The following is a 115343-nucleotide window of genomic DNA, read 5'->3' as shown; positions in this document are numbered from 1 at the left end:
GGACCAGTTTCCGTACACCAGCAAGACCGGTTGGAAATACGATTCGGGTGACTACGAAACCACCATGCGCAAGGCGATGGAGATGATCGGCTACGACGCCCTACGCCGCGAACAGGCCGAGAAGCGTTCTCGCGGAGAGCTGATGGGCATCGGGATGTCTTTCTTCACCGAAGCTGTCGGCGCCGGCCCGCGTAAGGATATGGATATTCTCGGGCTCGGAATGGCCGACGGTTGTGAACTGCGAATCCATCCCACAGGCAAAGCGGTAGTGCGTATTTCGGTCCAAACTCAGGGTCAGGGACACGAGACCACATTCGCACAGATCGTGGCAGAAGAACTTGGGATTCCTCCCGACGACATCGACGTGGTGCATGGTGACACCGACAACACGCCATTCGGGCTCGGCACCTACGGCAGTCGGTCCACCCCGGTTTCCGGCGCTGCGGCGGCCCTGGTGGCCCGAAAAGTGCGCGACAAGGCCAAGATCATCGCCTCCGGAATGCTCGAGGTTTCCGTGGCGGATCTGGACTGGTCCAAGGGTTCATTTCATGTGAAAGGAGATCCGTCGGCTTCGGTCACGATTCAAGAGATCGCGATGCGGGCACACGGCGCGGGTGATCTACCCGAGGGAATCGAAGGTGGGCTCGAGGCCCAGATCTGTTACAACCCAGAGAATCTGACCTATCCGTATGGCGCCTATTTCTGTGTAGTCGACATCGACCCGGGCACGGCGCAGGTGTCCGTCCGGAGATTCTTGGCGGTGGATGATTGCGGAACCCGAATCAACCCGATGATCATCGAGGGCCAAGTGCACGGCGGCATCGTCGACGGTATCGGTATGGCGTTGATGGAGATCATCAGCTTCGACGAGGACGGCAACTGCCTGGGCGGTTCGCTCATGGACTACCTCATCCCGACGGCACTGGATGTGCCCAACCTGGAAACCGGCTTCACGGTGACACCCTCGCCGCACCATCCGATCGGTGCCAAGGGAATTGGTGAAAGCGCTACCGTCGGCTCGCCGCCGGCCGTCGTCAATGCGGTTGTCGACGCCTTGAAGCCGTTCGGGATCAGGCACGCCGACATGCCGCTGACGCCGTCGCGAGTGTGGGAAGCAATGCAGGGCCGGGCCACACCACCGAACTGAGTGACGGGACATCTTCGCCATGAACGGCACCACGAACGATTTGCGATTGCGAGCAGAGCAATTGCTCAGCGAGCGACGTCCGTTTGTGAACGCCACCGTTGTGAGAGCCCAGCAACCCACGTCGGCTCATCCCGGAGATTCGGCAATTGTCCTCTCGGACGGCACTATCGAAGGATTTGTGGGAGGGCAGTGCGCCCAGAACTCGGTTCGAGTTGCGGCCCGGGGAGCGCTGAAGAGTGGTGAAAGTGTGTTGCTGCGAGTGCTTCCCGACGGTTCGCCTGAGTTTCCGAAAACCAAAGGTGCGGACGTGGTGATCAACCCCTGCCTGTCCGGCGGTGCGATGGAAATCTTCCTCGAACCCAATCTGCCCGCGCCGGTATTGGGTGTCTTCGGTGACACTCCGATCGCGAAGACGCTGGCCGAGTTCGCTGGGATGCTTCACTTCGATGTCGCGCACTGCTCGGTTGATGCTGCCCCCCAATCGATTCCAGAAGAGACAACGGCCGTGATCATTGCCAGTCTCGGGGGAGAGGAAGCGCATACGGTTCGCGCTGCCTTGGATGTCGGGGTGGAATACATCGGACTGGTGGCTAGCCGTGTCCGCGGTGCATCCGTTCTCGACCAACTGGAATTGACCGAATCGGAACGTGCGCGCGTACACACCCCGGTGGGGCTGTACCTCGGGGCAAAGACGCCGGCCGAGATTGCAGTGTCCATCGTCGCTGACTTGGTCCGTGCCATTCGTCTCGACGGTCTCGGTGCCGTTGAAACGGCGGCACCGACGCCAAAGACCTCGGTTGATCCGATTTGTGGGATGGTCGTGACAATCGGGCCGGATACACCACACCTCGAGGTTGACGGCGTCGACGTCTGGTTCTGCTGCCCGGGTTGTCGCCGCCAGTATGAAAAAAGCAGTCAGTTCGAGAACAGATGAGCGGCGAGTTCTCCGATGTGGCCGAACTGATCAGCCGCTTCGACACACGTGACTACCTGCTGGACGAAGGTACCGCTACCGCCCTGTATCTGGCTTTGGAGTTGGGCCGGCCATTGTTGCTCGAAGGTGAACCGGGAGTGGGAAAGACCACTGCGGCAAAGGCATTGGCGCAAACGCTCGACGTGCCCTTGATTCGATTGCAGTGTTACGAGGGACTGAGTGCCGACGAAGCTCTCTACGATTGGAACTATCAGCGTCAACTGCTCGCGATAAAACTGTCCGAAGCTCGCGGGGGCGCACTCGATGAGGCCGACCTCTTTACCGAGGAGTTCTTGCAGGAACGCCCGATCCTGCGCTGTGTCCGCCACCGAGGCCCCGCTGCGCCGGTGCTGCTCATCGACGAAATCGACCGTGCCGACGACGAATTCGAGGCTTTGCTCCTCGAGTTTCTGGGTGAATCGGCGGTCACGGTGCCTGAGCTGGGTACGTTCACAGCGTTGCACCCGCCGGTGGTCGTACTGACGTCCAACCGAAGTCGCGACCTCCACGACGCCCTCCGTCGGCGCTGTCTCTACCACTGGATCGACTACCCACACCCGCAGCGCGCAGTGGCAATCGTGCGCCGAATGGTGCCGTCGGCGAATCTCACGCTGATCGAGCATGCCACCGCCTTCGTGGGGCAGATCCGCGGCGCCGACCTGGACAAGGCACCCGGCATCGCCGAAACCATCGACTGGGTGTCCGCGCTTGTGACGCTGGGGGTGGCAGACCTTGTCGCCGACGATGTGATTGTCAGTTTGGGGGCGTTGGCAAAAACGCCCGACGATCGCGCAGTGCTCCGCGACGCCTATCTCACGCAGATCACCGGATGAAAGGCACACGATGAAGATCGCACACGAATTCACCGTCAACGCACCCGTCGAGCAAGCCTGGACAACCCTGACCGATCTGGAAGGAATCGCGCCGCTACTGCCCGGAGCGCAGATGACCGGCCGAGAAGGAGACCAGTTCCTCGGCAAAGTCACGATCAAAGTGGGACCGGTGTTGAGCGAGTTCGCCGGCCGCGCGAAGTTTGTCGAGAAGGACGAAGCGACGCACCGAGCGGTGATCGACGCACGTGGTCGTGAATCTCGGGGATCGGGCAATGCGAGTGCAGTCATCACGGCTCAGTTGTATCCGGAAGGATCGCAGACCCGGGTGAGCGTCGATACCGACGTGAAGATCGTGGGAAAGCTGGCGCAGTTCGGCAGTTCCATGATCACGCAGGTGTCCGAAAAGCTCATGGGGGAGTTCGCGGCCTCATTGGAATTGAAACTGGCCGGCCCCCCAGTGATAGCAGTGCCGCTGGTACTGGAAGCACAAACCGTCGAGCCGCTCGATGTCATTGAACTTGCCGGCGGGTCCGTCGCCAAACGGGCATTGCCGATGCTGGCCGCGGTGGCCTTGGTGATCGTGGTGATTGTCCTCTGGCGTCAACGCGGCCGATGATCAACACCTCGGGGACGGCGTTGCTGCGCGGAGTAGATGTGGCGGCCTTCGCGACTGCATTTGCGGACAGGCTTCGCCGAGGCGGGGTCGGAGTATCGGCCGTCGGCGCTGCCAATTTCAGCTTCGCTCTGAATGTGGCGTCGCCGCGCACTCGAACGCGCCTGTATTGGGCGGCGCGGATCACCCTGATCAACCGCCAAGAAGATCTCGATGCATTCGACTCGGTCTTCTCGGAGGTCTTCGACAACGTCACTGTCGCGCTGGATCCGCCGGCCCGCCGTGCTGGGCGCGAGCACAACACAGACGTGTCCACACGCGTCGGCCACGTCGATGCCGGACGGCTCGACACCGATGCGGACGAGGTTGTCTTGCCCTGGATCGGCCGGGGCCATTCCGGTCTGCAAGCCGACGTGCAGCGGCAACGTCGACCGGGCCGTGTGCTGCCCAGCTCCCTCACCGACAAATCCGAAGAACCATTTGCGCAATTGAGCGCACGCGACCTCGGATTACTCGGAATGTGGATCGAACAAGCCGCACAGGACTGGCCCCGGCGCCGACGCCGAAGGCGTCGACTGGGTCATCGTGGACGCGTCGATCTGCGGGCGAGCATGCACTCGTCGAGACGGACTGGTTTCGAATTCATTCGATTGGCCCGCGCCCACACACAGAGCCGGCCCCGCACCATCGTCGTGATCTGCGACGTGAGCCGTTCGATGCATGGATACGCGGCCATGTATCTGCATTTGATGAGAGTTGCAGCACGGCGCGGGGACGCCGAGGTATTCGCCTTCTCCACCACCTTGACCCGGCTCACGCCGACACTGGCGCACCGCAGCGCCGACGCGGCCATCGCCCAAGCCAACGACCGAGTCGTGGATAAATACAGCGGAACCCACATCGGATTTTCCATCGCGGAACTGCTGTCCTCGCATCACGGTCAAACCCTGCGAGGGGCCGTGGTTGTCATCGCCTCCGACGGCTGGGACAGCGACGATCCCGAAATCCTCGGCCGTGCGATGGCCCGTGTGAGGCGCCGCGCCCACCGAGTGGTGTGGCTCAACCCGCGAGCCGGAGCAGATGGATTCCAGCCGTTGACCGGGTCGATGGCGGCGGCCTTGCCCTACTGTGACGCTCTGCTGCCGGCGGATACTTTGACCGCGCTTCGCGCCATGTTTCGAGCCGTCTCCGACGCTGTTTGAGATGCTGTTCCACTGGCGTCTCCGACGCTGTGTCGTAGGTGGATTGTCATCGGCGATATGCGAGGTCCTACCCTTGAGCTATGGCTACACCCGACCTTGCACCGACTGATTCCCCTCCGCAAAGCAGCGTCCGCGCTTCTTCGACCGCCATTTTTGTGGTCTGTGGGCTGATCGCCGGGCTGGTCGCAGCCATCGTCGTGGGGCTTTCCGCGGCGCAGGCACTGACTTTGCTCGGCATTCCTGATCCCGGTGCGATCACGACGTACGGACTGCCCGCAGTCCGCGCAATCGGAGAAGTTGCCGCTGTCATCGCGATCGGGTCACTGCTGCTGGCAGCGTTCTTCGTGCCGCCGCAGAAATCGGGTGTGCTGGACGTCGACGGTTATCGGGCGGTTCGGACGGCGTCGGCTGCCGCGATCGTGTGGGCGGCCTGTTCGTTGGTCATGATTCCGATGACCTTGTCGGATTCGTCGGGTCAGCCGTTCTCCGAAGCAATCAAACCGGAGAACCTGTGGTCGGGACTCTCGCTGATCGAGACGGCCGGGGCCTGGCGCTGGACAGCCGTCATCGCTGTAGTTCTCGCGATCCTGGCGCGTTTGACCCTGCGCTGGTGGTGGACGCCGCTGCTGCTGGTCGTGGGCCTGCTAGGCCTGATGCCGCTGGCCCTCACCGGTCACTCGTCCTCGGGTGGATCGCACGACATCGCGACTAACAGCCTGATCCTTCACCTCGTCGCGGCCTCGCTGTGGGCTGGTGGATTGTTTGCGCTCCTCGCGCACGCTCGCCGCAGTGGCGAGTACACGGACGTAGCTGCTCGACGCTTTTCGACCGTCGCAACCATCTGCTTTGTCGTCATGGGATTCAGTGGCGTCATCAACGCAATTGTTCGTCTCCCACTCGACGACTTGTTCACGACGACCTACGGGCAGTTGATCGTCGCGAAGATAGTCGCGCTGATCATTCTGGGTGGTTTCGGTTGGGCTCAGCGTTCGCGCTCGTTGCCGGCGCTCGCCGAGAACCCGCAATCTCGTTCGGCCCTGATCCGTTTTGCCGGCGGCGAGGCCATCATCTTTGCCGCAACCATCGGCCTGGCGATCGGACTGGGTCGCACGCCGCCGCCACCGCCGTCGAGTATCCCCACGATTCCCGAGGTCGAACTCGGTTACAACCTGCCCGATCCGCCGTCGTTCATGGCTTTCGTGACGGAATGGCGCTTCGATCTCATGTTCGGCACGGCGGCAATCGTGGCTGCCGTGCTCTACGTGATCGGTCTGCGCAAGCTCTCCAAGCGTGGCGATGCCTGGCCCGTCGGCCGGACCATCGCCTGGATGAGCGGTTGCGCGGTGCTGCTGATTGCCACGTCCTCGGGCGTCGGCAAGTATGCGACTGCTGTGTTCAGCGTTCATATGGGCGGACACATGGCGCTGTCGATGTTGGCTCCGGTTCTGCTTGTTCTGGGCGCGCCCATCACGCTGGCGTTGCGTGCACTCGACCCCGCCGGAAAAGACGGAGTTCCGGGTATCCGTGAATGGATCTTGATCGCGCTTCACAGCCCGTTCTCGCGGTTCATCACCCACCCGATCGTTGCTGCGGTTCTCTTTGTCGGCGGTTTCTACGTCCTGTACCTCGGCGGTATCTACGGCGCGACAGTCGATTCACACAGCGCGCATCTGCTGATGAATCTGCACTTCATCCTCAGCGGTTATCTCTTCTACTGGGTGGCCATCGGTATCGATCCGTCGCCGCGCCAACTCCAACCGGTGACCAAGCTGGCCATGGTGTTCGGCTCGCTGCCGTTCCATGCGTTCTTCGGCATCGCCTTGATGAGCACCACGACGATCATGGGCGGAGAGTTCTTCCGCTCACTGGGCCTGGGCTGGAACAACGATCTACTCGGCGATCAGCAGTTGGGCGGCAGTATCGCCTGGGCGACGGGTGAGATCCCGCTGATGGTGGTCATGCTTGCGCTCCTGGTGCAGTGGTCGCGCAGTGACCGCAAAACTGCCGTTCGGACAGACCGTGCGGCGGAACGCGATCACGACGCCGATCTGGCCGCTCACAACGCGATGTTCGCCGAACTGGCGCGACGCGACCGCGATGGTTGGCCGGCACGCGAGAAGTCGGAAGAATCCTCGTCAGCGGACTAAGCAGCGATCAATAAATCGGGTCAGTGCAGTGCCGGTATTTCCGTGGCCTCGAACACCACGTCGGTTCGGCTGATCTCGATGTTGCAGGCGTTGCAGGTGTACCGGGGGAGCAGGAGGTGATCTCCGGCTCGGTGAAAGAACTCGAGCCCGGACAGTCCGTCCGGGGATAGTTGGTCTTTGGCCCACTCGTTGAGTGCCGCGAAAACCGGAAAGAAGTCCAGGCTCTTGGGCGTCGTACGGTATTCCTGCCGGCGGGCGCCGTCTGTGACAGGCACCCGCGCCAGCATTCCGTTCTCGACGAAGACAGTGAGGCGGTCAGCGAGGGTGACCGGGGAGATCGAGCCGAGCGCTTCCTGGAAGTCGCTGAATCTGCGGATGCCCTGCAAGGCCGCAGACAAGATGAAGGTGGACCAACGGTCGGCGAGAACACTTGTCGAGTCCATGTTGGCTGCCACGTCGTTGGCGGAGGATCGGCGGGATCGGCGATCGCTGACATCGAGAAGCAATCTGTCGTCGACCTCGGTGTAGACATCGCGGGCTGAGACGCCGATCGCATGGCATTCTCCGCAGCCGAATACGGGTGCAATCAGGTGCCCGCAAGCGAGATGCCGGAGGGCGGTATCGGATCTGCGGCTTTCTCGGGGTGCCCACGCTCGGTCCCAAGTCCAGAGCGCAACAAACGTCTGCCAGAGTTGCTCGCCGGATTCGGTGAGCACGTATTCGTTTCGCGGCGGTGAGGTCGAGTACTGACGTGCTTCGAGAATGCCGTCGGCAGTCAGTCGGGTGAGCCGTTGTGACAGGACCGCATCTGAGATCTGCAAGTCGTCACCCAGTTGCCGGAAGCGTCGCGCGCCGCCCAACGTGTGGCGAATGATCTGCAGGCTCCATTTGTCGCCGGCGATCAGGAGCGCGTGCCCCAAGGCGGACGACGCGGGGCGCGGCGCGTTCGCAGGGGTATGCGGCTTCGTGGACATGGACTTCATCATTGCAAACCTCCGTACTCGCGTTCGACCGGCTCGCCGCGTTCGCCGACGTCAGAATCACTCTTGTAAACGAAGTGATGACGTAATTCTCGCGCAGCGGAGGGCGTTCCGCATCGGCGAATTCATCTGTAGATAGGCGCTAGAAGTCGGCTAACGGTATGTCGGGCGACATCGTCGAGTCACTATGGGTCTTGTAGTAATCAATTCAAGGCGCTAATCTACGGGACAAGCGATTGTGATGTCGGCAACCGTGTTCCCAGCTCCTTGTCCAGATTCTGCGGACGATTCCCGAGAAGGAAGTGCACAGCGATGAGACTGCATCCTCAAACGACGGTGGATGAGTACACCCGGGCCGGCTTGTGGGGGCAGGACACGTGGGACGTGCTGCTGGCAAAGAACGTCGCAGCGCAACCCGATGCCATTTCCATCGTCGACCCGGCAAATCGGGACGCCATCACTGACGGTCCGCCGAGAGAACTCACCTGGGCGGAGCTTTCAGACCTCGTAGATCGACTCGCGGTCACGCTGCTCGATGCAGGAATCGGTATTGACGACGTTGTGGGCGTGCAGTTGCCCAACTCGGTCGAGCTCTCGGCGGCGCTGCTTGCGATCACCAGTATCGGCGCCATCGCCTCGCCTCTGCCTGTCCAGTACCGCGAGTACGAGCTCGAACAGCTGGCCGAGCTCGCGAAGTTCCGTGCATTCGTGACGGTCAGTCGCGTTGGCAGTCACCGGCTGGTCGACTCGGCTGTGACAGTCAAGAGCAGTGTCCCCGGCCTTACGACGGTGTTTGCATTCGGCGACAACCTTCCGGCCGGCGCCGTGGACATGGGAGCAGCATCGGCAGAGGTCACTGATTTCAGCGCTCTGCGCGAGCACCGCGCCACATTCACCGCCGATCCGAACGACTGCGTCACGATCTGCTGGACATCGGGTACGGAGTCGACGCCCAAGGCGGTTCCGCGGTGCCCCAACGACTGGTACGGGTCCGCCATGGGGAGCGTATCTGCCGCTGCTCTCACGCGAGATGACGTGCTGCTCAACCCATTCCCGATGGTCAACATGGCCGGAATTGCCGGCATGTTCCTACCCTGGCTCATGACCGGTGCGACGCTGGTGCAGCATCATCCGTTCGATGCGCCTACCTTCTTCGGCCAGCTGATGCAGCGCAAAGTCACGTACACCGTCGCACCGCCCGCGCTACTGACCCGAGCACTCGCCAGCGACGCTGCGTCCGCCGGTGTTTTCGACAGCGTCCGCGTCATCGGCTCAGGTTCGGCTCCGTTGTCTCCCCACATGATCGGGGAGTACAAAGAACGTTTCGATATCGAGATCAACAACTGCTTCGGCTCCAACGAGGGCACGTGTCTTGTCGGTGACCAGGTGACCGTGCCCGAGCTTGGCCGTCGCGCCGTCTACTTCCCGCGGTTCGGTTCGCCCGACCACACGTGGGACAACACAGCGTCGCTCGGGATGGACAATCGACTGGTCGATCTCGCGACAGAAGAAGAGATTACGACTGCGGGTGTGCCGGGAGAATTACGCATCAAGGGGCCCCAGGTTTTTTCGGGATACCTTGCGGGAACGGCATCGTCGAGCCCCTTCGACAAGCATGGCTACTTCGCGACCGGCGACATTTTCCAGTACGTCGCTGACGAGACAGGCGACCTGCGGTACCTCCAGTACGTCGACCGCGCCAAAGACCTGATCGTGCGCGGCGGAATGAACATCTCACCCGCTGAACTCGAGTCCATGCTGGCCGGACATCCGGCGGTGGCAGAAGCCGCCATGATCGGGATTCCCGATACGGAAATGGGCGAGCGCGTCGCAGCGGTGATCGTGGCTTCCGGCGACGTCGATCCCACACTCGAAGACATCCTGAGTTTCCTTCGCGCACAGAATATTGCAGCCTACAAACTGCCCGAATCCTTGACCGTGCTCGACGAATTGCCGAGAAATCCTGTCGGGAAGGTCGCCAAGCGCGACCTTCGAACGATGGTCGTTGCAGTTTCGTCGAGTGCGTCCAAGAGTTAAGGAGAGTGTCAGATGACTGACCCCGTATACGTCCTGGGCGGAGCCCAGACCGATTTTGCTCGCAACTGGACCAAAGAAGGCCTCGGTCTCTTCGACATGTTCGCGGAGATCCTTCCAGCCACACTGGCCGACGCCGGAGTGGCCCCATATGAGGTGGAAGTCATCCACGTGGGAAACCTTGCCGGAGAACTATTTTCCGGCCAGGCGCAGCTCGGTGGAATGGTCGTCGCAGCCGAGCCCGGACTGGACGGCGTGCCGAGCACCCGCCACGAGGCGGCATGCGCGTCGGGCGGTACAGCGATTCTGGCGGCCTGCGCCGACATCCAGGCCGGACGCTACGACGTGGCACTGGTGGTCGGTGTCGAACTGATGCGCAATGTTTCGGCGCAGACAGCGGCCGAACACCTGGGTTCTGCGGCCTGGGCCGGCCGTGAGGCAGTCGACGCAACCTTCCCGTGGCCGGCTCTCTTTGCCGAGATCGCTACCGAGTACGACCGGCGCTACGGACTGGATCATGTCGAGTTGGGTCGGTTTGCCGAAATCGCATTTGGTAACGGCGCCACCAATAATCTTGCTCAGACGCGTGATTGGGATTTCCCAGAAGGCTCGTTCGACGAAAATGACGACATCAATCCGGTCGTGGAAGGCCTGCTTCGTAAGACTGACTGCGGCCGGATCACCGACGGGGCAGCGGGAGTCATCCTTGCCGGGCCCAAGTTTGCTCAGGCATGGGCTGAGCGCAATGGCCGCACACTCGAGGACGAAGCGAACATTGCAGGCTTCGGGCATCGCACTGCAACGCTGCTGCTCGCAGACAAACTGGAGCAGAGCGCTGACGCCGATTACATGTTCCCGCATCTGCGCGGTGCGGTAGAAGACGCCTACCGGCGCGCCGGTATCGCGGGCGTGGAGGACCTCGACGTGGCAGAAATTCACGACTGCTTCACCATCAATGGACTGGTCACGCTCGAACATATCGGAGTGGCGGCTCCAGGCAAGGGCGGTCAAGCCGTCACACAAGCAGTGATAGGCCGCAATGGCAGCTTGCCCGTCAATCCCGGCGGCGGCCTTCTCGCGAACGGGCATCCCGTGGGGGCAACTGGAGTGCGGATGGTTCTCGACGCTGCAAAACAGGTGACCGGGCGGGCCGGTGATCACCAGATCGACGGTGCGCGTACTGCTTTGACGGTCAATATCGGTGGATCGTTCACCACCGCCGTGTCTACCGTGGTGACGCGAGGTATCCGATGACTAGCGGCCGCGAAGCCTATGTCCTCGGTTCTCTCCGAACTCCGCGCGGGAAGTCCTCGGCATCGGGCGGACTAGCCGGTACAACTCCACTGCAGCTGGTGGAGCAGTTGTTGAACGGTTTGGTGACGAGGCTGGGTCTCGACCCGAATGTGGTCGACGAATTTGTCTTGGGTTCAGCCACTCAGGTCGGACCGCAGGGCGGAAACATCGCTCGCACCGCGATTCTCACTTCTGGTTGGCCTCAACATATTCCAGGATTGATGGTCAACCGTTTCTGTGCATCCGGCATCGACGCCGTATCGCTCGCTTCGGCACTGGTGCGCTCGGGCCAGGCCGACCTCGTGATTGCGGGCGGAGTTGAATCCTCCTCGTCTGTACCGATGTTCGCCGACAAGGGTCCGCTGTGGGCTGATAGCGACGTCATCGAATCCATCGGCAGCGTTCACATGGGTATCGCCGCTGACATTGCCGCGACTGAAGGCGGCTACGAACGCGAAGAACTCGACGCCTACGGGCTACGGACGCAGCATCGCGCTGCCTCCGCGTGGGCCGACGGGTTTTTCGATTCGACCGTCATGCCCGTTCTCGACGGTGCGGGCGCGGTGGCGCTGGATCACGACGAGCACGTGCGAGGCTCGGTCACCGCCGAGCAGATGGCAGATCTCCCACCGGCATTCGCCGAGCTAGGTGCATCGGGTCAGGACGCTTTGGCGCTGCGACACCTTCCCGAACTGGGGGAGATTCGGCACCTCCACACGCGCGGCACATCGCCGTCCGTCGCTGATGCCGCCGCGATGGTGGTCATCGGAACGGTCGAGGCTGCGCAGCGAGCCGGACTGACACCGCAGGCGCGAGTGGTCAGTGCGGCAAGTTCGGGATCGGACCCCGTTCGCATGCTGCACGCGGGGCAGCACGCAATTGAACGGGTACTGGAACGGACGGGTCATACGCCCGATGATCTCGACGTAGTCGAGTTCGCTGAGGCATTCTCCGCGCTGTGCCTCAAGATTCAGCGTGACATGCGCTTCGACGACGAGCAGTTCAATGTCAACGGCGGAACCATCGCAATGGGCCATGCTTTCGGAGCGACGGGTGCCATCCTCGTCGGCCAGGCCACGGAGCAACTAGGCCGGTCCGGAGGTCGCTACGGTGTCGCGGCGGTCAGCGGCGCGGCCGGACTGGGATCGGCAGTACTACTCGAGAGGGTCCGATGAACACGCGCTTGGAAGTCTCACTCGGATTGTGGCAGGACCGCCCCGCCGAGGAGGCACTTCAGACAGCAGCCCTGGCCGACGAGTTGGGATTCCCGGCACTCTGGATCGGCGAGATGGCCACCTACGACGCGTGCGCACTCGGCATGGCGGTGGCGGCGCGTACCGAGCGAATCAGCCTGACCCTGGGGCCTTTTGCTGTCGCCGTGCGAGATCCGATGATGATCGCGATGGGCGTGGCATCTGTCGCGTCGCTGTCCGGACGGACTGTAGACGTGGCGTTGGGGACATCGAGTCAGGTTGTGGTGGAGGAGTGGCACGGTCGATCACGGGCTCGCTCGGCGCGCGCTCTCTCGGAATCGGCTCAGGCCCTGCGTCCGTTGCTTGACGGTGAAAAGTCTTCCCTGGACGGCGAAGTGGTTCGAAGTCGCGGTTACCACTTGCGGCTACCCGCGCCGAAATCGAGTTTGACGGTGGCCGCATTCGGGCCCTCGGCTATTCGAACTGCAGCGCGATACGCGGATCGGATGGTTCTCAATCTGGTGAGCGTCGAAACTGCGCGAGCGTTGATCACGGACCTGCGTCGAGAGGCCGCAGCACTGGACCGGCCGTGCCCGAGGGTTGCCGTGTGGTTGTCTGCCGCGGTGGATATGGGCAAGCCCGCGATCGACCAGATTCGACGTGCTGTCGTGGGGTACCTGGCTGCGCCGGGCTATTCGGAGATGTTCGAGCGCGCAGGGTTCGGCGACGTGGTGGCCTATGCCCGCACCCGTCCGCATCCACGAGATCTTCTCGCCCGAGTTCCTGACGAGCTTGTCGCGGCAGTCGGTGTGATCGGCGACAGAGATCAGGCACGCGCGCGCGTCGAGGCGTATATCGACGCCGGGGTGGACGACATCGTGTTTCTGCCGTCGGCCACCGACGCAGACCCTGCGGGCGAGCGAACATTGCGCAGTCTCGCCGGTCTATTTCCGAACAACCTTGCCTAGTTACAACTTTCATACTTTCTGTTGATCGAAGGAGTGCCAGCTATGGACATCGAAGTTCTGGGCCGCGTTCTGTCCACGATTCCGGACGACGACGATCACCCGTACCGCACTGGTCCGTGGCGTCCGCAAACCACCGAGTGGTCGGCAACCGACCTCGTGGTGGAAGGCGAGATTCCCGCAGATTTGGACGGGGTCTATCTACGTAACACCGAGAACCCGGTCCATCCGTCGTTGGGCAACTACCATCCCTTCGACGGTGACGGAATGGTTCATGTTGTCGGTTTTCGTGACGGAAAGGTGTTCTACCGCAATCGGTTTGTCAAGACTGATGGATTTTTGGCAGAGCAGGAATCCGGTGGACCACTCTGGACCGGTATCGTGGGCAATCCGAACAAGTCGATTCGCGAGGACGGTTGGGGTGCGCGCGGTCGTCTGAAGGATTCCTCCAGCACCGATGTCGCTTTGCATGCCGGGGTCGCACTCACCAGCTTTTACCAGTGCGGAGACCTCTACAAGCTCAACCCCACTACTTTGGAAACGCTGGGCAAGGCTGACTGGAACGGCCAATTCCCTTCCGACGTCGGAGTATCGGCTCACCCCAAGATCGACACCCGCACCGGCGAGATGCTGTTCTTCAATTACGGCAAAGACGAACCGTATATGCACTACGGAGTCGTCGATGCGCAGGAACAGTTGGTGCACTACATCGACATTCCGCTACCCGGGCCTCGGCTACCGCACGACATGGCGTTCACTGAGAATTACGCAATTCTCAATGATTGCCCGTTGTTCTGGATCCCGGAGGCGCTCGCCGAAGGTAAGCATGCCACCCGCTTCTATCCCGACATTCCCTTGCGGATCGCGGTAGTGCCCAGGCGTGGAAACACCGCTGACATCAAGTGGTTCGAGGCAGACCCGACATTTGTGCTGCACTTCGTCAACGCCTACGAAGAAGGTGAGGAGATTGTTCTCGACGGCTTCTACGAGGAGAATCCCGAGCCGGCCGACGACGGCGTCGGTTCCGCATATCAACGTGCTTTCCGCTTCCTGTCGCAGGAGCGGATGGGAACACGTCTGCATCGCTGGCGACTGAACATGCGAACGGGAACGACTCGGGAAGAGCACCTTTCGGATCTCGTAACCGAATTCGGCATGATCAATGCCAACCATGGAGGTATCAAGCATCGGTACACCTATGCGGCACAGGCGGTTCCGGGCTGGTTCCTGTTCAGTGGACTGGTCAAGCACGACACTCTGACCGGCAAAGAAGAGACGTATTCCTTCGGGGAAGGCGTCTACGGCAGTGAAACCGCGATGGCGCCGCGCATCGGTTCGACGTGCGAAGACGACGGCTACCTGATCACCATCATCTCCGATATGAACAAGGACATTTCGGAATGCCTGGTATTTGACGCACAACGACTGAGTGACGGTCCGATTGCTCGAATCAAACTTCCCGAACGAGTCTCGAGCGGAACACATTCGACGTGGGCGCCGGGTTCCGACCTGCCCGAGTGGAATACCGCTGACACGATGGAAGATGCACTCGGACTGTAGGTCAATGAGCTTCTAGCATCGAGTACCGACACTGCCCGGGCCACGAGGCCCGGGCAGTGCTGTTTCTCCACAGGGGTCATGTTCATCCACAGACGGAAATCGATTCCGCACAATCCCCGATTCCCGATTCAGACTCGAAGGGGCCGACGATCGATCGGCATGTGTTCAGCGATTCGAGGGGATCAAATCATGTACGAGACATCTGTAGTCGTCGTAGGCACAGTCATCACCAACCCGGTGAAACGACAGACCACCAATGGTGAAGAGGTGCTGAGCTTTCGGATGGCGAGCAACGCGCGTCGCAAAGACACGACGACGGGCGAATGGACCGACGGCGCGACGCTCTATCTGACGGTCACGTGCTGGCGACGATTGGTCACCGGCGTCGGCGCATCCATCATGAAGGGTGATCCGGTCATGGCCGCGGGGGAACTGCGCACCAACGAGTACACGACCAAAGAAGGTATTCCCCGCTCCGATCTGGAGATGCGGGCCACCGCAGTGGGGCCTGACCTGGCGCGGTGCATTGCGAAGATCGAGCGGCACAGCAAGCCGGTGTCGACCGACGAGTTCGTACCGTCGGAGGAGTCGGTGGACATCAGCGACACTGTCGATATCAGCGACACCGTCGCTGCATGAACTAACTCAGGCTCCGAGTTTTCGAGCAGTCGCGGGCGCGACCCTGGTCGTGACCCGCGTCTACTCGCTCGAGTAATTGGTGCAGAACACTTTGCTCGGAATCATCGAGGTCGTCGAAGACATCGGCGGATTCGCGCCGCTGGGCTTCGGTGATTTCCGCCGCGAGGGTGGCGCCCGAGTCTGTGAGTTCGAGGAGTACTGCGCGACGATCACCCGGATCGGGCATGCGCGTGACCCAGCCTGCGGCCTCCAGCGAATCGACGACGTCTGTTGCGGACCGGGGGACGATGCGTAGTCGTTCGGCGAGGAACCCCAAACGCACGGGTTCGCCGGCGCGTGCAAGTACCCGAATCGCGCGGCCTTGGGATGGGGACAGGCCGAACGGTTCCAATGCGGCGATCTGGCGTCGGCGAATGGTTCGGGCTACGGACATCACTACGTCGGTGAGTTCGCGCTCTCGGGAATGCATGCGGTCAGTCTAGCGTTGTTGGTGTCAGCCTCATAGTGAGGTAACCTCATCAATATGAAGTGTGGGTGAGAAGCGCCTCCAGGAGGTAAACGTGAGACCAGATCACATCAGAGATTTTGACAAGCCCGCCGTCGAGTTTGCTCCGGCGGATCCCGTATCACCGCGACGCGTGCTCGAATTGTTCAGGCCGTACCGGAAACAGATCGCGATCGTCACAGCAGTGATCACTCTCAGCGCGATCGTCGCGTTGGGTAGTCCGCTGCTTCTCCGCGAAATGTTGGACAAAGCTATTCCGGACAAGAACCTCGGACTTGTCAGTTTCCTGGCGATCGGCATGATCGCCATCGCGATCATCACCAGTTGCCTCGGCGTGGCGCAAACCTGGATGTCCAACAGCATCGGCCAGAAACTGATGCATCAATTGCGTGTGCGGGTGTACTCGCATCTACAGAATCAGTCCCTCGGATTTTTTGCCCGGACAAGGACCGGCGAAGTGCAGTCACGCATCGCGAACGACATCGGCGGCATGCAATCCGTTGTCACCAATACCGCAACATCGATCGCTCAGAACGCAACGACAGTTGCCGCAACCATCGTCGCGTTGTTCCTGCTCGATTGGCGTCTGGCGATTTTCTCGCTCGCGATCCTGCCCGTCTTTATCCGCATTGCTCGCAAGATCGGCAACGAGCGTCGCAAGATTTCGGGTACCCGGCAGAAGTTGCTCAGCGACCTGTCCGTTCAGGTGGAGGAATCCCTGTCGGTCAGCGGCATCTTGCTCGGTAAGACTACCGGCGCGAAGTCGGCGCTCACTGATCGCTTTACCGAGCGTTCCGCCGAAGTTGCCGACGTCGAATTGCGCGCGATGATGGCCGGAAAATGGCGCATGGCGACCATGTCGATCACCTTTGCCGCTATGCCCGCATTGGTCTATTGGTTTGCCGGATTCACGCTCGACCACGGCAACACGATCACCGTCGGCACGCTGGTTGCCTTCACGACTTTGCAGACTCAGTTGTTCCGGCCGACCATGATGCTCCTCAACACCGGCGTCGAAGTGCAGAGTTCCATGGCTTTGTTCAGTCGGGTGTTCGAGTACCTGGACCTACCGATCGACATTGCCGATCCGGAGGAGTCGAAGGAATTCGACCGGGCAGCGATGACTGGCGAACTGCGATTCGACCACGTCGACTTCTCGTACCCCGGAACCGACTCCAAGACGTTGAACAACATCGACCTGAGCGTCCCCGCCGGCGGAACGCTCGCGCTCGTCGGGTCGACGGGATCGGGCAAGACCACCCTCGGATATCTCGCCGCGCGGCTGTACGACCCGACGGCTGGGTCCGTGACGATCGACGGCGTCGATCTCCGTGACCTCGATCTGTCCACGGTCTCCGACCTGATCGGAGTCGTATCGCAGGAGACGTACCTGTTTCACACGACGATTCGCGAGAATCTACGATTCGCGAAACCTGATGCCACTGACGAGGAGATCGAGCAGGCTGCACGCATCGCCCAGATCCACGAGTTCATCGTCGGTCTGGACGAGGGTTACGACACCATGGTCGGTGAGCGTGGCTATCGGTTCTCGGGCGGCGAGAAGCAACGTATCGCCATTGCGCGGACAGTATTGCGAAACCCGCCGATCCTCGTTCTCGACGAGGCGACCAGCGCGCTGGACAATCGCACCGAGCGTGCACTGCAGGACGCCTTGGATGAACTCATGGTTGGACGGACCACTCTTGTTGTAGCGCACAGGCTTTCGACAGTAAGGGATGCAGATCTGATTGCCGTGCTCGATCAGGGCGTGGTGGTGGAGAAGGGCACCCACGACGAGTTGGTCGAACAAGGTGGACGGTATGCACAGCTCCTCGCGGCTACCGGCAATGACGCCACGGAACTACCGTCCGAACTTCAGAGCGTGTGAACCTCCACGCGCAATGTGGGTAATGCGACAAACGCCGATAGGCTGACGGTCATGGCTGAGTTTATTTATACGATGAAGAAGGTGCGCAAGGCGCACGGTGACAAGGTCATCCTCGATGACGTCACGATGAGTTTTTACCCCGGCGCGAAGATCGGTGTCGTCGGACCCAACGGCGCTGGTAAGTCCAGCATCCTCAAGATCATGGCCGGACTGGACCAGCCGGGCAACGGTGAGGCATTCATCGCTCCCGGCGCAACGGTCGGCATCCTCATGCAGGAGCCGCAGCTCGACGAGACCAAGACTGTTCGCGAGAACGTCGAAGAGGGCCTCGGCGAGACCATGGTTCAGCTCAAGCGATACAACGAGATCGCCGAGCTCATGGCTACGGATTACTCCGACGAGCTGATGGAAGAGATGGGCGAGCTTCAGGAGAAGCTCGACCATGCCAACGCTTGGGAGATCGATTCCCAGCTCGAACAGGCAATGGACGCGCTGCGTTGCCCGCCGCCCGAGGACATGGTCACACACCTCTCCGGTGGTGAGAAGCGTCGTGTCGCACTGTGCAAGTTGCTGCTGAGCAAGCCTGATCTGCTGCTCCTCGATGAGCCCACTAACCACCTCGACGCCGAGTCGGTTCTGTGGCTCGAGCAGCATCTCGCTGCATACCCCGGCGCTATCCTCGCCGTCACTCACGATCGTTACTTCCTCGATCACGTGGCGCAGTGGATCTGTGAGGTCGACCGCGGTCGCCTCTACCCGTACGAGGGCAACTACTCCACGTACCTGGAGCAGAAGGCCGCTCGCCTCGAGGTGTCCGGCAAGAAGGACCAGAAGCTGCAGAAGCGCCTCAAGGACGAACTCGCGTGGGTTCGTTCCGGTGCCAAGGCCCGTCAGGCCAAGAGCAAGGCTCGTCTCGATCGCTACGAAGAGATGGCCATCGAGGCGGAGAAGACCCGCAAGCTCGACTTCGACGAGATCCAGATTCCGGCACCGCCGCGTCTGGGCGACGTTGTCGTCGAGGTCAAGAACCTCGACAAGGGCTTCGACGGCCGCGTCCTGATCAAGGACCTCTCGTTCACGCTTCCGCGTAACGGCATCGTCGGCGTCATCGGCCCCAACGGTGTTGGTAAGACGACGCTGTTCAAGACCATCGTCGGTCTCGAAGAGCCGGATTCGGGTGAGGTCAAGATCGGCCAGACGGTCAAGCTGAGCTACGTCGACCAGAACCGCAGCGGCATCGACCCGAAGAAGACGGTCTGGGAGACCGTGTCCGACGGACTCGACTTCATCGTCGTCGGCCAGACCGAATTCCCGTCGCGCGCCTACATCAGCTCGTTCGGATTCAAGGGTCACGATCAGCAGAAGCCGGCCGGCGTTCTCTCCGGTGGTGAGCGCAACCGTCTGAACCTGGCGATGACGCTCAAGCAGGGCGGCAACCTGATCCTGCTCGATGAGCCGACTAACGACCTCGACGTCGAAACCCTCGGTTCGCTGGAGAACGCTCTCGAAGAGTTCCCGGGCTGCGCCGTCGTGATCTCGCACGATCGCTGGTTCCTGGACCGCACGTGTACCCACATCCTGGCGTGGGAAGGCGGCTTCGGCGACAACGAAGCTGCTTGGTACTGGTACGAAGGCAACTTCGAAGGCTACGAGGCCAACAAGGTCGAGCGACTCGGCGCCGACGCCGCGCGTCCGCACCGCGTCACGCACCGCAAGCTCACCCGGGACTGACCTGTGGCAGACGCATTCAGTTGCGAGGTCCAGGTTCGGTGGGGTGATTCCGACCGCCTGGGCCATGTCAACAACACCAAGTACGCCGAGTACATGCAGGAAGCTCGAATCCAGTTTCTGGAGTCGAAGCTTGCTGTTCACGGTGGGCGGCCGGGATACGTCGTCGTTCGAAAGATGACTATCGAATTCCTCAAGCCGGTGACGGATTCTTCCGGTCCGTTGCAGATCGACGTCGTCACGACGCATGTCGGCACGTCGTCGTTCACGGTCCGTCACATCATCCGCGACAACACGGGTGCCGAGTGTGCCTTCGGTGACGCGCTGATGGTCGGATTCGACAAGGTGACCGAAAAGTCCAGATCCCTTGCCGAGAGTGAACGTTCGGTTCTCGAAGCTGCGCTCGTTTCGGTGAATGAACCGCAAGATTTCGTCTCGTAGTTCGCCCTAGATGGTGGTCGCCGCGGCTAGTCTCGAGTCAGAGATTGGCCGCGGTGATCAGAACCCACGGTGGTCAAGGCCTCCAGGGATCTAGACCTACAGGGATGTGAGTCAAGAATGACGGACCGACAAGAGACCTCCTCGAGCCTCGACGAAGCGACGCTACTGGCGCGGCTTCGCGAGGCTTTTTTCACACATATCGACGAGGGCGACAGCGACGATGTGATCAATGGCCGAACTGATCGAGTCTTGCTGGCGCATCTTGCACTCGGGCGTCACCGGACGCCGGGAACCGCGGTGTGGCGTGTTTACCGCCCGGGGGGACCGGAAGGTCTCGGAGCTTCCGTGCAGATCGTCACCGACGACATGTCGCTGCTCGTCGAGTCCGTCACGGCGATGCTCAATCGACTCGGTGTGGGAATCAGTCAGTTCGCGCATCCGATCCTGACCGTGGAACGTGACAATTCTGGCAATCTGGTTTCCTTGGACGGCAACGGAATTCAGGAATCCTGGATGCACGTTCAGTTGGATTCCGAAGTCGACGAATCAGCTCTCGACGCGATCGATGCGCATCTGGGCAAAGTGCTCGCAGATGTCCGTCAGGTCGTAGGCGACACTCCGGCAATGACTGCGCTCGAGTTGAGCATCGCTGATGAACTCGAGAAATCGGCATCCACGGCGTCGGGGAGAATTTCACCCGAAGAGTTCTCCGATACCGCGCGGTTGCTCCGCTGGATGGCCGACGGCAACTATGCGGTGCTGGGATACCGCCGATTCGAGGGCACATCCGACGGTTCACGTACCGTCGAGGGCAGTGCTCTGGGAGTGCTCCGCACCGATGTCGTCACCGAGGGGCCGATGAGTTTGCCGCCCGTTGCGGATCTCCCGGACCGCCCGCTGCTGGTTCTCACTCAAGGCTCGTTCCCCGCCACAGTTCACCGCGCCGTTTACCCCTACTTCGTCGGCGTCTCCATCCTCGACGACGACGGAAACATAGTGGGGGAGCACAGGTTTCTCGGAGTGTTCACGGTGGTGGCGGTCCACGAGAACGTACTTGCGATTCCGCTGATCGAGCGACGTGTGCGTGAAGTGATCAAACGGGCCGGTGTGGACCTCAATTCGTATTCCGGCCAGGCGATGCTCGAAGTGATCCAATCGTTCCCGCGTACCGAGTTGTTCTCGAGTGACACACAAACCTTGTTCGAGACCGTCCATGCTGTCCACAGCATCGGACTGCGTCGGCAGGTCCGGTTGTTCGTACGCGAAGACACGTTCGGACGCTTTGTCTCGTGCTTGGTGTATCTGCCGCGAGACCGCTATACGACGCGTGTACGCCTGGCGATGCAGCACACACTGTGGCGTGAATTCGGTCCGGGCACTCTCGATTACACAGCCCGAGTTACCGAGAATGATTTGGCATTGCTTCACGTGACGATCCGCCGCGATCCGGGCAGTGAGCCGGTTCATCTGGATGTGTCCGAGGAGAATCGTGAGCGGGTCCAGGGATTACTGACCGAGGTCAGTCGCAGCTGGGATGACCGTATCACCGACCTTGTGCGCGACGCGTCGAGTGCGGAACTTGAACTTGTGCAGCGGTATTCGCGAGTTCTACCGGACGGCTACAAAGAAGATTTCGAACCTTCACGGGCGCTGTCCGACATCGCTCGACTCGAAGCACTGGCACCCGGAGCGATTGACGTATTGCTTTATCGGGCTGAGGATTCCGATCCCGGTCAGTGGCGGTTCACGCTCTTTGTCGGCGGCGGTGGCATCTCGCTCAGTCAGGTGCTCCCGGTGTTGCAGTCGCTCGGGGTCGAGGTGCTCGACGAAAGGCCGCACGTAGTGCAGCGCCTCGACGGAGTGCAGTGCTGGATCTACGACTTCGGTTTGTCCGTGCCGGCGGATCTACGGGCGTCCGTGGAAATCGATCTCGATACGCAGGTCCCTTTGGAGACCAGCACAGTTCCGCTGACCGAGGTGCAGAAGCGTTTCACCGCTGCCTTCGGCGCCGTGTGGTTCGGACGCGCCGAGGCCGACCGTTTCAACGAATTGGTGCTGCGTGCCGGAATGTCCTGGCGGCAGGCAGTTGTGCTGCGCGCTTATGCAAAGTACTTGCGGCAGGCTACCTTTCCCTACAGTCAATTCCATATCGAGGGAATTGCCCTCACGCACCCGAAGACAGCCTGTGCGTTGGTGGAATTGTTCGAGGCAATGTTCGATCCGCAGTTGTGCGATGAAGAACGCGTTGCCGAGTTGGAGGCGCAGTTGCGGGCGTCCATCGACGAGGTGCTCAGTCTGGATGCCGACCGCATTCTGCGCGGCATGTTCTCGCTGGTGAAAGCGACGCTGCGCACCAATTTCTACGTCATCGACGAGGACGGGCGCTCGCGTGACTATTTGTCGATCAAGCTCGATCCCTCCCGGATCAGTGAACTACCCAAGCCCAGACCGGCTTTCGAGATCTATGTGTACTCACCGAAAGTCGAAGGAGTGCATCTTCGGTTCGGTGCGGTCGCACGCGGCGGTTTGAGGTGGTCGGACAGACGTGAAGATTTCCGCACCGAGGTGCTCGGCTTGGTGAAGGCCCAGGCCGTCAAAAACGCCGTCATCGTTCCGGTAGGTGCCAAGGGTGGGTTCGTCGTGAAGAATCCGCCGTTGCCGACCGGTGATCCGGTGGTAGACCGCACGGCAACATTGGAGTCCGGCAAGGCGTGCTACCGCACCTTCATCTCGGGGCTTCTCGACATCACCGACAACGTCGATCCCGATACGGGCGCAGTTGTCACCCCGGAGCGAGTGGTGCGCAAGGACGACGAGGATCGTTACCTGGTCGTCGCCGCAGACAAGGGGACTGCGTCGTTCTCCGACCTGGCGAATTCTGTTGCAGCGCAGTATGATTTCTGGCTCGGTGACGCCTTTGCCTCCGGTGGATCAGTGGGATACGACCACAAGGGAATGGGCATCACGGCGCGCGGCGCGTGGGAAAGTGTCAAGCGTCATTTCCGCGAGATCGGCGTCGATACGCAGTCCGAGGATTTCACCACCGTCGGTGTGGGCGACATGAGCGGCGACGTGTTCGGCAACGGCATGTTGCTCAGCCGTCACATCCGACTTGTCGGCGCTTTTGATCATCGGCATATCTTCCTCGATCCCAACCCTGATGCATCGCGGTCGTTTGTCGAGCGCGGGCGACTGTTCGAACTACCCCGATCGTCATGGGCTGACTACGACGCCAGTGTGATCAGTGAAGGCGGCGGAGTGTGGGATCGGACCGTCAAGTCCGTTCCGATCGCCGAAAGTGTGCGTGTTGCCCTCGGATTGGACGAAGGTGTCACCAAACTGTCACCCCCCGAACTGATGCGGGCAATCCTGTCCGCGCCGGTGGAGCTGCTGTGGAACGGCGGAATTGGTACGTACATCAAGGCGGCCGGCGAAACCAACGCCCAGGTCGGTGACAAGAGCAACGATGCGGTACGCGTCGACGGTCAGGATCTACGGGTCAAGGTAGTCGGCGAAGGCGGTAACCTCGGAGTGACCGCGCTGGGGCGCATCGAGTTCAGTGCCGGCGGTGGCCACATCAACACCGACGCCATCGACAACTCTGCCGGTGTGGACTGCTCCGACCACGAGGTCAACATCAAGATCCTTCTCGACACTCTGGTTCGTTCCGGATCATTGCCCGTCGTCGAGCGGAACCCGTTGTTGGTCTTGATGACCGACGATGTTGCAAGACTTGTTCTGGCCGACAACATCGCTCAGAATGCGCTTCTCGGAATATCGCGCGTAAGTGCGCCGCAGATGCTCGCTGTCCACCGCCGACAGCTGACCGATCTGGGTAAGACTCGCGGGCTCGATCGTAAGCTCGAGGCGCTGCCGACGGACACGGAGATCGAGCGTCGGCTGGAGGCCGGATCCGGTTTGACGTCACCGGAATTGGCGACCCTCACAGCGCATGTGAAACTCTCGCTCAAGGACGATCTGCTGGCCACCGAACTGCCGGACAACGAATATTTTGCGCAACAGATTCCCGGGTATTTCCCGTCGGCGGTGAGTGAGCGTTTTGCTTCGGAAATCAAGGACCACCCGCTGCGACGGCAGATCGTGGCGACAATGCTCGTCAACGAGGTCATCGACAACGGCGGCATCACTTACGCGTACCGGTTGGCGGAGGAGACCGGCGCCAGCAGCACCGACTCGATCCGGGCGTACGCGGCCGTCCGTGAGGTATTTGCTCTCGATGACGTGTGGGCGCGGATCCGGTCGGCTGGACTCACGGCCGATCTCGAGAACGATCTGATCATCGAATCGTGCCGACTGCTCGATCGGGCATCGCGGTGGTTCCTCGCGAGTCGTCCACAGCCGATTGCCGTGGGGGCCGAAGTGTCGCGCTATTCCGCGGCCTACCGATCGGCCGCCCCCCTTGTTCCCGGCTTGCTCGGCGGACATCAGTTGACGGATCTGCTGGCCCGATCCCAATCGGTTATCGATCGCGGTGCCCCGGAAGACCTGGCGCTCGAAGTCTTCCGGTTACTGGACGTGTACTGCCTCCTCGACATCGCGGACATCGCCGATATCGCCGAGCACGATATCGCGGAAGTTGCGCAACTGTATTACGCGCTCGACGCGCATCTCGGAATCGACTGGCTGCTCACCGCTGTGTCCGGACTCGAACGGGGCGACCGCTGGCATTCCCTCGCGCGGTTGGCGTTGCGCGACGATCTCTACAGCTCGCTGCGGCAACTCACGATGGAAGTGCTGTCCGGCGGTGAACCCGGGGAATCACCTCGGGAAAAGATCGACGAATGGGAATCGACCAACGCGTCGAGGCTCAGTCGGGCGAGGGCCGCTCTCGGTGAGATCTTCGAGTCTGGGACGCTTGACCTGGCGACGCTCTCGGTGGCGGCGCGGCAGGTTCGTAGCATGGTGCGCAGCATGGGCACCCGATCGGAGGTAGGACGTTGAGCAAAGGATTTCACGCCGACGTAGTGGTTCGGTGGTCCGATATGGATGCCTTCCAGCACATCAACCATGCCCGCATGGTGACGCTGCTGGAGGAGGCTCGAATTCCTTGGCTGTTTCAAGACGGCTGCCCCACAGTCACATTGCGCGACGGTGCCGTGATTGCGGATTTGCACGTGCGGTACCGAGGTCAACTGCGGCATGAGGATTCACCGCTCGACATCCTGATGTGGGTGGAAAAGATACGGGCAGTGGACTTCACGATTGCCTACGAGGTGCGGCCCAAGGGAGCCGGTCTCGACGTGGCGCCGTCGATTGTCGCGTCGACCCAGATCGCGGCATTCGATATCGATACTCAACGTCTGCGTCGACTCAGCGGACCTGAGCGGGAGTACTTGGAGAGCTGGCAGCGTGCATGAACGAATGCTGACCGTGCCCGATGAAGCCGAGCGTAAGAACTTGGCCGGTTTCATCGGGCACGCGCTCCGGTTGGACGAATCTGCGGTGATCCGGATGCGCCGACGCGGCCCGGATCACGTGAGTGTGTGGGCGGCAACAGGTTTTGACGCATTGGCAACCCGCACCGTGGTGGGCACGATCAACCCGGATGACACCTCGGCGGCGGGGGACCATTTGCTGGCCGCACTCAAGGAATCGACCGACGAGTTCATCGATCCCGGTTTTGCGATGGATTCCGCCTGGCGCGGGGCCTTGCCTCCCGCAGACGGTTACGAGCATCTCGATGATGTTCCCGCTCGCGTGTTGATCGAATTGGCCCAGCGTGGAAATGCTTTGGCGCAGGAGCACGGCAGCAATCAGGGGCCGCCGGCGTCGTTGCTGGATCAGGACGTGCTCGAGGTCAGCGGTCCGTCGGGCACGGTCGGAATCTCGATGCGCGTCATATTCGCTTTGACGGCAATGGGATTCATCCCACACACGGGCTCCGACGCGATGACGGCCGATATCGACCTCGCGCTCATCGACGCGTCGGAGTTGGTGCGTGTGCGGGCCGGTAAATCTTGGATTCGACTCGATGCACGGTTCGGTTCCATCTATCGGCACCGCGGTGGGTCCATTCCGCTGATGGTGGCCCGATAGCCCGGTTAGATCAGCCAGGCGGCAGCGTTGGTCGGCAGTTGACCGTCGATCAACGGTGCACTGCTGAGCAGGACCGTGCCACCGGGCAGCGCGATGGGTTCGTCTGTTGTGTTGAGAGCGCAGATCAAGCCGCCCCGTCGACGGAACGCCAGGCACCCCGGAGGGCTCCCGTACCAATCGATGTCATTGCCGGAGATCTCAGGCGTCGAGGCGCGTAGTTCGAGGGCGCTGCGATATAGCGAAAGCATTGAATCTACGTCCTCGATCTGTGCTTCGACCGTCAACGTGGACCACTCGGCCGGCATCGGCAGCCACGTGGTTGCAGCGGTGGTGAATCCGAACGGCGGTTCGGCACCTTCCCACGGCAACGGCACTCGGCAGCCGTCACGGCCACGCTCAGCATGTCCGGAGCGTTCCCACACCGGATCCTGCAGAGCGTCGTCGGGAAGGTCGACGTTGGGCAATCCCAATTCTGCGCCGTTGTAGATGAAGGCGGCACCGGGAAGTGCGAGTTCGACCATGGCCATTGCTCGAGCACGTTGGGTCCCGATGTCGCCTCCGCCGTATCGGGTGACTTCGCGCTCGACGTCGTGGTTGGACAGCGTCCACGTGGGAGTTCCGCCGACTGCAGCGACTGCAGCGATGGAGTTGTCGATCGCTGCGCGTACCGACTCCGCGGAAAACTCGGTTTCGGCCAGTCGAAAATTGAATCCGAGGTGAAGTTCGTCCGGGCGGATGTATTCGCCGAACCGCTCGTTGTCGCGTACCCAGATCTCACCGACGGTCATCGCCTGGGGGAACTCGTTCATGACTTTGCGGATTCCGCGGTGAATCTCGTGGACAGCCGGATTGTTGAAGCGGGGGTCGTCGTCTGAGTTGCGCATGAGCTCGTTGAGCTCCCAGTCATGGTCCGGCAAACCATCAGGCTTGGCCATTCCGTGGGCGACGTCGATGCGGAATCCGTCGATGCCGCGGCCGAGCCAGAAGCGCAGGGTCTTCGCGAGATCCTCGAAAACCTCCGGATTGTTCCAGTTCAGATCCGGTTGTTCCGTCGCGAAAATGTGGAGGTACCACTGGCCGGGTTTTCCGTCGGCTTCCGTGATGCGGGTCCAGGCCGGTCCACCGAAGATGCTGGGCCAGTTGTTGGGTGGTTCGGTGCCGTTCTCGCCCTTGCCGTCGCGGAAAATGTAACGGGATCTTTCCACGGAACCCGGCGCCGACGCCAGGGCGGCTTTGAACCATTCATGCTGGTTGCTGGTGTGATTGGGGACCAGGTCCATCGTGACCTTGATGCCCCGTTCGTGTGCTGACTTGATCAGGGAATCCATGGCGGCGAGGTCACCGAACAGGGGATCGATATCACGGGGATCGGAAACGTCGTAGCCGTGATCTGCCATCGGGGATCGCATCACCGGGCTCAACCAGAGGGCGTCGATACCGAGAAGTTCCAGATATCCGAGTTTGTCTTCGATGCCACCGAGGTCACCGATGCCGTCGCCATTGGAATCAGCGAAGGATCGCGGATAGATCTGATAGAAAACCGCCTCGTTCCACCAGGGTGGACGAGGCGGGTTGGCGACGGTCGAATCCGCGGGGGTGCTCACAGCGATCAATAGTGCCAAACCTCGAGCGATGCGACGACTTGGACACGGGAGTTTTGTGGTTCTTTACCTCACCTTGGTGTACTTTGCTCTTGCGAAGTGATTGCTTTCAGCAACCTTTGCGTTACCGGGGGATCAAAAGTACGGGGGGCACAACCATGAGTTTGTCAGCGATCGAGTCGGTCAGTTTGGACCAACTGCCGTTGAACGACGATCCGATCAACGAGGACTGGATAATCTCCGGAACTCCGAAAGCACGGGCAGCGCAGTGGTCGGCCAGCAAGGACGGCACCACCACAACACACGTCTGGGACTGCACCAAAGGGCAGTTTCGCTGGTACTTCCCCGCAGACGAGATCGTCCACATCATGGAAGGCTCGGTCACCGTCGAATCGGATGGCAGCGAGAAACGCACGCTGCGCGTCGGTGATGCTGCACTGTTCCGCGCCGGAAGTTGGTCGGAATGGAACGTCGACGAGTACGTCCGCAAGCACGCAATTCTGAGCGTGCCCTTGCACCCGAGTGTGTCGTTCGTGGTCCGCGCTGCGCGCAAGATCAGTCGGATGGTCAGTTCGCGCTAGCGGTTCAGATGGCCGAATTCACCATGGATGCCGCAGCCATGTCCATGTAGTCGGTCAGCTGCTTGCGGTGCGCAGCGTCGAGGGTTTTGTCGTCGATCGACGCGATGGCTATGTGCATGCAGCGTAGCCACGCGTCGCGTTCGATCGGGCCGATCACGAATGGGTTGTGACGCATCCGCAAACGCGGGTGCCCACGCTCCTCGGAGTACGTCTGCGGGCCACCCCAGTACTGCTCGAGGAACATCCGCATGCGCCGCTCGGCAGGCCCCAGATCATCTTCGGGGTAGAGCGGGCGCACGACGTCGTCCTTCGCGACTTCCTCGTAGAAACGCGCGGTGAGCTTGTGGAACGTCTCGGCTCCGCCGACGGCGTCGTAAAAGGTCTGCTGTACGTCATTCATGGCGAGTCCCATTGTGCCTGATGGTGGTGGTGAGCGGTTTCCGGGCCGCTCGGAGTCGTGTTCACCCGAAATTCACCGTGTGCCGACACAATTTTGTGCGAAATGGGAGTGCGTAACTCGATCATCCGTGGTCAACTTGGGGGCAGTTACCCGGAGGTCGTATGAAGAACCGACACGCTGCACGCAATCACCGACAACTCCAGCCCACTGGCGCACGGAAAGACCATGCGTCAGGGGCTGTTCTGGAAGTTGTTCCTGACGGGTTCAGTCCCACCGCTGACCCACTTTTTTCCGCCGAGAATTCTCTCCACGAGAAATTCCCTACCGAGCATCTGGTTCCCGAGTGGGTCAAACGCCGGGTACTGCTGCTCAACGTGACCTACGAGCCGCTGACCGCCTTGCCGGCGCGTCGCGCAGTAGTCCTCATGGCCTGCGGAAAGGCCGATACGGTTCACGAAGACGAGCACGGCCCGGTTGTCCACTCTGCGGACTGGTCGGTGCAGGTGCCATCGGTGATCCGACTGCGTACTTACGTGCGCGTTCCGTATCGCGCCAGAATTCCGATGACCCGTGCCGCGCTCATGCATCGTGACCATTTCCGATGCGCGTACTGCGGAGCCAAAGCCGAGACCATCGATCACGTCGTTCCGCGCAGTCGCGGCGGTGGGCACTCGTGGGAGAACTGCGTTGCCTGCTGCGCGCCGTGCAACCACCGTAAGGCCGACAAAATGCTCAGTGAACTGGGGTGGAAGCTCCGAGCCGAGCTGGTTCCGCCTACAGGTCCGCACTGGCGACTGCTCGCCGCGACCAAGGAACTGCACCCCTCCTGGATGCCGTATCTCGGGGTCGGCGCTGCCTGACCGGATGCCCGAGAAAAAATTGCCCGAGAATTTGTGGCCCTGACGCTTTCCTTCGGGGAGTTCTGGGCTACCGTTCTGGGGTGAGCATTCTCGAGGTAGTACTGATATACGTTGGGATCCCGGCCCTGATCACCGCCTTCTTCGCGGGTGCGTCCTTCCTCGGGAAGAAGACGCCGGGTCCGGTTCCGCCGGCGTTCCATCTGGGTGAGTCGTGGGATCACGCTCCCGTTCTGTGGAGTGCTGTCGACGAGGTGACCGTTCGCGGTGGCCATCACGGCAGTGCACACGCGATCGAAGCCGGTTCGGCTGATCTGATTGGAGGGTCCGCAAGTGGCAAGTGGTGATCATTCGGCAGCGGTCGCAATAGCGCCCGAAGACCTGCCCATGGGCAGCGTCATCACGTCCAGTGGCCGTATTTCCGGCGTGCACCGGGTGGGGGAGCCGTTCACGGACGACCTCCCGTTCGAGACGAAGGATCTTGTTGCCCTCGACGTCGCGTTGACCGAGGCCACACGCGCCACCAAGGTGCGTTTCAACGCGTACATCGGTGACCTGGGTGCCAACCCGGCAGCGGGTGCCGACGCACTGTTCCCGACTACGCCCGAAGCTGAGCGTTCGGTCCTGATCGCAGTTTCGCCCAACCAGCGCGTCGTCGAGGTCCGTAGTGGCCGCGTCATCGCCGATCGTGTTACCGACCGCGTTGCCCAGCTCGGTGCAACCGCAGCGGTCAGCTCGTTCAGCGAGGGCAACCTCATCGACGGACTGATCAGTGCGATCCGCGTCATGAGTGCCGCAATTTCTGCGCCGTAAGTTTTTCCAGCCAGACAAGGCCGGTGCCCGCCTCGATTTCTCGAAGCGGGCACCGGCCTTGTGTATGTCTGGGGTCTGTGTCAGCTCGCGTCGAACTTTCGGGCTGCCAACGACCGGACTACTCCGGCCTGACCTTCTACGACCAAGCGGCGCAATGCCGGCGGGATATCGCCGGTCAGGAAACGATCTGCAGCGGCGACCGATTCTTCGGTGATCGACCAGGACGGGTACAGGCCGACGACGACGGTCTGTGCGACCTCGCTCGAGCGCCGCTCCCACACCGCGACGATATCGCCGAAGTAGCGCGCGACAAACGGCTCGAGGAGATCGTCTTGGCCCTCACGGGCAAAACCGCCGATGATGGATCGTGCCGTGATGTTGGGAACCGAGTCGTCGCCGACAACCTTTGCCCACACCTGTTCCTTGACGGCAGCTTGCGGTCGGCCCGCAGCGGCAGCAGCAGCTTGGCGGGCGCCGGCGGCCGTCGGGTCGCGCTGGGCTTCGGAATCGATGAACGGAGTCTCGATTCCTGCAGAGTCGATTTCACCTGCGGCCGCGAGTGCTCCGACGATGCGCCAACGCAGGTCGGTGTCCACCACCAAGCCGTCCAGGCCAACCGTCGCGGGGTCTGCGTCGAGCAGTTCCCGCAGAACCTCGGTGTGCCACGGTGAGAGCGTTACGCCGGTGAGTGCGTTGACAAATGCCAGCTGGTGATCGGATCCGGCCTCGGCCTCGCGTGCTAGCTCGAGGAGTCGGTTGGCAAAATCTGCCCAACCTTCGGCCGACGCCCAGGTGGGGTCCGCGTAGCTTCCGATCGCTGTCTGTGCCTGAAGCAGAAGGCGTTGAACCACACCAACTTCGGTCTCGGAGCCGATGCCACGCTGAACCAGGGCCACGAAGTCGCGTGCCTTCAGTTCGGCCTGACGGGTCATCTCCCAAGCGGCCGACCAGACCAGCGTGCGGGGGAGTGATTCGGCGACATCGCCGACGCGGTCGATCGCTGTTGCCAACGACTGCGGGTCCAAGCGCACCGAGCAGTACGTGAGGTCGTCGTCGTTGACGAGAACCAGTTGGCCACGGTGGATGCCGACCAGTTCGGGGACTTCGGTGCTGGGCGCCGCGTCGAGGTCGAGTTCGACGCGATGCGTCCGCACCAGTGCGCCGTCGACGTCGTCGTAGATTCCGACGGCGATGCGGTGCACTCGATACTCACCGGCACCGGGCGCTGCGCCGTCCTGCAATACCGCGAAACGGGTGAACTTGCCGTCGTCGTCGATATCGAAGTCGGGGCGAAGGATGTTGAGTCCGGTGGTCTTGAGCCACTGGGTACCCCAGTCGGAAAGGTCACGGCCGGAGGACTTTTCGAGAGCGCCGAGGAGATCGTCGAACGTTGCGTTGCCGAATGCGTGTTCGCGGAAGTACTCTCGCAATCCGGCGAGGAAGGGTTCGAGTCCGACGTAGGCCACCAACTGCTTGAGGACGCTGGCGCCCTTGGCGTAGGTGATTCCGTCGAAGTTGACCTCGACAGCAGCCAGGTCGGGAATGTCTGCCGCGATGGGATGTGTGGACGGCAATTGGTCCTGCCGGTATGCCCATGACTTCTCGACGTTGGCGAACGTCGTCCAGGCGTTCTTGTATTCGGTGGCCTCGGTCTGGCACAGGACGGAAGCGAAGGTGGCGAAAGATTCGTTGAGCCACAGGTCGTCCCACCAGGTCATGGTGACGAGGTCGCCGAACCACATGTGAGCCATCTCGTGGAGCACGGTCTCGGAGCGACGCTCGTACGAGTATCGGGTGACCTTGGAGCGGAAGACGTAGTCCTCCAAGAAGGTTACGGCTCCCGCGTTCTCCATCGCACCCGCGTTGAACTCGGGAACAAAGAGTTGGTCGTACTTCCCGAAGGCATAGGGAACACCGAAGTTGCGATGGTAGAAGTCGAAACCCTGCTTGGTTTCGGTGAACAGTCGCTCTTCGTCCATGAACTCGGCAAGCGAAGCGCGGCAATAGATCCCGAGCGGGATGTTGCCGTGCTCGTCGGAGTAGTTGTCAGTCCACTGCGCGTACGGTCCGGCGATGAGCGCGACGAGGTACGTGCTCATCTTCGGGGTGGTTCGGAAGATGTGCTTGCCGGGGTCTGCGGCCAGTGATTCTACGACCGCCGAGTTGGAAATGACCTTCCAGGATGTGGGAGCGCTGACGCGAACATCGAAGGTGGCCTTGAGATCCGGTTGATCGAAGCACGCGAACATGCGCTTGGCGTCGGCAGTCTCGAACTGGGAGTACAGGTAGACGGCATCGTCCGTCGGATCGACGAAGCGGTGCAGGCCTTCGCCGGTATGGGAGTACTCGCAATCGGCTTCGATGACCAGTTCGTTGTCGGCAGCCAACTCCGGCAGTGCAATTCCGGTGGACTCGTCGTAACTCGACACGTCCAACGCGACGCCGTTGAGTACCGCCGAGTGAATGCGGGAGGCGATGATGTCGATGAAAGTGCTCGCTCCGGCGGTGGCCGCGAACGTCACGGTGGTCTTGGAAGAGAACGTGTTGTCTCCGGGACCGTCGTTTCCGTCGGTGAGATCGAGTTCGATCAGGTAGTTGTCGAGCGTCAGCAGCGCTGACCGCTCGGCTGCGGTCTCGCGGGTCAGATTCGGTGCGGCCACAAAGATCTCCTCGTCTTTTGGTGTGGATCTAGTGTGTCCATCCCACCATGACGGGAACTATTGTGTGTTTGCGGACGCTTCTGCCAGTGGAATTGTGGGATCTGCCAGTCGTTTCGGATCAACTGGGTGCGGCGTGGCAACCAGTTCCTTGATGGCATCACCGGCGTCCCAGATGTTGACGTTCATGCCGGCCAGAACTTTGTTGTTCGCGTCCAGCCAGAACGCCAGGAATTCGCGTTTGTCGACGTCGCCGCGGGTGACCACGGATGTGTAGGCGCCGCGGGGTGCATGGCCCAGATATTCCATTCCGAGGTCGTACTGGTCGGTGAAGAAATATGGCATCCGGACGTATTCGGCGGGCTTTCCCAGCATCGTGTCCGCTGCAGTTGCAGGCTGATTGAGGGCGTTTGCCCAGTGCTCCACCCGGATTCGCGAGTTCAGGATCGGGTGCATCGCAGCAGCGATGTCTCCGACGGCCACTACGTCCGGGTCGCTGCTCTGCAGACCGGCATCGACCAGTATCCCGTTGTCGACGGCAATTCCGGCAGCCGACGCCAATTCAGTGTTAGGGAGGGCGCCCACGGCGATCAAAACGGCGTCGGCGGGGACAACGCTTCCGTCGGCCACGGTAACTCCGGTTGCGCGGCCGTCGGAGACAGCAATGGATTTCACGTCGGTACTCGTACGGAGGTCGACGCCATTGCTGCGATGCAGTGCCGCGAACACTTCACCCATCTCGGGGCCGAGAGAGGTTTCGAGCGGGAAATTGCCGTGTTCGAGAATCGTGACGTCGACGTCGAAACTTCTGGCGGATGCCGCGATTTCCAGGCCGATCCACCCGGCCCCGATCACGACGAGTTTCTTGCCGGCGGAGAGTGTTCCGAGAAGCGCCGACGTTTGATCGACTGTTCGGATGTAGTGAACGCCGGCCGCGTCGGATCCCGGGATGTCGAGGAGTCGTGAGCGTGAGCCCGTGGCCAATGCCAGCTTGTCGTAAACCAGGGTCGAACCGTCGGGCAGCGTGACCGTGTGTGCGGCGGTGTCCACTGCTGTCACCGTGGTGCCGGGGCGTAGATCGACGTGGTGGTCCCGGAACCATTCACCGTCGTGAACCGTGAACTCCGGGAGCGTCTTCTTGCCGACAAAGAATTCTTTGGACAGTGGTGGCCGCTCGTAGGGGAGATGGTCTTCTTCACTCAGCAGGACAATGTCACCGGTAAAATCTCGTGCACGCAGGGCCTCCGCGGTTTTTGCGCCGGCCAAGCCGCCGCCGATGATGACGAATCTCCGGTTTGCGCTCATGTCTGAACCACTCCTTCGCACTCGTGTCACTTCGACATTACTGCTGCGCGAAGGTACTTCGGGAGTATGCGGGAAGGATTGTCGGTGGATAATTGTTGCCCTGGCGGGCGCGGAATCTTTCGCGCTCGATAAGACCATGAACATATGAGGGAGTTTTCTTCGTGAGTGCAACCCCGAACACAAGCGCCGACAGAGCTGATTTCTGGTTCGACCCCCTCTGCCCGTGGTGCTGGATCACCTCCCGCTGGATCCTCGAAGCCCAGCAGGTGCGCACCATCGACGCGAAGTTCCACGTCATGAGCCTGGCTGTCCTCAACGAGGGCCGCGAGCTGCCCGAGGAGTACCGCGACATGATGAGCAAGGCGTGGGGTCCGGTTCGGGTTGCGATCGCTGCAGCGAAGCTCAAGGGTGACGACATCCTGCTGCCGCTCTACACAGCAATGGGCACCAAGATTCACAACGAAGGTAACAAGGACTTCGCCGACGTCATCAAGCGTTCACTCGAGGAGGTCGGTCTCCCGGCAGAACTCGCCGACGCAGCCGAGTCGACGGACTACGACGAAGCCCTGCGTGAAAGCCATCATCACGGCATGGACGCGGTCGGCCCCGACGTCGGAACTCCCACCATCCACGTCAACGGAGTTGCGTTCTTCGGCCCCGTTCTCTCGCGTATTCCGCGAGGCGAGGATGCCGGACGCGTCTGGGATGGTGCCGTTGCGCTCGCGAGCTACCCGCACTTCTTCGAACTCAAGCGCACCCGCAACGAGGATCCTCAGTTCGACTGAGACGTTCTCACAGGTTCGAATCGAAAGATCTGGTTAGGCCGAAAGAACAGATGACCGGAGCGCGTGCGGTTGCGCAACGCAGCCGCACGCCACGTCAGCACCGGGTGGCTCGCCAGAATGTTCACGAACCACGGAAAGAATCCGGATTCGAGAGTCGCCCGGTCGGCCAGCTCGTCGAAACCCACCAGACCCACCAGGTACTTTCCGGCGCCCAGCACTCCCATCACCCCGGCGGCTCCCTGCGGACGCAGGTGGAATCCGAAATTGTCGGCGGTGTATTCCATCGATCGTGAGAGCGAAGATCCGATCACCGGAATGTAGTTGGACGCGAACTGGCCCCACTGACGCCAATACGACGCGTGGCCGGCCGCGATATGCCCCACCTCATGGCCGATGATGAACGCCAGCGCATCCGGCTGACGAGCCTCGCCGCCGACCTCGAAGAGGTCGCTGTAGACGACAACAAACCGGCGAAACCCATGGCCCGACGCAAACGCATTGATCTTGCCGTTTCCCAGCACTACGTAGGCGTCGGGAGCAGTTTTCAGGCCGAAGCGAGCTGCGGCTTCTGCCACCAGCTGATAGCCGTCCGGAAATTGTGTGGGCGACATCTTGATTCCGTTGACCTGCTGTGACCCGTACAGCTGGCCACGTGCGAAAAACAGCAGGATCGGTGCTGCCAGAACAATGAAGATCCACGTCGACAGGCTGCCGGTCGCGATCAGGACGAGCGCGACGACGTACGTTGCGACAGTGGTCAGAACGGCCAGAACGAGGAGCGGGATCTCCCACGGATGTCGAACGAGAGAGTTTCCCGGTAATACTCGACCTTGCTGGGGATACATTTGCACCAGGATAGGCCCGGGTGCGCAGTGCCTGCTGGGCCTGAGAGAATTGTCGGCATGCGCGTATACCTGGGTGCCGACCATGCCGGATTCGAACGTAAGAACGAGATCATCGAACACCTGAAAGCGAACGGCCACGAGGCCATCGACTGCGGTGCTCACGAGTACGACGCCGTGGACGACTACCCGGCCTTCTGCATCGAAGCAGCCAAGCGAGTAGTAGCCGACGAAGGAAGCCTGGGCATCGTCCTCGGCGGAAGCGGCAACGGCGAGCAGATCGCAGCCAACAAGGTCCCCGGCGCCCGTTGCGCCCTGGCCTGGAGCGTCGAGACGGCCAAGTTGGCCCGCGAGCACAACAAGGCTCAGCTCATCGGCATCGGTGGCCGCATGCATTCCCTCGAGGAATCACTGGCAATTGTCGACGCGTTCCTCGCCACCGAATGGTCGGGCGAAGAGCGTCACCAGCGTCGTATCGACATCCTGTCCGAGTACGAGAAGACCGGTGTCGCACCGGCTTTGCCGCAGGCCTGATCGACAAGTAGTCCCGTGCCCGAAGGTCATACCCTGCATCGACTGGCACGGTTGCATGCCCGTAAATTTGTCGGTTCACCAGTCCGCGTTGTCAGTCCGCAAGGTCGATTCGCGGAGGACGCGCGACTGGTGGACGGTCATGTACTCGTATCGTCCGACGCTTGGGGCAAACACCTCTGGCACACCTACGACAACGGGCTGATCGTCCACGTGCACCTCGGGTTGTACGGAAAGTTCACCGACAGCGTCCTGCCGATGGAAGAACCGGTGGGGCAAGTTCGGATGCGAATGGTCGGTGCCGATTTCGGCACCGACCTTCGTGGTCCCACTGCGTGCGAGGTTCTGATGCCGCCGCAGGTAGCCGCCATCGAAGCCCGTCTCGGGCCCGATCCTCTACGGCGCGCTGCAGATCCGGACCGGGCCTGGGCGCGAATCTCCAAGTCCAAGACCGCAATCGGTGCACTTCTCATGGATCAGGCAGTGCTCGCTGGAGTCGGAAACGTGTATCGCGCCGAACTGCTCTTCCGCCACGGAATCAATCCCGAGCGCCCCGGCAACCTCGTCACCTGCGACGAGTGGACTGCAATGTGGGCAGATCTTGTCGAACTCATGAAAGTGGGCGTACGACGAGGTCAGATGCACGTCGTGCGCGACGAGCATGACAACGGAGACCCTGCCTACGCAAAGGATCGTCCGCGCACCTACGTCTACCGAAGAGCAGGATCGCCGTGCCGCGTGTGCGGTACACCGATCCTGCATTCCGTCATGAAGGCACGAAACCTGTTCTGGTGCCCCGTGTGTCAGGCAGTCTAGAAGTCCATCCCGCCGCCGAAGTCCATTCCGCCACCGTCGCCGCCGTCGAAGAACCCGCCGTCGCTCCCGCCGCCGTCATAGTTGCCACCGTCTGCGATGTTGTCGGTATTGCCTTGATCGCCTGAGTCGTAGCTTTGATCGCCTGAGTCGGCGCCTTGGTCTGCGTTCGGATCGCCGCCGGCTTCGAATTCCTGTGCGCCGTAAGGAACTCCGCTCATTCCGGAGAACATGCTCGAAAACAGCATCATTGAACCCAGTCCCCAGGCGCCTGCCACCAGCGCCGGCTTCCACCACGGTTCGGAATACCAGCCGGCCGGAACCGGGCGCCCGGCAACGCGTCCGCCGGGGTAGTAGTTGGGGGTTCGTGAGGACGGAGTGGGGGACGCGGCGATCTCGCGGCCCTCGAACTCCACTTCGCGCGCTTCGGTGACCGCGCCCGCGGCTTTCTGTCCGTCGAGGCTGGGAACGTCCGGTCCCGGATCCATGCCCATGGCGACTCTGGCCGCGCGAATGTAATAAAGACCTTCCAGTGCAGTCTGTTTCGCGAGCCGTGCCTGGACCGGCGTCGCGGCCTGATCGATCTGCGAGCCCGCTGCGTTGTAACGCTCGGCTGCGTCGGCGAGTGCTTGGCGCGACGCGTCGTCGCTGCCCGTGAGGTTGTAGACCTGGCCGCCGAGGCGCTCGATCGCCTGCCGGGCATCGGCTTTTGCGTCGTCGAGTTGTGTTGCGCTGTTGCCGGAACCTCGTTGCTGGCTCTTCATGACCAGGAACACGACAACGGCCAGTACAACGAGGATGAGAAGAATCGTGGTCACGAGTGGCCTCCCGAGCTGCAAAAGATCCGGACAACTCCAGGATACGGACCGGTACAACAAAAAATCCGCACCGGCGAGGCCGATGCGGATCTTGTGGAAGTTTCCCTCCGGTGGAGGGGATGACGGGAATCGAACCCGCGTGATCAGTTTGGAAGACTGAGGCTCTACCATTGAGCTACATCCCCGTGCATACGAGAAACCCGGGATCGCCGTGTTCGTCGTCTGCGATTCGAAACTGTACCCAATGGCTGTCTCGAATTCAAAATCGGGGGTCGGCAACGCTCTCACCAGGCACAATGTTTGCAAGACTGGTTTCTCGGGTGTGTCTGTCGGTGAAACTGAGGTGGTTCGGCAGTTCTGCCGTGCCAGTTGCAGCTTTTATCGGTGTGCAACTCCCGTCCGTGTACAAATGGTGGGCGGGTTCGTGAGAGAGTAGTGAGCGCGATAAGGTTCTATCCGGTCACCGGCGAGCGACGCTCGTATCGTGTGATTTGCTTCGTATGTTCGAGAAACGGGATGTAGCGCAGCTTGGTAGCGCATCCGCTTTGGGAGCGGAGGGTCGCAGGTTCAAATCCTGTCATCCCGACCAGTTCGAACTCGGTACTTCACCACTACTTGCGTAGGGGTGAAGTGCCGCGAAAGATCAGAAGTTCAGCAGTACACAAGTTGTGAGCAAGACCAGACGAAGGAGCGAAGTTTCGTGAAGAGCACCGTCGAGCAGCTCAGCCCGACGCGAGTCCGTATCAACGTTGAGGTGCCCTTCGCGGAACTCAAGCCTGATTTCGACAAGGCCTACAAGGCCCTCGCGCAGCAGATTCGTCTCCCCGGCTTCCGTCCCGGTAAGGCCCCGGCCCGACTTCTCGAAGCACGCGTCGGTCGCGCCGCAGTGCTCGAGCAGGTCGTCAACGACGCTCTCTCGTCGCGCTACCCGGAGGCTGTCACCAGCGCCGGCGTGAAGGCCATCGGCCAGCCCGATATCGAGGTCACCAAGCTCGAAGACAACGAGGTTCTCGAGTTCTCGGCCGAGGTTGACGTGCGCCCCGAGATCGAACTCCCGGACTTCAGCTCTATCAACGTCACGGTCGATCCGATCGAGATCACCGATGAAGCCATCGAAGAGCAGTTGCTCTCGCTGCGTCAGCGTTTCGGCACCCTCACGGGCGTCGAGCGTGCAGTCGAAGACGGCGACTTCGTCTCCATCGACCTGTCGGCCACCGTCGACGGCGAGAATGTTGCCGAGGCAACCGCCAGCGGACTGTCGCACGAGGTCGGTTCGGGCCAGCTCATCGAGGGCCTCGACGAAGCTATCGTCGGCCTCAAGGCGGGGGAGTCCAAGGACTTCACGTCGACGCTGGTTGCCGGCGAGTTCGCAGGCAAGGAAGCTGTCGTCACCGTGACCGTGCAGACGGTCAAGGAGCGCGAGCTTCCCGCTGAAGACGACGAGTTCGCTCAGCTCGCCAGCGAGTTCGACACCCTCGAAGAACTGAAGGCAGACCTCCGCGAGCGCGTCGGACGCGTCCGCAAGGTTGAGCAGGCCGGCCAGATCCGCGACAAGGTCCTCGAGCAGCTGCTCGAGACCGTCGAGGTTCCGCTGCCTGACGCTGTTGTCAAGGCTGAGGTCGACGCTGCACTGCACGACGCCGTTCACGGTCTCAATCACGACGAAGAGGCACTGAACCAGGCTCTCGAAGAGCAGGGCAGCAGCCGCGAAGAGTTCGACAAGGAAACGCTGGAGTCCGCTGAGCGCTCCGTCAAGACGCAGCTCCTGCTCGACTCCATCGCTGATGCCAACGACATCACCGTCGGCCAGGACGAGCTCACCGAGCGCATCCTGTTCCAGGCGCAGCGTTACGGCATGGCTCCGGAGCAGTTCATCCAGCAGATCCAGCAGGCTAACCAGCTCGGCGCAATGTTCGCCGACGTTCGCCGCGGCAAGGCTCTTGCAGCCGTCGTCGAGGCTGCCGGTGTCACCGACACCAGCGGTGCCGTTGTCGACACTGCCGAGCTTTTCGGTGGCGGCGAGGCAGAAGCTGACGCAGAAGCGTCTGATTCCGCCGAGAGCGAAGACAAGTAAACAAGCAGAATATCGGGTGTTTTCACCACGATTGACTGCATCAAGTTTTCCGCTTTGAGCGAAGTAGGGCGGCACCGGGACTCCGGTGCCGCCCTACTTCGTTAGTGTCTGTGTCAGCAGAAGAGTATTTCGCAAAGAAGATCCACATAGAAGGCAGGTACCGTGACTTCCAATCATCTGGAGACTGTGCAGAGTCCCGCCATGACTTCCGCGACAGCTGGGTTGAACCTCAGCGACTCGGTATACGAGCGCTTGCTGCGTGAGCGCATCATTTTCCTCGGTACCCAGGTCGACGACGACATTGCCAACAAGCTTTGCGCTCAGATCCTGTTGCTTTCGGCCGAGGACCCGACGCGGGACATCTCGCTCTACATCAACTCGCCGGGCGGATCCGTCACCGCCGGTATGGCAATTTTCGACACCATGCAGTTCGCGGAATGCGATATCGCGACCTTCGGTATGGGTCTTGCCGCTTCGATGGGCCAGTTCCTGCTCTCGGCCGGCACCAAGGGTAAGCGTTACGCCCTGCCGCACGCTCGCATCATGATGCATCAGCCGTCCGCCGGTATCGGTGGTAGCGCCAGTGACATCGCGATCATGGCTGAGCAGTTCAAGCACACCAAGCGTGAGATGGCCGAGCTGATTGCCGAGCACACCGGTCAGACGGTTGAGCAGATCACGGCCGACTCCGACCGTGACCGTTGGTTCACGGCGAAGGAAGCCCTCGAGTACGGCTTTGTCGACCACGTCGTCTCCCGTGCAAACCAGGCCGGCGGCGCCGGTAACTGAGCCGGTCCATCTGCCCTTGCTGCCCAATTCATACTTTGGAGAACTGATGACCAATCCTTTCGGAGCTCATTCGCTGGGCGGCCAGGCGCCGTCGGCACCCCAGTCGCGCTACATCCTGCCCCAGTTCACGGAGCAGACCAGCTACGGAGTCAAGACGTCCGACCCGTACAACAAGCTGTTCGAGGAGCGCATCATCTTCCTCGGCTCGCAGGTCGACGACGTCTCCGCCAACGATCTGATGGCGCAGCTTCTGGTTCTCGAATCTCAGGATCCGGACCGCGACATCACGATGTACATCAACTCTCCCGGTGGTTCGTTCACCGCGCTGATGGCGATCTACGACACGATGCAGTACGTGCGTGCAGACATCAGCACGGTCTGCCTCGGCCAGGCTGCGTCGGCTGCGGCCGTCCTGCTCGCCGGTGGTACACCAGGTAAGCGTTTTGCGCTCCCCAACTCGCGCATCCTGATCCACCAGCCGTCCACCGGCGGTATCCAGGGCCAGGTCTCCGATCTGGAGATTCAGGCTGCGGAGATCGAGCGTATGCGTCGCCTCATGGAAAACACCTTGGGTCTGCATACCGGCAAGGACCCGGGAACGATCCGCGTCGACACCGATCGCGACAAGATCCTCACGTCCGAGCAGGCCAAGGAATACGGCATCATCGACGACGTTCTGGCGTACCGGAAGCTCAGCGCTCAGAAGTAGTCCGTTTCCGCCTCGTGTCGAACATTGGAATTTTCCGCTCGACACGAGGCGGTTTGGTCGGGAATTGGCAGGTCACCGAGGTGGGCTGATCAATTTTTCGGCAAGGTTGTTTTCAATTCGCAGACGAAACGCCGTGAACAGGTCGACCCGGCTTCGGATCTGCGGGTACCGTCACTTCACGGGCTGGTTCTCGATCGCTGCTCCGAGATTTCCACGAAAGATTTCCACGGAGCGTCACAGCTGATCGATGGCGGCGAGTGTACGTACATGAAGGAAGTAGGGACCTCACGAGATGGCACGCATCGGCGACGGCGGGGATCTGCTCAAGTGCTCTTTCTGCGGTAAGAGCCAGAAGCAAGTCAAAAAGCTCATTGCAGGACCCGGGGTGTACATCTGCGACGAGTGCATCGACCTCTGTAACGAGATCATCGAAGAAGAGCTAGCCGAGTCCAGTGAGGTCAAGCTCGACGAGCTGCCCAAACCTGCAGAGATTCGGGATTTCCTCGAGAACTACGTCATCGGTCAGGATTCCGCCAAGCGGACACTCGCAGTGGCTGTCTACAACCATTACAAGCGCATTCAGGCCGGCGACAAGGGCCGCGATGCGCGCGGGGAGACCGTAGAACTCGCAAAGTCGAATATCTTGATGCTCGGCCCCACAGGTTGCGGTAAGACGTACCTCGCGCAGACGTTGGCGAAGATGCTCAATGTTCCGTTCGCGATTGCCGACGCCACTGCGTTGACCGAAGCCGGTTACGTCGGTGAAGACGTCGAGAACATCTTGCTCAAGCTGATTCAGGCTGCCGATTACGACGTCAAGCGCGCCGAGACCGGCATCATCTACATCGACGAGGTCGACAAGATCGCTCGTAAGAGCGAAAACCCGTCTATCACCCGGGACGTGTCCGGTGAAGGCGTTCAGCAGGCTCTGCTGAAGATCCTCGAGGGTACGCAGGCCAGCGTCCCGCCGCAGGGCGGACGTAAGCATCCGCATCAGGAGTTCATCCAGATCGACACCACGAACGTGCTGTTCATCGTGGCCGGCGCGTTTGCCGGTCTCGAGCGCATCGTGTCCGACCGTGTCGGTAAGCGCGGGATCGGCTTCGGCGCCGAGGTTCGCTCCAAGGCTGAAATGGACACGATTGATCGTTTCGCGGAGGTCATGCCCGAGGATCTGATCAAGTTCGGTTTGATCCCCGAGTTCATCGGGCGTCTGCCGATGATCGCGTCGGTCACCAACCTCGACAAGGAATCGTTGGTCAAGATTCTGTCGGAGCCCAAGAACGCTTTGGTCAAGCAGTACCGTCGACTCTTCGACATGGACGGCGTGGAGCTCGAGTTCACCGAGGAAGCCCTCGATGCGATCGCCGACCAGGCAATCCTCCGCGGCACTGGTGCCCGTGGTTTGCGCGCCATCATGGAAGAGGTTCTCCTCCCCGTGATGTACGACATCCCCAGCCGCGACGATGTCGAGAAGGTTGTGGTGACCGCCGAAACCGTCAACGACAACGTTCTGCCGACCATCGTTCCCCGCAAGCCCGAGCGTGGCGAACGGCGTGACAAGACTGCCTAGTCTTTGCTTCACAGCGTGAAATGACTGTGGCCCTGCATCTCCTTCGAGAGATACAGGGCCACAGTCATTGTGTGGGGTGTTCAGGTAGCTATTGCTGCGTTGCTGCGACCAGTTGGTCGACCTGCTCGACGGTCATGCCGAGCCCGAAGCCTGCGAGTTTGACGAGGGGCATGGAACCGGCCATTGCCATCAACTCTGGTGGTACCGGCGCTGCGTCTTCGGACATGGCCTCGGCCATCGCGGCACCGAGCACTGCGCCTCCGACGGGATGGGCAAACCATTCGGCGATGGTGGACATCGGGGTCAGGGGGCGGACGCCGATGTTGCCGGCGAGTGTGACCCGTTCGGTGGCCGCGATGTCGCGTGAGGAGAAACCGACCCGAATGTCGTAGTCACCGGCTTCGACGGCCCAGTTCTGACCCTCGACAGACCAGTAGGAGAACGCACGGGAATCGAGTGTGATTGTTGCAGAGGCTGTTTCACCAGGTGCGAGGTGAATCTTTGCGAATCCCTTCAATTCTTGGGCGGGGCGGTTGACGGTCCCGGACGCGTCGTGGACGTAGGCCTGGACGACGGTGCTGCCGGCCCGCTCACCACTGTTGCGCACGGTCACTGTCAGTTCGGCGGAGTTCTCGCCGGTGGTGACGGAGGTTTCGGTGACCTCGAAGGTGGTGTAGCTGAGGCCGAATCCGAACGGGTAGGCAACGTCGTGGTCGACGGAGTCGTAGTAGCGGTATCCGACGTAGAGTCCTTCGCCGTAGCGGACGTGCTGCTGCGCTCCGGGGAAGTGGAGGTACGACGGATTGTCCTGCAGTCGAAGGGGGATCGTCTCGGTGAGGTGTCCGGACGGGTTGACGACGCCGAACAGGATGTCGGCGATCGCAGATCCGCCGGCCTGGCCGAGGAGCCACCCTTCGAGGATGGAGGCTGCATATTTCCGCCACGGTGTAATCGACACGACACCGCCGTTGGACAGCACGACGACGGTATTCGGATTGACTGCGTGAACTGCCTGCAGCAGGGCCAACTGGTCGCCGGGGAGGTCGATATCCGTCCGGTCGAACCCCTCGGATTCGGTGGCTGACGACAAGCCCAGGAAAAGGACAGCGACATCGGCGTTGCGGGCGGCTTCGACAGCCTCAGCGACTTTTTCGCTGTCTGCATTTCCGTCGAAGTTGAATCCCGGCGCAAAGGTCACTCGCTCGGAACCGGCAATCGCCTGCACGGCGTCCAAGGCATTGTCGAGCGTCGTCGGAACCACCTGTGAACTACCGGCGCCCTGGTAGCGAGGGCTGCGAGCGAACTCGCCGATGACAGCGATGGTCTGTGCCTCGGCTGCGAGCGGGAGGATGTTGTTGTCATTCTCGAGGAGTACGGCGGATTCGGCTGCCGCGGTTCGAGCAAGCTGGTGGTGACCCTCGGCGTCGTAGGTGTGACCTTCGACCCGTGCCTCTGCGGTGCGCTCGACAAGCGTCGAGACGCGTTGGGCAGCGGTGTCCACGACGGATTCGTCGAGGTCCCCGTTGCGGACGGCGTCGACGATCTCCCCGTCGGTGCCCGAAGCAGGCATCTCGAGGTCCAACCCCGCGGCAATCGCTGCGACGCGATCGTTGACGGCACCCCAGTCGGACACGACGAGGCCGTCGTAGCCCCACTGGTCGCGCAGAACTTCGGTGAGCAGCCAGTGGTTCTGACTTGCGTAGACGCCGTTGATCTTGTTGTACGAGCACATCACCGTGGTGGGCGCCGCCGTGGTGACGGCGTATTCGAAGCCTGCCAGGTAGATCTCGCGCAGGGTCCGATCATCGATGTCGGCGCTGACCCGCATGCGGTCGCTCTCTTGATTGTTGGCGGCAAAGTGCTTGAGTGACGTTCCGACGCCACGTGATTGGACACCCGTGATCAGGGCAGCTGCGAATCGGCCCGAGAGAAAGGGATCCTCGGAGACGTACTCGAAGTTTCGCCCGCACAATGGGGACCGTTTGATGTTGATGCCGGGGCCGAGAAGTACGGAGACGCGTTCGGCCTTGGCTTCGTCGCCCAGGGCTTCGCCGACGCTCTGGATGAGGTCCAGGTTCCAGGATGAGCCGAGTCCGACGGCAGGCGGGAAACAAGTAGCCGGGATGCTCTGGCCGAGTCCGAGCGCGTCGCCGCCTTCGGGTTGCTTACGAACGCCGTGGGGCCCGTCGGTCAGCAGCATCGAGGGAATTCCGGAGACTGCCTGGCTGTGCCAGAAATCGGACCCCGAGGTCAATGACGCTTTGTCCTCGAGTGAAAGTCCGGTTACCTGGTGTTCGACGATGTCCGTCACGTTCGTCCTCCTGATTGCAGTTGCGCGTTCAACTACCAGCCTATGCGCCCGAGTGAGAACACGCGGTCGGTCACCCGATCACGACGCGATGTGGGTGCGAGTACACGTTCATCGAGTCACCCCGAATAAATCCGGCGAGCGTGAGACCGGATTCCTGAGCGAGTTCAACCGCCAATGACGACGGAGCCGAGACCGCGCCCAGGATCGGGATTCCGGCCATGACCGCTTTTTGGACCAGCTCGAACGACGCGCGCCCACTGACGATCAAGACGGTGTCGTAGAGGGGAACTCGGCCGTCGGTGATTGCCCAGCCGATCACTTTGTCCACGGCGTTGTGCCGTCCGACGTCTTCACGGAGAGCGAGCAGTTCACCGGCGGTGGTGAACAATCCGGCCGCATGCAAACCGCCGGTGCGCTCGAAGATTCGTTGGCCTGCGCGGAGTGTGACGGGCATGGAGCCCAGAGTTGTCGATGCGACCGCGGTTGTGTCTCCGACGAGCGGATGTTTTGTGGTTGTTCGGACGGCGTCGAGCGACGTCTTTCCGCACACCCCGCAGGCAGAGCTGATGACAGTGCTGCGATCCGTGCTCGGATCCGGCAACGGCACGCCGGGAGCCAAAGCGGTGTCCAGCACGTTGTACGTGTTGGCGCCGTTCGCGTCGACGCCGTCGCAGTAGCGAACGATGCTGACATCGTCGCGGGTGGCGATGATGCCTTCGCTGAGCAGGAAGCCGTGAACAAGGTCGACGTCGTTGCCCGGTGTTCGCATGGTCACCGCCAAAACCTTTCCTCCGACGCGCATTTCGAGCGGTTCTTCGACGGCGACGTTGTCCGGTCTGCGTACAACCTGATTGCCGGAGATTCGGACTACCGGCGTTCGCGCCGTTACTCGGCCCATCAGCGGTCGCCCGCAGGTTCGAGTCGAACGGTGACGCCTTTGGATACCGGCGTATTCGACTTGGCTGCTACATGTTCGAGCGGAACCAGGGGATTGGTCTCCGGGTAGTACGCAGCCGCATTTCCACGCGGAGTGTCGTACGAGACGATGCGGAAATCCGTGACCCGACGCTCTTCGAGGGTTCCGTCGGTGCTCGTCCACTCGGAGATGATATCGACAAGGGCGCCGTCACTGAATCCGAGTTCGGTGACGTCGGCGGCATTGACGAGGATGACTTTGCGTCCGCCCTTGATGCCGCGGTAACGGTCGTCGAGGCCGTAGATGGTGGTGTTGTACTGGTCATGGCTGCGCATGGTCTGAAGAATCAATCGACCGCTCGGGGTTGGAAGCCACCGCAGTTCGTTGATTCCGAAGTTCGCTTTGCCGGTGTGGGTGTGGAATTCGCGTGAATCGCGGGGCGGGTGGGGAAGTTGGAAGCCGTCCGGTTGGCGCACTCGTGTGTTGTAGTTTTCGCATCCGGGGACGACGCGTGAGATGGAGTCGCGGATCAGGTCGTAGTTTCCTTCGAATGCAGACCACCGCACCGAGTGGTCCTCGCCGAGTATCTCGCGGGCGAGTTGGCACACAATGGCAACTTCGCTGCGCAGGTACGGGCTGACCGGGGTGAGACGGCCACGCGAGAGGTGCACCATCGACATGGAATCTTCCACGGACACAAGCTGTTTGCCACTCGATTGAACGTCGAGATCGGTGCGGCCGAGGGTGGGGAGGATGATCGCGGTCTGGCCGTGGACAACGTGGCTGCGGTTCAGTTTGGTGGAGACCTGCACGGTGAGTTCGCACTGGCGAAGTGCAGTTTCCGTCGCTGCGGTATCGGGACTGGCTTGAATGAAGTTGCCGCCCATCGCCATGAAGAAGCTTGCTTTGCCGGCGTTCATGGCGCGAATTGCGTCGACGGTATCCCAGCCGTGTTTGCGCGGCGCGTTGATCGCAAACTCGGTGTCGAGCGCGGCCAGGAATTCTTCGGGCATCTTCTCCCAGATGCCCATCGTGCGGTCGCCCTGCACGTTGGAATGCCCTCGGACCGGGCATACTCCGGCGCCGGGCTTGCCCATCATCCCGCGCATCAGCAGAAGATTGACGGCTTCCTCGATGGTGGCGACTCCGTGGGCTTGCTGGGTGAGCCCCATGGCCCAGCAGGTAACTGTGCGCTCCGACTGTGCGAGCGCAGTCGCAGTCTCCTCGAGTTGTGTCATCGTCAGACCGGTGGCTTCGAGAACGGTATCGAGATCGACTGCGCGGATGTGCTTTTCGTAGTCGCTCCAGCCCGCGCAGTATTCGTCGACAAACGCGCGGTCGACAACGGTGCCTGGAGCGCGATCTTCCTGTTCGAGCAACAGTTTGCCCAGACCTTGGAACAGAGCCATGTCGCCGCCGAGGCGGATCTGCAGGAACTCGTCGGCGATGTCGGCTCCGTGACCGATTACTCCGGACACCTTCTGTGGATCCTTGAAGCGCTTGAGTCCGGCTTCGGGCAGAGGATTGATCGCGATGATCTTGGCGCCGTTACCCTTTGCCTTCTCTAATGTGGAAAGCATGCGGGGATGGTTGGTGCCGGGGTTTTGCCCGGCGATCAGGATGAGGTCGGCGTTCTCGAGGTCGGGAACCGTCACTGAACCCTTGCCGATGCCGATCGACTGGGTCAGTGCGCTGCCGGAAGACTCGTGACACATGTTCGAGCAGTCGGGCATGTTGTTGGTGCCGTAGCTGCGAATCATCAACTGGTACAGGAATGCGGCTTCGTTGGAGGTGCGCCCCGACGTGTAGAAGACTGCTTCGTCAGGCGAGTCGAGACCCTTCAGATGGTCCGCGATCAGCGCGTAGGCGCCGTCCCAGTCGATGGGTTGATAGTGAGTGGCGCCGGGGGTTAGCACCATCGGGTGGGTCAGCCGGCCTTGCTGGCCTAGCCAGTAGTCGGTCTTGCCGTCCAGATCTGCGAGGGAGTGCTCGGCAAAAAATTCCGGGGTGACGGTGCGCAGGGTTGCTTCTTCGGCGACGGCTTTGGCACCGTTCTCGCAGAATTCTGCCGGCTTGCGGTGACCGGGTGTTTCGGGCCAGGCGCAGCCGGGGCAGTCGAAACCGTGGCGCTGGTTCAACCGGGTGAGTGTGCGCGCGGTCCGCAGCGCCCCCATCTGTTCGATTCCTCGTTGCAGCGAGACGAGAACTGCCGGCACTCCGGCGGCGTAGTCCTTGGGGTGAGTGATCTCGAGGTCCGATTCGTCGATGTCCTTCGAAGGGCCGTGGCGCGTCATGTGTCCATACTGGCCTGAAGTGACGACCGTGTCATCGGATGGGGTCGAACCAATTACTCCCGGTACGCTCACCACATGGGTGTGAGCGTAAGGCCGGCTGAAACCGCGGACATTTCTGCTCTTGCAGCAGTACTTGCCGACGCGTTCGAAGATGATCCGTTGATGGCGTGGATACTTCCGGACGAGGACGGGCGACGGGGCCGGTTGGCCAAGTTGTTCGCCGCCGAAGTTCGATACCACCACCTGTCCGGTGGCGGCGCCGAGGTGGCCGTCGACGGCAACGGCGTGATCGGGGGCGCGGCGCTTTGGGATCCGCCGGGGCGCTGGAAGCAGTCCACGTGGGAATCTATGATCAGTTTCCCGGCTACCTTGCGTGCGTTGGGTTCTCGCATCATGGTTGGTGCAGAAGTGGGTGGCGTCCTCGAGAAGGCTCACCCGACAACGCCGCATTGGTACCTCGCCACCATCGGCACGGGAGCCAACGCGCGCGGCGGCGGCTACGGCAAGGCGCTGCTGAACTCGCGACTCGACCGATGTGATCGTGATCGGATTCCCGCGTATCTCGAATCCAGCAAGAAGGAGAACATCCCGTACTACAACCGCTTCGGGTTCGAAGTGACGGACGAAATCGTGATCCCCGACGGCGGGCCGATAGTATATCCGATGTTGCGGGAACCGAAGTGATGTTGCCGGAATTGCATGGCGGTACGCCGTTCGACGAGATGGACGATTACATTGCACTGCCTCGGCTGTCCGGCCTCGCACTCTCGCCCGACGGTTCGGTACTGATCTGCGGGCGGACTGTTCTCGACGATGCCGGTGCCGAGTACGTGACGTCGCTGTGGGAGTTCGATCCCGCCGGGCGTCGGCCCGCTCGCAGACTGACCTGGGGCACGACCAGTGAATCCGGCGCGGCATTTGCTTTCGACGGTGACATCCTCTTCACCGCAACGCGTTCCGTGCCTGGGGAGGAAACCCCGCAGCCGGCATTGTGGCGACTACCCACCGCGGGCGGTGAGGCCCAGTTGGTGTGCACTCGCGGCTCCGGAATCTCGGGTGTCACAGCAGCCAAGGCGGCTCCGACTTTTGTTGCACACACACCGGTGATGGCGTCGGCGCGCACCCTCGACCGCGATGACGAAATCCGCAAGGCACGCAAGGACGGCAAGGTTACGGCGATGCTCCACACGGGTTATCCCGTGCGCCACTGGGATCATGATCTGGGTCCTGATCAGCCGCATCTGGTTGTCGGAGAATCGGATTCGGAAGGTGCCGTCGTACTGCGGGACGTGACGCCCGATGCCGGCGGCGCGTTGCGCGAGGGGACGCTCTCGATCAGTAGCGACGGCATGTTTGCGGTATCGACGTGGGCCGTCGGAGATTTCGGTGCTGCCCGTCGTTCGACTCTCGTACGTATCGACACAGTGAGCGGCGATCGTGTCACTGTGGTGGACGACGCGAGTGCAGACGTACACAGTCCGGTTCTGTCGCCGGACGGAACCCAGGTTGTCTTCATCCGTGAAACATTGACAACTCCGGAGCTGGCGCCACGAGTTTCCCTGGGACTCTACGTTTTCAAGACCTCCACGGAGACCACTGTCGCGGAAGGCTGGGATCGGTGGCCGACGTCGCTGGCATGGCTTTCCGATGGTTCCGGGCTGGTTGTGACCGCGGACGACAATGGTCGTGGCCCAGTCTTCACCATTGACCTGTGGGGTCAGCCTGTCCAGCTGACCACCGACGATGCGGCCTACAACGAGGTTCGAGTGTCATCCGACGGTGAGTCGATCTACGCGCTACGGGCGTCGTACGAAACACCGCCGCACGCAGTGCGCATTGCCATTCGCACGGGTGAGGTTTCAGCCTTGAAGGGGCCGGACCCCTTGCCGGAATTGCCGGGCACTCTGACCGAGATCAGTGCCAAAGGCGAGGACGGGACCCCGATTCGGAGTTGGTTGGCGCTGCCGACGGGTGCCGCCGCCCACTCTCCGGTGCCACTACTGCTGTGGGTGCACGGCGGTCCGCTGAACTCGTGGAATACCTGGTCATGGCGATGGAATCCGTGGCTGTTGGTGGCAAAGGGGTACGCGGTACTTCTGCCGGACCCGGCGTTGTCCACGGGATACGGGCAAGATTTTGTGCAGCGCGGCTGGGGTCAGTGGGGCCAAGCGCCCTTCACTGATCTGATGGCGATCACTGACGCCGCCGAGGCGTGCGACGAGATCGACCCGAACCGTACCGGCGTAATGGGAGGTTCGTTCGGCGGCTATATGGCGAATTGGATTGCGGGTCATACTGATCGGTTCGATGCGATTGTCACTCACGCAAGTCTGTGGGCGCTCGCCCAGTTCGGACCTACAACGGACTCGGCGTGGTACTGGCAACGGGAGATGACTCCCGAGATGGCCGTCGAGAACTCGCCCCACCTCTACGTCGCGGACATCAACACCCCCATGCTGGTTGTTCACGGGGACAAGGACTATCGAGTACCGATCGGCGAAGGGCTACGACTCTGGTACGAACTGCTCGCGGAGTCCGGATTGCCGGCCGATGCGGACGGTAAGACGGACCATCGGTTCCTGTACTTCCCGGACGAGAATCACTGGGTGCTCAAGCCTGCACATACCAAGATCTGGTACGAGGTTGTCACCGCATTTCTATCCGAGCACATCCTGGGTGAGGATGTGCCACTCCCGGAGATTCTCGGTTGATCGACGCCCGGCCCTGCCGTCGAACGAGGCCGACGGGCGGTCACGATCACGGGCACTGAACGGTGTAATTCCAATCGGTGTAGTTGGGTCCGGTGACACGGACCAGTACGGACGACGCGAGCCCCGGCGGAACGTTGACGACCAGCGCACCGGTTCCCTGGTTGATGTCGTCGCCGACGTACCCGGTGCTCTGGATGAGCCTGCCTTCGTAGAAGACCTCGATCAGGTCCGGGATGCTGTAGGTCTCGTAACCCACAACGAACGAGGTCGGACCGCCCCGGCCGATCTGATGTTTGGTACTGGTGATGCCGGCGCCGCCGGAAATAGTCGATGCGTTGCAACCCTGTGTCGGTGTAAACGATCCGCCGCCGCCACTGCCGCTCGCCAAACCGTTGAGAATTGCGCGGGGATCGCCGTTGGCCAGGCCGTTTGCAATGTCCCGGGCGCTGGTGGCACCGGCGGCCAGACCTCCCAGGACGGCGTTGACATCGCCGGTGGCAATACCGTCGGTAATGTCACCGATGCTGCCGCTGGCGATGCCGTTCGCAATATCGTTTCCGGCGTCGCCGATGCTGCCGTTGATCGTGGCGATTCCGCCGTCCACGCTTCCTTCAATTCCCGGTTGAGCGGACGCTGTGGCCGGCACCACGAGGGCAACCGCTGCTCCGATGGTGGCCGCGGCGGCCAGAGTACGAACGCTGCTGTATCGAAAACCCAACTTGTTCAACATGATTCCTCCGGAGAGTGATTGTGGGAAACCCTTCGCCACGATCATTTCAGCGGGGCGGATCGATGAGTATCCTTCGTTCGGCGGACAACAGCCATGCCCGAGAAGGTCTCGGCTGTGACTGTGTCGCTGGTCTCGAGTTCAGAGGCCGTCGCAGATCTGCCGGGTCTCACCTGACGGGCAAATTCGCTCACAGCGGGGGAGTCACTAGGATCATGGGGTGACCAGTGCATCCCCAGAGAACCCTCAGACCCCCGCCGACGCCCTCCCCAAAAGCTGGGACCCCAGCGCTGTAGAGGCTGATTTGTATCAGGGTTGGGTGGATGCGGGCTACTTCCAGGCCGACGCGTCCAGCGACAAGCCCGGCTACTCGATCGTGCTCCCGCCGCCGAATGTGACGGGCAGCCTGCACATGGGCCATGCGCTTGATCACACCCTCATGGATGTGTTGAGCCGTCGCAAGCGGATGCAGGGCTACGAGGTTCTGTGGCTGCCGGGCATGGATCACGCCGGTATTGCGACGCAGTCTGTCGTGGAGAAGCAGCTGGCAGCCGAGGGCAAGAAGAAGGAAGACCTCGGACGCGAAGCGTTCATCGAGAAGGTCTGGGACTGGAAGCGTGAGTCCGGCGGCACCATCGGCGGCCAGATGCGCCGTATCGGCGACGGCGTCGACTGGAGCCGCGAGCGCTTCACGATGGACGAGAACCTCTCGCGCTCCGTGCAGACCATTTTCAAGCGGATGTTCGACGAGGGCCTGATCTATCGCGCCGAGCGCCTGGTCAACTGGTCGCCCGTGCTGCAGACCGCGATCTCCGACATCGAGGTCAAGTTCGAGGACGTCGAGGGGGAGCTTGTTTCCCTCCGTTACGGCTCCCTCAACGACAACGAGCCGCACGTGATCGTTGCCACCACTCGCGTCGAAACGATGCTCGGTGACACCGCCGTCGCCGTGCACCCGGAAGACGAGCGCTACAAGCATCTGCTCGGCACCACCCTCGAGCACCCGATCACCGGCCGTCAGATCCCGATCATCGCCGACGATTACGTCGACCCCGAGTTCGGTACCGGCGCCGTCAAGATCACGCCCGCCCATGATCCCAATGACTTCGAGATGGGTATGCGGCACAACCTGCCCATGCCCACGATCATGGACAAGGCCGGCAAGATCGCCGATACGGGAACCGAATTCGACGGCATGGACCGTTTCGAGGCCCGCGTCAAGGTTCGTGAGGCACTCGCCGAACAGGGGCGCGTCGTCGCCGAGAAGCGTCCGTACCTGCACAGCGTCGGACATTCCGAGCGTAGTGGTGAAGCCATCGAGCCGCGCCTGTCGCTGCAGTGGTGGGTCAAGGTCGAGGGTCTGGCCAAGGCTGCGGGTGACGCAGTTCGTAACGGCGACACCGTGATTCACCCGGCCAGCCAGGAACCGCGTTGGTTCGACTGGGTCGACAACATGCACGACTGGTGCATTTCGCGTCAGCTGTGGTGGGGTCACCGCATCCCCGTCTGGTACGGACCCGAAGGTGAAGTTGCCAGCTTCGGTCCCGACGAAACCGCCCCCGAAGGCTGGGTCCAGGACCCCGACGTTCTCGACACCTGGTTCTCGTCCGGCCTGTGGCCCTTCTCGACGATGGGCTGGCCCGAGAACACAGCGGAACTCGAAAAGTTCTACCCCACCAGTGTTTTGGTGACGGGTTACGACATCCTGTTCTTCTGGGTCGCCCGCATGATGATGTTCGGCACGTACGTGTCGGAGGACGAGTCCATTACCGCGGGACCCGGCAAGTCCGGTCCGCAGGTTCCGTTCAAGGACGTGTTCCTGCACGGTCTGGTTCGCGACCAGTTCGGCAAGAAGATGTCGAAGTCGCGTGGCAACGGTATCGATCCGCTGGACTGGGTCGAGCGTTTCGGCGCCGACGCCCTGCGCTTCACCCTCGCCCGCGGTGCCAACCCGGGCAGTGACCTCTCGGTCGGTGAGGATTCTGCGCAGTCCTCGCGTAACTTCGCCACGAAGCTGTTCAACGCCACCAAGTTCGCGCTCATGAACGGCGCCGCACCGGCACCGTTGCCGGCGCGCAGTGAGCTTACCGACGCCGACCGCTGGATTCTCGATCGTCTGGACGTTGTTGCAGCCGAGGCTGATTCGGCGTTCGATCGCTACGAGTTCAGCAAGGCCTGCGAAGGCCTGTTCCACTTCGCGTGGGACGAGGTCTGTGACTGGTACCTCGAACTGGCCAAGGTTCAGTTCGCCGGTGACGAGACCACCGCGGCCAACACCCGCGCTGTCCTCGGCAACGTGCTCGACGCACTGCTTCGTCTGCTGCACCCCGTCATTCCGTTCGTCACGGAAACCCTGTGGAAGGTGCTCACCGGCGGCGAGTCCGTCGTCGTCGCAGACTGGCCGACTCAGTCCGGCGAAGCCGTCGACACCGCGGCTGCTACCCGGATCGAAGACACCCAGCGTTTGATCACCGAGGTTCGACGCTTCCGAAACGATCAGGGCCTCAAGCCTTCTCAGAAGGTGCCGGCTCGGGCATCGGGACTGTCCGAAGCTGGACTGGACGGCCAGTTCGCCTACGTCCAGGCGCTCGCGAAGCTGACAGAGCCCGAAGAGGGCTTCGAGGCATCCATCTCGGTGGAGGTGCGACTGAGTCAGGGAACCGTGACAGTCGACATCGACACCTCCGGCACCATCGACCTCGGCGCCGAGAAGAAGCGACTCGAGAAGGACCTGACCGCGGCGCAGAAGGAACTCGTCACCGCGGACAACAAGCTTGCCAATGAAGCGTTCCTCGCGAAGGCACCCGACGCCGTCGTCGACAAGATCAAATCGCGTCGTCAGATCGCCATCGAAGAGATCGAGCGCATCACCAACCGTTTGAAGGAGCTGGGCGACAAGTGAGCTCGGGAGAGCCCCCGCAGTTCGGGGAATCGGAATTCGGGGATTTCGGTGCAGTACCGCTCAGTTCGGTGCCGACACCGGTAGATATCGCCGAGTTGGCGTTGGTCGAAGCAGAACTCGACAAGCGTTGGCCGGAAACCAAGATGGAGCCGTCGCTGACGCGCATCGAAGCCCTCATGGATGTGCTCGGGTCGCCGCAGCACAACTATCCGGCCGTGCACGTCACCGGCACCAACGGCAAGACGTCGGTGACGCGCATGATCGATTCGCTCATGAGCGCACTGCATCGTCGTACCGGCCGCACCACCAGTCCGCATCTGCAGATCGCCACCGAGCGGATCAGCATCGACGGTCAGCCGATCTCGCCGCGGCTTTATGTCGACACGTACCGCGAGATCGAGCCGTACGTGCAGATGATCGATCAGCAGTCCGAGGCGGCCGGGGGACCGGCGATGAGCAAGTTCGAGGTGCTCACCGCCATGGCGTACGCCGCTTTTGCGGAAGCGCCGGTCGACGTGGCCGTTGTCGAGGTCGGTCTGGGCGGACGGTGGGATGCCACCAACGTCATCGACGGACAGGTCGCGGTGATCACCCCGATCAGCCTCGATCACGCCGAGTACCTGGGCAGTGATCTCGGCGGTATCGCCGAGGAGAAGGCCGGGATCATCAAGAAGGGCCGCGAAGGTCTGGTTCCGCTCGACACCGTCGCGATCATCGCGGAGCAGACCCCCGAGGTCATGGAGGTTCTGCTGCGACGTGCCGTCGAAACCGATGCAGCAGTTGCTCGTGAAGGTTCCGAATTCAAGGTGCTCGGCCGCCAGATCGCAGTCGGTGGGCAGCAGCTGGAACTTCAGGGTCTCAGTGGCGTCTACACCGAGATCTTCCTGCCGCTCCACGGTGAACATCAGGCCCGCAACGCAGTACTCGCGTTGGCAGCCGTCGAGGCATTCTTCGGCGCCGGACCGGATCGCCAGCTTGATCAGGATGCAATCCGCTCCGGGTTTGCGTCCGTCGTGAATCCTGGTCGCCTCGAACGAGTTCGGAGCGCGCCGACGGTTTTCCTCGACGCGGCTCACAACCCGGACGGTGCTCGTGCGCTCGCTGCGGCACTCGCCGCGGAGTTCGACTTCCGCAAGCTCGTCGGAGTTGTCAGCGTCATGGCAGACAAGGACGTCGACGCGATCTTGACGGCGTTCGAGTCCGTCTTCGACGAGATTGTCGTGACCCACAACGGCTCGCCGCGTGCGATGGACGTCGAGGAACTCGCGAACATCGCCGTCGCCAAGTTCGGTGACGAACGCGTCGTCGTAGTGCCGCTGTTGGTGGACGCTTTGGAGACCGCCATTGAAATGGCGGAGCAGGTTGCCGAGCCCGGCGAAGCGGTATCCGGGGCCGGTGTCGTGGTGACCGGATCTGTGGTTACTGCAGGCGCAGCCCGCACATTGTTCGGAAAGGACCCAGCGTGAGTACCCCGTCAGAACCGAGTTCGACGCCGGATGGACAGTTCGGTCCGCCGACGAAGGATCCGTGGAAGGGCTTCCGCGGCGTCATGGCGGGAACGCTGATCGTCGAGTCGATCGTGGTGTTCCTGACGATTCCGGTCGTGCAGGTTGTCGGTGGGGGACTCACCTGGTTCAGCGGTACCTACATCATCGGGCTGGGCTTTCTGATGATTCTGGGCGGCGGCATTCAGGGACGACCCTGGGCGATCTGGTACAACGTCGCCTTGCAGGTACTTCTGGTCCTCGGCGTCTTCATTCACGTCTCGATCGGTGTGATGGGACTCGTGTTCGGCCTCGTCTGGGCTTACCTGGTCTACCTGCGAAGAGACATCGCGCAACGAATGGAGAAGGGCCTGCTTCCGGGTCAGCGCGACTGACCATTTAGGCTGACCAACGTGACTGAGCGCACCCTCGTACTGATCAAGCCCGATGCCGTTGCCCGTGGATACGTGGGAGAAATCCTGAGTCGTATCGAACGCAAGGGCCTTACCATCGCAGCACTCGACCTTCGGGTTGCTTCCGAAGACGTGGCTGGTAGCCACTATGCGGAACACGCCGAGCGTCCGTTCTACCCGAGCTTGTTGGAGTTCATCACCTCCGGTCCGCTGGTTGCCGTAGTGCTCGAAGGCCCCCGTGCCATTGCAGCTTTCCGTCAGCTTGCCGGCGGAACCGACCCGGTGGAGAAGGCGCTACCAGGAACAATCCGCGGAGACTTCGGTCTCGAGTCACAGCAGAACCTGGTCCACGGAAGCGATTCCGTCGAGTCCGCAGAGCGCGAAATCGCACTCTGGTTCCCGGCGCTCTCTTCCATCTGATTTTTTGTACGCTTAACCCGAACGGCACTGATCCCACATCGGTGCGCCCTTGCAGTAACGGGTGCACGGATGTGGGATACTGCTATCAGTTGGACCGCAAATTTGTTGTACGCGCGTTCAACCGGATGGCACTAGGTTCGATGTGACACAGGTTCGATGCCCTTTCATCGCTGCTACCGGTCAACAGGAAATCCCTGGACCCGTGCACGCTGGATGATCAGGCGCTCGAGTTGCGGATCACTGCCATCCAGCCAGGCACTTCATGCGTCCGCAGTGATTAACGGGCATTACGGACCATGCGGAGCGAGACCTTTACAATCTCGTACTCACTTCTGAGTGCGAGTACACACAGCGCGCCCCTGCGTGGCCGCGTGACAACTCGATTGCAGAGTTGGACGCGCCCGGGGGCTGAGGAGACTTACGTGGCCGATCAAGCCCCAACAGAATCACAATCAAACGAAACCCCGGTCTTTCCGGACAAGATGCGCGTCCACGCGCTGGCGAAGATGCTGGGACTCACCAGCAAGCAGGTACTTGCCGAGGCAACTGCGCTCGGAACCGAAGTGCGCAGTGCTCAGTCGAGCCTGAACCGTGACATGGCAGAACGCATTCATGCATCGCTTCAGTCCGTAGCCGAAGCAATCGAGCCGGTTGTCGCCGAACTCGACGCGCTGATCGACCCCGTCGTCGAAAAGCCCGTTGTCGAAGAGCCCGTCGAAAAGCCTGTTGCAGAGAAGCCGGTTCGTGCCCGGCGCTCGCGCAAGAAGGTTGTAGTCGAAGAGCCTGCAGTCGAAGAGCCTGCAGTCGTCGATCCCGCAGTTGCCGAGATCACAGCAGATCTGGATGCAGCAGCGGCCTTGCAGAGCAAGGAAGCTGAGCAGTCCGATCTGTTCACGTCCTTCGAACGCCCCCAGGCACAGCCGTCCAAGGCTGCGCCCGCACCGGCGCAGGTACCGCTGTTCCTTCAGCCTGACCCCGAAGCCGTCGAGGTGGCGCCGCGTCGTCGTCGTGCGCGTCGTGAGCCGGCTGCACCCGTAGTTACCCCGGAATCGACGGCAACGCCGATCGAAACCGAGATCGCAGAACCGGAGACGGCAGTAGTCGAGCCGGCACCGGAGACCATCACTTCGGCACAAACCGAAGGCGAAAGCGCCGAAGCCGATTCCGACGAGGATGAGGACGGCCAGCCGCGTCGCCGTCGTCGTGGACGTCGTGGCCGTGGCCGCGGCCGTGGCGAGCAGGCGGGCGAGCAGGGCGACGACGAGTCCGAGTCTTCGGAAGCAGAGCCGGAATCGGCTCCCGAAGCCACCCAGGCTCCGGCTGTGAGCGCCTCAGCTGACAACGCCGAGGAAAGGTCGGACGAGACCGCCGAGTCCGAGTCCGAGAATGCTGACGATTCCGACCTCGATGCCGACGGCACCAACCGTCGTCGTCGTCGCCGTCGTCGTCGCAAGACCGGCACCGACACCGCTGCCGACGCCACCGTCGTATCGGAAGACGATCCGCCGAATACCGTCGTTCACGAGCGCGAACCTCGTACCAAGACTCGCGTCGTCAAGGACGAAGTCCAGGGCATCAGTGGCTCGACGCGTCTCGAAGCGAAGCGTCAGCGTCGCCGCGACGGTCGGGATGCCGGTCGTCGTCGTCCGCCGATTCTGACCGAGTCCGAGTTCCTGGCACGCCGTGAGGCCGTCGATCGTGTGATGGTTGTTCGTGATCGCGCGGACAGCGGTCAGCCGCATGCCACCACGCAGGTCGCGGTTCTCGAAGACGGCGTTCTCGTCGAGCATTTCGTCACCAACTCGGCAGCTGCCTCGATGGTCGGCAACGTGTACCTGGGCCGTGTCCAGAACGTGCTGCCCAGCATGGAGGCTGCGTTCATCGACATCGGACGCGGTCGTAACGGCGTCCTGTACGCCGGCGAGGTCAACTGGGAAGCTGCCGGTCTCGGTGGCAATTCCCGCAAGATCGAGCAGGCTCTCAAGCCGGGCGATCAGGTTCTGGTGCAGGTCAGCAAGGATCCGGTCGGGCACAAGGGTGCTCGCCTGACCACGCAGATCTCGCTGGCCGGCCGATTCCTGGTGTACGTGCCGGGAGGTTCGTCCACCGGTATCAGCCGCAAGCTGCCCGACACGGAGCGCAAGCGTCTCAAGGAAATCCTGCGCGACATCGTTCCGGCCGACGCCGGCGTGATCATCCGCACTGCCTCCGAAGGCGTCAGCGAAGAAGAGTTGGCGCGCGACGTCACTCGTCTGCAGTCTCAGTGGGCCGGCATCGAAGAGCAGGCCGCAGCGGCGGACACCGGCAAGTCCGGTCAGCCGCAGGCACTGTACGAAGAGCCGGACATGCTGGTCAAGGTGATTCGCGACCTGTTCAACGAGGACTTCTCCAAGTTGGTCATCGAAGGCGAGAAGGCGCACACGACGGTTGAGAATTACATCAACTCCGTTGCTCCCGACCTGCTGCCGCGACTCGAGAAGTACACGCCGAACAACAACATCGACGTGTTCCAGGCCCGTCGCATCGACGAGCAGTTGGCCAAGGCACTCGACCGCAAGGTGTGGCTGCCGTCCGGCGGCACCCTGGTGATCGACCGCACCGAGGCCATGACGGTTGTCGACGTGAACACCGGCAAGTTCACCGGAGCGGGTGGCAACCTCGAAGAGACCGTCACGCGAAACAACCTCGAAGCTGCCGAAGAGATCGTTCGCCAGATGCGCCTGCGGGACATCGGCGGAATGATCGTCGTCGACTTCATCGACATGGTCCTCGAATCGAACCGGGATCTTGTCCTGCGTCGTCTCACCGAATGCCTGGGCCGCGATCGCACGCGCCACCAGGTATCCGAGGTCACCTCGCTGGGCTTGGTTCAGATGACGCGTAAGAAGCTGGGCACCGGATTGGTCGAGGCATTCTCGACTACCTGCGAGCACTGCCATGGCCGCGGCATCATCGTGCATTCCGAGCCGGTCGAGGTGAAGTCGGCCGACGACGGTGGATCACGGTCCGGTTCACAGCGCAGCGAGCCGGGAACGTCGCGCAAGAACAAGCGCGGCCGCGCCGACAAGCCCGCGCAGAGCGAATCCAACGGCCAGGAAGCGCCGGCGGTCGAGGTTCCGCCCGTCGACGCGACCGTCAAGCGTGCTCATCCTGTCGCCCTGGCGATGGCTTCGCATCACGACGAAGACGGCAATGTAGCAGCGGACGCTACCTCGGAGTTCGATGCTTCCAAAAGCGTCGAACGTGCGGATTCGGCTGTTGCCGATTCTGGCCGGGTTGCTGATGTTGTTGTGGATAATGTTGCGGCGCAGTCCGATACAACCCAGCGTGACGCGACTGAGCGTCAGGACGGACAGGCGGGGGTCGAATCCGCTCCGCGGGGTCGTCGTCGCAGCCGTCGGGCGTCTCGGGCAGCATCGGCACCCGTCACGGAGGCGCCCGAGGTGGGCGCGGTCTTCGTGATGCCGACGCCGGAACCAGTCGCAGAGGTCGTGGCAGAGGTTGTCGCGGCACCAGTGGCAGAACCGGCAGTGGCAGCCGTCTCGGCGCCGGTGGAAGATGACGTCGTGGTGGTCAAGAGGCCTCGTCGTCGCCGCGCAGCAGCACGTCCGGCCGGTCCTCCGGTCGAAGGCGAGTAGAGAACTACCTTCTTTCGGATGGCTGGATGTCCGCGCACTTTGTGGCGGGCATCCAGCCGTGGTCCGAAGTTTCCGCTGGTAGAAGCAGTAAATGTACGATCGATTTACCCCTCGGCGGGGCGGTTTGACCATGACGGTTGCTTTCCCGTAACCTTGCATAGTCGCCACCCGGCGGTAGAGATTCCGTGTGCCTAGAGTGCATGAGAATCTCCAGGTACTGACTGTTTATTGGTTCAGTACCGAGCCGAGGTGACATAAACCAGACCAGTCGCGATGCATTTGAAGCCTCAAGGCAGCAGCGCGAGCAAGTTCGAAGAAGCAAGGGGTAGCCCTCCGATGGCAACGTACGCGATCGTCAAGACCGGCGGAAAGCAGTACAAGGTCGCTGTTGGTGACCTCGTCAAGGTCGAGAAGATCGAGGGTGAGCCCGGCACTGCTGTCTCGCTTGCTCCCGTTCTCGTGGTTGACGGATCTGACCTGACTGCCGACGCCGCCAAGTTGGCGAACGTCTCGGTCACCAGTGAGATTGTCGAGCACACCAAGGGCCCGAAGATCCGCATTCACAAGTTCAAGAACAAGACGGGTTACCACAAGCGTCAGGGCCACAGGCAGCCGCTTACCGTGATCAAGATCACGAGCATCAAGTAACCCGTTCTTTTCAGCTGATTTCACCCGAGGAGGGTCAACAACATGGCACATAAGAAGGGTGCATCCAGCTCCCGTAACGGTCGCGATTCAAACTCTCAGCGCCTCGGCGTGAAGCGTTTCGGCGGCCAGTCGGTCAGCGCAGGCGAAATCCTGGTTCGCCAGCGCGGCACGCACTTCCACCCCGGCGTTAACGTCGGCCGTGGCGGCGACGACACCCTGTTCGCTCTCGCTGCCGGTGCAGTCGAGTTCGGCCAGAAGCGTGGACGCAAGACCGTGAACATCGTTCCGGCCGTCGTTGCGGTTGAGGTCTAGTCTTTCTCGCTAGTAGTACGCTTTCGGTTGCGCTCCTGTAGTAGCGCCGAAACGTGTTCAAGCTCCCAATAGGGGCGGACCAGGGTTGAAATAACCTGGTCCGCCCCTATTGTTTGTTTAAGCAGTCCTGTTTGTTTGTCCCGAGCAACCCTGCTCACCAGAAGTTCAGCTCATCGCGTGAGACCCGCAATTGACTGAGGAAGGATCCGGCAGTCATGTCCCGATTCATTGACCGTGTTGTGCTGCACGTCAGCGCTGGAAGAGGCGGCAATGGTTGTGCCTCCGTTCACCGTGAGAAGTTCAAGCCGCTCGGTGGACCCGACGGCGCAAACGGTGGACGCGGCGGCGATGTAGTTCTCGTCGTCGCCGAGAACATCCACACCCTCCTCGACTTCCACTTCCACCCCAATGCGAAGGCCACCAACGGCAAGCAGGGAGCCGGAAGCAACCGCGAGGGCGCAAACGGTGAGGACCTCATCCTCAAGGTTCCCGACGGAACCGTCGTACTCGACACCAAGGGCAACATCCTCGCCGATATGGTCGGCGTCGGGACGCGTTACGACGCTGCTCAGGGTGGACGCGGTGGCCTCGGCAATGCTGCATTGTCCTCGAAGGCCCGCAAGGCTCCCGGTTTCGCGCTTCTCGGTGAAGACGGTGTCGAGCGCGATCTGGTTCTCGAACTCAAATCAGTCGCCGACGTCGGACTGCTCGGATTCCCGTCCGCCGGCAAGTCGTCGCTGGTCTCCGTGCTCTCGGCCGCAAAGCCGAAGATCGCCGACTACCCCTTCACGACTCTCGTCCCCAACCTCGGCGTCGTCTCGAGCGGTGAAACCACATTCACCGTCGCCGACGTGCCTGGTCTGATTCCCGGTGCCAGCGAGGGACGCGGTTTGGGTCTCGACTTCCTGCGCCACATCGAGCGTTGCGCCGTGCTGGCTCACGTAATCGACTGCGCGACTCTTGATCCGGGACGCGACCCCATCTCCGACATCGACGCACTCGAAGCGGAACTGGCCGCGTACACGCCGGCACTGTCCGGTGATTCGGGGCTGGGAGATCTCGACAAGCGTCCGCGCGTCGTCATCCTCAACAAGACCGACGTACCCGAAGGTGCGGAGCTGGCCGAAATGGTCACTCCCGAAATCGAAGCTCGCGGATGGCCGGTCTTCACGATCTCGGCAGTAACCCGAGAAGGTTTGCGTCCGTTGACATTCGCATTGGCGAAGATGGTCCTCGACTACCGTGAGGCCAATCCCAAGCCGGAGCCCAGCCGTCAGATCATTCGTCCGGTCGTGGTCAAGGACTCCAGCTTCACCGTCGAGAAGGATCCCGACGTGCCCGGTGGATTTGTCGTCCGCGGTACCCGCCCGGAGCGGTGGATCCGTCAGACTGCATTCGACAACGACGAAGCCGTCGGCTACCTCGCCGACCGTCTCGCTCGGTTGGGCGTCGAAACTGCGCTGGTCAAGAAGGGTGCACAGCCCGGAGCGTCCGTCACCATCGGTGACGTCAGCTTCGACTGGGAGCCGCAGACGCCGGCCGGTATCGACCTCACCCGTACGGGCCGCGGTACCGATCCGCGACTCGATCAGGTCGAGCGCATCGGCGCCGACGAGCGTAAGCACGCTCGCCGCGTCCGTCGCGGGCTGCTCGACGAAGACAACTGATCCAGAAGTAACCGGATACCGGCGAGACCAGAAGCGAGGGAACGGGACTGTGCTCGGTTCCACCAGGGAGTCGATTGCGTCGGCTCACAGCATTGTCGTGAAGATCGGGTCGTCCGCGCTCACCAGTTTGGTCGCGGGACTCGATACTCACCGACTGGACCTGCTGGCCGACGCCATCGAAGCCCGCATGCGTGCGGGCTCCGATGTTGTCGTCGTGTCGTCCGGCGCTGTCGGTGCCGGGTTGGCACCGCTCGGGCTGACCAAGCGACCTCGGGATCTCGCAACCAAGCAGGCTGCTGCCAGCGTCGGACAATTGGCGCTGGCACACGCCTGGGGTACTTCCTTCGCGCGGTACGACCGCACTGTCGGGCAGGTGCTGCTCACCGCCGACGACATCGCGCGGCGTACGCAACACCGCAATGCCCAGCGCACTCTCGATCGCCTGCGAGCTTTGCATGCGGTGGCCATTGTCAACGAAAACGACACTGTCGCAACAACCGAGCTTCGATTCGGTGACAATGATCGATTGGCTGCATTGGTTGCGCACCTGGTCGGCGCCGACGCTCTGATTCTTCTGTCCGACGTCGACGGGCTCTACGACGGTGATCCCCGAAAGGGTGACGCCACACTGATTTCCGAGGTCAACAGCCCCGAGGATCTGGACGGCGTTGTCGCCGGTTCCGGTGGAGCTTTGGGCACTGGGGGAATGGCTTCCAAGCTCTCGGCCGCTCGTCTTGCTGCAGACTCCGGAGTACCTGTTCTACTGGCCGCGGCATCCGATGCGGCGCAGGCCCTCAGTGGCGCTGATGTCGGAACTGCTTTTGCAGCGCGTCCCACCAGGCTGTCTGCCAGGCGCTTTTGGGTGCGCCATGCTGCCGATACTCAAGGTGACTTGCATCTCGACGAGGGTGCTGTCAGCGCCGTTGTGGGCAAGCGTCGAAGCTTGCTCTCGGCCGGAATCGTCGGTGTGTCAGGCGATTTCCATGCCGGCGACGTCGTGTCGCTCATGGGGCCGGGGGAGAAGCCCGTAGCCCGCGGTGTTGTGGCCTTCGATGCGTCGGAGATCGAAGACATTCTGGGACGCTCTACCGCCGAACTGCCCGCGGAGATGCAACGCCCCGTCGTTCATGCCGACGACTTGGTCGCCCTGTAGGTTTCACTGGTTTCAAGTGCGGAAAGTGCTTCGGTACAGCCGATTTCGAGTTTCAGATCTGCGAACTCGTCGCCGCGGGTGTGCCCACGGTTGACTATCGCAATCGGCTTGCCGGCCTTCGCGGCGTAGCGCACAAACCGTAGTCCCGACATGACGGTCAACGAGGATCCGGCAACCAGCACCGCGTCGGCTGCGTCAACCATGCTGTAGGCGCGGGCAACCCGCTCTTTGGGGACAGACTCCCCGAAATACACGATGTCCGGCTTGAGGATGCCGCCGCATACCGCGCAATCCACTACACGGAAATGTGCTGTCGATTCGATGACGGCATCCGCGTCGGGTGCGATCTCCACTCCTTGTGCAGCAGCAACAGTTTCGGCAAACCCGGGGTTTGCTTCGTCCAGTCGCTCGGCAAGCGTGGTGCGGGAGATCAACTTCTGGCAGTCCAGGCACCGAACCTGCGCGTAGGTGCCATGTAGATCGATGACGTTGCGAGCCCCGGCTTTGGTGTGCAGGAGGTCGACATTCTGGGTGATGACCCCGACGGCCTGACCACTACGCTCGAGCGAAGCCACCGCTCGGTGCCCGAGGTTGGGACGGGCACCGTCCATGAACCGCCAGCCGATGTGGTTGCGCGCCCAGTAGTGACGACGGAACGCGGAGTCGCCGATGAACTGTTGAAATGTCATCGGGTTGCGGGGAGGAGAATCGGGTCCGCGGTAGTCAGGGATCCCTGAATCGGTGGAGATGCCGGCCCCAGTCACGATGGCTAGGCGTCGGCCTGACAGGAGTTCGGTCAGAGCGTCGAGTCCGGCGTTGCTGGTGTGCACGGGTTCCAGGATAGGCGCGTCGGTCGCCTGCCGAGCCAGGGCGGGTAGGACGCAGTGTGGAACTCGGCGGCCTCGGGTAGTCCTCCTTGGAGTACAACGACGAGGAGTAGTCATGTTCGGGATTACGCTGCCCATAGTGTGGGATGGGGCTACCTTTGGCTTTACTCCCTGGAACCAGTTTGCCCAAGCGTGGAACTCCGGAGCTTTCGCGTCATAGGCAGCCGTAGGTCAGTAACCGGCGATCGGATCCACGAGGGCTGCGAGAGTTTCACCCTTCGCGAAGCGGGCCACGTTCTTGCTGACGTGATCGGCAAACGCGGCGGGGCGAACGCCCGGCGGATTGGAATCGTGCGGCGTGATGATGGCATTGGTCAAGTCCCACAAAGGGTGGCCGTCGGGGAGCGGTTCGGGCTCGGTGACGTCGAGTCCGGCGCCGCCGATGCGCTCTGTCTCGATGGCCTCGACGAGGGCATCGGTGTCGACCAGTGAACCGCGCGCGACATTGATAACCCACGAATGCGGCCGCATCTGCGCAAGCTGAGCACGGCCCACGAGGTGCCGCGTCTCTGGCGTGGCGGGCGCTGCAATGACGAAGTGGTCTGCACGAGAATAGATTTCATCCATCTTCGATGCGGGGAAGGTTGCGATGGCTCCGGGTACCGGACTACCGCTGCGATTGACCGCGATGCTGTCCGCCCCCTGTGCGGCCAGCATCGGGATCAACGCGCGACCGATTCCACCGGCTCCGATAATTGCGACGGTCGAACCACGCAGAGTGCCGATTTTCGGGAAGAACTCGAACTGACGCCACGTCTTTGCCTCGATGTGCGCGGGCAGGTGGCGAACTCCAGCCAAGAGCAACATCAACGCGTGTTCTGCCACCGAGGCCGAGAATGCGCCGGCAGCAGACGTCCACGTGATGTCGGTGTCCTTGGGAATCACCTTGGCCTCGAACCAGTCCTCGATCCCGGCCGAGGGCAGCTGCACCCATCGGATCGACGGGGGCAATACTCTCGGAAACGAATTTGGCAAACCAGCCCAGATCAGGGCGTCGGCAGATTCGATCGGACTGATCACGCCGCCGCCCCAGAGCACTGCGCTGTCGAGCAGTGCATCGGGGGCGGGGCCGATAGCTACGCGGGGTGAAGTGTCAGGCGCCATGGCTTGACGTTACGCGGGCACCTCGACGAGTGGGTAGATTCCGTTCTCATCGTGTACTTCACGCCCGGTGACCGGGGGATTGAACACGCACAACATGCGCATCTCGGTGGCCGGTTCAACGCGATGACGCTCATGGCCGTCGAGTAGGTACATCGACCCGGGAGCCAGGTCGTATTCCTTGTTGTTGTCCAGGTCGATCAACGTGCCGGTGCCTTCGACGAGCCAGACTGCCTCGACGTGGTTGGCGTAGTGGAACTCGTTGACGGATCCGGCCTTGATGGTGGTCTCGTGGAACGAGAAGCCGACGCGGTCGCCGCCGAGAACGATGCGCTTGCTGCGCCAGTTTCCGTCCTCGCTGGAGACGTCGCGGTCTGTGCCGGAAATTTCGGTGGTGGTGCGAACGATCATGGGGGAGTCCTTCCCTTAGCTGCAGACCTTGAGCGTCGCTTCGGCCAGAATGGAGAGGCCGTGCTCGAGCTCCTCATCGGTAATCGTCAGTGCTGGAAGCAGTTTCACTACCTGGTCGGACGGGCCGGAGGTTTCCGCCAGCAATCCCTCGTCGAATGCCAGTTGGCAGACCTTGCCGGCCCGTTCGGGTTGTTCGAAGACAAGGCCCTGGACCAGACCGCGTCCGCGGGTCGAGACCTCACCGGGGAATTGATCGGCGAGATTTGCGAAGCACTCGCTGATGCGGGCGCCCTTCTTCAGGGTCGTTTTGGTGAGCGCACCGTCGGACCAGTAGTGATCGAGTGCCACCTTGGATGTGACAAACGCGGGGTTGTTTCCGCGGAAGGTTCCGTTGTGCTCGCCGGGACCCCAGACGTCGAGTTCACGCTTGAACAGTGTGAGCGCCATGGGCATTCCGTAGCCGCCGATGGATTTGGACAGCGTGACGATGTCGGGAACGATTCCGGCTTCCTCGAACGAGAAGAACGGACCCGTACGGCCGCAACCCATCTGGACGTCGTCGACGATCAGCAGGATTCCGCGATCGGAGCATAGCGTTGCGAGTGCCCGAAGCCATTCGGGGCGAGCGACATTGACGCCGCCTTCGCCCTGCACGGTCTCGACGATGACGGCTGCGGGACGGTTGAATCCGCTGCCGGAATCATCGAGCACGCGTGAGAACCACTGGAAATCCTCGGTGACGCCGTCGAAGTAGTTGTCGAACGGCATCGGCGTTGTGTGCACCAGCGGAACACCGGCACCGGCCCGTTTCATCGAGTTGCCCGTCACCGAGAGCGCTCCCAGCGTCATGCCGTGAAAAGCGTTGGTGAAGTTGATGATTGCCGATCGTCCGGTGACCTTGCGGGCGAGCTTGAGTGCGGCTTCGACGGCATTCGTTCCGGTGGGCCCGGGAAACTGGACTTTGTAGTCGAGGCCACGTGGCTCGAGGATGTTGCGCTGAAAGGTTTCCAGGAACTCACGTTTGGCGACAGTCGACATGTCGAGGCCGTGGGTGATGCCGTCGCTCATGATGTAGTCGACCAGTGCTGATTTCAGGACCGGGTTGTTGTGTCCGTAGTTGAGTGCGCCGGCGCCGGCGAAGAAATCCAGGTAGTCGCGCCCGCTCTCGTCACGGATCCATGATCCGGAAGCGCTGGTGAACACTGCCGGCCAATCACGGCAGTAGCTGCGAACTTCGGACTCGAGCGTCTCGAAAATGCTTGCTTCGTTGATGTTCATATCTTCTTTGTTCCTCCGGGGCATGCTGTGTACCCAGCGCGCAACGCGCTAGGCGCCGATGCGGAAAAGATCTTCGGCTTCGTGTCCATCGGGAAAATCATTGGGCGAGAACAAACTCTGCCGACTGATCGGTAATTCGCGTCTTCGTGCGAGCGCGGTGAAGAGTGCGATCGAAGCCTCGTTGTCGGGGCTGATCGTCGTCTCCAGATGTGTAACACCCAGTGGCGCTGTGCGATCCATCAATGCTGACAGCATGCGGCCGGCAATTGCCTTACCGCGCTGGTCTTCATCAACCGCGACTTGCCATACGAACAGGGTTTCCTGTGCGCTGGGCCGGGCGTAGCCGGAAACAAATCCGACAACACGTCCGTCTACTTCCGCAACAATCGATGTTGCGCTGAAATCCCTGCACCACAACAGGTATGCATAACTCGAATTGAGGTCGAGCACCTTCGAATCTCGTGCGATCTGCCAGAGCCGGACTCCGTCATCGATCTGTGGGCTTCGCAGTAACACCGCGTCCGGCGCGGTGGTCGGGATAGCTCTCGTATCAACAGGCTTCATCTGTCATCTGAACGTAACAAGCATTGCTGCAGAAGTCATGCAGATGTCCGTTTCGGGCCTTGGGTAACCGGGTACGGCGCAGGTGACAGCATGAATGTGAGGGTGGTCACATTATGTAACTATTGGTGTTGTCGGAGCGACTATTTCGGGCTTGCGAGCGCCAACGGAAGCACTGAATGTGCACCGGCTTGACGCAATGTGCGGGCCGCCATCGTGAAAGTCCAACCGGTATCGGCGAGTGCATCTACCAGGAGTACGGGCCCTTGATGCGCGCTCATGTCCGGAACATCCCACGCGTCAACCAATCCGGCGACGCGATAGGCCGAGTTGGCGGCCGAGACGGGTGGATGTTCAGGCCGAAGGTGAAGGACGCCGAGGTCGGTGAGTCGCCCGACCTGAGCCAACTTCGCCGAAAGGCTCCGGACAAGGATTGGGTGAGTTGACGATTCAAGCGCCATCACGCCGGTGGGTCGATCAGTCCAATCCCACGCTGCCAGAACACTGATGCAAGCACTGACTACTGCATCGGGTACCTCGGCGTCGGGTCCGTCGAGCAATGCGCGCAGGCGCTGGCCCCAGCCGAGGTCCGACAGGCGTCCGAGAATGCGTCCGGATTCGGGACCGTCCTTGATCTTTCCGGACAGGTTGACTCCCAGCTTGCTCAGTCCCGTCGGCCACATCTTGCGTGGTTCGAGGTCGAAACCGGGGCGCTGCAGGCGTGCCCGAGTCTCGTCGAGCGCGGCGGTATCGACTGTTGTGTCGTACCGCTGACCGGTGCAGTTGTCGCAACGACCGCACTGCGAGTTTTCCGGGGTGAGGCCGGGATCGTCGAGTTGTTCACGGAGAAAGGTCATTCGGCAGGTTGTGATGTTCTGGAATTCGACCATAGCGGCCTGCTCGGCCTGGCGAGCTTCCTCGAGGCGGCCATAGCGCAGCGCGTCGTATACCCACGGTTCTCCGGTGCTGATCCAGCCGCCCTTGACGCGTTTGACCGCCCCGTCGACATCGAGGACTTTCAAGACCATTTCGAGCCGGGTGCGGTTGAGCTCGACCAAGGGTTCCAATGCCGGTGTCGACGTGGCCTTTTCGGTGTCGAGGTGCTCGATGACACTGCGGACCAGGTGTTCACGCGGGAACGCAACGGACGCGAAGTAGCTCCAGATCTGCTTGTCCTCGGAGCCCGGAAGCAAGATCACGTCGGCGCGATCGGTGGAACGACCGGCGCGGCCGACCTGCTGGTAGTAAGAGATCGGTGACGACGGTGCACCGAGGTGGATCACGAAGCCGAGATCAGGCTTGTCGAAACCCATTCCGAGAGCAGACGTCGCAACGAGGGCTTTGACACGATTCCCGAGCAGATCCTGCTCGAGGGATTCACGCTCGGTGGGATCGGTTTGGCCGGTGTACGCGGCGACAGTGTGGCCACGCTCGGACAGTAGGCTCGCCAGATCGCGGGCTGCCGACACGGTGAGGGTGTAGATGATGCCGGAACCTGGCAAGGTGTCGAGGATCTGAGCGAGCCAGGCCGCGCGCGCTGTTGCCTCCGGAATGTGAACAACAGAGAGGTGTAGTGATTCGCGTTCGAGTCCGCCGCGCAGAATCAGTGTTTCTTCGCCGCCCACTCCCAGTTGTGCGGACACATCGGCGACGACGCGGTCGTTGGCCGTCGCAGTTGTCGCGAGGACAGGAATGCCGTCACCGAGTTCGGCGATCAACGTCCGGATACGCCGGTAATCCGGACGGAAGTCGTGACCCCAGTCGGACACGCAGTGAGCCTCGTCCACCACAACGAGACCCGCATCGGCTGCCAGTGACGGCAGAACCTGGTCCCGGAAGTCCGGGTTGTTGAGACGCTCGGGGCTGACGAGCAGAACGTCGAGATCATTCGCGGCGACGCGGGCGTGGATGTCGTCCCATTCGGTCATGTTGCCGGAGTTGATGGTGGCCGCACGCACACCCGCCCGTTCAGCGGAGGCGACCTGGTTGCGCATGAGCGCCAAGAGAGGGGAGACGATGACCGTCGGACCGTGCCCAGCAGCACGCAGGAGCTTTGCGGAGATGAAGTACACCGCCGACTTACCCCAGCCGGTCCGCTGCACCACAAGAGCGCGCTTGCGCTGAACCACCAGGGCCTCGATAGCGATCCACTGGTCCTCACGCAGGCAGGCATCGGGCCCGGCGAGTTCGCGGAGCAGACGCTCGGCTTCGTCGCGCAGTACGGGGGCAGTGGTGGTGGTCATGCCTCCCATGGTGCATGACCCCTCCGACACATGCGTATTTCAGACCTTGTCGATGGGCTGCTGAAGTTCGGTGACCCAGCCGTCGACGTCCTCCGTGTAAGCCAAGGTCACCTCGCGACTTGGTCCTGCATGGCGATACCCGGCTTCGTCGATCCACCGGGCAAGTGCCTGGTAGGCGGGTAGGCAGTTCTCCATCGAGCCCTTGTGGAGCAGCGTCGCCATCTGCGGTTGGCCCGGAAGATCGGTCACAGTGAAGTCGTATTCGTCACTGGGGACCGCGTCTACCGGCAAAGCGGCATGCACGACGACGTTCTCTTCGTCGCCGGCGTCCTCGTAGTACGCGATTGCCGGGCCGGTGGGGATGAGTCCGGCTCGACCCAGATCTGAGCTGAGCTTGCCGTACAGCCCCTGAACAACGGGACCGATGGACAACGGCTCCATGGACTTGGCGATACCGGTCAACTCCGCCACTCGCACGGCAGGAACCGGCTTGACCACAACTTCGTAGGTAGACATCTTTCCCTCACTCTCGATGATGCGTAGGCGTGCCTGGACGTGTGCCAGTCGCGCCGTGTCTTCCTGGATTCGGGTCTCGAGCTCAGCGCGGCGAAGCGTGAGCATGCCGCGAATCTCGTCGACGCTCACGGCCGACTCCACCACCTGCTGAACCTGAGCGAGCGTGAGTCCCAGGTCCTTCAATGCCACGATTCGGTTGAGCAACGCCAATTGGCCCGCGGTGTACGAGCGGTATCCCGTGGACGCATCTACTTTGACTGGGGTGAGCAGGCCGATGGCGTCGTAGTGGCGAAGCATCCGCACGGACACACGGCCGGCTCTCGCGAAGTCCCCGATGCTCAGCATGATTACCTCTATTTTCTGACGTGAATTACCGACACATTCAGTTCTACGGCCTCACACGGTGTGAGAGTCAAGCCGAGCTTTCCAGCACATCCTCGATCGTGTTTCGTGTGGGCGACGACGCAGCCGCGCCGTGCACTGTCGTTGCGAGGCTCCCCGCCGCGCAAGCAAAATGCAGCGCGCGCGATCGGTCGAGTATCCATTCCACGGCAAAGGCGCCGGTGAAGGCGTCGCCTGCGCCGGTGGTGTCGACAGGCGTGACTTTTGGCGAATCCGCGTGGGCGGTGCTGTCTCGGCTGCGCAGATCGGCGCCACCAGCTCCGAGGGTCGTGACCAGGTGCTCGACGCGATCGGTGATCGAGGAGAGCTGTTCCGTCTCGGTCTGATTCACGATCAGGATGTCTACTGCGTCGATCAGTGTGGTCGGAAGCTCTTGTACCGGTGAGGGATTGAGGATGACGGTAGTCCCATTGACCTGAGCGTGCTTTGCTGCGGCAGCTACGGTCGCCAGCGGAATCTCGAGTTGGCACAACAGCACGTCCGCGTTTGCGATGGCGTCGAGATCACTGTCGGTCAACTCCGTGACGGAACCGTTGGCCCCGGCAACAACGATGATGTTGTTCTCGGCATCAGCGTCGACGGTAATTGCCGCAACTCCACTAGGGCCGTTGACAGTGCGCAACAGAGTCGTATCGACACCGGCAGCATTGAGCGTCTGTCGGAGTTCCCGGCCGAAACCGTCGTCGCCGACCGCGCCGATGAAGATGACGTCACCACCGGCCTTGGCGGCGGCAATGGCCTGATTACTTCCTTTGCCGCCGGCCGAGGTGGCGAAGGCAGTGCCCAGCAAGGTTTCACCGGGAACCGGGAATCGGGAGACCGAGGTGGTGAGGTCCATGTTGACGCTGCCGACAACGACGATGCGGGGCTTGCTCATGCGTCGAGGTTATCGGCCTTCGCCTTCTTGCGGCGTACCTTGAGGATGATTCGACGGGCCTCGTCGTTGGTGGCTACTGCCGGCGGCGAACCGTCGAGAGGCTTGCGGGCAGTCTCCGGAATCAGGAGAACTGCGAGACCACCGATGACCGCGGCAATCATCATGTACATCGGTGCAACCAGATCGCTGCCGGTTGCACTTTCGAGAGCTGTCAGCACCAGGGGAGTGGTGCCGCCGAAGATCGATACTGCGAGGTTGTATCCGATTGCCAAGCCGCCGTATCGAATTCCGGTGGGAAAGAGTGCGGGGAGTACCGAGGGGAACACGCCGACGAAGAGGAGGAGAAGTCCGCCCAGGATCGCAAGGCCGAGGAAAACAGTGACGTAGTTGCCGACGCCGATCAGGAGGTAGGCAGGCAACGACAACACGAAGAAGCCGATAAATCCGCTGAGCAGCAAAGGTTTCCGGCCGACACGGTCGGACAACTTGCCGACGTAGCTGATGCCGATCATCATCACGAGCATGACGATGATCATGAGAACAAGACCATGGGATTCGTCGTAACCCAAAGTGTTGGTGAGATAGGTAGGCATGTAGCTGAGCAGGCCGTAGTGGGCGATGTTGTACGTTGCGACAAGCACGATGCACAGAACCAGCGGTCGCCAATTCTCGACGATCGTCTCACGGAGCTTCGTACCGGTGGATTCGTCGGCGAGAGAACGCTCTTCGGCCTGTTCCATCTGCTGAAATGCCGGTGTTTCCTCCAGTCTCAATCGGAGATACAAGCCGATCAGGCCCAGTGGACCGGCGATGAGGAACGGGATGCGCCAACCCCATTGGAGGAGTTCTTCCGGGCTGACCACGGTCTGGATGATCGTGACGATGCCGGCTGCGGCTACATACCCTGCCAGAGTGCCGAATTCGAGGAAGCTGGCAAAGAAGCCGCGACGCTTGTCCGGTGCATATTCGGCGACAAAGGTACTGGCTCCGCCGTATTCGCCGCCGGTGGAGAAGCCTTGCAGAAGTCGAAGGAGAACGAGGAGTATCGGTGCCGCGATTCCGATGGACTCGTAGCTCGGGATAAGGCCGATCCCGAATGTGCTGCCGGCCATCAGAATAATGGTGGTGGCCAGGACCTTCTTGCGTCCGATGCGGTCGCCGAGCGGACCGAAGAACAAGCCGCCCAAAGGTCGGACGATAAACGCCGCGGCAAAAATCGCGAAGGTCGAGAGGAGTTGCGCGCTACCGCTGACCTCCGGGAAGAACACTTTTCCGATAGTGGTGGCTAGATAGGCGTAAACGCCGAAATCGAACCATTCCATGGCATTTCCGAGCATCGTCGCCTTGACGGCCTTCTTGACCGACGCGTTGTCGGTGACGGTGACATCGGGTGATTCGGCCACGTCGAGGGCACTGATCGAGTTCTCTGGTGTTGTCATGACAGCGCTCCCCAGCGCAATCATCGAATCGAGCGGAGCACGTACCTGATGCACGCATCTTTTGTTGCCCACTCGCCGATGCGCCGGTCGGGAACAGAACGTCCGCGTGCCCTCTGGCTCGATGCGACCCCCGTCGCACGGCTCTGGCTCGCGGCAATGTCCGGAGCCCAAGCGGGCTCCGGACTACCGGCAAGTAAGACACCCACGCTATCAAAAGGTAACGCGGAAGCCGAGTCTCGGGTTAGAAAGCCCGGGCGTACTGCGACGGAACCCGGGGTCCCACTTCGGCATTCAGCTCCCGGGCAGCGCGCCGCGCCCAATACGGATCGCGCAGTAGTTCGCGGCCGAGGAGCACGGCGATCGCGCTGCCGTCCTCGATGATTTTCTCGGCTTGTTCGGGTTCGGTGATCAACCCGACTGCGGCAGCGGGGAGCAGAGTTTCATTCTGGATGCGGCGGGCAAACGGAACCTGGTATCCCGGCTCCACCGGGATCTGTACTCCCGGCGAATTGCCGCCGGTGGAGACGTCGATGAGGTCGACCCCGTAGTCGGAGAGGATATTGGCAAGTGCGACAGTCTGATCCGCCGTCCAACTACCAACCTCGAGCCCGCGGTCCTCCGTCAACCAGTCTGTGGCGGACACACGGACGAAGAGCGGTAGCTCAGCAGGCCACACTTCACGAACTGCGGTGAGGATTTCAAGGAGGAATCGGATGCGGTTGTCGAAGCTGCCGCCGTACTGGTCCGTTCGCTTGTTGCTCTCGGGGGAGAGGAATTGGTGGATCAGGTAGCCGTGAGCCGCGTGGATTTCGACGACCTTGAATTCGGCCTTGAGCGCTCGGGTAGCTGCCGCGGCAAAGTCTGCAACCACCTTCGCGATGTCCTCGGTGGTGAGTTCGACGGGTTCCGTGAGGTGACCGAAGGGCGCAGCACTGGGTGCGACGGTCTGCCAGGCAAGGCGGTCGTCGGCATCGAGACTCTTGCCGCCGCGCCAGGGAACTTGCGTCGACGCCTTACGTCCCGCATGTGCCAACTGGATACCGGGAACGGCACCGAAGTACGCGAGTTGCGCGTTGATCTCGGCGAAGGCACGGGCCTGCTGATCGTTCCAGATCCCCAGATCAGCGGCGCTGATCCGGCCGTCGGGGCTCACGGCCGTCGCCTCGGTGAGGATCAGGCCGACGCCGCCGATCGCCCGGCTGACGAGGTGAGTTCGATGCCATTCGTTGGGCACTCCGACCTGGTCACCGATGACATCGGCCGAGTACTGGCACATGGGCGCCATCCACACACGGTTGGGAATGGTGACACCGCGCAGGGTTATTGGCTCGAACAGCAGACTCACGGAAAATGCTCCTGACTGGAAGAATATGGATAAGTAGGTCCCCGACTCGACCGTCGAGTCAGGTGAACTTCTCAACCTCGTGCAACAGCGATCCGAGTCCGAATCATTCCCGAAAGCAGGCTGTCGGGGTCGATGGCTAATGTGTATCTATGACTGCTGTAACTTCTGCCGGACCCACCGCGGGTTCAGACGCTTCCGACACCCGCGCTGTGGTGCACGAGGCCGCTCGCCGCGCCCGTAAGGCCTCGCGCGTTCTGGCCCTGCTGACCACTGCGCAGAAGGACGCCGCGCTCCAGGCCGCAGCCGATGCAGTTCTTGCCGCTACCGATCAGATTCTTGCGGCAAATGCCATCGATATCGACACCGCCAAGACTGCCGGTACCGAGGAATCACTGCTCGACCGTTTGCGCCTGACCGCGGACCGGATCGAGGGCATTGCCTCCGGCTTGCGTCAGGTTGCCGGATTGCCTGATCCCATCGGTGAAGTGCTCCGCGGATCCACCTTGCCCAACGGCTTGGAATTGCGTCAGCAGCGAGTTCCGCTCGGCGTTGTCGGCATGGTCTACGAGGCTCGCCCCAACGTGACGGTCGACGCCTTCGGCCTGACGCTCAAGTCGGGAAATGCTGCGCTGCTTCGTGGTTCGTCGTCAGCAGTCAAGTCCAACGAGGCTCTGGTTGTAGCGTTGCGCGCTTCGTTGGCTGCGCAGATGCTTCCCGAAGATGCAGTTCAGCTCCTGCCCAGCGCAGATCGCTCCACGGTCACCCACCTGATTCAGGCTCGCGGCCTTGTGGACGTCGTCATCCCGCGTGGCGGCGCCGGCCTGATCAGTGCCGTTGTCCGGGACGCCACCGTTCCCACCATCGAGACGGGCGTCGGAAACTGCCATGTCTACGTGCATTCGGCAGCTGATCTGGAGATGGCCGAGAAGATTCTGATCAACTCCAAGACGCGTCGTCCCAGCGTCTGCAACACCGCCGAGACCATCCTGATCGACTCGGCCATCGCGGAGACCGCAGTGCCTCAGCTTCTGCAGGCCCTGCAGATGCACGACGTCGTCGTTCACGGAGATTTGCCCGGTCTGGTTCCCGCGACCGAGGACGACTGGTCGAAGGAATACCTGACACTCGATGTCGCTCTCAAGGTCGTGAAGGATCTTGATGCTGCCGTCGAGCACATCGATCAGTACGGGACCGGACATACCGAAGCTATCGTCACGTCGGATCTCTCGGCCGCCCGCGAGTTCACCGCCCGCGTCGACGCAGCTGCCGTGATGGTCAATGCGTCCACCGCATTCACCGATGGCGAGCAGTTCGGATTCGGCGCCGAGATCGGCATCTCGACACAAAAACTTCATGCACGCGGCCCCATGGGGCTGCCGGAGCTGACGTCCACCAAGTGGATCGTCTGGGGCGACGGACACACCCGCTCCGCCTGAAAAGTTCGCCCAGACTTGTCCCACCTTCAAGGAGTTAACCGTGGACCGCGCTCTTCCCGACACATCACCGTTTTTTTCGAGCGTCGACGACGTCATCGAACGGCTGGCTCAAACCGGCTACCTGTCCGACAGGGGCACTGCCACCGCGGTGTTCCTCGCGGACCGGCTCGGTAAGCCCCTGCTTATCGAGGGGCCGGCCGGCGTCGGAAAGACCGAACTGGCTCGTGCCGTTGCCCAGTCGACGGGCGCGGAGCTCATCCGTCTGCAGTGCTACGAAGGCGTCGACGAGGCCCGCGCGCTGTACGAGTGGAACCACGCGAAGCAGATTCTGCGGATTCAAACGGGCTCGGATCACAGCTGGGATTCCACCAAGGCCGATGTGTTCTCGGAGGAGTTCCTGCTGGCGCGGCCGCTGCTCAAGGCAATTCGCCGCGAGGATCCGACCGTGCTGCTGATCGACGAGACCGACAAGGCAGATGTCGAGATCGAGGGTCTGCTTCTCGAGGTTCTGAGCGATTTTGCGGTCACCATCCCGGAACTCGGTACCATCACGGCAACCCGCAAGCCGTTCACGGTGCTGACGTCCAACGCCACCCGCGAGCTGTCCGAGGCACTCAAGCGTCGTTGCTTGTTCCTGCATCTGGACTTCCCGGATGCCGACCTCGAGCGTCGCATTCTCGCCAGCCGCGTGCCCGAGCTTCCCGAAGCCATCGCCGAGCAGTTGGTCAACACCATTCGGGTTCTGCGCGGAATGCAGCTCAAGAAGGTTCCTTCGGTATCGGAGACCATCGACTGGGGCCGTACTCTCCTCGCGCTGGGCATGGACACTCTTGACGACGACGCCGTGCGCGCAACACTCGGTGTCATCCTCAAGCACCAGTCCGATCAGGTGCGAGCCACCGCTGAACTTCGGCTGAACTGAGGTCTGGTCATGGCCCTCGGAGGTTCGACGTCCCCGCTCAAGCCTGGCGGGTTGGTAGCGCCGCACGGTCTGCCCGGTCACCTCGTCGATTTTGTCGAGGCACTTCGCCGACGCGGAATCATGGTCGGACCTTCCGAGACCGTCGACGCCGGCAAGGTGATGTCAGTCCTCGACCTTCTCGACCGTGAGTCCTTGCGTGCGGGTCTGGCTTGCTCGCTCCTGCGTCGGCCCACTCATCGAGCTACCTTCGATGCGGTATTCGATCTGTGGTTCCCGAAAGCGATCGGTGACCGTGCTGTCGGCGACGTCGACGTCTCGTTGCCGCGCAAGGCCGACGGAACCATCGATCTGCAGGCATTGCGTGAGCTGATCGCCGAATTGCTGACCGACGGCAGCGACGAGGCAATGGAGCTGACCGAACTTCTCACCGCCGCGATGGTCGAGGAGATGGGGCAGTACCAATCGAGCAATGGGCCGTCATTCTCCGCGTACCAGGCACTTCGTGACGTGGCACCGGACACGTTGCTCAACAAGATTCTTCAAGGCCTACTCGGCAATCAAGAAGGTTCGGGCAGCGAAGGCAAGGATGCCTCCGACTATCAGTCGGAGGTCGCCAAGCGCACGGCAGCTCAGCGAATCGCAGATTTCCGCAAGATGGTCGAGAAGGAAACGCGTCGACGTACGGCCGAGAACCTCGGCAAGGAACGCGTCGCTACGTACGGCGTTCCGAAACTGGCGGAGGAAGTCGATTTCCTTCGTGCTTCCGACGCAGAACTCACCACACTCAAGAAGAACGTCGCGCCGCTGGCCAGGTTGCTCGCCAGCCGCTTGGCTGTCCGGCGGAGTCGAAGCCGATCGGGTTCCATCGATTTGCGTCGTACGTTGCGCAAATCCATGTCCACGGGTGGGGTTCCGATCGATCTGGTGCAACGGAAGCCGAAGCGTGCGCGTCCCGAACTTGTGGTGATGTGCGACGTGTCCGGCTCGGTCGCCGGATTCAGCCACTTCACGTTGCTGTTGGTCAATGCGCTGCGCGAGCAGTTCTCACGAGTGCGAGTTTTTGCGTTCATCGACACCACCGACGAAGTCACCCGGTTCTTCGATTCCAATGCTGATCTCGGGTCTGCGATGTCGCGGATGATTCGCGAAGCGGAGTTGATCACGTACGACGGTCACTCCGACTACGGAAATGCCTTCGGGGTGTTTCAGGAGAAGTTTGCGCAAAGCATCACCAGTCGCACATCGATGCTGATCTTGGGCGACGGCCGCAACAACTACCGGGACCCCAACCTCCAATCGTTGGCACAGATGGTTGCCGTCGCCAAGCACGCACACTGGCTCAACCCTGAGCCCAAGGGGCAGTGGGGGACGGGCGACTCCGCAGCCAAGGTCTACAACGAAGTCATCAGCATGCACGAGTGCCGCTCCGCCAAGCAGTTGGCCGAAGTGGTGTCCGGCTTGCTGCCGGTGTGAAACACGTAAGCTCGTCAGTCGTGCAGAAGGGACAATCGGTGGAACGTGCTCGACGCCGCCTCGGCGTGATGGGTGGCACTTTCGACCCCATTCACCACGGACACCTCGTCGCAGCCAGTGAGGTCGCCGACAGGTTCGGGCTCGACGAAGTGATCTTCGTCCCCACCGGCAGGCCGTGGCAGAAGCAGGCGCGAGGTGTCAGTCCGGCGGAGGACAGATACCTCATGACTGTCATCGCTACCGCCTCCAACCCGCGGTTTTCCGTCTCTCGCGTCGATGTCGACCGCGAAAAAGTGACGTACACCGTGGACACTCTCCGGGACCTACGGGCCTATCATCCCGACGCCGAACTGTTCTTCATCACCGGTGCCGATGCGCTGGCCAGCATCCTTTCCTGGCAAGATTGGGAAGAGTTGTTTGCATTGGCGAAATTTGTGGGCGTATCGCGGCCGGGTTTCGATCTCAACGCCGAACACCTGGCCGGTCATCTCGACACCATGCCCGCGGACGCGGTGACATTGATCGAGATCCCGGCGCTTGCCATTTCGTCGACCGAATGTCGACGTCGGGCGAGCGAAGACCGTCCCGTCTGGTACCTCGTGCCGGACGGAGTGGTGCAGTACATCTCGAAGCGGAATTTGTATCGACCCGTCGACGCTCAGCGGCGTGACGGGGCGACCACGATGTCGGAGCCGGCGCCTGGCAAGTCCGCTGATTCGAACTAGAAGCACGACCTGAAGACGAAACTGGAGAACATCGAGTGAGCGCAACAACACAAGCCATCGACATGGCACGCATCGCGGCCCTGGCGGCCGACGAGAAGCTGGCTACCGAAGTGGTGGTGCTCGACGTGTCTGAGCAGTTGGTCATCACGGACTGCTTTGTCATCGCATCGGCCCAGACCGAGCGTCAGGTGAACTCGATTGTCGAGAACATCGAAGATTGCCTCCGGGAAGCCGGCCACAAGCCGCTCCGTCGCGAAGGCACCCGTGAGGGACGTTGGGCGCTGCTCGACTACGCCGAGATCGTCGTTCACGTCCAGCACGACGAGGAGCGCAATTTCTACGCTCTCGATCGCCTGTGGAAGGACTGCCCGACGGTAGAGGTCGAAGGCCTCGGCGAGAACCGTCCCGGACCGGCCGACGCACACACGGTTTTCGACACCGATACGGTTTCCGAGCCGGACGCGTCGGACCTCTCGCTGTGACTTCCTCGGCGCCCAGTCCGGCGTCGAGTGTCCGTCGGCTCATCTTGTTGCGCCACGGACAAACTGAATACAACGCCGATTCTCGGATGCAGGGGCAACTCGACACCGATCTTTCGGAGCTGGGCCGTACTCAAGCTAAGAGTGCGGGCCCAGTCATCGCCGATCGCAGGCCGTTGACCATCGTGTCCTCGGACCTGCGTCGCGCGTATTTCACGGCAGTTGCCGTCGGTGATGCGGCCGGACTGCCGGTCCTCACCGATCCACGACTGCGTGAGACGCACCTCGGTGACTGGCAGGGTTTGACTCACGGTGACGTCGACCGGCAGACACCTGGCGTGCGGCAGACGTGGCGCGCCGACGCGACCATCGCCCCGCCCGGCGGTGAGAGCCGAATCGATGTCGCGAAGCGCAGCGTGCCGGTGGTGCAGGAACTTCTGAAGTCTCGTCCGGATTGGTCCGAACGGCCAGTTGTACTGGTGGCGCACGGTGGGCTGATTGCCGCGCTGACGGCCGCATTGCTGGACTTGCCGGTCGATCGTTGGCCGGTCTTGGGTGGCCTCGGAAACACGAGTTGGGTACAACTCAGTGGACACGGAGACCCCCAGTCCATCGAATGGCGACTGGACGTATGGAATGCTTCTGCGAGTGTCGCAAATGACGTCCTCTGAGAATGCCGACGGGCAGCGCCCCGTCTTGTTGGTTATTGCCGATTCGCTGTCCTATTTCGGGCCCAAAGGTGGACTTGCCGCCGACCATCCCCGTATCTGGCCGAACATCGTGGCCGAAGAGTTGGGTTGGGATGTCGAGCTCGTCGCTCGCATCGGCTGGACGTGCCGCGACGCGTGGTGGGCACTGACTCAGGACCCGCGAGTGTGGGCTGCCGTTCCGCGCGCCGGCGCCGTCGTGTTTGCCGTCGGCGGAATGGATTCCCTGCCTTCGCCGTTGCCCACTGCGTTGCGTGAGACCATCCGCTACGTTCGCCCACCGGCGCTACGACGCGTGGTCCGTGAGGGCTATCAGTGGCTGCAACCGCGGCTCGCTCCGCTCGGTCGCCCGGTCGCTCTACCCCCGAAGTTGAGCGTCGAGTACCTCGAGAGCTCGAGAAATGCGTTGGAGTACATGCGGCCCGAGTTGCCGATGATCGCCACGCTGCCGTCGGTACACCGCAGCGATGCGTACGCGAGTGTCCATGCGGGTCGTCCCGCGGCCGTTTCTGCGATCACGGAATGGGCTACCGAGAAAGACGTGCCTGTTGTAGATCTTGCCGACGCCGTCCGCGAGAACGTTTTTTCCGACAACGGAAACCCTGACGGTATTCACTGGGGTTGGGACGGCCATGTCGGCGTCGCCAAGGCCATGATTGCCGCCATCCGTGCCGCCGAAGCTCAGCGTGTGTCCACCCCGGCGAGCGAGGTCGGGTAGCGACGTGTCAGTTGTTGTCGTCACGGATTCGTCTGCCTGCGTCCCGCGTGAGTCGGCTGATGCGTGTGGGCTCCAGGTTGTGCCCTTGCACGTCCTGCATGACGGCTGCGACTTTCTCGAAGGCGTCGACACAATTCCGGACGATGTGGCCGGGTTGACGACGGCGGGTGCGTCACCGGCAGAATTGATCGAAGCCTACGGCCGTGCGCTCGAACTGAGCCATGGTGACGGTGTGGTTGCCGTGCACATCTCACGCCAGCTCTCCGGTACTTGGGAAGCGGGCCGGCAGGCGGCCCTGGAGTTCGGTGGCAAGGTTCGAATTGTCGATTCAGCTTCTGCGGGCATGGGTTTGGGGTATCCGGCGTTGGAGGCCGCGCGCTTCGCTGCGGCCGGGTCCGAGCTCGATGACGTGTACGACCGCGCCGTTGACATCGCAGACCGTTCTCGTGCCTTCATCTTCGTGGACAAGCTCGATCAGTTGCGACGAGGCGGCAGAATCAGCACGGCCGCAGCACTATTGGGCACAGCATTGGCGATGAAACCACTGCTGCATCTGGTAGACGGCAAGCTGGTGCTGAAAGAGAAAACCCGCACCACCACCAAAGCCCTTGCGCGATTGGTTGATTCGGCAGTCGAGCGGGCGGGGCTCGGCCGCGTCGCGATCGCCGTCCATCACATGAAGGCGCGCGAGCGAGCCGACGGCATTGCCGAGCAACTACAAGACCGAATCCCGAACATCGCCGAGACCGTTGTCACCGATTTCAGTGCGGTGATCGGTGCCCATGTGGGTGTCGGTGCGATCGGTGTTGTGGTGTGTCAGCTCCCGGAACCTGGCGCGGATCAGTAGGTCGGTTCTCCACAGGCCGGTAGTTATCCCCAGCTGTATTTTCTGTGGCCGCAGGCTCGCCGTTGCTCGCTAGCGTCCCCTTATGCGGATCAGTGAAGAGCGGGAGAGGGTGCGTGATCGCCTCGCCGCGATGAGTGGTGACTTTTCCAGCGCGCGTGCTGGTTTCGGGCGGGAAGACGTCGCCGAACCAACTGTCCCCGATTGGTTGCTCGAATCCGACGACGACGACGACGAGGAGCTGGAACCTCTCACCCCTCGTTTTCAGGCTGTGCCCGACCGCTGGCGGGATATGCGCTGGAGTCCACGCCGCCGAGGCGCCCTGGCTCTGGTGATTGTTGCGCTTGTCGCTACCGGGATCGGCGTGTTCACAGTGTGGTGGGGTTCTCCGACCATGCAGGCAGTTCCGCCGTTGCCCGCGGCCGTGGGCGTTCCGATCACGGCGTCGGGTCAGCCGAGTACTTCGGAGCCCCCATCGCCGCCGATCGAATCCTCGCGGGCCGCTGCGCCGGTGGGTCTGGTGGTCAGTGTTGTGGGATTGGTACGCAACCCTGGATTGGTGACGCTTCCGGACGGCTCACGTGTCGCTGATGCATTGACCGCGGCCGGCGGTGTGAACGCGGGCGCGGACACCCTGAGTTTGAATCTTGCACAGAAACTGTCCGACGGTGATCAAGTAGTTGTCGGTGTCGTCGGTGATTCGGCTCCGAAGACGAGTTCCACGGCCGCGGGCACCGGCGGCGCACCGGCCGCGCCGGCGGGTGGGGGTCTGATCAATCTGAATACTGCCACCGAAGCCGAACTCGACACGCTGCCCGGTGTCGGGCCCGTCACGGCGAGTGCCATTGCAGCGTGGCGAACGTCCAACGGAAAGTTCACGGACGTAGAACAATTGGGTGAAGTAGACGGTATCGGGCCGGCTCGGCTCGACAAGCTGCGTCCGCTGGTCTCGGTATGAGCGGTGAGACCGAGCAGTCGGTCCTTGATGCTCGATTGGTGCCCGCAGCGTTGACGGTCTGGAGCGTCACTGCCGCGGGAATCGTTTTCGGATCGACAGTGTCGTGGATTCTCGCGGCGGTATCGGCAGCCCTCGGTGCCTGCCTCGTTGTCGTCGCCCGGCGTCGGGGATACGCAGCGTGGGTTCTGGTTGTGTTGGTGGCCTGCGTGTTCGGTACCGCGTTCAGCGTCCTGACGGCGTGGCGGATGTCCGAGGCGGAGGCGCATCCGTTGACGCGGGCGGCGGAATCGGGAGGATGGGTGAGCGTACAGGTGACGCCGATCGAAGACCCGCGGCTGATGGCGTCGTCGATGGGGCCCGCTCAGGTGTATTTCCGGGCCTCGGTTCGATCGACCACCGTAGGCAACCAGCGATTCGACGTCGGCGGTTCGGTGACTATCCGCGCGCCCAGTGACCTCTGGCCGAAAACGCTTCCCGGGCAAGTGCTCACGGTGCGAGGCAAGGTGAGTGCGCCGCGTCGATCGGATCTGACTTTGGCGGTCATCACCACGGAAGGTGGGCCGATCGCGGTCGGGGACACACCGTGGTATCAGCGGTGGGCGGGAGCTGTACGGTCCAGGTTCGCGGCAGTCTGTGCCGCGGCACTGCCCGCTGATCAGGCTGGATTATTGCCGGGACTGGTTGTGGGGGATACCTCCGCGTTGTCGCCGGTCGTCAAGGACAACTTCACTGCCGCTGGGCTTTCGCACCTCACCGCGGTCTCCGGCGCAAACATCAGCATCCTTCTCGGCGCAGTCTTGTTGCTGGTCCGGGCGGCGTCGCTCGATCCCCGTATCGGGGCAGCGCTTGCCGTGGTGACGCTCGTTGCCTTCGTGATCATCGCGAGGCCTTCGCCCAGTGTGCTGCGGGCCGCAGTGATGGGCACTATCGGTCTGCTCAGTTTGGTCACCGGACGACGCAAGCAAGCACTGCCGGCATTGGGGTGCGCGGTCATCGTTCTGGTGACAATGATGCCGGAACTTGCCGTGGACTGGGGATTCGTATTGTCGACGACGGCCACCGGCGCCTTGGTGATCCTCGCACCGGTCTGGGTCGACGGACTCCGTCGGCGCGGCTGGCCACGGTGGCTGGCCGAGGCGACAGCTGTCTCTGTCGCGGCCTTTGTCGTGACGGCGCCGGTGGTAGCCGCGATGGCCGGAACGCTCAGTGTTGTTGCGATCGTGGCGAATCTGTTGGTCGCACCAGTTGTCGGGGTGCTTACGGTATTGGGTGCGCTCGTGGCACTTCTGGCGTTGATCAGTGCTCCGGCGGCCACACTGGCGGCACACACCGTGCGGCCGCCGATGTGGTGGTTGCTCTCCGTCTCGGAGCGAGCAGCGGCGGTTCCCGGCGCAAATCTGACCGTGCCGTCGGGAGTTCTCGGAGCTGTGTTCGTCGTGGGTGTGTTACTGGTGGCGATGCTGCTGGTCTGGAATCGCATCTCGCGATGGGTGATCGGCACGTTGGTGCTCGGAGTTGCTCTGGCGCTGGCATTTCAGCATCTGTTCTCCGGCGGACGGATTGCGCCCGGCTGGGTATTCGTGATGTGCGACGTCGGGCAGGGTGACGGTCTGGTGTTGTCGACGGGAGACGGCCGCGTAGTCGTGATCGATGTCGGACCTGATCCGACATCGATGGACAGGTGCCTGAACATGCTGGGGGTCAACGATATTGCACTGGTTGTGATCAGTCATTTTCATGCGGACCATATCGGTGGGCTCGAAGCGGTGCTTGCCGGTCGTTCGGTTTCAGCGGTGGGTGTCGGTCCGATGTTGTTGCCTGAATCAGGTTTTCGTGACGTTGAATCTGCTGCCGGCTCGAAAGGAGTTCCGCTGATCGGACTGCGTAGCGGTTCGGAGTTCACGCTTGGTTCCGTGCGCCTGAATGTTCTCGGTCCCACACTGGCGGTGCCGCGTGACCGCGACGACGCAGCTGAATCCGCCAATGATCAATCACTTGTGCTGATGGCTCACACAAGCGCTGGGCGAATCCTGCTGACCGGTGACTCGGAATCCGCGGGTGAAGCCTCGATACTCCGCGCCGGAATCGACGTGCGGGCGGATATTCTGAAGCTGCCCCATCATGGTTCGCGTACCACGTCCGAAGCCTTCCTCGGAGCCGTTCACCCTCGACTGACGTTGGTGAGCGTCGGAGTCGGCAACACGTTCGGGCACCCGAATCCCACAGTGTTGGGCGAACTCGAATCCTTGGGAGGCGCCGTGGCGCGGACCGATCGTGACGGCACCGTCGCGGTGTACGGGAACGGCGACGGGTCCATGTCCGTGGTGTCGGTACCTCGTGGGAACATCTTCGGGTGAGTAATCCGGCTGGCGTCGAACCGCTGCACCTTGTTCTCGGGGACGACGAGTTCCTGATTGACCGCGCAGTATCCAAGCTCATCAAAGAGGTTCGGGGCGATCGAGGCCAAGGCATTTCGGATCTTCCGGTGACGCGGATGCGTGCGGGGGACGCCAATGCTCCTGAACTTGCCGAGCTGTTGAGTCCGTCCCTGTTCGCAGAAGATCGTGTCATCGTGCTGGAAGCTGCCGCGGAGGCCGGCAAGGATGCTGTCGCGCTGGTGCTCGATGCTGCTCGCGAACCGTCCGAAGGTGTAGTTCTCATCGTTCTGCACTCGGGAGGTGGCCGCGCAAAAGCGCTGGCGCCGGCACTGGAAAAATTGGGTGCCGTAGTTCATCAGGCCGCCAAACTCAACAAAGGCCAGTTGGCAGACTTCGTTCGGGGTGAGTTCCGCACCGCCGATGTAAAAGTATCTCCGGACGTCATCACGGCAATGATCGAAGGCGTCGGATCGAAACTGCGCGAGCTTGCTTCGGCCTGTTCGCAGTTGGCCGCAGACACCGGCGGCAAGATCGACGTCGCAGCAGTGCATCAGTATTACGCCGGCAAAGCCGAGGTCTCCGGATTCGATGTCGCAGACAAGGTGATCGTCGGCGACGTCAAGGGAGCTGTCGAAGCCTTGCGTTGGGCTGATCAGATCGGAACCGCCCACGTTCTTCTTGCCGACGCTCTGGCCGATGCAGTCCACACGATCGCGAAGGTGGGCCCGTACGCGCGGAATGGTGATCCCTTCCGATTGGCGTCGGAGTTGGGGATGCCGCCGTGGAAGGTCAAGAAGGCAATCAAGGAAGTGAACGGCTGGGATCCCGCGTCGATCGGCGCTGCCATGCAGATTGTTGCGGCGCTCAATGCGGACGTGAAGGGCGCGGCAGTCGATTCGTCCTTCGCCTTGGAGATGGCAGTACGCAAAGTGTGTGCGCTGCGCAAGAACTGAATCTCGAGAGGTACCTGACACCACGAGCGGGCCACATCACTTTTGATGTGGCCCAAATCTCTAGGATTTTCCTGCGGAAAGCACAATAGCCGCTCCGGTCGAAGTGACCGGAGCGGCTATTGTTGCACCACTGATGACGGCGAACCGTCAGAAAGTGTGTGTCAGAGCTTGTTGGCAGCCTGCGAGAGTGCAGACTTCTTGTTTGCAGCCTGGTTGGCGTGAATAACGCCCTTGCTGGCTGCCTTGTCGAGCTTGCGGCTGGTGGCGACGAGGAGCTCGTTGGCCTTGTCCTTGTCACCGGCTGCCGCAGCCTCGCGGAATGAACGAATCGCGGTACGGAGCGAGGACTTCACCGACTGGTTACGGAGTCGGGCCGCCTCGTTGGTACGGATTCGCTTCACCTGGGACTTGATGTTGGCCACGCGTAAAATCCTTGTCGTCTTTAGCTGGTTACGGTCGAGAAAGCTGTGGGCACACTGATGCACCGACTGGCAAGATTACCAGTCCAGGGTCCAATATCCCAAACCGCCGCACGATGCGCCTGCCAAGAAGGTTACACGTTGTACGCCTCAACTCCTCCCACGGTCGCAAACGCCCACGTGAAGGAGTGCCTGCCGCAGTTCAGTGAGGCCTCCCGGGTCAGCAGTGGGCGGAAGGTCTGACAGCCTCCACCGTGGTGCCGATCCACGCGTCGGAGTGATCTGTCGGAAACGGTTGGTTGGCCCCGCGGATGTTGCTCGAAGACCGTCGTCGGATGCGCAGGTCTCGTGTGGCGTCTGTCAAGGGCAATTAGGGAACGATTCAACGAGGATCTCGGCACTAATCAAAATGTGTCGCGGATTCGACGTTGTCGGCAATTGCCAAGCAATTGCGATTAGTGGCCGAACCTGGATTGATGGTTGGTAACTGAGCTGTAACAAGATTTCGGAGGAATGTCTCTTGTGTCGCAAAGTTCCGTTGCATGTACTTCGTTGGCATGGTTCGGGAATGGCTGGAAGTTGTCCATCGGGTAGACATAATTAGGATTGATTAGGGTTTTAACCTGCGGAATTCTCGACGAGAATGATTGCGTGTACGTTCATCCGGAGCGCGATGCAACTGCCGGGGGTGATGGTGTGCGGATCGCGTGCTGGATAAGGGGTCGGGGCAATGCTGGTAGAAGGTGCGCCCGCATTGACGAGTTAGCTGAAAATGAACAGTAACTCTCGATGTATGTGCACCAGCACTATTCATAGGATCCGGCAGTCGTCGGCACCTTTATCTGCTGTCCGCTCAAAAGAATCTCGAATTTGTTGTGGAGTTCACGCACCTTGCGTAAAGTCCGGCAAATCTAGTCGAGTGAGCATTACTACCGATCAATGAGAAGAGGGTGGGAATATGTCTCCAACTGCACAGGAATTGACCGAGATCGAACCGATCTCGGATGTGAAGAAGTATGTGGCCGAAGCAGTAGGGACATTTGTCCTTGTTTTCTGCGCCGTTGGAACTGCCGTGTTCGCCGGTGCCAAGGTCGGTAATCTCGGAGTCGCGCTGGCATTCGGTCTGACTCTGATGTTTCTGGTGTACGCAATCGGACCCATTTCCGGTTGCCACGTCAATCCTGCGGTTACCGTCGGCCAATTTGTCATCGGCCGGATCTCTGCAGTCAATGCCTGCATCTACATCGTCGCCCAGGTAATCGGCGGTCTGATTGCGGGTGTTGTCATCTTTACGGTCGCCAACAGCCTTCCCGCGTACAACCGAGCAGCGGACGGTCTGGGCGCAAACGGTTGGGGCGCACACAGTCCGTCCGCCGAGAAAAATCTCCTCGGAATGGTGGTTTCAGATGGTTACGGCATCGGTGCCGTCATGATTATCGAGATCCTGCTGACCGCACTTCTGGTATTTGTCGTTCTGGCATCGACGGATCAGATTTCGGATGTGCCGCTGGCCGGCGTATCCATCGGTTTCACACTCGCCGTGATCCACTTGGTCTCGATTCCGATCGACAACACGTCCGTTAACCCGGCTCGTAGTCTCGGTGTGGCGGCATTCCAGAACGGTGCATTACCGCAGGTCTGGGTGTTTATCGTGTTCCCGCTCATCGGCGGCGCACTGGGCGCACTGATCTATCGTGCACTGTTCGGCCGTTTCAACCGCCTGAACAGCTGATCATTGTTTGTTTTCAAATCTCGGGTCGGCTTCAGCTCCAGCTGAAGTCGGCCCGAAGTTTTGCTGCTACAACATCGAATTTCTTGTGGTCCATAACCGCACCTTCGCGGCGAATTCCACCTTCGGGGACGTCGAGTACACGGTCCAACCTGATCCAGCTGGGGCGGCCTTCGCCGTCCCAAGGGCCGGATCCGATTGCAAGCCAATCTCGCTCGCCATCCCGCTTGTTCTGCGAGGACAGCATCAAACCCAGAAGTGTGTCGCCGTCGCGGCCGACGACCAGGACCGGACGGTCCTTCCCTTGGGTCGGGTCCTCCTCGTAGGCCACCCAGGTCCAGACGATTTCGCCCGGGTCGGCTTTGCCGTCCAGGTCGGGGGAGTATTCAACCTTGCGGGCGCGGTGCGCCGTGGGGACAGTTCGAGCCGCCACCGGTCGTCCGGACGAGGCCTGGGGCCCGCTCGACGACTGGAGTTGGCGGAGGAGCGCAGGCCCCTTGTCCCGGGCGAAGTTGCCGAGGGTTCTACCGATCTGCTTCCACATGCTTGCCATAGCGTCCGAGCATAATCAGGTAGGTGCGGGAACCAGTGGCACGGCGGCCGCAAGAGTTGGATATCCTAAAGGTTGACAGTGGCCCGGATCCGGGCCGGTGCCGGTCCGACTAAGGGGTCCCCCATCAGCAGCTTCGCCGACAAGACGTTTACGGATCCTGCGCAGATCCGGAACTTCTGCATCATCGCGCACATCGACCACGGCAAGTCGACGCTGGCAGACCGCATGCTCCAGCTCACCGGTGTGGTCGAAGAGCGGGCGATGCGTGCGCAGTACCTGGACCGCATGGACATCGAGCGTGAACGCGGCATCACCATCAAGGCGCAGAACGTCCGCCTGCCGTGGACTGTCAACGGTGAAGAGTTCGTTCTCCACCTCATCGATACCCCCGGCCACGTCGACTTCACGTACGAGGTCTCCCGCGCTCTCGAGGCGTGTGAAGGCGCGATCCTGCTGGTCGACGCTGCTCAGGGCATCGAAGCGCAGACGCTGGCCAACCTGTACCTGGCGATGGAGAAGGATCTCAAGATCATTCCCGTCCTCAACAAGATCGACCTTCCGGCCGCTGATCCGGATCGCTACGCCGAGGAAATCGCGCACATCACGGGCTGCGAGCCTGGCGACGTTCTGCGTGTCTCGGGCAAGACCGGCATGGGTGTCAAGGAACTGCTCGACGAAGTTATCGTCCAGATCCCCGCACCGGTCGGCGAGGCCGACGGTCCCGCTCGCGCGATGATCTTCGACTCCGTCTACGACGCCTACCGCGGCGTGGTCACCTACGTGCGTGTTGTCGACGGCAAGATCCGTCCCCGCGAGAAGATCACGATGATGTCGACCGGCACCACCCACGAACTTCTCGAGGTCGGCATCATCTCGCCCGAGCCCAAGGCCAGCGTCGGCCTGGGTGTCGGCGAAGTGGGCTACCTCATCACCGGTGTGAAGGACGTTCGTCAGTCCCGAGTCGGTGACACCGTCACCTCAGCTCGCAACGGTGCGACGGAACCCCTCGTCGGCTACCGCGACCCCAAGCCGATGGTCTACTCGGGTCTGTACCCGATGGACGGCTCGGATTACCCCGTCCTGCGCGACGCTCTGGACAAGCTGCGACTCAACGACGCTGCACTGGCCTACGAACCTGAGACGTCCGTGGCCCTCGGCTTCGGTTTCCGTTGCGGCTTCCTCGGACTGCTGCACATGGAAATCACCCGCGACCGGCTCGAGCGCGAGTTCGGTCTCGAACTGATTTCCACAGCGCCCAACGTGGTCTACCGCGTTCAGCTCGAAGACGGAACGATGCAGGTTGTCACCAACCCGTCGTACTGGCCTGAAGGCAAGGTTCGTGAGGTCTACGAGCCCGTCGCCAAGTGCACCGTCATCGCGCCGAGTGAGTACATCGGCGCCATCATGGAGCTGTGCCAGTCCCGACGCGGCGAACTCGGCGGCATGGACTACCTGTCGGAGACGCGTGTCGAGCTTCGATACGAATTGCCGATGGGCGAGATCATGTTCGACTTCTTCGACGCATTGAAGTCGCGCACCAAGGGCTACGCCAGCCTTGACTACGAGGAGGCCGGCGAGCAGGCAGCGGACCTGGTGAAGGTGGATATCCTCCTGCAGGGTGAAGCTGTCGATGCATTCTCGTCGATCGTGCACCGCACCAACGCCGCTGCTTACGGTGGCCGAATGACCGGGAAGCTGCGCGAGCTGATTCCGCGCCAGAACTTCGAGGTCCCGATCCAGGCGGCCATCGGATCCAAGGTCATCTCGCGCGAGACCATCCGCGCTATCCGCAAGGACGTTCTTGCCAAGTGCTACGGCGGCGATATCAGCCGTAAGCGCAAGCTGCTCGAGAAGCAGAAGGAAGGCAAGAAGCGCATGAAGACCATTGGGCGAGTGGAAGTTCCCCAGGAAGCCTTCGTGGCAGCGTTGTCGTCCGAATCGGTTACCGACAAGCCCAAGAAGTAGGAGTACCGCCTGTGATCGCCACGTGGTTGACCCGAGAGTTCGGAATCGAGATCCCCGTTCTCGGGGCACCCATGGGCGGTCGCGCCGGCGGCGAATTGGTCGGCGCTGTGTCGGCAGCGGGCGGGCTGGGACTGCTCGGTGCAGCCCGCTACAACAGTGCGCAATGGGTAGCTGACGAGGCTGCGAAAGCCCGTGTCGGCGGCCCCTTCGGTATCGGCCTCATGACGTGGTCGCTCGACGGTGACACCAGCTTGCTCGACGCCGCCATCGCGGAAAAGCCCGCACTGATCACTTTGTCTTTCGGTGACCCCGCCGCATATGTCGAGCGGGTTCACGCGGCAGGCATTCCTGTTGTGTCACAGATCAATACGCTCGACGACTTGCGTGTCGTCGAGGCTGCCGGAGTCGACGCCGTCATCGCGCAGGGCGCAGAGGCCGGCGGCCACACCGGGCGCATCGGAACGCTGCCGCTGCTGCAGGAAATCCTGGAATCGACAACGCTTCCGGTTCTTGCCGCGGGCGGCATCGGCACCGGTCGCGGACTGGCAGCTGTCATCGCTGCGGGTGCCGAAGGCGCCATGATCGGCACCGCTCTTCTCGCCAGTCCCGAAACCACCGGCCCGGACTACGCACGCACCCGCGTCGTCGAGGCCGGAAGTGCGGATACCGTCTACACCTCCGTGTTCGACCGGGCGCGCAGCCAGCCGTGGCCGCAGCGTTGGGGTGGACGGGCGATTGCCAACGAGTTCACCTCCACGTGGGAGGGTATCTCGGCCGACGAGGAAACCCTCGCGAAGGCGTATGACCCGTCGGATCCGAATAACGGCGTCGTCTATGCCGGCGAAGCTGTAGGTCTCGTGCACGGCACACATCCGGCCGGTGACGTTGTCAGGCGTATCGGCGCGGATGCGGACCGTTTGCTCTCTCGCTTTTCCTAGTTCTCAGGCTTTCGGTCGATTGTCGACGACCCGGCGAGACTTGAAGGTCTGCAGTTCGTGGGTTCCGGGAGCGACTACGGCAACAGGCACCCTGATCTGAGTTGACAGTTTGATCGCTGCCTCGAGCGAGATGCGCAATTGCTCGAGGTTCGAAGTATCAAGGCTGCGTTCATGTTCGACCTCGACGCGCAGTTCATCGAGTGCGTTCTCGCGGTCGACGAAGATGCGGAATTCGGCACCGGTGCCGTCGACGCTGCGGACGGCGGCCTCGATAGCGGTCGGGTAGATGTTGGCTCTGCGGATGATGAGCATGTCGTCAACTCTGCCGAATACGCCACGCGGGAGTCGCGGGTAGGTGCGTCCGCACGGGCAAGGACTCTCGTCGATAACACCTTCGTCGCCCATCCAGAATCGGATCATCGGCTGGGATTCTCGCCACAGATGCGTTGCAACGGTGGCTCCGGATGTTCCTGCCGGCACCGAGACGTTCGGGTTGTTGGAATCTACAATCTCGGTGTAGTTCTCGTCTTGGAACAGGTGGACTCCGCCGTCGGCTTCCGTGCATCCGATATTGGCCAGGAACGGGTACATTTCCGACGTCGAACCGGCGGAGGCATCAACGAGCAGTGGGTTCCCCCACAGTTGCATGAGCAGTTCACGAACGGATGCGATGCTCGCGCCGGGTTCGCCTCCCGCAACGAGCAAGGACACCTTGCTGTCACGGACATCGAGGCCGAGTTCGCGTGAGCGCTGGGCGAGATGCACGAGGTAGGAGGGTGTTCCGACGACGACGGTGCAATCCAGGGTGTGCATGAGGTTGATCTGCTGATCCGTCGGAACTACCGAACCCGTCGGGAAGGTTGTTGCGCCGATCTGTTCCGTAGCTTGCAGAACGCCCCACCCGCCGAAGAAGAGAGCAAAGGGGAAGGTGATCTGAACGACGTCGTCGGGTCGTACTCCCGCGCTCCACAGTGCCATGGCTGATGTGTCTCGTGCTCGGTCCCAATCGCTGTGGGAGACACCGTACATCGTCGGCTTACCCGTTGTGCCCGAGGATCCGTGGATGCGGGCCAGCTGATTGCGGGGAACCCCGAGGTAGTCGCCGAACGGCGGATACTGCTCCTGATTTGCGACCAGCATTTTCTTGGTGATCACCGGCACCTTCGCGGTGAAGTCCGCCAGCGATTGGACGTCGGACGGTTTGAATTCGTGGTTGTCGTAGTGCCGGCGATAGAACGGCAGGTTCTCGTACGCGTAGTGAAGTTGATGCTGGACTCGTTCGAGAATTACCCGGTCGCGTTCGAAGCGCGGCATGGTCTCGCGGGCCTCGTCCCAGAATCGCGTGGAACGGGCGCGTCGCTGAACTTCATCTCGCCTGTCGGTCATGCCGTAACCTCCCGATGAATTATTTCTACCAAACCGTAGGTAGAAATATGACCGCATGCGGAGTGTGATGTCAAGCACTGTGTTATTTTATCTACCAAACGGTAGGTGGATTAAACGTTCGAGGGAGAAATCATGCGAATCGCAGTCGATGTGAATGTGTGCGAACAACACGGACAGTGTGTCTTTGCGGCGCCCGCGGTGTTTGAAATCGACGGTGAAGGCGCCCTGCAGTATCAGGCCGAGGTAGCCGAGGACCAGCGTGCATCGGTAGCCTCAGCTGTGAATGCTTGTCCTATGCAGGCGATTACGGTTATCGATTGAGTTTGCAGGACGCATATGTGGCCGGGTTTGTCCGCGCCTGCCCTATGTTGCGGGCGCAGTCGGGCGCCGATTCCGTGGTCGCCGGCGTAGTGCTTCAATTCCGCCGGTCGACGTCATTGCGGCGTCGGAACCCACAGACGTCAAGACCATTCCGCCGAGCTGGTTGGCAAGTTCCTGCGGTGAGTGTTTGCCGTCGTCGGAGTACCACTCGGTCATGCTGTTGAGCATCCCGATGATGGAAACCGAGGTCACGCGGAGGTCGATGGCCGGGTCGACGTCGCCGGAGTCGAGGCCATCCTGCAAGATCCCCATGAGGACGCCGTAGTATGCATCCTCACCCTGGCTCAGTTGCGACTGACGCTGTGGTGACAGCTGACTGAACTCGCGAAGCCTGATACGGAAAGTTCGTAGGTTTGCGGCAACGAACAGCACGTGTGATCGGACAAAATCTGTCAGACGATCGAGCGGTGCGCTGGGATCTTCTTGCAGTGGCGCCACTGCCTCCAGGGCGCTTGCGATTGCCGGTTCGATGATCTGGAAGAGGAAGTCTTCCTTCGAGGCGACGTAGTAGTAGAGACTGCCCTTCATGATGCCGACTGTGTCGGCAATGCACTGCATGCTCGTTGCGTCGTATCCGTTCGCCAGAAATGCATCGGCTGCGGCGTCAAGCACTTCTTGAACTCGTTCGGCATCCGGGCCACGGCGAGGCCGACCCCGCTTGGCCGCCTTCTGGTCCATGCCATTCCCTTTCGTCGACGTCGTGACTCTAGTACCGCTACGACGCGCTCGTCGGTACTCCGGCACCGGCGAACTCACAATACAGCCGACGCGACAATCGCCCCGACGGTGGATTCTTGATTATGCCCGGCGAACTGCACCCGAAGCGACGTCCTTCCTGCTTTCGGCGACGCAGAAATCTTGGTGACAGTGGCAGAACGAAAAACAGTGGGCTGTCGAAATTTCGACAGCCCACTGCGAACGGTTGGACGGCAGTTGATATCTCAGCCGTTGGTGACCGGGAACGATGTCATGCCGCGGCTGATCAGAGTCGGGTGCCACTCCGGCGCCGAGTCGGCAATCGCGAGATCGGGGCACCGGACGGCCAGTGCTTCGAATGCGAGCTGGCCTTCGAGACGCGCCAGGAAGTTGCCAAGGCAGTGATGCAGTCCGAAGCCGAAGGCCAAGTGCCGGTTCGGGGTACGGGTGATGTCGAACGAATCAGGATTCTCGAATACCGCTGGGTCGCGGTTCGCAGATGCCTGTACCAGGTACACCGTGTCGCCGGCTTTCATGTGATTGCCACGCAACTCGACGTCCTGTACGAGTCTGCGCATGGACATCTTGGCCGCGCCGTCGAACCGGAGAACCTCTTCGACCGCCGACTTCGCCAATTCCGGGTCGTTCTTCAGCAGCTCCCACTGGTCGGGGTTCTGAAGGAAAGCGCGCATCCCGTTGGCAATCATGTTGGTCGTTGTCTCATGCCCGCCGAAGATGAGCAACGCGCAGGTGGAAACCACCTCGTCGTCAGTCAAAGGTGGTTCCTGCTCCCGAGATTCGAGAATTCGGCTGATCAGGTTGTCGCCAGGTTGTTCCCGGAGTCGAGCGATATGTGAACGGAGATAGTCGGACAGTTCGGTGAGCGCGAGCTGGGCGCGCTCGTGTCTGTCGGCTGTCGACTTCGCGCCGAAGATAAGCACGACGATTTCGTCCGACCACTCCTTGAACAGTTCGCGATCCTCGGCGGGAACTCCCATCAGTTCGGCAATCACGACTGCAGGAATCGGATATGCGAGGTCATGCACGAGATCCAAAGAGTCGCGACCGGTGATGGCGTCCACAGCCTCGGCGACCACCTTCTCAACGCGCGGTCGCATCGACGCGACAGTCTTCGGAGTGAAGGCCGGCATCACCAGCTTCCGGATACGCGTGTGATCGGGCTGATCGAGGAAGACCATCCAATGCTGCAGAACGTCGTAGGTGGCCTTCCTGGCCTCACGCTTTTCGGCCGACAGTCGCTCGTTGAACACAGGCCGCACACGATCCGACGAGAAAGCGGAATCGCGAAAAGCTGCCACCACGTCGTCGTATCGGTACACGAACCAGGCTCGGTACTGCTCGTTCCAATGCACCGGGCAGTTTTCGCGCATCTCGGCGAAGTACGGGTACGGGTCTGCGAGTCTTGCCGGGCTCAGAATATCGTGATCCATAGTCTCTATGCTCCCAAAATTGTTATGACGCAGCCATTTCCGTCAATCCCTGCGGCACCGCCACCCATAGTTTCCACTGCGGCGGTTCGAGCATTGTCGACTTGACGTGCCCCGGCCTCGCCGCGGAGTTGCCAGACTGCCTCTGCGATCTGTGCGAGTCCCGTTGCGCCGAGAGCATGTCCTCGGCTCAAAAGGCCGCCGGAAGGGTTCACCGGTTGCTTGCCACCCAGTTTTGTGTGTCCGGTCTTGACCAGTTCGAGGCCTTGGCCCAACGGAGCGAGTCCGAGTGCCTCGGTTGCTGTCACCTCGCCGATCGTGAAGGCATCGTGTACTTCGAAGAGATCCATGTCGCCCGGACCGAGTCCCGCCTTCTTCCAGGCGTCCTCGGCAACGGACTGCATCAGTTCGAATCCCCAAGGGTGGTTCGAGCGATGATCCCAGAGTTTCCCGGATTGCAGCTCTGTGGCTAGAACACTGATGTCCCGCTTACTATTTCGCTTGGGTCCTACGACGGCTGCCGCGGCGGCATCAGAGATGTCGCAGCATTGGAGCAATGTCAGAGGCTCTGCCACCATCCGGCTGCCCAGGACGTCTTCGACCGTTACTTGTCGTCCATGTTGAGCACGGGGATTCAATGAGCCGTGTGCGCGATTTTTGACCGCAACCAGGGCTAGATCGTCGAGATCGACGTCGTACAGGTGACCGTACCGGCTGGCTGCGAGTCCGTAGATGCCGGGCATCGCGAGGCCGGCTGCGCCCTCGGAATCGTTGTAGGCGGGGGTGATCGGTCCGGCGAAGTGCGTAGTCATAGTCTCGAGGCCGAGGCACAATACGTTCTCGTACCGCCCGGATTCTACTGCATGAACAGCTTCGAAAAGTGCGGTTGAGCCTGTTGCACATGCATTTTCGACGGTCACGATCGGGATCCCGACAATGCCGAGAGTCTGCAGGCACCGCTGGATCGTTCCGGTCACCCCGAACACCGTTCCGGCGAATACTGCATCGACTCTGTCGATTTCGGCGTCTTCGAATGCCTCGGTAACGGCTTGCTGGACCAGGCTGACGTCGCTGAGGTGAGGTTGGCGGCCGAACATCGAGGTGCCGACCCCGTAAATGGATGCGTTCATTCGACCGCTCCTGTGTGTACGGCTTGTGCAAACGGGTTGCCGCTCTCGGTCACGGAGACCAGACGAGCGCGCGTACCTGCAGGAACCGGTCCATCCGACGATGTATGGACCAAGACTCGGGGCCCGTCGTCCAGTATGAGATAGGCGACGGAAAACGGTGGGGTGTAGCCGGGTACGGCGATGTGTAGGCGCGTCGACGCGAATATCACGCCATCAGGTCCGAATTCTGTTGCTTCCATTGGCTTTCGGCAAACAGGGCACTTCGGTGCGGTCGATGTAGTGGGAAAACGACAGGCCGTGCAGCGGTTCCCGGCGATGAATACATCGACTCCGCGTGTCACGACACGGGGGCGTGGGTCGTTCTCGTTCACAGTTCACATCCTCTCGGGTGTCCGGCGAATCTGGGCCTGACCTGGGGTGTGGGTCCTAATTCATTTTTTCTACCGTACGTTTGGTGGAAATCATAGCTACTGGAATCGGTTGCGTCTAGGGGTTGCCGTAATGGAGTTTCTTTTCAGCCCTCTCGACGTCGGAGAGAGGTTGCGCTCGATCGCCCTGTGTGCATGAATATGTCTGTCCAAGTAGAGAGTTCCATCCCAGCCGTTCCGAAAATTGCAGATTTTTGGGACGTTTTCGCAAAAGCTCGACGGCGGCGCGCTTCGCGAGCTATGTTCTCACCGGTATTGGGTAGTTCCCGTTCAGTTCCACGTGGCTACCGCTCGGATATTCGTTGCGGGAAAACGCGTTTCGCGTACACAATGCGGCAGTGCTTTCGACAGGCAATCATCCAAAGGAGAAGCGTATGGACAAGCACGATGAGCTGAAGCGGGCGCGCGGGCAGCACTGGGTCAATTACACAGCCCGCCATGCGCTCCATCGCGGCGACCGAGCTGCGTTGAAGTTCGGTGAGCGAGTAACCAGCTGGGCTGAGCTCCAGGAGCATGTTGTTGCTCTCTCCGACGCGATGGCGAGACGAGGAATCGGCGCCGGAGATCGCGTCGCGCTCGTGATGGGCAACAGGCCCGAGCTCATCGAAATCTTGATTGCGGCAAACCGATTGGGTGCCATCGCGGTGCCACTGAATACGCGATTGACGGAACCCGAGGCGACGTACATCCTCGACGATAGCGGCGCTGTCATGCTGTTCGTAGACGAGAGCAATGCAGCGCTTGGTCGTGCTGCTGCATCGGCTTCGGACCATGACGTGCAGGTAGTTCTCGTGGCCGAGTCGGGTTCTCTCGTCGCCGACACTGATCTGACCTACGCCGTTATGAATTCCGAGAAGGGTCAGGCGGCGCCGGTAGTCGATATCAGCGAGAACGATCCCGCGTTGATCATGTACACGTCGGGCACTACAGGGAGGCCTAAGGGCGCAGTGCTGACTCATCGCAGCTTCGGCGCGCAGTCCGTGATCGTCATGTCGGTGTTCGGATTCGAGATGGGCGAGGAGGTGAACCTCTGTGCGTCGCCGCTCTTTCACATCGCAGCCATTGCAACGGTGGCTCCGGCAATCATGGTTGGTGCGACAATTGTCGTTCTTCCGACCGGAGCGTTCGATGCGGCGAAGGTGCTCGACCTCATCGAACGCGATGGAGTGACGTCGACATTCCTGGTTCCGACTCAATGGCAGGCTATCTGCGAGGAGCAAGTGCAGAATCCGCGTGATCTGGCGAGCTTGCGGGTGGGCGGTTGGGGAGGGGCACCGGCCACCGATGCGCTGCTTCGCAGGATGGGGGAGGTCCTGCCGGGAGCAACGAGCCTCGCACTCTTCGGCCAGACCGAGATGGCAGCGGTGACCTGCGTGTTGGACGGCAAGGACGCGCGCCGCAAACTGGGCTCGGTGGGCAAACCGGCTTCGACTGTGTGGGCTCGTGTCGTCGATGCGGAAATGAATGACGTGTCACCGGGCGAGGTGGGTGAGATCGTCTACCGTGGCCCCGGAATGATGCTCGAATACTGGAACAACCCGTCGGCCACTGCTCAGGCGTTCGACGGTGGTTGGTTCCATTCAGGCGACCTTGTACGCGTAGACGACGAAGGATTCATCTATGTGATCGACAGGCTCAAGGACATGATCATCTCGGGTGGCGAGAATATCTACTGCGCTGAGGTCGAGAACGTTCTGGCCAATCATCCCGCCATCGCTGATGTCACGGTGATAGGTCGAGTTCACGAGCACTGGGGCGAAACGCCGGTAGCTGTCGTCGTCCTGTCGGAGAACGGTTCAGAATTCACCATCGACGAACTTCGATCTGCGGCAGCAGCTGATCTGGCCGGCTACAAGCTTCCTCGCGCATTGGAGATCGTGGATATCTTGCCGCGCAACGCTTCCGGCAAGGTTGACAAGAACGCCCTCAGAATTAGGTTCGCAGAAGGTCTCTCGCCCCGAAGCTAATCGGCCGCACGTACCTGTTCGCCCTTCGCGGGAACTCTTCATTCATTCAACCCACCAGGACGAATTCCTGATTGGGGCACATCCAGGAGGAATAATGCCCGAGGCCTACATCGTTGATGCTCTGCGACTACCTATCGGTCGCCGAGGCGGCGGATTTGCGGGGGAGCACCCGGCCGACATGGCTGCCCATGTAATCGCAACGCTGGTCGGTCGTCACGACTTCGACCCGGCCGACATCGACGACGTCGTGCTGGGCTGCCTGGACAACATCGGCGCTCAGGCCGGCGACATTGCGCGAACAGCAGCTCTCGCAGCCGGATTGCCGGAATCCGTTCCCGGAGTCACGATCGATCGTCAATGTGGCTCGTCGCAGCAGGCTGTTCACTTCGCGGCACAGGGAGTGATGAGCGGTACTCAGGATCTTGTCATCGCCGGTGGTGTCCAGAACATGAGCACGTTCCCCCTTCTGTCCGCGTTCCCCGCGGGTGAACCTTACGGCTCAACGGACCCGTGGTCCGGTAGTCGCGGTTGGCAGGCACGCTACGGCAACCAGGAGATCTCGCAGTTCCGTGGCGCCGAGATGATCGCGAAGAACTGGAATCTGTCGCGAGAGGAGTGCGAGGAGTTTGCGCTCACCAGCCATCGGCGCGCGGTAGCGGCCATTGACACTGGTCGATTCGCACGTGAAATTGTTTCCTTTGCCGGCGTCGAGACCGACGAGGGACCCCGACGCGACACGTCCGCCGAGAAGCTATCCAAGCTGAAAACTCTTGCGCCAGGCGGAGTTCTGACCGCGGGTGTCGCCAGCCAGATTTCGGATGGCTCGGCTGGATTGCTGATCGCTTCCGAGGCGGCAGTCAAGCGCTACGGTTTCACCCCGAGGGCCCGTATCCACCATTTGTCGGTTCGAGGTGCCGATCCCGTGATGATGCTCAGCGCGCCGATTCCCGCAACGCAGGTCGCGTTGAAGAAGATCGGAATGACGATGAACGACATCGACGTCACGGAGATCAACGAAGCGTTTGCTCCCGTCGTCATGGCGTGGCAGAGGGAGCTCGACGCTGATCCGGCGAAGGTCAATGTCAACGGTGGCGCTATCGCTCTCGGGCACCCACTCGGAGCTACCGGGGCCCGTTTGATGACTACGCTTCTGCATGAATTGGAGCGCAGCGGTGGACGTTACGGCCTGCAGACGATTTGTGAGGGCGGCGGCCAGGCAAACGTCACCATTCTCGAGCGACTGGGCTGAGGGCCGGGGCCGGATCGAACGGAGTAACTATGCAACGGGTCATGTCTTTCACCGAGGACCAGCAAAGTTACGGTGCCACGGTTCGCGCATTCCTCGAGTCAGCGTCAGGCCTACGGCAAGCCTTTGACAGATCTGCAGCATGTTCGTTTCGAGCTGGCCGAGATGTCCACCCAACTCGATGTGGCGAACGCGTTCATCGACCAGTCGGCTCTGGCATTCAACCTTGGTGAGCTCACCGCTACCGAACGCCGCAAAAGGCAAGTGGTTCATGAGCGAGCTGCAGAAGAACATTCTGGATCGCTGCATTCAGTTGCATGGCGGATACGGCTACATGATGGATTATCCGGTGGCGAGGGCATACCTGGACACACGAATCCAGACGATCTACGGCGGCACCACCGAAGTGATGAAGGAAATCATCGGGCGGGAATTGGCCCGCTGATGCTGTGCGCCTTTATTAACCGCCCGCGGTTAATAAAGGCGCACAGCAGGATCAGGTCGCGCTGTGCGCCGGCTGGAATGCGCCGGCTTCGGCAGCTTCCTCCGCGCGGATCACGTGCACGACTGCGTTAATCAATGCCAGGTGTGTGAACGCTTGCGGGAAGTTTCCGAGGTGTCGACCGGTGTGTGCGTCGATTTCCTCGGCGTAGAGCTTGAGCGGGCTGGCATATCCGAGTAGCCGCTCGCACAAGTGTTTAGCGCGAGCCAATTCGCCGATCTCGACCAGGGCGGACACCAGCCAGAACGAACAGATGGTGAATGTTCCTTCTTCCCCGCTCAATCCGTCGTCGGTGGTCTCGACGCGATAGCGAAGCACCAAGCCGCCTTCGGTGAGTTCGTCGGCGATGGCCAGGACCGTCGCACGAATGCGTGGGTCGTCGGCCGGAAGGAACCGCAGGAGCGGCGCCAAGAGCAATGATGCGTCGAGTGAATCGTGACCGTACCGCTGAGTGAGCACGCCGCGGGAGTCGACGCCGTGTGCGAGAACGTCGGACTTGATCTCGTCGGCAATTTTTGTCCACTGCTGAGCAAAGCTCTTCTCACCCTGCATCTCTGCGAGCTTGGCACCGCGGTCGAGAGCGACCCAGCACATGATCTTGGACGAGGTGAAGTGTTGCGGTTCGCCGCGCACTTCCCAAATGCCGCGATCGGGTTGACGCCAATGTTTGATGGCCTCTTCGACCTGCTTCTTGAGGAGCGGCCACAGGGCTTCGGGGACACGCTCGCGAGTACGGATGTGTAGGTACACCGAGTCGAGCATGGTGCCCCAGATGTCGTGCTGCTGTTGGTTGAAGGCGCCGTTGCCGATTCGGACGGGACGGGCGCCGTCGTAGCCGGAAAGGTGGCTGAGTTCGGATTCCTCGAGGGTCCGTTCGCCGCCGATGCCGTACATCACCTGGAGTGGATGTGGTTGGCCGTTGTCGGAACTGGACACGTCGTAGATGAAGTTGAAGAAGTCGTTGGCTTCGCGATCCAGTCCGAGGGTGTAGAGCCCCCAGAGTGCGAATGTGGAATCGCGCACCCAGGCGTAGCGGTAATCCCAGTTACGTTCTCCACCTGGTGTTTCCGGGAGTGACGTCGTGGCTGCGGCAAGCAGTGCGCCGGTGGGTGCGTAGGTGAGGCCTTTGAGGGTGAGTGCACTGCGTTGAAGATAGGCCCGCCACGGATGGTCGGGGAACTTGCCGATGGTGACCCATTCGCGCCAGGACTTCGCTGTCTGCCACATCTTGTCGGTGGCTTCGTCGAAAGTTTGGGGGGCGGGTAGCTCGGACCAGGTGAGTGCCACGTAGCGGTTGTCGCCTTCGACGAGGCGGGTGCGCGCACGCGCCTCGCGGCCCTCGATGCCCAGCCTCAAATCGGTGGTGATCTTCAGCGTCGGGTGATCGCCGGGCTTGGTCGAGTTACACGTCGCGGTGGCTTCTTCGTAGACCTTGCCGGTGTACTCCCAATGCGCCGGGGAGCGGTGATAGTCGAACGCCGGTTCGCAGCTCATCTCCAACTCCACGGTGCCGCTGACGCACTTCACAGTGCGCAGCAGGATGTGCTCCGCATCCCAGTCGGTGGGTGTGCGGCGACGGGTACTGGAACGCTCGGTGACGTTGTGCCACGGACCGAGCACCAGCGCGTCACGCACTATGAGCCAGCCGGTTTCTGTTTGCCAGGTGGTTTCGAGGATGAGGCCGCCGGGGAGATAGCGTCGCGCAGCCGGAACGTTCTGGCCGTAGGGCCCGATTCGGAAATGCCCTGCACTGCGATCGAGAATGGCTCCGAAGACACTGGGGGCGTCGGGGCGTGGCAAACACATCCACTCCACCGAACCGTTCCGGGCGATCAAACAGGACGTCTCGCAGTCGGAAAGAAATGCGTAGTCGTCGATCGGCGGGAAGGTACTTCGGTGATGGCTGGACGTGACGGAAGGCACGGTCTCCAGAACTTCGTCGTCAACACTCATTTTCACATCATCCGGCCATATCGCGGACGCGTCCACTCTTTGCGTATTCGGTGTGGGCGCGACCGGAGGATAGGGTGATGGCGTGGATCGGATTGCGGGTTGGTGGGACGGCTTCGAGCTGTGGATTGCGGGTCTTCCGTTCATCCCGCAGGTCGTGTTGGTCCTTGCCGTCATCGTTCCACTGTGTTGGTTGATTGCTGTCGGTCTCGATCGTGGATTGTCAGCGGTGTTGTCCTGGCCGGTCTTCGGATGGTTGCGACGAACTCCCCGAGAAACCCTTAGAGAAGTTGAGGAAAACTGATGCCCCGCTCACGGGTCACTCTTGCCCTGATCGCCCTGATCCTTCTCTGCATCGTGGCGTGGCTTTTCACCCGATAGTTTTGTCGATACAAGACAAGTAGAGACGCCGCGCGCGCTCTGCTAGAGTCCACGACGTGTCCGAAGCAGCAGCACCTCAGATCCGCCATGAGTTGGCGTTGATCGCTGTCGGCATGCTCGACGTCGCTGACGTCGCCTGTTGTTGATTTCCTTCGGTTCGACTCCGTCGGCGGTGCCGTGCACCCCGCTCGAACTTTTCTGCACGTAGTCGTGCATTACCGATAAGAGTTCTCTCTGTCGGATTCTCTTTCCGTCCACCTGGGTTCGATCCCGTGGACGTTTATCGCTGCGATAATCCCTTTCAGGAAGGTTTTTGCAATGAAACGCCGTTCCCGCATCCTTGCCACAGCTATCGCGACACTGGGGGCCGTGGTACTCACAGCGTGCAGTGGTGGCTCGAGTGACGTCGTTGGCGGTGACAGTGCTGCCGGTGACGGTAGCGGAGGCACCATCAACCTGTTCGCCTACGCAGTCCCGAAGCCCGGATTCGACAAGCTCACCGAAGCATTCAAGCAGACGGAAGAGGGCAAGAACGTCAATTTCAACCCCTCGTACGGAGCTTCCGGAGACCAGTCACGCAAGGTCAAGGACGGCGCCGAAGCAGACTTCGTCAACTTCTCCGTCGAACCTGACATCACCCGCCTCGTCGATGCCGGCCTGGTGGACAAGAACTGGAATCAGGACGCCTACAACGGAATTCCGTTCGGATCGGTCGTGACCATCGTGACGCGCCCCGGAAACCCGAAGGGCATCAAGGACTGGGACGACCTCCTGCAACCGGGGCTCGAAGTTGTTACACCGAACCCGTTCAGTTCGGGCTCGGCCAAGTGGAACCTGTTGGCGCCCTACGCCGCAAAGAGTGACGGCGGAAAGAATGCGCAAGCCGGACTCGACTACGTCACCGCGCTTGTCAACGACCACATCAAGATTCAGCCGAAGTCGGGACGGGAAGCATCGGAAGCTTTCCTTCAAGGCAGCGGCGACGTGCTGCTCAGCTATGAAAACGAGGCACTCTTTCTCGAAGGAAACGGTGACCCTGTCGAGCATGTCACGCCACCGACCACATTCAAGATCGAGAATCCGGTTGCCGTGATTTCGAACAGCAAGGTTCTGGACAAGGCAACTGCTTTCAAGGACTACCTGTACACCACTGAAGGCCAAAAGCTTTGGGCCGAAGCAGGTTTCCGTCCCGTCGATCCCGGAGTGGCCGCAGAATTTGCCGACAAGTTCCCGCAGCCCGCGAAGCTGTGGACGATCGCAGACCTCGGTGGATGGAAGGCGGTCGACAGTTCCTTGTTCACCAAGGACACCGGTTCCATCGCCGTGATCTACGACAACGCAACCAAGTAAGGCTGCTGTGACTGACACTATCGAACACGCCCCCGTGGTTCGCCGACGCAAACTCGCGCGGGTCACGGGGAGTGTGGGACCCCTCGGAATCGGTGTGGCCACGCTGTGGCTTTCCGTGATCGTTCTACTTCCGTTGGCTGCCTTGACAGCCACCGCTTTCGACGACGGTATCGCCGGATTCTGGGACGCCGTCACAGCACCGGTGGCGCTGGCGTCGTTGCGCGTGACGTTGTTCGTCTCGATCATCGTGGCGTTGATCAACGTCGTGATGGGCACGATCATCGCGTGGGTTCTGGTGCGGGACGAGTTCCCGGGCAAGCGAATCGTGAACGCGCTCATCGACTTGCCGTTTGCGTTGCCGACCATCGTCGCGTCGATCGTGTTGCTGTCCCTGTACGGACCGCAGTCGCCGATCGACGTCCATCTCAATGCGACCCAGCCCGGATTGGTCGTCGCACTCGCCTTCGTGACTTTGCCGTTCGTCGTGAGGTCGGTGCAGCCGGTGCTGATCGAAGTCGACCGTGAAGTCGAAGAGGCGGCAGCTTCTCTGGGTGCGTCCAATTGGACGATCTTTCGTTCGGTCGTCCTGCCGACACTGGCTCCCGCGGTCATCGGCGGAGCCGGTCTCGCATTTGCCCGTGCCATTGGCGAATATGGCTCGGTTGTGCTGATCGGCGGCAACATCCCGCGCGTCACGCAGATGGCGTCGCAGCTCATCCAGCAGGATATCGAAATCGACCGGCCCACCGATGCCGCAGCGGTGTCGGTGGCGCTGCTCGCGATCGCGTTTTTTGTTCTGTTCGTCCTACGGATCTATGCCAGCCGGGGCCAGCGCCGGGAGGAGAAGTCCTGATGAATATTTCCCGGAGTTCCAAACTCGGTCTGCGTACCGTCGCTCTCGTCTATCTCTTTGTGTTGGTGGTTGTTCCGATCGGCGTGATCTTGACGCGCACGTTCGAGCATGGGATCGGTGCGTTCATCGATTCGATCACGACGCCGGCCGCCATTTCGGCACTGAACTTGTCGCTGATCATCGTCGCGATCGTCGTACCGATCAACGTCGTATTCGGCATCGTCACCGCACTTGCCTTGGTGCGGGGGCGTTTTCCCGGGCGCGGTGTGCTTCAGTCGGTAGTGGACCTGCCGTTCGCGGTATCTCCAGTGGTGGTTGGTGTTTCGCTGATCCTGTTGTGGGGCGCCAACGGCTGGTTCGGCGGTATCGAATCATTGGGCTTCAAGATCATTTTCGGGCTACCAGGAATGGTGATCGCCACGATCTTCGTGACGTTGCCGTTCGTGGTTCGTGAGGTCGAACCCGTCCTTCACGAGATCGGCGACGAACAGGAACAAGCCGCCGCGACACTCGGTGCCTCGGGCTGGCAGACCTTCTGGCGAATCACGTTGCCCGCCATCCGTTGGGGCCTGACCTACGGAATCGTGCTTACCGTTGCACGTTCGCTCGGCGAATTCGGTGCCGTCATCATGGTGTCCTCAGGTTTCCCCGGGGTATCCCAGACATTGACGTTGCTCGTGCATTCGCGGTACATCGACGACCACAACACCTTTGGTGCGTACTCGGCAGCCACATTGCTGATGGGCATCGCCATCATCGTCCTGTTGCTGATGACGCTTCTGGACCGCAAGAGGAGCACCACATGATCACTGTGACCGGCGCCCGCAAGAACTACGGTGATTTTGCGGCGCTCAACGACGTTTCCATCAACATTCCGTCAGGTTCGCTGACGGCTCTGCTCGGGCCCAGTGGCTCGGGAAAGTCGACGCTCCTGCGCTCGATCGCCGGGCTCGAAGAACTCGATTCCGGAACCATCACCATCGCCGGCAAGGACGTCACCGGCGTCTCGCCGCAGAAGCGTGACATCGGCTTCGTCTTCCAGCACTACGCGGCGTTCAAACACATGACCGTCCGGGACAACGTGGCATTCGGTCTCAAGATCCGTAAGCGTCCCAAGCCCGAAATCGAGAAGAAGGTCAACGAACTCCTCGAGATCGTCGGCCTCGACGGATTCCAGCACCGTTACCCCGCACAGCTTTCCGGCGGTCAGCGTCAACGCATGGCCTTGGCCCGGGCATTGGCCGTCGATCCGCAGGTGCTCTTGCTCGACGAGCCCTTCGGTGCTCTCGACGCGAAAGTTCGTGCAGACCTTCGTACCTGGCTGCGTCGTTTGCACGATGAAGTGCATGTCACGACAGTTCTCGTCACCCACGATCAGGAAGAAGCACTCGACGTCGCGGACCGCATCGCGGTACTCAACAAGGGGCGGATCGAGCAGATCGGCGAACCTGCCGACCTTTACGACCGTCCGGCCAACGATTTTGTGATGTCATTCCTCGGATCTGTCGCGAAACTCAACGGGCAGTTGGTGCGACCGCACGACATCCGCCTCGGCCGCGACCCCAGCATGGCCTTGGCACAGGAATCCGGAACCGCCGAATCTCTCGGTGTCACCCGCGCGACCGTCGAGCGCGTCGTATACCTGGGCTTCGAGGTTCGCGTCGATCTGCGCAATGAGGCGACGGGGGAGTTGTTCTCGGCGCAGGTCACCCGCGGAGACAGCGCAGCCCTGCACCTCGAAGCAGGGGAGACGGTCTATGCCCGGGCGACGAGGGTGCCCAATCTGCCCGAAGCGCCGCTGGAAACTCCACTGACAGTGAGCATCGTCGGGGCGGTTTGACGGCTTTGTGAACCCCCAGATCTGAGCGAACGTACCTTTCGGTCGATCTAAGGCGACGAAAGGTACGTTCGCTCAAAAAGGCTGGTCAGCCCTCCCGGCAGACCAGCACCGGGCACTGGGCGTGGTGAATCAGACTCTGGCTGGTGGAGCCCACGATCGAGGCCAGGAACGGACTGCGTCCATGGCTGCCGACCACCACCAACTGGGCTTCGGATGAGTGTTCGAGAAGTGCCTTCATCGGCCCACTTCGTTGAACGCTGCGGGTGACCTCGACTTCCGGGTACTTGTCACACATCCCGGCCAAGCTTTCGGCGAGCAATGCGTTCTCATGCTCCTCGTACGGTCCCCAATCCGTGAAGCGTCGTGCTTCCGAGTAGCCGCCGAGCGAGGCACTGTCGTCCCAGGTGTGAACGGCGACGAGGGGCGCCCCGAGGAAGGCGGCAAACTCGAAGGCGTGGACGATGGCCAATTCGCTGAGTTTGCTGCCGTCGACACCGACGACGATGGGCCGCTTATCTGCGACAGCATGGTCGCTGGACCCGCGGAAGACCGCTACCGGGCAGTGCGCGCGGTTCACGATCCGGATGGCGTCGGAACCCAGGAAAACTGACTGCATTTCAGTGGTGGCGGCCTGACCGAGCGCGAGGATACGGGCAGATTTCGAGAGTTCGACGAGGGTGGTTGCCGGTGTACCGGCTACAAGGCTGCGTTCGATCGTGACATCGGTGTGGTCATCACGAATGGCGTTTTCGGCCTCGTCGAGTAGCTTGGCGCCGTCTGCGCGGGTGTGATGATCGAACATCTCTTCGTCGGTGACGGTTACCGACGGCGACTTCGGGCGCCCGGGCATGATGTGTGTAAGGCGCAGTGGCTCGTCGAACTGTCGGGCCGCCGACGCAGCCCACCGTGCGGCATTCACTGCGCTGGCAGAGCCGTCGATGCCGGCCACGATTCCGTGTCGAACAGATGCACTGGTCATGGGAGTCTCCTCGCGTCGCCTCCTACCAGTGTGTCCCTGCTTACCTCAGGTTCGCTACACGGAAGTCTTTACTCGTCTGGCCAGAACGTCGGTGGAGACCGTCGGGAGTGATCGACGTGGGAGCAATGAGCGTGCTGCAGAGATCAATTCGTTACCGGAGAGGGTGAATTCGACGTTCTTGAGTACGGTACGACGCATCAAGGCCAGCAGTGCGGCGCCGCCGGTTACAGCCATCCACATCGGCAGCGGGTACAGCGTCAGGCGCTCTCCCAGTCCGAAGGTGAGGGTGCGGGCGAGTAGCAGTACGGCGCCGACGATTCCGGTGGCAGCGCAGAGTCCCGACCAGACTGCTATCCAGCGCTTGTGATTCCAGAACGAAACAGCCAGGAGGACCAAAACGGCGTGACGGGCGACGAAGCCGGGTAGTACTGCAGTCCAGTGGACAAACGTTCCGTCGTTCGCGGGGAACATGCCGGTTGCCGCGGTACTCAACGCGACAACGACAGCGAGTCCCAAGATCCATTTTTTGGCGCGACCGTCCGGAATGTACTTGTGCAGCAAGGCAGCTCCGACGATGGTGAGGCCGCCGAGAATCATGAAGGCAGCGTTCATCACGTCGTGGAGCGGTGAGCAGGAATCTGCACTGCAGGTTGTGACGCCGAGCGAACTGATGGAGTCGCGAGCGAAGCTGTACGGGGTTTTCCACGCGCCGGCGGTGAAGACCTCGACCAGTAGGTAGAGGATGGAGAGGACCCAGGCGATGCCCGCTGCGCCGAGGCGAAAATTGTGAGTGATCGTGAGGCTCCCTGTCGCGATACTGTCGCAGGCGACGCACGAGCTCTCGTCTGCTGGACACATCCAACAGTACGGTAACAATCTGATAACGGCCTGTGGAAAGTGCTCAGGCGGAGCGAACCAAGCGATCGGTCAAGCGTTCTACAACCTGCTGGTACCGGTCGATCATCGTCTCGACCAGGAGTGGATGCGAACCGATGGTGTCGGCGAACACGGCGCGGTCGTAGGCCGCTGTGGCTGCCGCGCTGAGTCGATCGGTCAAAAGCCCGGGCGCGAGGAACCAGGGGGCGACGACGATCCGTTCGGCACCACTTTCGCGCAGCGCGGACATTGCCTGCGCAACGGTGGGCTGTGTGGACGTCGCGAAACAGATCTGAACGCCGGACCACGTGGTTCCCGACGCGAGGCGATCGGCGAGTTTTGTGGTGGCTGCATTGGCGAGGGCGTCGGATGAACCGACGGCAGCGAGAGCCACGCCTACGGACGGATCGTCGGGGTGAGCGCCGGCATCGAGGATGCGATGACGCACCGCAGATATCAGGCGTTCGTCACGGCCGAGAACATCGGCTTGGAACACGGTCAACTGCGGGTGACGCTGCCGAGCGGCCGCGAGGAGGCCCGGCAGATCGACTCGCGCATGGAAAGCATTGCCCAGCAACATCGGAACTACGACGGCTTGGGTGTACCCGTCGGAAGCAACCCCGTCCAGCACCTGGTCGAGTGACGGAGCATTGAGGTCGAGAAACGCCAGCCTGACGTCGAGATCCGGTCGGCTGTGGCGAAGAGCTGCGACGGCAGCCGCGATCACCCGAGCGGATCGGGGATCACGGCTGCCGTGTGCGACAGCGATCAACGGCGTCATCGAGTTAGACGCGCTCGCCCAGTTCGACTGCAGCGATGACGTCGCCCACGAGTCCGGCAGCGAGCGTATTCCCGCCGGCCGGATCGATGAGCAGGAAGCTGCCGGTGTGGCGGTTCACGGTGTAATCGTCGGCCACGATCGGCTCGGCGACACGCACCGAGATCTTGCCGATCTCGTTGAGCTCGAGGGTTTCCGGGCTGGGATCAGTGGTGAGATCCTGTTCGTTGAAACGCTCCACCAAGCTGCCCACGATGGCCTGCGTCGTGCGCGTGCCGTGCTTGAGCAGCAAGCGTGCGCCGGGACGCAGCGGCTTCTCGGCCAACCAGCAGACGGTGGCGTCGAACTCGCCGATCGGTTCCGGTGCATCGGACGGTGAAGCGATGGTGTCGCCGCGTGAGACGTCGACATCGTCGGCCAGAATCAGCGTGACACTGCGTCCGGCGTGAGCGACGTCCAGTTCACCGTCGGCGGTGTCGATCCGGACAACCGTGGTGCGGGTGCCCGAAGGCAGGATCACTACTTCGTCGCCGGGGACGACGCTGCCGGCCGCAATCTGACCTGCATAGCCGCGGTAGTCCAAGAACTCCGCGGTGCGGGGGCGGATCACGTACTGCACCGGGAAACGCAGGCCGACGCGATGCGGCTCGGCGTCGACGGGGATCGACTCGAGATGCTCGATCAGCGTCGGACCGGTGTAGTACGGGGTCTTGTCCGACCGGATTGCGACGTTGTCACCGTGCAGAGCAGACACCGGAATCTCGACGACGTCTTCGCTGGCCCAGCCCAAGGAGCTGGTGAGCTCGTTGAACTCGGCGGAGATCGACGCGAAGACCTCTTCCGGGTTCTCGACGAGGTCGATCTTGTTGACGGCGAGAACCAGCTTCGGTACACCGAGCAACGCGAGAACCGCTGCATGCCTGCGGGTCTGGGAGATGACACCCTTGCGGGCATCCACCAGCAGAATGACCAACTGGGCCGTGGACGCACCTGAAACGGTGTTGCGGGTGTACTGCACGTGTCCCGGTGTGTCGGCCAGCACGAACGTGCGATTCGGTGTCGCGAAGTAGCGGTACGCCACGTCGATGGTGATGCCCTGCTCACGCTCGGCGCGCAGACCGTCCACCAGCAACGAGAGGTCCGGGGTGTCCAGGCCGCGGTCGACCGAAGCGCGTGTGACGGCGTCGATCTGGTCGGCGAGAACGGATTTTGTGTCGTACAACAGACGGCCCACGAGAGTGGACTTTCCGTCGTCGACGCTGCCGGCCGTAGCCAGTCGCAGAAGCTGAGCAGAATGGTTGCTCGGCGCTTGTAGGTCGCTCATCAGAAGTAGCCCTCTCGCTTGCGGTCTTCCATGGCCGCTTCGGAAACTCGGTCGTCGCCACGGGTCGCGCCGCGCTCGGTCAAACGTGATGCGGCAACCTCGGCGAGAATCGCCTCGTTGTCAGATGCTTCCGAAAGGACTGCGCCGGTGGTCGAGCCGTCGCCGACAGTGCGGTAACGCACCGAAAGGGTCTGCAGCTCTTCGCCTTCGGTCGGTCCGCCCCACACGCCCGGGGTCATCCACATGCCGTCGCGCTGGTACACCGGACGCTGGTGGGCGTAGTAGATGCTGGCCAGTTCGATGTTGTCGCGGGCAATGTAACGCCAGATGTCCAACTCGGTGAAGTTGCTGAGCGGGAACACGCGAACCTGCTCGCCGGGGGAGTGGCGACCGTTGTACAGGTTCCACAGTTCCGGGCGCTGCTTCTTCGGATCCCACTGGCCGAAGGAGTTGCGCAAGGAGAAGATCCGCTCCTTGGCGCGAGCACGCTCCTCGTCGCGTCGGGCGCCACCGAAGACGGCGTCGAAGCGGTTCTCGGCGATGGAGTCCAGCAACGGCACAGTCTGCAGCGGGTTGCGGATACCGTCGGGACGCTCGGTGAGGCGACCGTCCGCGAGGTACTCCTCGACGCTGGCAACCTGCAGACGCAGGTTGTACTTGGCCACGACGTGATCGCGGAAGTCGAGAACTTCCTGCAGGTTGTGGCCGGTGTCGACGTGAAGCAGCGTGAACGGCACGGGCGCCGGCCAGAATGCCTTGATCGCCAGGTGCAGCAGCACCGTGGAGTCCTTGCCGCCCGAGAACAGGATGACCGGGCGTTCGAACTCGCCGGCCACCTCACGGAAGATGTGGATGGCTTCGGACTCGAGCGCGTCGAGGGTGTCGAACTGTGTCCCGTCGAGCTGAGGCCGTGAAGGCGTCAATGCAGTAGGTGTCAATTCAATGGTCATGATGCGTGCAACCCGCATTCTGTCTTGGAGGCGCCGGCCCAGCGACCGCTACGCGGATCGCTGCCGGGGGCTGGCTTGTTGGTGCAAGGTGCGCAGCCGATGGACGGATAGCCCTCGTCGACAAGAGGATTGACGAGGATGGAATGTGTGTCGATGTAGCTCTGCATCTCTTCGTCCGACCAGGGAGCGATCGGATTGATCTTCACGAGTCCGAAGCCCTCGTCGAAGGAGATCAGGGGTGCGTTGGCGCGAGTGGGGGCTTCGACGCGGCGGATGCCGGTCACCCAGGCACCGTAGCCCGCCAGGGTCTGCTTGAGTGGTGCAACCTTGCGAAGTGCGCAGCAGCGGTTGGGATCTCGGGCGAACAGATCCTTGCCTTCGGCGACGTCCTGCTCGGCGACGCTGGCGAGTGCGCGGGCATTGATGACGTTGACGCCGTACACCTGCTCGACCGCGTCACGCGTTCCGATGGTCTCGGGGAAGTGGTAGCCGGTGTCGAGGAACAAGACGTCGACGCCCGGATGGACCTGTGCGGCAAGGTGAACGAGCACCCCGTCCTGCATGTTCGACGCAACAATGTAGTTGCTTCCGAACGTATCTTCCGTCCACTGCAACAGTTCCTGCGCGGTGGCGCCGTCGAGTTCGGCTGCACCCTTCTCGGCAATCGCGCGCAGTTCGTCGGCGGTGGCCCTCGTGATGTCTACAGTCATCGCAAATCTCCTTCGTCTGCTCGCACTGCCCATTCGGCGAAACGTTCGCCCTCGTTGCGGTTCTTCACGAACTGCCGTACGACGCGATCGATGTAGTCACCCATCTCGACGCTCGTGACCTTGTGCTGGCGTAGCTTTCGCCCGAAGGTGGTGTCGAAGCCGAGGCTGCCGCCCAGGTGAACCTGGAAGCCTTCGACCTGGTTGCCTTCGCCGTCGTCGACCAACTGGCCCTTGAAGCCGATGTCTGCGACCTGCGAGCGGGCGCAGGAGTTGGGGCAACCGTTGATGTTGATCGTGATCGGCACGTCGAGCTGGGCGTTGATGTCCGCCAAACGCTCTTCGAGTTCGGGTACGAGAACCTGTGAACGCTTGCGTGTTTCGGCAAACGACAGCTTGCAGAACTCGATGCCGGAGCAGGCCATCAGGTTCTTGCGCCAGTGCGACGGCCGAGCCGGCAGGCCCAGGGCGTCGAGGTCGGCGATCAGGGGCTCGAGAGTTTCTTCGGCCACGTCGAGAATGATCAGCTTCTGAAATGGTGTGAAGCGGATCCGGTCGCTACCGGCCTTCTCGGCTGCGTCGGCAACCTGAGCGAGGATGGTTCCCGAAACACGGCCGGCGATCGGCGCGAAACCGACTGCGTTGAGACCGTTCTGGGTCTTCTGGATGCCGACGTGGTCGATGGGCCGCGTCGGCTTCTCGGGTGCCGGGCCGTCGATGAGAGGACGCTTCAGGTACTCGGTCTCGAGGACCTCGCGGAACTTCTCGATTCCCCAGTCCTTGATGAGGAACTTGAGCCTGGCCTTGGCGCGCAGACGGCGGTATCCGTAGTCGCGGAAGATCGAGACAACGCCTTCCCAGACATCGGGGACCTCGTCGAGCGGAATCCAGGCGCCGACGCGCTGAGCGAGCATCGGGTTGGTGGACAGGCCGCCGCCGACCCAGAGATCAAGTCCGGGACCGTGTTCCGGG

General features: G+C 61.6%; 99 protein-coding genes, 2 tRNA genes and 1 pseudogene (2 of these 102 running past the window's edge). 65 read left to right on the top strand and 37 right to left on the bottom strand.

Annotation, left to right across the window (positions count from 1 at the left end; translation table 11 throughout):
• From BDB13_RS23875 to BDB13_RS23850, 6 genes are all read left to right on the top strand, one after another.
• Positions 1-1147 carry the 3' portion of an aerobic carbon-monoxide dehydrogenase large subunit gene (locus BDB13_RS23875; protein WP_094275156.1) on the top strand. It extends 1241 nt beyond the left edge of the window, so 1147 of the gene's 2388 nt are visible here — the last part of the coding sequence; the start codon falls outside the window, past its left edge; the stop codon is at positions 1145-1147.
• 19 nt (positions 1148-1166) lie between these two features.
• Positions 1167-2081: an XdhC family protein gene (locus BDB13_RS23870; protein ID WP_094273993.1), complete on the top strand. Its 915-nt coding sequence runs from the start codon at positions 1167-1169 to the stop codon at positions 2079-2081.
• Positions 2078-2953, top strand: coding sequence for an AAA family ATPase (locus BDB13_RS23865; protein ID WP_094273992.1), 876 nt, complete (start codon positions 2078-2080; stop codon positions 2951-2953). Before BDB13_RS23870 ends, BDB13_RS23865 begins: the two co-directional genes overlap by 4 nt.
• 10 nt (positions 2954-2963) lie before the next feature.
• Complete coding sequence (locus BDB13_RS23860) at positions 2964-3569, top strand: SRPBCC family protein (protein WP_094273991.1); 606 nt, start codon at positions 2964-2966, stop codon at positions 3567-3569.
• Positions 3566-4768: a VWA domain-containing protein gene (locus BDB13_RS23855; RefSeq protein WP_094273990.1), complete on the top strand. Its 1203-nt coding sequence runs from the start codon at positions 3566-3568 to the stop codon at positions 4766-4768. Before BDB13_RS23860 ends, BDB13_RS23855 begins: the two co-directional genes overlap by 4 nt.
• A gap of 80 nt (positions 4769-4848) precedes the next feature.
• Positions 4849-6915: a cytochrome c oxidase assembly protein gene (locus BDB13_RS23850; RefSeq protein ID WP_094273989.1), complete on the top strand. Its 2067-nt coding sequence runs from the start codon at positions 4849-4851 to the stop codon at positions 6913-6915.
• 20 nt (positions 6916-6935) lie between these two features.
• Here BDB13_RS23850 and BDB13_RS23845 read toward each other — a convergent pair whose 3' ends face one another.
• Positions 6936-7901 carry a winged helix-turn-helix transcriptional regulator gene (locus BDB13_RS23845; RefSeq protein WP_094273988.1) on the bottom strand — a complete coding sequence of 322 codons (966 nt, stop codon included), beginning with the start codon at positions 7899-7901 and terminating at the stop codon, positions 6936-6938.
• Positions 7902-8207: 306 nt separating this feature from the next.
• Between BDB13_RS23845 and BDB13_RS23840 the strand changes: the two genes are divergently transcribed.
• From BDB13_RS23840 to ssb, 6 genes are all read left to right on the top strand, one after another.
• On the top strand, positions 8208-9932 hold the full coding sequence (locus BDB13_RS23840; protein ID WP_094273987.1) for a class I adenylate-forming enzyme family protein: 1725 nt from the start codon (positions 8208-8210) through the stop codon (positions 9930-9932).
• 12 nt (positions 9933-9944) lie between these two features.
• On the top strand, positions 9945-11183 hold the full coding sequence (locus BDB13_RS23835; protein WP_094273986.1) for an acetyl-CoA acetyltransferase: 1239 nt from the start codon (positions 9945-9947) through the stop codon (positions 11181-11183).
• Positions 11180-12397, top strand: a complete 1218-nt coding sequence (locus tag BDB13_RS23830) for an acetyl-CoA C-acyltransferase (RefSeq protein ID WP_094273985.1) — start codon at positions 11180-11182, stop codon at positions 12395-12397. Before BDB13_RS23835 ends, BDB13_RS23830 begins: the two co-directional genes overlap by 4 nt.
• Positions 12394-13383 carry an LLM class F420-dependent oxidoreductase gene (locus BDB13_RS23825; RefSeq protein WP_094273984.1) on the top strand — a complete coding sequence of 330 codons (990 nt, stop codon included), beginning with the start codon at positions 12394-12396 and terminating at the stop codon, positions 13381-13383. Before BDB13_RS23830 ends, BDB13_RS23825 begins: the two co-directional genes overlap by 4 nt.
• 42 nt (positions 13384-13425) lie before the next feature.
• Entirely contained in the window at positions 13426-14940 is a 1515-nt protein-coding gene (locus BDB13_RS23820) for a carotenoid oxygenase family protein (RefSeq protein ID WP_094273983.1), read from the top strand.
• Between the two features lie 189 nt (positions 14941-15129).
• Positions 15130-15579, top strand: a complete 450-nt coding sequence (gene ssb, locus BDB13_RS23815; protein ID WP_094273982.1) for a single-stranded DNA-binding protein — start codon at positions 15130-15132, stop codon at positions 15577-15579.
• Position 15580: 1 nt separating this feature from the next.
• Here ssb and BDB13_RS23810 read toward each other — a convergent pair whose 3' ends face one another.
• Positions 15581-16048, bottom strand: coding sequence for a MarR family winged helix-turn-helix transcriptional regulator (locus BDB13_RS23810; protein ID WP_094273981.1), 468 nt, complete (start codon positions 16046-16048; stop codon positions 15581-15583).
• Positions 16049-16139: 91 nt separating this feature from the next.
• On the opposite strand from BDB13_RS23810, the gene BDB13_RS23805 reads away from it, so the two are divergent.
• From BDB13_RS23805 to BDB13_RS23780, 6 genes are all read left to right on the top strand, one after another.
• Positions 16140-17972, top strand: a complete 1833-nt coding sequence (locus BDB13_RS23805) for an ABC transporter ATP-binding protein (RefSeq protein WP_176459658.1) — start codon at positions 16140-16142, stop codon at positions 17970-17972.
• A gap of 51 nt (positions 17973-18023) precedes the next feature.
• Complete coding sequence (gene ettA / locus BDB13_RS23800; RefSeq protein ID WP_094273980.1) at positions 18024-19703, top strand: energy-dependent translational throttle protein EttA; 1680 nt, start codon at positions 18024-18026, stop codon at positions 19701-19703.
• A 3-nt stretch (positions 19704-19706) separates the two neighbouring features.
• Positions 19707-20141, top strand: a complete 435-nt coding sequence (locus tag BDB13_RS23795) for an acyl-CoA thioesterase (protein WP_094273979.1) — start codon at positions 19707-19709, stop codon at positions 20139-20141.
• Positions 20142-20258: 117 nt separating this feature from the next.
• Positions 20259-25103 (top strand): NAD-glutamate dehydrogenase, encoded by a 4845-nt coding sequence (locus BDB13_RS23790; protein ID WP_094273978.1) that lies wholly within the window; start codon positions 20259-20261, stop codon positions 25101-25103.
• The gene (locus BDB13_RS23785) at positions 25100-25519 is read left to right on the top strand and encodes an acyl-CoA thioesterase (RefSeq protein WP_254922936.1); all 420 of its coding nucleotides are present in this window, start codon (positions 25100-25102) and stop codon (positions 25517-25519) included. The genes BDB13_RS23790 and BDB13_RS23785 overlap by 4 nt, the downstream gene beginning before the upstream one ends.
• Positions 25512-26198, top strand: coding sequence for a hypothetical protein (locus tag BDB13_RS23780; RefSeq protein WP_094273976.1), 687 nt, complete (start codon positions 25512-25514; stop codon positions 26196-26198). Before BDB13_RS23785 ends, BDB13_RS23780 begins: the two co-directional genes overlap by 8 nt.
• 5 nt (positions 26199-26203) lie before the next feature.
• Here the strand turns inward: BDB13_RS23780 and BDB13_RS23775 are convergent, their stop codons facing one another.
• Complete coding sequence (locus BDB13_RS23775; RefSeq protein WP_094273975.1) at positions 26204-27802, bottom strand: glycoside hydrolase family 13 protein; 1599 nt, start codon at positions 27800-27802, stop codon at positions 26204-26206.
• A gap of 155 nt (positions 27803-27957) precedes the next feature.
• Between BDB13_RS23775 and BDB13_RS23770 the strand changes: the two genes are divergently transcribed.
• On the top strand, positions 27958-28380 hold the full coding sequence (locus tag BDB13_RS23770) for a cupin domain-containing protein (protein ID WP_094273974.1): 423 nt from the start codon (positions 27958-27960) through the stop codon (positions 28378-28380).
• A gap of 4 nt (positions 28381-28384) precedes the next feature.
• On the opposite strand, the gene BDB13_RS23765 is transcribed toward BDB13_RS23770, so the two are convergent.
• Entirely contained in the window at positions 28385-28780 is a 396-nt protein-coding gene (locus tag BDB13_RS23765; RefSeq protein WP_094275154.1) for a globin, read from the bottom strand.
• Positions 28781-28941: 161 nt separating this feature from the next.
• On the opposite strand from BDB13_RS23765, the gene BDB13_RS23760 reads away from it, so the two are divergent.
• The 3 genes from BDB13_RS23760 to BDB13_RS23750 all read left to right on the top strand — a co-directional run bounded on the left by BDB13_RS23760 (position 28942) and on the right by BDB13_RS23750 (position 30450).
• Positions 28942-29640, top strand: a complete 699-nt coding sequence (locus tag BDB13_RS23760) for an HNH endonuclease (protein WP_176459657.1) — start codon at positions 28942-28944, stop codon at positions 29638-29640.
• Between the two features lie 80 nt (positions 29641-29720).
• Positions 29721-29984, top strand: a complete 264-nt coding sequence (gene ctaJ / locus BDB13_RS23755) for an aa3-type cytochrome oxidase subunit CtaJ (RefSeq protein WP_094273973.1) — start codon at positions 29721-29723, stop codon at positions 29982-29984.
• Entirely contained in the window at positions 29971-30450 is a 480-nt protein-coding gene (locus tag BDB13_RS23750; RefSeq protein ID WP_094273972.1) for a DUF5130 domain-containing protein, read from the top strand. Before ctaJ ends, BDB13_RS23750 begins: the two co-directional genes overlap by 14 nt.
• Positions 30451-30530: 80 nt before the next feature.
• Here the strand turns inward: BDB13_RS23750 and pepN are convergent, their stop codons facing one another.
• Together pepN and BDB13_RS23740 are read right to left on the bottom strand one after the other, a co-directional pair.
• Positions 30531-33110, bottom strand: coding sequence for an aminopeptidase N (gene pepN, locus BDB13_RS23745; RefSeq protein WP_094273971.1), 2580 nt, complete (start codon positions 33108-33110; stop codon positions 30531-30533).
• Between the two features lie 57 nt (positions 33111-33167).
• On the bottom strand, positions 33168-34412 hold the full coding sequence (locus tag BDB13_RS23740) for an NAD(P)/FAD-dependent oxidoreductase (protein ID WP_094273970.1): 1245 nt from the start codon (positions 34410-34412) through the stop codon (positions 33168-33170).
• A 161-nt stretch (positions 34413-34573) separates the two neighbouring features.
• On the opposite strand from BDB13_RS23740, the gene BDB13_RS23735 reads away from it, so the two are divergent.
• Entirely contained in the window at positions 34574-35197 is a 624-nt protein-coding gene (locus tag BDB13_RS23735) for a DsbA family oxidoreductase (RefSeq protein WP_094273969.1), read from the top strand.
• Here the strand turns inward: BDB13_RS23735 and BDB13_RS23730 are convergent.
• Positions 35185-36042: a M48 family metallopeptidase gene (locus BDB13_RS23730; RefSeq protein WP_169634589.1), complete on the bottom strand. Its 858-nt coding sequence runs from the start codon at positions 36040-36042 to the stop codon at positions 35185-35187. The two genes, BDB13_RS23735 and BDB13_RS23730, sit on opposite strands and share 13 nt — an antisense overlap.
• Before the next feature lie 57 nt (positions 36043-36099).
• Between BDB13_RS23730 and BDB13_RS23725 the strand changes: the two genes are divergently transcribed.
• Entirely contained in the window at positions 36100-36573 is a 474-nt protein-coding gene (locus BDB13_RS23725; protein WP_094273967.1) for a ribose-5-phosphate isomerase, read from the top strand.
• Positions 36574-36588: 15 nt separating this feature from the next.
• Complete coding sequence (locus tag BDB13_RS23720) at positions 36589-37386, top strand: Fpg/Nei family DNA glycosylase (protein ID WP_094273966.1); 798 nt, start codon at positions 36589-36591, stop codon at positions 37384-37386.
• Here BDB13_RS23720 and BDB13_RS23715 read toward each other — a convergent pair.
• Together BDB13_RS23715 and BDB13_RS23710 are read right to left on the bottom strand one after the other, a co-directional pair.
• On the bottom strand, positions 37383-38147 hold the full coding sequence (locus BDB13_RS23715) for a hypothetical protein (protein WP_094275152.1): 765 nt from the start codon (positions 38145-38147) through the stop codon (positions 37383-37385). The genes BDB13_RS23720 and BDB13_RS23715 overlap by 4 nt on opposite strands.
• 165 nt (positions 38148-38312) lie before the next feature.
• A tRNA-Gly gene (locus tag BDB13_RS23710) sits at positions 38313-38386 on the bottom strand.
• A gap of 327 nt (positions 38387-38713) precedes the next feature.
• On the opposite strand from BDB13_RS23710, the gene BDB13_RS23705 reads away from it, so the two are divergent.
• From BDB13_RS23705 to clpX, 5 genes are all read left to right on the top strand, one after another.
• Positions 38714-38790, top strand: a tRNA-Pro gene (locus tag BDB13_RS23705).
• Between the two features lie 111 nt (positions 38791-38901).
• Complete coding sequence (gene tig, locus BDB13_RS23700) at positions 38902-40275, top strand: trigger factor (RefSeq protein WP_094275151.1); 1374 nt, start codon at positions 38902-38904, stop codon at positions 40273-40275.
• Positions 40276-40476: 201 nt separating this feature from the next.
• Positions 40477-41064, top strand: a complete 588-nt coding sequence (locus BDB13_RS23695; RefSeq protein ID WP_094275150.1) for an ATP-dependent Clp protease proteolytic subunit — start codon at positions 40477-40479, stop codon at positions 41062-41064.
• A gap of 46 nt (positions 41065-41110) precedes the next feature.
• Positions 41111-41773 (top strand): ATP-dependent Clp protease proteolytic subunit, encoded by a 663-nt coding sequence (locus tag BDB13_RS23690; RefSeq protein WP_094273965.1) that lies wholly within the window; start codon positions 41111-41113, stop codon positions 41771-41773.
• Between the two features lie 292 nt (positions 41774-42065).
• Positions 42066-43346, top strand: a complete 1281-nt coding sequence (gene clpX / locus BDB13_RS23685; protein ID WP_094273964.1) for an ATP-dependent Clp protease ATP-binding subunit ClpX — start codon at positions 42066-42068, stop codon at positions 43344-43346.
• An 88-nt stretch (positions 43347-43434) separates the two neighbouring features.
• Here the strand turns inward: clpX and BDB13_RS23680 are convergent, their stop codons facing one another.
• From BDB13_RS23680 to BDB13_RS23670, 3 genes are read right to left on the bottom strand one after another with little or no spacing between them, the layout of a single operon-like run.
• Positions 43435-45672 (bottom strand): beta-glucosidase family protein, encoded by a 2238-nt coding sequence (locus BDB13_RS23680; protein WP_094273963.1) that lies wholly within the window; start codon positions 45670-45672, stop codon positions 43435-43437.
• Between the two features lie 55 nt (positions 45673-45727).
• A complete protein-coding gene (fdhD, locus tag BDB13_RS23675) occupies positions 45728-46555 on the bottom strand; it encodes a formate dehydrogenase accessory sulfurtransferase FdhD (protein ID WP_094273962.1) in 828 nt (275 codons plus the stop codon).
• Positions 46555-48867, bottom strand: a complete 2313-nt coding sequence (locus BDB13_RS23670) for an FdhF/YdeP family oxidoreductase (protein ID WP_094273961.1) — start codon at positions 48865-48867, stop codon at positions 46555-46557. The genes fdhD and BDB13_RS23670 overlap by 1 nt, the downstream gene beginning before the upstream one ends.
• 75 nt (positions 48868-48942) lie before the next feature.
• Here BDB13_RS23670 and BDB13_RS23665 point away from each other — a divergent pair, with 75 nt between their 5' ends.
• Together BDB13_RS23665 and BDB13_RS23660 are read left to right on the top strand one after the other, a co-directional pair.
• Complete coding sequence (locus BDB13_RS23665) at positions 48943-49551, top strand: GNAT family N-acetyltransferase (RefSeq protein WP_094273960.1); 609 nt, start codon at positions 48943-48945, stop codon at positions 49549-49551.
• Complete coding sequence (locus BDB13_RS23660) at positions 49551-51578, top strand: alpha/beta fold hydrolase (protein WP_094273959.1); 2028 nt, start codon at positions 49551-49553, stop codon at positions 51576-51578. Before BDB13_RS23665 ends, BDB13_RS23660 begins: the two co-directional genes overlap by 1 nt.
• A 46-nt stretch (positions 51579-51624) precedes the next feature.
• Here BDB13_RS23660 and BDB13_RS23655 read toward each other — a convergent pair whose 3' ends face one another.
• Positions 51625-52308 carry a hypothetical protein gene (locus BDB13_RS23655; protein WP_094275149.1) on the bottom strand — a complete coding sequence of 228 codons (684 nt, stop codon included), beginning with the start codon at positions 52306-52308 and terminating at the stop codon, positions 51625-51627.
• 217 nt (positions 52309-52525) lie between these two features.
• Between BDB13_RS23655 and BDB13_RS23650 the strand changes: the two genes are divergently transcribed.
• The 9 genes from BDB13_RS23650 to proB all read left to right on the top strand — a co-directional run bounded on the left by BDB13_RS23650 (position 52526) and on the right by proB (position 64942).
• Entirely contained in the window at positions 52526-55207 is a 2682-nt protein-coding gene (locus BDB13_RS23650) for a valine--tRNA ligase (RefSeq protein ID WP_094273958.1), read from the top strand.
• A 68-nt stretch (positions 55208-55275) separates the two neighbouring features.
• Complete coding sequence (gene folC / locus BDB13_RS23645) at positions 55276-56673, top strand: bifunctional tetrahydrofolate synthase/dihydrofolate synthase (RefSeq protein WP_094275148.1); 1398 nt, start codon at positions 55276-55278, stop codon at positions 56671-56673.
• Entirely contained in the window at positions 56670-57086 is a 417-nt protein-coding gene (locus tag BDB13_RS23640) for a DUF4233 domain-containing protein (RefSeq protein WP_441347209.1), read from the top strand. The genes folC and BDB13_RS23640 overlap by 4 nt, the downstream gene beginning before the upstream one ends.
• Positions 57087-57104: 18 nt before the next feature.
• Positions 57105-57524 carry a nucleoside-diphosphate kinase gene (gene ndk, locus BDB13_RS23635; RefSeq protein WP_094273957.1) on the top strand — a complete coding sequence of 140 codons (420 nt, stop codon included), beginning with the start codon at positions 57105-57107 and terminating at the stop codon, positions 57522-57524.
• Between the two features lie 422 nt (positions 57525-57946).
• Entirely contained in the window at positions 57947-61162 is a 3216-nt protein-coding gene (locus BDB13_RS23630) for a translation initiation factor IF-2 N-terminal domain-containing protein (protein WP_094273956.1), read from the top strand.
• Positions 61163-61498: 336 nt separating this feature from the next.
• Positions 61499-61810: a 50S ribosomal protein L21 gene (rplU, locus tag BDB13_RS23625; RefSeq protein WP_094273955.1), complete on the top strand. Its 312-nt coding sequence runs from the start codon at positions 61499-61501 to the stop codon at positions 61808-61810.
• Positions 61811-61852: 42 nt separating this feature from the next.
• Positions 61853-62122, top strand: a complete 270-nt coding sequence (rpmA, locus tag BDB13_RS23620; RefSeq protein ID WP_094273954.1) for a 50S ribosomal protein L27 — start codon at positions 61853-61855, stop codon at positions 62120-62122.
• Positions 62123-62337: 215 nt separating this feature from the next.
• On the top strand, positions 62338-63789 hold the full coding sequence (gene obgE, locus BDB13_RS23615) for a GTPase ObgE (protein WP_094273953.1): 1452 nt from the start codon (positions 62338-62340) through the stop codon (positions 63787-63789).
• A 49-nt stretch (positions 63790-63838) separates the two neighbouring features.
• Positions 63839-64942: a glutamate 5-kinase gene (gene proB / locus BDB13_RS23610; protein WP_094273952.1), complete on the top strand. Its 1104-nt coding sequence runs from the start codon at positions 63839-63841 to the stop codon at positions 64940-64942.
• On the opposite strand, the gene BDB13_RS23605 is transcribed toward proB, so the two are convergent.
• The 10 genes from BDB13_RS23605 to BDB13_RS23560 all read right to left on the bottom strand — a co-directional run bounded on the left by BDB13_RS23605 (position 64915) and on the right by BDB13_RS23560 (position 76002).
• Complete coding sequence (locus BDB13_RS23605; protein WP_254922935.1) at positions 64915-65772, bottom strand: NAD-dependent protein deacetylase; 858 nt, start codon at positions 65770-65772, stop codon at positions 64915-64917. The genes proB and BDB13_RS23605 overlap by 28 nt on opposite strands.
• Before the next feature lie 228 nt (positions 65773-66000).
• Complete coding sequence (locus BDB13_RS23600; protein WP_094273950.1) at positions 66001-66933, bottom strand: D-isomer specific 2-hydroxyacid dehydrogenase family protein; 933 nt, start codon at positions 66931-66933, stop codon at positions 66001-66003.
• 9 nt (positions 66934-66942) lie between these two features.
• A complete protein-coding gene (locus BDB13_RS23595; RefSeq protein ID WP_094273949.1) occupies positions 66943-67341 on the bottom strand; it encodes an ectoine synthase in 399 nt (132 codons plus the stop codon).
• Between the two features lie 15 nt (positions 67342-67356).
• Positions 67357-68619, bottom strand: coding sequence for a diaminobutyrate--2-oxoglutarate transaminase (gene ectB / locus BDB13_RS23590; RefSeq protein ID WP_094273948.1), 1263 nt, complete (start codon positions 68617-68619; stop codon positions 67357-67359).
• Positions 68620-68667: 48 nt separating this feature from the next.
• Positions 68668-69183 (bottom strand): diaminobutyrate acetyltransferase, encoded by a 516-nt coding sequence (gene ectA, locus BDB13_RS23585; protein WP_094273947.1) that lies wholly within the window; start codon positions 69181-69183, stop codon positions 68668-68670.
• Between the two features lie 140 nt (positions 69184-69323).
• Positions 69324-71423, bottom strand: coding sequence for a RecQ family ATP-dependent DNA helicase (locus BDB13_RS23580; protein WP_094273946.1), 2100 nt, complete (start codon positions 71421-71423; stop codon positions 69324-69326).
• 39 nt (positions 71424-71462) lie between these two features.
• On the bottom strand, positions 71463-72284 hold the full coding sequence (locus BDB13_RS23575; protein WP_094273945.1) for a MerR family transcriptional regulator: 822 nt from the start codon (positions 72282-72284) through the stop codon (positions 71463-71465).
• A 67-nt stretch (positions 72285-72351) separates the two neighbouring features.
• The gene (locus BDB13_RS23570) at positions 72352-73218 is read right to left on the bottom strand and encodes a ribokinase (RefSeq protein ID WP_094273944.1); all 867 of its coding nucleotides are present in this window, start codon (positions 73216-73218) and stop codon (positions 72352-72354) included.
• Positions 73215-74657 (bottom strand): MFS transporter, encoded by a 1443-nt coding sequence (locus BDB13_RS23565; protein ID WP_094275146.1) that lies wholly within the window; start codon positions 74655-74657, stop codon positions 73215-73217. The genes BDB13_RS23570 and BDB13_RS23565 overlap by 4 nt, the downstream gene beginning before the upstream one ends.
• A gap of 241 nt (positions 74658-74898) precedes the next feature.
• Positions 74899-76002: an NADH:flavin oxidoreductase/NADH oxidase gene (locus BDB13_RS23560; RefSeq protein WP_094273943.1), complete on the bottom strand. Its 1104-nt coding sequence runs from the start codon at positions 76000-76002 to the stop codon at positions 74899-74901.
• A gap of 149 nt (positions 76003-76151) precedes the next feature.
• Between BDB13_RS23560 and BDB13_RS23555 the strand changes: the two genes are divergently transcribed.
• The 11 genes from BDB13_RS23555 to holA all read left to right on the top strand — a co-directional run bounded on the left by BDB13_RS23555 (position 76152) and on the right by holA (position 87595).
• Positions 76152-77438 carry a glutamate-5-semialdehyde dehydrogenase gene (locus BDB13_RS23555; protein ID WP_094273942.1) on the top strand — a complete coding sequence of 429 codons (1287 nt, stop codon included), beginning with the start codon at positions 76152-76154 and terminating at the stop codon, positions 77436-77438.
• A 40-nt stretch (positions 77439-77478) separates the two neighbouring features.
• A complete protein-coding gene (locus BDB13_RS23550) occupies positions 77479-78360 on the top strand; it encodes an AAA family ATPase (RefSeq protein WP_094273941.1) in 882 nt (293 codons plus the stop codon).
• Between the two features lie 9 nt (positions 78361-78369).
• On the top strand, positions 78370-79833 hold the full coding sequence (locus BDB13_RS23545; protein ID WP_094273940.1) for a vWA domain-containing protein: 1464 nt from the start codon (positions 78370-78372) through the stop codon (positions 79831-79833).
• Between the two features lie 68 nt (positions 79834-79901).
• Positions 79902-80558, top strand: a complete 657-nt coding sequence (gene nadD, locus BDB13_RS23540; protein WP_206041864.1) for a nicotinate-nucleotide adenylyltransferase — start codon at positions 79902-79904, stop codon at positions 80556-80558.
• Positions 80559-80593: 35 nt separating this feature from the next.
• Entirely contained in the window at positions 80594-81040 is a 447-nt protein-coding gene (rsfS, locus tag BDB13_RS23535; protein ID WP_094273939.1) for a ribosome silencing factor, read from the top strand.
• Positions 81037-81708 carry a histidine phosphatase family protein gene (locus BDB13_RS23530; protein ID WP_094273938.1) on the top strand — a complete coding sequence of 224 codons (672 nt, stop codon included), beginning with the start codon at positions 81037-81039 and terminating at the stop codon, positions 81706-81708. The genes rsfS and BDB13_RS23530 overlap by 4 nt, the downstream gene beginning before the upstream one ends.
• On the top strand, positions 81695-82462 hold the full coding sequence (gene octT / locus BDB13_RS23525) for a diglucosylglycerate octanoyltransferase (protein WP_094275144.1): 768 nt from the start codon (positions 81695-81697) through the stop codon (positions 82460-82462). Before BDB13_RS23530 ends, octT begins: the two co-directional genes overlap by 14 nt.
• Positions 82463-82466: 4 nt before the next feature.
• Positions 82467-83309, top strand: a complete 843-nt coding sequence (locus tag BDB13_RS23520) for a DegV family protein (protein WP_094273937.1) — start codon at positions 82467-82469, stop codon at positions 83307-83309.
• A gap of 82 nt (positions 83310-83391) precedes the next feature.
• On the top strand, positions 83392-84264 hold the full coding sequence (locus BDB13_RS23515) for a helix-hairpin-helix domain-containing protein (protein ID WP_094273936.1): 873 nt from the start codon (positions 83392-83394) through the stop codon (positions 84262-84264).
• Positions 84261-86621, top strand: coding sequence for a ComEC/Rec2 family competence protein (locus tag BDB13_RS23510; RefSeq protein ID WP_094273935.1), 2361 nt, complete (start codon positions 84261-84263; stop codon positions 86619-86621). Before BDB13_RS23515 ends, BDB13_RS23510 begins: the two co-directional genes overlap by 4 nt.
• Positions 86618-87595: a DNA polymerase III subunit delta gene (gene holA, locus BDB13_RS23505; protein WP_094273934.1), complete on the top strand. Its 978-nt coding sequence runs from the start codon at positions 86618-86620 to the stop codon at positions 87593-87595. The genes BDB13_RS23510 and holA overlap by 4 nt, the downstream gene beginning before the upstream one ends.
• Positions 87596-87756: 161 nt before the next feature.
• On the opposite strand, the gene rpsT is transcribed toward holA, so the two are convergent.
• A complete protein-coding gene (gene rpsT, locus BDB13_RS23500) occupies positions 87757-88017 on the bottom strand; it encodes a 30S ribosomal protein S20 (RefSeq protein ID WP_094273933.1) in 261 nt (86 codons plus the stop codon).
• Positions 88018-88972: 955 nt separating this feature from the next.
• Here rpsT and BDB13_RS23495 point away from each other — a divergent pair.
• Entirely contained in the window at positions 88973-89746 is a 774-nt protein-coding gene (locus BDB13_RS23495; protein ID WP_094273932.1) for an aquaporin, read from the top strand.
• Between the two features lie 31 nt (positions 89747-89777).
• Here the strand turns inward: BDB13_RS23495 and BDB13_RS23490 are convergent, their stop codons facing one another.
• A complete protein-coding gene (locus tag BDB13_RS23490; protein ID WP_094273931.1) occupies positions 89778-90296 on the bottom strand; it encodes a type II toxin-antitoxin system PemK/MazF family toxin in 519 nt (172 codons plus the stop codon).
• 72 nt (positions 90297-90368) lie between these two features.
• Between BDB13_RS23490 and lepA the strand changes: the two genes are divergently transcribed.
• Positions 90369-92261 carry a translation elongation factor 4 gene (lepA, locus tag BDB13_RS23485; protein ID WP_094273930.1) on the top strand — a complete coding sequence of 631 codons (1893 nt, stop codon included), beginning with the start codon at positions 90369-90371 and terminating at the stop codon, positions 92259-92261.
• An 11-nt stretch (positions 92262-92272) separates the two neighbouring features.
• Positions 92273-93199 (top strand): NAD(P)H-dependent flavin oxidoreductase, encoded by a 927-nt coding sequence (locus BDB13_RS23480; protein ID WP_094273929.1) that lies wholly within the window; start codon positions 92273-92275, stop codon positions 93197-93199.
• 3 nt (positions 93200-93202) lie between these two features.
• Here BDB13_RS23480 and BDB13_RS23475 read toward each other — a convergent pair whose 3' ends face one another.
• Positions 93203-94585, bottom strand: coding sequence for a phenylacetate--CoA ligase family protein (locus BDB13_RS23475; protein WP_094273928.1), 1383 nt, complete (start codon positions 94583-94585; stop codon positions 93203-93205).
• A gap of 132 nt (positions 94586-94717) precedes the next feature.
• On the opposite strand from BDB13_RS23475, the gene BDB13_RS23470 reads away from it, so the two are divergent.
• Complete coding sequence (locus tag BDB13_RS23470) at positions 94718-94906, top strand: ferredoxin (protein WP_094273927.1); 189 nt, start codon at positions 94718-94720, stop codon at positions 94904-94906.
• Positions 94907-94948: 42 nt separating this feature from the next.
• On the opposite strand, the gene BDB13_RS23465 is transcribed toward BDB13_RS23470, so the two are convergent.
• From BDB13_RS23465 to BDB13_RS23455, 3 genes are all read right to left on the bottom strand, one after another.
• Positions 94949-95644 (bottom strand): TetR/AcrR family transcriptional regulator, encoded by a 696-nt coding sequence (locus tag BDB13_RS23465; protein WP_094273926.1) that lies wholly within the window; start codon positions 95642-95644, stop codon positions 94949-94951.
• Between the two features lie 263 nt (positions 95645-95907).
• The gene (locus BDB13_RS23460; protein WP_094273925.1) at positions 95908-97113 is read right to left on the bottom strand and encodes a cytochrome P450; all 1206 of its coding nucleotides are present in this window, start codon (positions 97111-97113) and stop codon (positions 95908-95910) included.
• Between the two features lie 5 nt (positions 97114-97118).
• Entirely contained in the window at positions 97119-98240 is a 1122-nt protein-coding gene (locus BDB13_RS23455) for a thiolase family protein (RefSeq protein ID WP_094273924.1), read from the bottom strand.
• 802 nt (positions 98241-99042) lie between these two features.
• Between BDB13_RS23455 and BDB13_RS23445 the strand changes: the two genes are divergently transcribed.
• The 3 genes and pseudogenes from BDB13_RS23445 to BDB13_RS23435 form a co-directional block, all read left to right on the top strand.
• Positions 99043-100635 (top strand): AMP-binding protein, encoded by a 1593-nt coding sequence (locus tag BDB13_RS23445; protein ID WP_094273922.1) that lies wholly within the window; start codon positions 99043-99045, stop codon positions 100633-100635.
• Positions 100636-100729: 94 nt separating this feature from the next.
• The gene (locus BDB13_RS23440) at positions 100730-101884 is read left to right on the top strand and encodes an acetyl-CoA C-acetyltransferase (RefSeq protein ID WP_094273921.1); all 1155 of its coding nucleotides are present in this window, start codon (positions 100730-100732) and stop codon (positions 101882-101884) included.
• Positions 101885-101983: 99 nt separating this feature from the next.
• Positions 101984-102326 (top strand): annotated as a pseudogene (locus tag BDB13_RS23435) (acyl-CoA dehydrogenase family protein); the annotation flags it as partial.
• A gap of 51 nt (positions 102327-102377) precedes the next feature.
• Here the strand turns inward: BDB13_RS23435 and BDB13_RS23430 are convergent.
• Positions 102378-104336 (bottom strand): glycoside hydrolase family 15 protein, encoded by a 1959-nt coding sequence (locus tag BDB13_RS23430; RefSeq protein WP_094275143.1) that lies wholly within the window; start codon positions 104334-104336, stop codon positions 102378-102380.
• Between the two features lie 82 nt (positions 104337-104418).
• Between BDB13_RS23430 and BDB13_RS23425 the strand changes: the two genes are divergently transcribed.
• The 6 genes from BDB13_RS23425 to BDB13_RS23400 all read left to right on the top strand — a co-directional run bounded on the left by BDB13_RS23425 (position 104419) and on the right by BDB13_RS23400 (position 108757).
• On the top strand, positions 104419-104637 hold the full coding sequence (locus BDB13_RS23425) for a hypothetical protein (protein ID WP_094273920.1): 219 nt from the start codon (positions 104419-104421) through the stop codon (positions 104635-104637).
• A gap of 133 nt (positions 104638-104770) precedes the next feature.
• On the top strand, positions 104771-104860 hold the full coding sequence (locus tag BDB13_RS33650; RefSeq protein WP_318294108.1) for an Ms4533A family Cys-rich leader peptide: 90 nt from the start codon (positions 104771-104773) through the stop codon (positions 104858-104860).
• 172 nt (positions 104861-105032) lie between these two features.
• Positions 105033-106064 carry a sulfate ABC transporter substrate-binding protein gene (locus BDB13_RS23415; RefSeq protein WP_094273918.1) on the top strand — a complete coding sequence of 344 codons (1032 nt, stop codon included), beginning with the start codon at positions 105033-105035 and terminating at the stop codon, positions 106062-106064.
• Positions 106065-106071: 7 nt separating this feature from the next.
• Positions 106072-106917 (top strand): sulfate ABC transporter permease subunit CysT, encoded by an 846-nt coding sequence (gene cysT, locus BDB13_RS23410; RefSeq protein WP_094273917.1) that lies wholly within the window; start codon positions 106072-106074, stop codon positions 106915-106917.
• Positions 106917-107723, top strand: coding sequence for a sulfate ABC transporter permease subunit CysW (cysW, locus tag BDB13_RS23405; protein WP_094273916.1), 807 nt, complete (start codon positions 106917-106919; stop codon positions 107721-107723). The genes cysT and cysW overlap by 1 nt, the downstream gene beginning before the upstream one ends.
• Positions 107720-108757, top strand: coding sequence for a sulfate/molybdate ABC transporter ATP-binding protein (locus BDB13_RS23400; RefSeq protein ID WP_094273915.1), 1038 nt, complete (start codon positions 107720-107722; stop codon positions 108755-108757). Before cysW ends, BDB13_RS23400 begins: the two co-directional genes overlap by 4 nt.
• Positions 108758-108842: 85 nt before the next feature.
• Here the strand turns inward: BDB13_RS23400 and BDB13_RS23395 are convergent, their stop codons facing one another.
• The 7 genes in view from BDB13_RS23395 to BDB13_RS23365 are tightly spaced (at most 54 nt apart) and all read right to left on the bottom strand, a layout consistent with a single transcriptional unit that may run on beyond the window.
• Positions 108843-109736, bottom strand: coding sequence for a universal stress protein (locus BDB13_RS23395; protein ID WP_094273914.1), 894 nt, complete (start codon positions 109734-109736; stop codon positions 108843-108845).
• A gap of 54 nt (positions 109737-109790) precedes the next feature.
• Positions 109791-110594 (bottom strand): DUF998 domain-containing protein, encoded by an 804-nt coding sequence (locus tag BDB13_RS23390; protein ID WP_094273913.1) that lies wholly within the window; start codon positions 110592-110594, stop codon positions 109791-109793.
• A gap of 43 nt (positions 110595-110637) precedes the next feature.
• Complete coding sequence (locus tag BDB13_RS23385; protein WP_094273912.1) at positions 110638-111393, bottom strand: sirohydrochlorin chelatase; 756 nt, start codon at positions 111391-111393, stop codon at positions 110638-110640.
• Between the two features lie 4 nt (positions 111394-111397).
• Positions 111398-112714: a sulfate adenylyltransferase subunit 1 gene (locus tag BDB13_RS23380; protein WP_094273911.1), complete on the bottom strand. Its 1317-nt coding sequence runs from the start codon at positions 112712-112714 to the stop codon at positions 111398-111400.
• Positions 112714-113664: a sulfate adenylyltransferase subunit CysD gene (gene cysD, locus BDB13_RS23375; protein ID WP_094275142.1), complete on the bottom strand. Its 951-nt coding sequence runs from the start codon at positions 113662-113664 to the stop codon at positions 112714-112716. The genes BDB13_RS23380 and cysD overlap by 1 nt, the downstream gene beginning before the upstream one ends.
• Positions 113661-114374, bottom strand: coding sequence for a phosphoadenylyl-sulfate reductase (locus BDB13_RS23370; protein ID WP_094273910.1), 714 nt, complete (start codon positions 114372-114374; stop codon positions 113661-113663). The genes cysD and BDB13_RS23370 overlap by 4 nt, the downstream gene beginning before the upstream one ends.
• On the bottom strand, positions 114371-115343 hold the 3' portion of the coding sequence (locus tag BDB13_RS23365) for a nitrite/sulfite reductase (RefSeq protein ID WP_094273909.1). The gene runs 758 nt beyond the window's last position; only the last 973 of its 1731 coding nucleotides appear in the window; its start codon lies beyond the right edge, outside the window; it ends in the stop codon at positions 114371-114373. Before BDB13_RS23365 ends, BDB13_RS23370 begins: the two co-directional genes overlap by 4 nt.

It is taken from the genome of Rhodococcus sp. OK302 (assembly GCF_002245895.1).
Lineage (GTDB): Bacteria > Actinomycetota > Actinomycetes > Mycobacteriales > Mycobacteriaceae > Rhodococcus_F.
The sequence above is the reverse complement of the archived record's forward strand: the minus strand, read 5'-3'. Positions and strand labels throughout refer to the sequence as shown.

Excerpts from the sequence above, each read along its gene's own strand:
- BDB13_RS23870 (WP_094273993.1), top strand. The coding sequence starts at position 1,167 with ATGAACGGCACCACGAACGATTTGCGATTGCGAGCAGAGCAATTGCTC.
- BDB13_RS23865 (WP_094273992.1), top strand. The coding sequence starts at position 2,078 with ATGAGCGGCGAGTTCTCCGATGTGGCCGAACTGATCAGCCGCTTCGAC.
- BDB13_RS23860 (WP_094273991.1), top strand. The coding sequence starts at position 2,964 with ATGAAGATCGCACACGAATTCACCGTCAACGCACCCGTCGAGCAAGCC.
- BDB13_RS23855 (WP_094273990.1), top strand. The coding sequence starts at position 3,566 with ATGATCAACACCTCGGGGACGGCGTTGCTGCGCGGAGTAGATGTGGCG.
- BDB13_RS23850 (WP_094273989.1), top strand. The coding sequence starts at position 4,849 with ATGGCTACACCCGACCTTGCACCGACTGATTCCCCTCCGCAAAGCAGC.
- BDB13_RS23845 (WP_094273988.1), bottom strand. The coding sequence starts at position 7,901 with ATGATGAAGTCCATGTCCACGAAGCCGCATACCCCTGCGAACGCGCCG.
- BDB13_RS23840 (WP_094273987.1), top strand. The coding sequence starts at position 8,208 with ATGAGACTGCATCCTCAAACGACGGTGGATGAGTACACCCGGGCCGGC.
- BDB13_RS23835 (WP_094273986.1), top strand. The coding sequence starts at position 9,945 with ATGACTGACCCCGTATACGTCCTGGGCGGAGCCCAGACCGATTTTGCT.
- BDB13_RS23830 (WP_094273985.1), top strand. The coding sequence starts at position 11,180 with ATGACTAGCGGCCGCGAAGCCTATGTCCTCGGTTCTCTCCGAACTCCG.
- BDB13_RS23825 (WP_094273984.1), top strand. The coding sequence starts at position 12,394 with ATGAACACGCGCTTGGAAGTCTCACTCGGATTGTGGCAGGACCGCCCC.
- BDB13_RS23820 (WP_094273983.1), top strand. The coding sequence starts at position 13,426 with ATGGACATCGAAGTTCTGGGCCGCGTTCTGTCCACGATTCCGGACGAC.
- ssb (WP_094273982.1), top strand. The coding sequence starts at position 15,130 with ATGTACGAGACATCTGTAGTCGTCGTAGGCACAGTCATCACCAACCCG.
- BDB13_RS23810 (WP_094273981.1), bottom strand. The coding sequence starts at position 16,048 with ATGCATTCCCGAGAGCGCGAACTCACCGACGTAGTGATGTCCGTAGCC.
- ettA (WP_094273980.1), top strand. The coding sequence starts at position 18,024 with ATGGCTGAGTTTATTTATACGATGAAGAAGGTGCGCAAGGCGCACGGT.
- BDB13_RS23790 (WP_094273978.1), top strand. The coding sequence starts at position 20,259 with ATGACGGACCGACAAGAGACCTCCTCGAGCCTCGACGAAGCGACGCTA.
- BDB13_RS23770 (WP_094273974.1), top strand. The coding sequence starts at position 27,958 with ATGAGTTTGTCAGCGATCGAGTCGGTCAGTTTGGACCAACTGCCGTTG.
- BDB13_RS23765 (WP_094275154.1), bottom strand. The coding sequence starts at position 28,780 with ATGAATGACGTACAGCAGACCTTTTACGACGCCGTCGGCGGAGCCGAG.
- BDB13_RS23760 (WP_176459657.1), top strand. The coding sequence starts at position 28,942 with ATGAAGAACCGACACGCTGCACGCAATCACCGACAACTCCAGCCCACT.
- BDB13_RS23740 (WP_094273970.1), bottom strand. The coding sequence starts at position 34,412 with ATGAGCGCAAACCGGAGATTCGTCATCATCGGCGGCGGCTTGGCCGGC.
- BDB13_RS23730 (WP_169634589.1), bottom strand. The coding sequence starts at position 36,042 with ATGTATCCCCAGCAAGGTCGAGTATTACCGGGAAACTCTCTCGTTCGA.
- BDB13_RS23725 (WP_094273967.1), top strand. The coding sequence starts at position 36,100 with ATGCGCGTATACCTGGGTGCCGACCATGCCGGATTCGAACGTAAGAAC.
- BDB13_RS23715 (WP_094275152.1), bottom strand. The coding sequence starts at position 38,147 with ATGAAGAGCCAGCAACGAGGTTCCGGCAACAGCGCAACACAACTCGAC.
- BDB13_RS23695 (WP_094275150.1), top strand. The coding sequence starts at position 40,477 with ATGACTTCCGCGACAGCTGGGTTGAACCTCAGCGACTCGGTATACGAG.
- BDB13_RS23690 (WP_094273965.1), top strand. The coding sequence starts at position 41,111 with ATGACCAATCCTTTCGGAGCTCATTCGCTGGGCGGCCAGGCGCCGTCG.
- clpX (WP_094273964.1), top strand. The coding sequence starts at position 42,066 with ATGGCACGCATCGGCGACGGCGGGGATCTGCTCAAGTGCTCTTTCTGC.
- fdhD (WP_094273962.1), bottom strand. The coding sequence starts at position 46,555 with ATGGGCCGAGTAACGGCGCGAACGCCGGTAGTCCGAATCTCCGGCAAT.
- BDB13_RS23670 (WP_094273961.1), bottom strand. The coding sequence starts at position 48,867 with ATGACGCGCCACGGCCCTTCGAAGGACATCGACGAATCGGACCTCGAG.
- BDB13_RS23665 (WP_094273960.1), top strand. The coding sequence starts at position 48,943 with ATGGGTGTGAGCGTAAGGCCGGCTGAAACCGCGGACATTTCTGCTCTT.
- BDB13_RS23660 (WP_094273959.1), top strand. The coding sequence starts at position 49,551 with ATGTTGCCGGAATTGCATGGCGGTACGCCGTTCGACGAGATGGACGAT.
- BDB13_RS23655 (WP_094275149.1), bottom strand. The coding sequence starts at position 52,308 with ATGTTGAACAAGTTGGGTTTTCGATACAGCAGCGTTCGTACTCTGGCC.
- rplU (WP_094273955.1), top strand. The coding sequence starts at position 61,499 with ATGGCAACGTACGCGATCGTCAAGACCGGCGGAAAGCAGTACAAGGTC.
- rpmA (WP_094273954.1), top strand. The coding sequence starts at position 61,853 with ATGGCACATAAGAAGGGTGCATCCAGCTCCCGTAACGGTCGCGATTCA.
- obgE (WP_094273953.1), top strand. The coding sequence starts at position 62,338 with ATGTCCCGATTCATTGACCGTGTTGTGCTGCACGTCAGCGCTGGAAGA.
- BDB13_RS23600 (WP_094273950.1), bottom strand. The coding sequence starts at position 66,933 with ATGGCGCCTGACACTTCACCCCGCGTAGCTATCGGCCCCGCCCCCGAT.
- BDB13_RS23595 (WP_094273949.1), bottom strand. The coding sequence starts at position 67,341 with ATGATCGTTCGCACCACCACCGAAATTTCCGGCACAGACCGCGACGTC.
- ectB (WP_094273948.1), bottom strand. The coding sequence starts at position 68,619 with ATGAACATCAACGAAGCAAGCATTTTCGAGACGCTCGAGTCCGAAGTT.
- ectA (WP_094273947.1), bottom strand. The coding sequence starts at position 69,183 with ATGAAGCCTGTTGATACGAGAGCTATCCCGACCACCGCGCCGGACGCG.
- BDB13_RS23580 (WP_094273946.1), bottom strand. The coding sequence starts at position 71,423 with ATGACCACCACCACTGCCCCCGTACTGCGCGACGAAGCCGAGCGTCTG.
- BDB13_RS23575 (WP_094273945.1), bottom strand. The coding sequence starts at position 72,284 with ATGCTGAGCATCGGGGACTTCGCGAGAGCCGGCCGTGTGTCCGTGCGG.
- BDB13_RS23570 (WP_094273944.1), bottom strand. The coding sequence starts at position 73,218 with ATGAGCAAGCCCCGCATCGTCGTTGTCGGCAGCGTCAACATGGACCTC.
- BDB13_RS23565 (WP_094275146.1), bottom strand. The coding sequence starts at position 74,657 with ATGACAACACCAGAGAACTCGATCAGTGCCCTCGACGTGGCCGAATCA.
- BDB13_RS23555 (WP_094273942.1), top strand. The coding sequence starts at position 76,152 with ATGACTGCTGTAACTTCTGCCGGACCCACCGCGGGTTCAGACGCTTCC.
- BDB13_RS23545 (WP_094273940.1), top strand. The coding sequence starts at position 78,370 with ATGGCCCTCGGAGGTTCGACGTCCCCGCTCAAGCCTGGCGGGTTGGTA.
- nadD (WP_206041864.1), top strand. The coding sequence starts at position 79,902 with ATGGGTGGCACTTTCGACCCCATTCACCACGGACACCTCGTCGCAGCC.
- octT (WP_094275144.1), top strand. The coding sequence starts at position 81,695 with ATGACGTCCTCTGAGAATGCCGACGGGCAGCGCCCCGTCTTGTTGGTT.
- BDB13_RS23515 (WP_094273936.1), top strand. The coding sequence starts at position 83,392 with ATGCGGATCAGTGAAGAGCGGGAGAGGGTGCGTGATCGCCTCGCCGCG.
- BDB13_RS23510 (WP_094273935.1), top strand. The coding sequence starts at position 84,261 with ATGAGCGGTGAGACCGAGCAGTCGGTCCTTGATGCTCGATTGGTGCCC.
- BDB13_RS23495 (WP_094273932.1), top strand. The coding sequence starts at position 88,973 with ATGTCTCCAACTGCACAGGAATTGACCGAGATCGAACCGATCTCGGAT.
- BDB13_RS23490 (WP_094273931.1), bottom strand. The coding sequence starts at position 90,296 with ATGGCAAGCATGTGGAAGCAGATCGGTAGAACCCTCGGCAACTTCGCC.
- BDB13_RS23475 (WP_094273928.1), bottom strand. The coding sequence starts at position 94,585 with ATGACCGACAGGCGAGATGAAGTTCAGCGACGCGCCCGTTCCACGCGA.
- BDB13_RS23470 (WP_094273927.1), top strand. The coding sequence starts at position 94,718 with ATGCGAATCGCAGTCGATGTGAATGTGTGCGAACAACACGGACAGTGT.
- BDB13_RS23465 (WP_094273926.1), bottom strand. The coding sequence starts at position 95,644 with ATGGACCAGAAGGCGGCCAAGCGGGGTCGGCCTCGCCGTGGCCCGGAT.
- BDB13_RS23460 (WP_094273925.1), bottom strand. The coding sequence starts at position 97,113 with ATGGATCACGATATTCTGAGCCCGGCAAGACTCGCAGACCCGTACCCG.
- BDB13_RS23455 (WP_094273924.1), bottom strand. The coding sequence starts at position 98,240 with ATGAACGCATCCATTTACGGGGTCGGCACCTCGATGTTCGGCCGCCAA.
- BDB13_RS23445 (WP_094273922.1), top strand. The coding sequence starts at position 99,043 with ATGGACAAGCACGATGAGCTGAAGCGGGCGCGCGGGCAGCACTGGGTC.
- BDB13_RS23440 (WP_094273921.1), top strand. The coding sequence starts at position 100,730 with ATGCCCGAGGCCTACATCGTTGATGCTCTGCGACTACCTATCGGTCGC.
- BDB13_RS23430 (WP_094275143.1), bottom strand. The coding sequence starts at position 104,336 with ATGAGTGTTGACGACGAAGTTCTGGAGACCGTGCCTTCCGTCACGTCC.
- BDB13_RS23415 (WP_094273918.1), top strand. The coding sequence starts at position 105,033 with ATGAAACGCCGTTCCCGCATCCTTGCCACAGCTATCGCGACACTGGGG.
- cysW (WP_094273916.1), top strand. The coding sequence starts at position 106,917 with ATGAATATTTCCCGGAGTTCCAAACTCGGTCTGCGTACCGTCGCTCTC.
- BDB13_RS23400 (WP_094273915.1), top strand. The coding sequence starts at position 107,720 with ATGATCACTGTGACCGGCGCCCGCAAGAACTACGGTGATTTTGCGGCG.
- BDB13_RS23395 (WP_094273914.1), bottom strand. The coding sequence starts at position 109,736 with ATGACCAGTGCATCTGTTCGACACGGAATCGTGGCCGGCATCGACGGC.
- BDB13_RS23390 (WP_094273913.1), bottom strand. The coding sequence starts at position 110,594 with ATGTGTCCAGCAGACGAGAGCTCGTGCGTCGCCTGCGACAGTATCGCG.
- BDB13_RS23385 (WP_094273912.1), bottom strand. The coding sequence starts at position 111,393 with ATGACGCCGTTGATCGCTGTCGCACACGGCAGCCGTGATCCCCGATCC.
- BDB13_RS23380 (WP_094273911.1), bottom strand. The coding sequence starts at position 112,714 with ATGAGCGACCTACAAGCGCCGAGCAACCATTCTGCTCAGCTTCTGCGA.
- cysD (WP_094275142.1), bottom strand. The coding sequence starts at position 113,664 with ATGACCATTGAATTGACACCTACTGCATTGACGCCTTCACGGCCTCAG.
- BDB13_RS23370 (WP_094273910.1), bottom strand. The coding sequence starts at position 114,374 with ATGACTGTAGACATCACGAGGGCCACCGCCGACGAACTGCGCGCGATT.